Annotated in this window: 112 protein-coding genes, 1 rRNA gene and 1 pseudogene (1 of these 114 only partly in view); 32 read left to right on the top strand and 82 right to left on the bottom strand. The window is 69.1% G+C overall.

What is annotated here, in order from left to right; all coding sequences use genetic code 11:
- The 4 genes in view from C8D87_RS19435 to C8D87_RS19420 are tightly spaced (at most 53 nt apart) and all read left to right on the top strand, a layout consistent with a single transcriptional unit that may run on beyond the window.
- Window positions 1-183, top strand: partial view of an ABC transporter ATP-binding protein gene (locus C8D87_RS19435; protein WP_233442201.1) — the final stretch only. 876 nt of this gene lie to the left of the window's left edge; only the last 183 of its 1059 coding nucleotides appear in the window; its start codon lies off the left edge, out of view; the stop codon is at window positions 181-183.
- Window positions 180-1094, top strand: coding sequence for an ABC transporter permease (locus C8D87_RS19430; protein WP_109637227.1), 915 nt, complete (start codon window positions 180-182; stop codon window positions 1092-1094). The genes C8D87_RS19435 and C8D87_RS19430 overlap by 4 nt, the downstream gene beginning before the upstream one ends.
- A 53-nt stretch (window positions 1095-1147) precedes the next feature.
- Window positions 1148-1915 carry an ABC transporter permease gene (locus C8D87_RS19425; RefSeq protein ID WP_112228239.1) on the top strand — a complete coding sequence of 256 codons (768 nt, stop codon included), beginning with the start codon at window positions 1148-1150 and terminating at the stop codon, window positions 1913-1915.
- 50 nt (window positions 1916-1965) lie between these two features.
- Complete coding sequence (locus C8D87_RS19420; protein ID WP_112227824.1) at window positions 1966-2949, top strand: LacI family DNA-binding transcriptional regulator; 984 nt, start codon at window positions 1966-1968, stop codon at window positions 2947-2949.
- Between the two features lie 228 nt (window positions 2950-3177).
- Here the strand turns inward: C8D87_RS19420 and C8D87_RS19415 are convergent, their stop codons facing one another.
- From C8D87_RS19415 to C8D87_RS19405, 3 genes are read right to left on the bottom strand one after another with little or no spacing between them, the layout of a single operon-like run.
- Window positions 3178-4959, bottom strand: coding sequence for an AMP-dependent synthetase/ligase (locus tag C8D87_RS19415; protein WP_215732395.1), 1782 nt, complete (start codon window positions 4957-4959; stop codon window positions 3178-3180).
- A 31-nt stretch (window positions 4960-4990) separates the two neighbouring features.
- Window positions 4991-7129 carry a molybdopterin oxidoreductase family protein gene (locus tag C8D87_RS19410; RefSeq protein WP_112227823.1) on the bottom strand — a complete coding sequence of 713 codons (2139 nt, stop codon included), beginning with the start codon at window positions 7127-7129 and terminating at the stop codon, window positions 4991-4993.
- Between the two features lie 31 nt (window positions 7130-7160).
- Window positions 7161-7808 carry a quinone oxidoreductase family protein gene (locus C8D87_RS19405; protein WP_170154971.1) on the bottom strand — a complete coding sequence of 216 codons (648 nt, stop codon included), beginning with the start codon at window positions 7806-7808 and terminating at the stop codon, window positions 7161-7163.
- 277 nt (window positions 7809-8085) lie between these two features.
- Between C8D87_RS19405 and C8D87_RS19400 the strand changes: the two genes are divergently transcribed.
- Complete coding sequence (locus tag C8D87_RS19400; RefSeq protein ID WP_215732394.1) at window positions 8086-9033, top strand: MASE1 domain-containing protein; 948 nt, start codon at window positions 8086-8088, stop codon at window positions 9031-9033.
- Between the two features lie 76 nt (window positions 9034-9109).
- Here C8D87_RS19400 and C8D87_RS19395 read toward each other — a convergent pair whose 3' ends face one another.
- Complete coding sequence (locus C8D87_RS19395; protein ID WP_112227821.1) at window positions 9110-12007, bottom strand: helix-turn-helix transcriptional regulator; 2898 nt, start codon at window positions 12005-12007, stop codon at window positions 9110-9112.
- Window positions 12008-12131: 124 nt separating this feature from the next.
- On the opposite strand from C8D87_RS19395, the gene C8D87_RS19390 reads away from it, so the two are divergent.
- A complete protein-coding gene (locus C8D87_RS19390; RefSeq protein ID WP_112227820.1) occupies window positions 12132-13352 on the top strand; it encodes a serine hydrolase domain-containing protein in 1221 nt (406 codons plus the stop codon).
- A gap of 85 nt (window positions 13353-13437) precedes the next feature.
- On the opposite strand, the gene C8D87_RS19385 is transcribed toward C8D87_RS19390, so the two are convergent.
- The 3 genes from C8D87_RS19385 to C8D87_RS19375 all read right to left on the bottom strand — a co-directional run bounded on the left by C8D87_RS19385 (window position 13438) and on the right by C8D87_RS19375 (window position 16274).
- Window positions 13438-15009: an alpha/beta fold hydrolase gene (locus tag C8D87_RS19385; protein ID WP_146771776.1), complete on the bottom strand. Its 1572-nt coding sequence runs from the start codon at window positions 15007-15009 to the stop codon at window positions 13438-13440.
- 84 nt (window positions 15010-15093) lie between these two features.
- Entirely contained in the window at window positions 15094-15507 is a 414-nt protein-coding gene (locus tag C8D87_RS19380; RefSeq protein WP_109637220.1) for a DUF3237 domain-containing protein, read from the bottom strand.
- Window positions 15507-16274, bottom strand: coding sequence for an SDR family NAD(P)-dependent oxidoreductase (locus C8D87_RS19375; protein WP_112227818.1), 768 nt, complete (start codon window positions 16272-16274; stop codon window positions 15507-15509). Before C8D87_RS19375 ends, C8D87_RS19380 begins: the two co-directional genes overlap by 1 nt.
- Before the next feature lie 104 nt (window positions 16275-16378).
- Here C8D87_RS19375 and C8D87_RS19370 point away from each other — a divergent pair, with 104 nt between their 5' ends.
- The gene (locus C8D87_RS19370; RefSeq protein ID WP_112227817.1) at window positions 16379-17365 is read left to right on the top strand and encodes a PHP domain-containing protein; all 987 of its coding nucleotides are present in this window, start codon (window positions 16379-16381) and stop codon (window positions 17363-17365) included.
- On the opposite strand, the gene C8D87_RS19365 is transcribed toward C8D87_RS19370, so the two are convergent.
- Window positions 17328-17906 carry a hypothetical protein gene (locus C8D87_RS19365; RefSeq protein ID WP_112227816.1) on the bottom strand — a complete coding sequence of 193 codons (579 nt, stop codon included), beginning with the start codon at window positions 17904-17906 and terminating at the stop codon, window positions 17328-17330. The two genes, C8D87_RS19370 and C8D87_RS19365, sit on opposite strands and share 38 nt — an antisense overlap.
- 238 nt (window positions 17907-18144) lie before the next feature.
- Here C8D87_RS19365 and C8D87_RS19360 point away from each other — a divergent pair, with 238 nt between their 5' ends.
- The 3 genes from C8D87_RS19360 (at window position 18145) to C8D87_RS19350 (ending at window position 20112) form a co-directional block, all read left to right on the top strand.
- Window positions 18145-18783 (top strand): sensor histidine kinase, encoded by a 639-nt coding sequence (locus C8D87_RS19360; RefSeq protein ID WP_112227815.1) that lies wholly within the window; start codon window positions 18145-18147, stop codon window positions 18781-18783.
- Window positions 18780-19406, top strand: a complete 627-nt coding sequence (locus tag C8D87_RS19355; protein WP_112227814.1) for a response regulator — start codon at window positions 18780-18782, stop codon at window positions 19404-19406. Before C8D87_RS19360 ends, C8D87_RS19355 begins: the two co-directional genes overlap by 4 nt.
- Before the next feature lie 79 nt (window positions 19407-19485).
- On the top strand, window positions 19486-20112 hold the full coding sequence (locus C8D87_RS19350; protein WP_109637214.1) for a response regulator transcription factor: 627 nt from the start codon (window positions 19486-19488) through the stop codon (window positions 20110-20112).
- A 20-nt stretch (window positions 20113-20132) separates the two neighbouring features.
- Here the strand turns inward: C8D87_RS19350 and C8D87_RS19345 are convergent, their stop codons facing one another.
- The 15 genes and pseudogenes from C8D87_RS19345 to C8D87_RS19270 form a co-directional block, all read right to left on the bottom strand.
- Window positions 20133-21428: a COG1470 family protein gene (locus C8D87_RS19345; RefSeq protein WP_112227813.1), complete on the bottom strand. Its 1296-nt coding sequence runs from the start codon at window positions 21426-21428 to the stop codon at window positions 20133-20135.
- 90 nt (window positions 21429-21518) lie between these two features.
- Window positions 21519-24512 carry a VWA domain-containing protein gene (locus C8D87_RS19340; protein WP_112227812.1) on the bottom strand — a complete coding sequence of 998 codons (2994 nt, stop codon included), beginning with the start codon at window positions 24510-24512 and terminating at the stop codon, window positions 21519-21521.
- Window positions 24509-25450, bottom strand: a complete 942-nt coding sequence (locus C8D87_RS19335) for a zinc ribbon domain-containing protein (RefSeq protein WP_112227811.1) — start codon at window positions 25448-25450, stop codon at window positions 24509-24511. The genes C8D87_RS19340 and C8D87_RS19335 overlap by 4 nt, the downstream gene beginning before the upstream one ends.
- Window positions 25447-25983, bottom strand: a complete 537-nt coding sequence (locus C8D87_RS19330) for a phage tail protein (RefSeq protein ID WP_112227810.1) — start codon at window positions 25981-25983, stop codon at window positions 25447-25449. Before C8D87_RS19330 ends, C8D87_RS19335 begins: the two co-directional genes overlap by 4 nt.
- A 56-nt stretch (window positions 25984-26039) precedes the next feature.
- Window positions 26040-27965, bottom strand: coding sequence for a putative baseplate assembly protein (locus tag C8D87_RS19325; protein WP_112228236.1), 1926 nt, complete (start codon window positions 27963-27965; stop codon window positions 26040-26042).
- Window positions 27965-28366: a GPW/gp25 family protein gene (locus C8D87_RS19320; RefSeq protein ID WP_112227809.1), complete on the bottom strand. Its 402-nt coding sequence runs from the start codon at window positions 28364-28366 to the stop codon at window positions 27965-27967. Before C8D87_RS19320 ends, C8D87_RS19325 begins: the two co-directional genes overlap by 1 nt.
- A gap of 3 nt (window positions 28367-28369) precedes the next feature.
- A complete protein-coding gene (locus C8D87_RS19315; RefSeq protein ID WP_109637208.1) occupies window positions 28370-28654 on the bottom strand; it encodes a PAAR domain-containing protein in 285 nt (94 codons plus the stop codon).
- Between the two features lie 10 nt (window positions 28655-28664).
- A complete protein-coding gene (locus tag C8D87_RS19310) occupies window positions 28665-30434 on the bottom strand; it encodes a VgrG-related protein (RefSeq protein WP_112227808.1) in 1770 nt (589 codons plus the stop codon).
- The gene (locus tag C8D87_RS19305; RefSeq protein WP_112227807.1) at window positions 30427-31161 is read right to left on the bottom strand and encodes a CIS tube protein; all 735 of its coding nucleotides are present in this window, start codon (window positions 31159-31161) and stop codon (window positions 30427-30429) included. Before C8D87_RS19305 ends, C8D87_RS19310 begins: the two co-directional genes overlap by 8 nt.
- The gene (locus tag C8D87_RS19300; RefSeq protein WP_112227806.1) at window positions 31158-31586 is read right to left on the bottom strand and encodes a phage tail protein; all 429 of its coding nucleotides are present in this window, start codon (window positions 31584-31586) and stop codon (window positions 31158-31160) included. Before C8D87_RS19300 ends, C8D87_RS19305 begins: the two co-directional genes overlap by 4 nt.
- Before the next feature lie 9 nt (window positions 31587-31595).
- Window positions 31596-34211, bottom strand: coding sequence for a hypothetical protein (locus tag C8D87_RS45180; RefSeq protein ID WP_146771775.1), 2616 nt, complete (start codon window positions 34209-34211; stop codon window positions 31596-31598).
- Between the two features lie 96 nt (window positions 34212-34307).
- A pseudogene (locus C8D87_RS19285) lies at window positions 34308-34454 on the bottom strand (DUF6760 family protein); the annotation flags it as partial.
- Window positions 34451-34819 (bottom strand): hypothetical protein, encoded by a 369-nt coding sequence (locus tag C8D87_RS19280; RefSeq protein ID WP_109637930.1) that lies wholly within the window; start codon window positions 34817-34819, stop codon window positions 34451-34453. The pseudogene C8D87_RS19285 and the gene C8D87_RS19280, both read right to left, overlap by 4 nt.
- 20 nt (window positions 34820-34839) lie before the next feature.
- Window positions 34840-35283, bottom strand: coding sequence for a phage tail protein (locus C8D87_RS19275; RefSeq protein WP_109637201.1), 444 nt, complete (start codon window positions 35281-35283; stop codon window positions 34840-34842).
- Between the two features lie 15 nt (window positions 35284-35298).
- Window positions 35299-36813: a phage tail sheath family protein gene (locus C8D87_RS19270; protein ID WP_109637200.1), complete on the bottom strand. Its 1515-nt coding sequence runs from the start codon at window positions 36811-36813 to the stop codon at window positions 35299-35301.
- Window positions 36814-36986: 173 nt separating this feature from the next.
- On the opposite strand from C8D87_RS19270, the gene C8D87_RS19265 reads away from it, so the two are divergent.
- Both C8D87_RS19265 and C8D87_RS19260 read left to right on the top strand, forming a co-directional pair.
- The gene (locus C8D87_RS19265; protein WP_112227802.1) at window positions 36987-37562 is read left to right on the top strand and encodes a hypothetical protein; all 576 of its coding nucleotides are present in this window, start codon (window positions 36987-36989) and stop codon (window positions 37560-37562) included.
- A gap of 102 nt (window positions 37563-37664) precedes the next feature.
- Complete coding sequence (locus tag C8D87_RS19260; protein ID WP_112227801.1) at window positions 37665-38060, top strand: hypothetical protein; 396 nt, start codon at window positions 37665-37667, stop codon at window positions 38058-38060.
- 1 nt (window position 38061) lies between these two features.
- On the opposite strand, the gene C8D87_RS19255 is transcribed toward C8D87_RS19260, so the two are convergent.
- The 12 genes from C8D87_RS19255 to C8D87_RS19205 all read right to left on the bottom strand — a co-directional run bounded on the left by C8D87_RS19255 (window position 38062) and on the right by C8D87_RS19205 (window position 49519).
- On the bottom strand, window positions 38062-38775 hold the full coding sequence (locus C8D87_RS19255) for an eCIS core domain-containing protein (RefSeq protein ID WP_112227800.1): 714 nt from the start codon (window positions 38773-38775) through the stop codon (window positions 38062-38064).
- 20 nt (window positions 38776-38795) lie between these two features.
- The gene (locus C8D87_RS19250; RefSeq protein WP_112227799.1) at window positions 38796-40760 is read right to left on the bottom strand and encodes an ATP-binding protein; all 1965 of its coding nucleotides are present in this window, start codon (window positions 40758-40760) and stop codon (window positions 38796-38798) included.
- The gene (locus tag C8D87_RS19245; RefSeq protein ID WP_109637193.1) at window positions 40757-41383 is read right to left on the bottom strand and encodes a DUF4255 domain-containing protein; all 627 of its coding nucleotides are present in this window, start codon (window positions 41381-41383) and stop codon (window positions 40757-40759) included. Before C8D87_RS19245 ends, C8D87_RS19250 begins: the two co-directional genes overlap by 4 nt.
- 112 nt (window positions 41384-41495) lie before the next feature.
- The gene (locus tag C8D87_RS19240; protein WP_109637192.1) at window positions 41496-41861 is read right to left on the bottom strand and encodes a hypothetical protein; all 366 of its coding nucleotides are present in this window, start codon (window positions 41859-41861) and stop codon (window positions 41496-41498) included.
- 401 nt (window positions 41862-42262) lie between these two features.
- On the bottom strand, window positions 42263-42400 hold the full coding sequence (locus tag C8D87_RS46000) for a hypothetical protein (protein ID WP_170166497.1): 138 nt from the start codon (window positions 42398-42400) through the stop codon (window positions 42263-42265).
- A gap of 69 nt (window positions 42401-42469) precedes the next feature.
- A complete protein-coding gene (locus C8D87_RS19235; RefSeq protein ID WP_112227798.1) occupies window positions 42470-42751 on the bottom strand; it encodes a hypothetical protein in 282 nt (93 codons plus the stop codon).
- Window positions 42752-42877: 126 nt separating this feature from the next.
- Window positions 42878-44164 carry an ABC transporter substrate-binding protein gene (locus C8D87_RS19230; RefSeq protein ID WP_112227797.1) on the bottom strand — a complete coding sequence of 429 codons (1287 nt, stop codon included), beginning with the start codon at window positions 44162-44164 and terminating at the stop codon, window positions 42878-42880.
- An 11-nt stretch (window positions 44165-44175) separates the two neighbouring features.
- Entirely contained in the window at window positions 44176-45276 is a 1101-nt protein-coding gene (locus C8D87_RS19225; RefSeq protein WP_112227796.1) for a branched-chain amino acid ABC transporter permease, read from the bottom strand.
- A complete protein-coding gene (locus C8D87_RS19220) occupies window positions 45273-46160 on the bottom strand; it encodes a branched-chain amino acid ABC transporter permease (RefSeq protein ID WP_112227795.1) in 888 nt (295 codons plus the stop codon). The genes C8D87_RS19225 and C8D87_RS19220 overlap by 4 nt, the downstream gene beginning before the upstream one ends.
- Entirely contained in the window at window positions 46153-47973 is a 1821-nt protein-coding gene (locus C8D87_RS19215; RefSeq protein WP_112227794.1) for an AMP-dependent synthetase/ligase, read from the bottom strand. The genes C8D87_RS19220 and C8D87_RS19215 overlap by 8 nt, the downstream gene beginning before the upstream one ends.
- Entirely contained in the window at window positions 47970-48749 is a 780-nt protein-coding gene (locus tag C8D87_RS19210; RefSeq protein WP_112227793.1) for an ABC transporter ATP-binding protein, read from the bottom strand. Before C8D87_RS19210 ends, C8D87_RS19215 begins: the two co-directional genes overlap by 4 nt.
- Entirely contained in the window at window positions 48746-49519 is a 774-nt protein-coding gene (locus C8D87_RS19205) for an ABC transporter ATP-binding protein (RefSeq protein WP_112227792.1), read from the bottom strand. Before C8D87_RS19205 ends, C8D87_RS19210 begins: the two co-directional genes overlap by 4 nt.
- 204 nt (window positions 49520-49723) lie before the next feature.
- Here C8D87_RS19205 and C8D87_RS19200 point away from each other — a divergent pair, with 204 nt between their 5' ends.
- Genes C8D87_RS19200 through C8D87_RS19190 form a run of 3 tightly spaced genes read left to right on the top strand, consistent with a single transcriptional unit; the run spans window position 49724 to window position 51389 of the window.
- Window positions 49724-50188 carry an SRPBCC family protein gene (locus C8D87_RS19200; RefSeq protein ID WP_109637184.1) on the top strand — a complete coding sequence of 155 codons (465 nt, stop codon included), beginning with the start codon at window positions 49724-49726 and terminating at the stop codon, window positions 50186-50188.
- A 13-nt stretch (window positions 50189-50201) separates the two neighbouring features.
- The gene (locus C8D87_RS19195; RefSeq protein ID WP_233439579.1) at window positions 50202-50921 is read left to right on the top strand and encodes a SigB/SigF/SigG family RNA polymerase sigma factor; all 720 of its coding nucleotides are present in this window, start codon (window positions 50202-50204) and stop codon (window positions 50919-50921) included.
- Window positions 50922-50963: 42 nt separating this feature from the next.
- On the top strand, window positions 50964-51389 hold the full coding sequence (locus C8D87_RS19190; RefSeq protein ID WP_170154969.1) for a DUF4383 domain-containing protein: 426 nt from the start codon (window positions 50964-50966) through the stop codon (window positions 51387-51389).
- On the opposite strand, the gene C8D87_RS19185 is transcribed toward C8D87_RS19190, so the two are convergent.
- Window positions 51376-52299, bottom strand: coding sequence for a DNA topoisomerase IB (locus C8D87_RS19185; protein WP_112227790.1), 924 nt, complete (start codon window positions 52297-52299; stop codon window positions 51376-51378). The two genes, C8D87_RS19190 and C8D87_RS19185, sit on opposite strands and share 14 nt — an antisense overlap.
- Window positions 52300-52348: 49 nt before the next feature.
- Between C8D87_RS19185 and C8D87_RS19180 the strand changes: the two genes are divergently transcribed.
- The 3 genes from C8D87_RS19180 to C8D87_RS19170 are packed head-to-tail and all read left to right on the top strand — an operon-like array spanning window position 52349 to window position 54569.
- On the top strand, window positions 52349-53416 hold the full coding sequence (locus C8D87_RS19180; protein ID WP_109637180.1) for a carboxylate-amine ligase: 1068 nt from the start codon (window positions 52349-52351) through the stop codon (window positions 53414-53416).
- Window positions 53416-54180, top strand: coding sequence for an iron-containing redox enzyme family protein (locus C8D87_RS19175; RefSeq protein WP_112227789.1), 765 nt, complete (start codon window positions 53416-53418; stop codon window positions 54178-54180). The genes C8D87_RS19180 and C8D87_RS19175 overlap by 1 nt, the downstream gene beginning before the upstream one ends.
- 26 nt (window positions 54181-54206) lie before the next feature.
- Window positions 54207-54569, top strand: a complete 363-nt coding sequence (locus tag C8D87_RS19170) for an STAS domain-containing protein (RefSeq protein ID WP_170166496.1) — start codon at window positions 54207-54209, stop codon at window positions 54567-54569.
- Here C8D87_RS19170 and C8D87_RS19165 read toward each other — a convergent pair.
- The 3 genes from C8D87_RS19165 to C8D87_RS19160 form a co-directional block, all read right to left on the bottom strand.
- Window positions 54557-55072 (bottom strand): SDR family NAD(P)-dependent oxidoreductase, encoded by a 516-nt coding sequence (locus C8D87_RS19165; protein ID WP_112227787.1) that lies wholly within the window; start codon window positions 55070-55072, stop codon window positions 54557-54559. The genes C8D87_RS19170 and C8D87_RS19165 overlap by 13 nt on opposite strands.
- A gap of 48 nt (window positions 55073-55120) precedes the next feature.
- The gene (locus C8D87_RS48620; protein WP_267899872.1) at window positions 55121-55249 is read right to left on the bottom strand and encodes a hypothetical protein; all 129 of its coding nucleotides are present in this window, start codon (window positions 55247-55249) and stop codon (window positions 55121-55123) included.
- A 726-nt stretch (window positions 55250-55975) separates the two neighbouring features.
- The gene (locus tag C8D87_RS19160; RefSeq protein ID WP_112227786.1) at window positions 55976-56422 is read right to left on the bottom strand and encodes a nucleoside deaminase; all 447 of its coding nucleotides are present in this window, start codon (window positions 56420-56422) and stop codon (window positions 55976-55978) included.
- A 99-nt stretch (window positions 56423-56521) separates the two neighbouring features.
- On the opposite strand from C8D87_RS19160, the gene C8D87_RS19155 reads away from it, so the two are divergent.
- Together C8D87_RS19155 and C8D87_RS19150 are read left to right on the top strand one after the other, a co-directional pair.
- On the top strand, window positions 56522-58021 hold the full coding sequence (locus tag C8D87_RS19155; RefSeq protein ID WP_170166494.1) for a S8 family peptidase: 1500 nt from the start codon (window positions 56522-56524) through the stop codon (window positions 58019-58021).
- A 119-nt stretch (window positions 58022-58140) separates the two neighbouring features.
- On the top strand, window positions 58141-59586 hold the full coding sequence (locus C8D87_RS19150) for an Nramp family divalent metal transporter (RefSeq protein ID WP_233442200.1): 1446 nt from the start codon (window positions 58141-58143) through the stop codon (window positions 59584-59586).
- A 21-nt stretch (window positions 59587-59607) separates the two neighbouring features.
- Here C8D87_RS19150 and C8D87_RS19145 read toward each other — a convergent pair whose 3' ends face one another.
- Complete coding sequence (locus tag C8D87_RS19145) at window positions 59608-59937, bottom strand: TfoX/Sxy family protein (RefSeq protein ID WP_112227783.1); 330 nt, start codon at window positions 59935-59937, stop codon at window positions 59608-59610.
- A 94-nt stretch (window positions 59938-60031) separates the two neighbouring features.
- Here C8D87_RS19145 and C8D87_RS19140 point away from each other — a divergent pair, with 94 nt between their 5' ends.
- Window positions 60032-60295: a YggT family protein gene (locus tag C8D87_RS19140; RefSeq protein ID WP_233439636.1), complete on the top strand. Its 264-nt coding sequence runs from the start codon at window positions 60032-60034 to the stop codon at window positions 60293-60295.
- Here the strand turns inward: C8D87_RS19140 and C8D87_RS19135 are convergent.
- Window positions 60276-61811, bottom strand: a complete 1536-nt coding sequence (locus tag C8D87_RS19135) for an FAD-binding oxidoreductase (RefSeq protein ID WP_112227782.1) — start codon at window positions 61809-61811, stop codon at window positions 60276-60278. The genes C8D87_RS19140 and C8D87_RS19135 overlap by 20 nt on opposite strands.
- A 94-nt stretch (window positions 61812-61905) precedes the next feature.
- On the opposite strand from C8D87_RS19135, the gene C8D87_RS19130 reads away from it, so the two are divergent.
- Window positions 61906-62697 (top strand): hypothetical protein, encoded by a 792-nt coding sequence (locus C8D87_RS19130; RefSeq protein WP_146771774.1) that lies wholly within the window; start codon window positions 61906-61908, stop codon window positions 62695-62697.
- On the opposite strand, the gene C8D87_RS19125 is transcribed toward C8D87_RS19130, so the two are convergent.
- The 3 genes from C8D87_RS19125 to C8D87_RS19115 form a co-directional block, all read right to left on the bottom strand.
- Complete coding sequence (locus tag C8D87_RS19125; RefSeq protein ID WP_112227780.1) at window positions 62676-62897, bottom strand: DUF397 domain-containing protein; 222 nt, start codon at window positions 62895-62897, stop codon at window positions 62676-62678. The genes C8D87_RS19130 and C8D87_RS19125 overlap by 22 nt on opposite strands.
- Before the next feature lie 10 nt (window positions 62898-62907).
- On the bottom strand, window positions 62908-63717 hold the full coding sequence (locus C8D87_RS19120; RefSeq protein ID WP_215732393.1) for a helix-turn-helix domain-containing protein: 810 nt from the start codon (window positions 63715-63717) through the stop codon (window positions 62908-62910).
- Between the two features lie 153 nt (window positions 63718-63870).
- Window positions 63871-66459 (bottom strand): CHAT domain-containing protein, encoded by a 2589-nt coding sequence (locus C8D87_RS19115; protein ID WP_233442199.1) that lies wholly within the window; start codon window positions 66457-66459, stop codon window positions 63871-63873.
- A gap of 26 nt (window positions 66460-66485) precedes the next feature.
- Here C8D87_RS19115 and C8D87_RS19110 point away from each other — a divergent pair, with 26 nt between their 5' ends.
- The 5 genes from C8D87_RS19110 (at window position 66486) to C8D87_RS19090 (ending at window position 71568) form a co-directional block, all read left to right on the top strand.
- Entirely contained in the window at window positions 66486-67736 is a 1251-nt protein-coding gene (locus C8D87_RS19110; RefSeq protein ID WP_233439576.1) for a S8 family peptidase, read from the top strand.
- Between the two features lie 54 nt (window positions 67737-67790).
- On the top strand, window positions 67791-68408 hold the full coding sequence (locus C8D87_RS19105; protein ID WP_109637166.1) for an RNA polymerase sigma factor: 618 nt from the start codon (window positions 67791-67793) through the stop codon (window positions 68406-68408).
- Entirely contained in the window at window positions 68386-68829 is a 444-nt protein-coding gene (locus C8D87_RS19100) for a hypothetical protein (RefSeq protein WP_109637165.1), read from the top strand. The genes C8D87_RS19105 and C8D87_RS19100 overlap by 23 nt, the downstream gene beginning before the upstream one ends.
- Window positions 68830-68929: 100 nt before the next feature.
- A complete protein-coding gene (locus C8D87_RS19095) occupies window positions 68930-69730 on the top strand; it encodes an SAM-dependent methyltransferase (protein WP_112227778.1) in 801 nt (266 codons plus the stop codon).
- A complete protein-coding gene (locus tag C8D87_RS19090) occupies window positions 69730-71568 on the top strand; it encodes a diguanylate cyclase domain-containing protein (RefSeq protein ID WP_112227777.1) in 1839 nt (612 codons plus the stop codon). Before C8D87_RS19095 ends, C8D87_RS19090 begins: the two co-directional genes overlap by 1 nt.
- Before the next feature lie 25 nt (window positions 71569-71593).
- On the opposite strand, the gene C8D87_RS19085 is transcribed toward C8D87_RS19090, so the two are convergent.
- From C8D87_RS19085 to C8D87_RS19060, 6 genes are all read right to left on the bottom strand, one after another.
- Window positions 71594-72112, bottom strand: coding sequence for a snapalysin family zinc-dependent metalloprotease (locus C8D87_RS19085; RefSeq protein WP_109637162.1), 519 nt, complete (start codon window positions 72110-72112; stop codon window positions 71594-71596).
- 81 nt (window positions 72113-72193) lie between these two features.
- On the bottom strand, window positions 72194-73354 hold the full coding sequence (locus tag C8D87_RS19080) for an alkaline phosphatase PhoX (protein WP_112227776.1): 1161 nt from the start codon (window positions 73352-73354) through the stop codon (window positions 72194-72196).
- 108 nt (window positions 73355-73462) lie between these two features.
- Window positions 73463-74059 (bottom strand): GTP-binding protein, encoded by a 597-nt coding sequence (locus C8D87_RS19075; RefSeq protein ID WP_112227775.1) that lies wholly within the window; start codon window positions 74057-74059, stop codon window positions 73463-73465.
- A 17-nt stretch (window positions 74060-74076) separates the two neighbouring features.
- The gene (locus tag C8D87_RS19070; RefSeq protein ID WP_030468876.1) at window positions 74077-74499 is read right to left on the bottom strand and encodes a roadblock/LC7 domain-containing protein; all 423 of its coding nucleotides are present in this window, start codon (window positions 74497-74499) and stop codon (window positions 74077-74079) included.
- A complete protein-coding gene (locus tag C8D87_RS19065; RefSeq protein ID WP_233442198.1) occupies window positions 74496-77276 on the bottom strand; it encodes a nitrate- and nitrite sensing domain-containing protein in 2781 nt (926 codons plus the stop codon). Before C8D87_RS19065 ends, C8D87_RS19070 begins: the two co-directional genes overlap by 4 nt.
- A gap of 221 nt (window positions 77277-77497) precedes the next feature.
- Window positions 77498-78508 (bottom strand): ABC transporter substrate-binding protein, encoded by a 1011-nt coding sequence (locus C8D87_RS19060; protein WP_109637158.1) that lies wholly within the window; start codon window positions 78506-78508, stop codon window positions 77498-77500.
- Window positions 78509-78603: 95 nt separating this feature from the next.
- Between C8D87_RS19060 and C8D87_RS19055 the strand changes: the two genes are divergently transcribed.
- Together C8D87_RS19055 and C8D87_RS19050 are read left to right on the top strand one after the other, a co-directional pair.
- Window positions 78604-79854 (top strand): 4-hydroxybenzoate 3-monooxygenase, encoded by a 1251-nt coding sequence (locus C8D87_RS19055; protein ID WP_233442197.1) that lies wholly within the window; start codon window positions 78604-78606, stop codon window positions 79852-79854.
- A gap of 173 nt (window positions 79855-80027) precedes the next feature.
- Window positions 80028-80915 (top strand): IniB N-terminal domain-containing protein, encoded by an 888-nt coding sequence (locus C8D87_RS19050; RefSeq protein WP_112227772.1) that lies wholly within the window; start codon window positions 80028-80030, stop codon window positions 80913-80915.
- A 582-nt stretch (window positions 80916-81497) separates the two neighbouring features.
- Here C8D87_RS19050 and C8D87_RS19045 read toward each other — a convergent pair.
- From C8D87_RS19045 to C8D87_RS19015, 7 genes are all read right to left on the bottom strand, one after another.
- Complete coding sequence (locus C8D87_RS19045; RefSeq protein WP_112227771.1) at window positions 81498-81911, bottom strand: DUF5956 family protein; 414 nt, start codon at window positions 81909-81911, stop codon at window positions 81498-81500.
- 13 nt (window positions 81912-81924) lie between these two features.
- Entirely contained in the window at window positions 81925-82725 is an 801-nt protein-coding gene (locus C8D87_RS19040) for an ABC transporter ATP-binding protein (protein ID WP_109637154.1), read from the bottom strand.
- Window positions 82709-83476, bottom strand: a complete 768-nt coding sequence (locus C8D87_RS19035) for an ABC transporter permease (protein ID WP_407656930.1) — start codon at window positions 83474-83476, stop codon at window positions 82709-82711. The genes C8D87_RS19040 and C8D87_RS19035 overlap by 17 nt, the downstream gene beginning before the upstream one ends.
- On the bottom strand, window positions 83473-84216 hold the full coding sequence (locus tag C8D87_RS19030) for an ABC transporter permease (protein WP_109637152.1): 744 nt from the start codon (window positions 84214-84216) through the stop codon (window positions 83473-83475). The genes C8D87_RS19035 and C8D87_RS19030 overlap by 4 nt, the downstream gene beginning before the upstream one ends.
- A gap of 81 nt (window positions 84217-84297) precedes the next feature.
- Entirely contained in the window at window positions 84298-87027 is a 2730-nt protein-coding gene (locus C8D87_RS19025; RefSeq protein WP_112227770.1) for an nSTAND1 domain-containing NTPase, read from the bottom strand.
- Window positions 87028-87141: 114 nt separating this feature from the next.
- Window positions 87142-89859 (bottom strand): nSTAND1 domain-containing NTPase, encoded by a 2718-nt coding sequence (locus C8D87_RS19020; RefSeq protein ID WP_112227769.1) that lies wholly within the window; start codon window positions 89857-89859, stop codon window positions 87142-87144.
- Between the two features lie 157 nt (window positions 89860-90016).
- Entirely contained in the window at window positions 90017-90394 is a 378-nt protein-coding gene (locus C8D87_RS19015; protein ID WP_112227768.1) for a hypothetical protein, read from the bottom strand.
- A gap of 392 nt (window positions 90395-90786) precedes the next feature.
- Between C8D87_RS19015 and C8D87_RS45175 the strand changes: the two genes are divergently transcribed.
- Window positions 90787-91020, top strand: coding sequence for a hypothetical protein (locus tag C8D87_RS45175; RefSeq protein WP_146771773.1), 234 nt, complete (start codon window positions 90787-90789; stop codon window positions 91018-91020).
- Between the two features lie 40 nt (window positions 91021-91060).
- Here C8D87_RS45175 and C8D87_RS19005 read toward each other — a convergent pair whose 3' ends face one another.
- The 8 genes from C8D87_RS19005 to ald form a co-directional block, all read right to left on the bottom strand.
- Window positions 91061-91795: a pseudouridine synthase gene (locus C8D87_RS19005; protein WP_109637147.1), complete on the bottom strand. Its 735-nt coding sequence runs from the start codon at window positions 91793-91795 to the stop codon at window positions 91061-91063.
- The gene (gene scpB / locus C8D87_RS19000; protein WP_233442196.1) at window positions 91788-92744 is read right to left on the bottom strand and encodes an SMC-Scp complex subunit ScpB; all 957 of its coding nucleotides are present in this window, start codon (window positions 92742-92744) and stop codon (window positions 91788-91790) included. The genes C8D87_RS19005 and scpB overlap by 8 nt, the downstream gene beginning before the upstream one ends.
- Entirely contained in the window at window positions 92741-93562 is an 822-nt protein-coding gene (locus C8D87_RS18995; protein WP_112227766.1) for a segregation and condensation protein A, read from the bottom strand. The genes scpB and C8D87_RS18995 overlap by 4 nt, the downstream gene beginning before the upstream one ends.
- Window positions 93559-93882, bottom strand: coding sequence for a hypothetical protein (locus C8D87_RS18990; RefSeq protein ID WP_112227765.1), 324 nt, complete (start codon window positions 93880-93882; stop codon window positions 93559-93561). Before C8D87_RS18990 ends, C8D87_RS18995 begins: the two co-directional genes overlap by 4 nt.
- Window positions 93879-94802 carry a ParA family protein gene (locus C8D87_RS18985; RefSeq protein ID WP_109637143.1) on the bottom strand — a complete coding sequence of 308 codons (924 nt, stop codon included), beginning with the start codon at window positions 94800-94802 and terminating at the stop codon, window positions 93879-93881. Before C8D87_RS18985 ends, C8D87_RS18990 begins: the two co-directional genes overlap by 4 nt.
- Window positions 94803-94903: 101 nt before the next feature.
- On the bottom strand, window positions 94904-95233 hold the full coding sequence (locus C8D87_RS18980; protein WP_109637142.1) for an ArsR/SmtB family transcription factor: 330 nt from the start codon (window positions 95231-95233) through the stop codon (window positions 94904-94906).
- A gap of 24 nt (window positions 95234-95257) precedes the next feature.
- Window positions 95258-96133 (bottom strand): site-specific tyrosine recombinase XerD, encoded by an 876-nt coding sequence (gene xerD / locus C8D87_RS18975; protein WP_170154998.1) that lies wholly within the window; start codon window positions 96131-96133, stop codon window positions 95258-95260.
- A gap of 8 nt (window positions 96134-96141) precedes the next feature.
- On the bottom strand, window positions 96142-97212 hold the full coding sequence (gene ald, locus C8D87_RS18970) for an alanine dehydrogenase (RefSeq protein ID WP_112227764.1): 1071 nt from the start codon (window positions 97210-97212) through the stop codon (window positions 96142-96144).
- 53 nt (window positions 97213-97265) lie between these two features.
- Between ald and C8D87_RS18965 the strand changes: the two genes are divergently transcribed.
- The gene (locus tag C8D87_RS18965) at window positions 97266-97874 is read left to right on the top strand and encodes an NINE protein (RefSeq protein ID WP_109637140.1); all 609 of its coding nucleotides are present in this window, start codon (window positions 97266-97268) and stop codon (window positions 97872-97874) included.
- Here the strand turns inward: C8D87_RS18965 and C8D87_RS18960 are convergent.
- From C8D87_RS18960 to C8D87_RS18945, 4 genes are read right to left on the bottom strand one after another with little or no spacing between them, the layout of a single operon-like run.
- A complete protein-coding gene (locus tag C8D87_RS18960; RefSeq protein WP_112227763.1) occupies window positions 97871-98293 on the bottom strand; it encodes an SRPBCC family protein in 423 nt (140 codons plus the stop codon). The two genes, C8D87_RS18965 and C8D87_RS18960, sit on opposite strands and share 4 nt — an antisense overlap.
- Window positions 98294-98302: 9 nt before the next feature.
- Window positions 98303-98698 carry a DUF2752 domain-containing protein gene (locus C8D87_RS18955; protein WP_112227762.1) on the bottom strand — a complete coding sequence of 132 codons (396 nt, stop codon included), beginning with the start codon at window positions 98696-98698 and terminating at the stop codon, window positions 98303-98305.
- 9 nt (window positions 98699-98707) lie between these two features.
- Window positions 98708-99328, bottom strand: a complete 621-nt coding sequence (locus tag C8D87_RS18950) for an NUDIX domain-containing protein (RefSeq protein ID WP_233439573.1) — start codon at window positions 99326-99328, stop codon at window positions 98708-98710.
- Complete coding sequence (locus C8D87_RS18945; RefSeq protein ID WP_411711419.1) at window positions 99325-101007, bottom strand: CTP synthase; 1683 nt, start codon at window positions 101005-101007, stop codon at window positions 99325-99327. The genes C8D87_RS18950 and C8D87_RS18945 overlap by 4 nt, the downstream gene beginning before the upstream one ends.
- Before the next feature lie 177 nt (window positions 101008-101184).
- On the opposite strand from C8D87_RS18945, the gene C8D87_RS18940 reads away from it, so the two are divergent.
- The gene (locus C8D87_RS18940) at window positions 101185-101868 is read left to right on the top strand and encodes an SMI1/KNR4 family protein (RefSeq protein WP_112227760.1); all 684 of its coding nucleotides are present in this window, start codon (window positions 101185-101187) and stop codon (window positions 101866-101868) included.
- Between the two features lie 4 nt (window positions 101869-101872).
- Here C8D87_RS18940 and C8D87_RS18935 read toward each other — a convergent pair whose 3' ends face one another.
- The 13 genes from C8D87_RS18935 to rrf form a co-directional block, all read right to left on the bottom strand.
- Window positions 101873-102811 (bottom strand): copper transporter, encoded by a 939-nt coding sequence (locus C8D87_RS18935; protein ID WP_112227759.1) that lies wholly within the window; start codon window positions 102809-102811, stop codon window positions 101873-101875.
- A complete protein-coding gene (gene steA, locus C8D87_RS18930) occupies window positions 102808-103992 on the bottom strand; it encodes a putative cytokinetic ring protein SteA (RefSeq protein WP_112227758.1) in 1185 nt (394 codons plus the stop codon). The genes C8D87_RS18935 and steA overlap by 4 nt, the downstream gene beginning before the upstream one ends.
- A 63-nt stretch (window positions 103993-104055) precedes the next feature.
- Window positions 104056-104493, bottom strand: coding sequence for a hypothetical protein (locus C8D87_RS18925; RefSeq protein WP_112227757.1), 438 nt, complete (start codon window positions 104491-104493; stop codon window positions 104056-104058).
- Complete coding sequence (locus C8D87_RS18920) at window positions 104490-104921, bottom strand: hypothetical protein (RefSeq protein ID WP_109637131.1); 432 nt, start codon at window positions 104919-104921, stop codon at window positions 104490-104492. Before C8D87_RS18920 ends, C8D87_RS18925 begins: the two co-directional genes overlap by 4 nt.
- The gene (locus C8D87_RS18915; protein WP_146771772.1) at window positions 104918-105502 is read right to left on the bottom strand and encodes a hypothetical protein; all 585 of its coding nucleotides are present in this window, start codon (window positions 105500-105502) and stop codon (window positions 104918-104920) included. Before C8D87_RS18915 ends, C8D87_RS18920 begins: the two co-directional genes overlap by 4 nt.
- Window positions 105495-106145: a hypothetical protein gene (locus tag C8D87_RS18910; RefSeq protein WP_112227755.1), complete on the bottom strand. Its 651-nt coding sequence runs from the start codon at window positions 106143-106145 to the stop codon at window positions 105495-105497. The genes C8D87_RS18915 and C8D87_RS18910 overlap by 8 nt, the downstream gene beginning before the upstream one ends.
- 227 nt (window positions 106146-106372) lie before the next feature.
- On the bottom strand, window positions 106373-108154 hold the full coding sequence (gene recN / locus C8D87_RS18905) for a DNA repair protein RecN (protein WP_211337374.1): 1782 nt from the start codon (window positions 108152-108154) through the stop codon (window positions 106373-106375).
- Window positions 108155-108249: 95 nt separating this feature from the next.
- Window positions 108250-109140 carry an NAD kinase gene (locus tag C8D87_RS18900; protein ID WP_112227754.1) on the bottom strand — a complete coding sequence of 297 codons (891 nt, stop codon included), beginning with the start codon at window positions 109138-109140 and terminating at the stop codon, window positions 108250-108252.
- Window positions 109137-109934: a TlyA family RNA methyltransferase gene (locus tag C8D87_RS18895; protein WP_112227753.1), complete on the bottom strand. Its 798-nt coding sequence runs from the start codon at window positions 109932-109934 to the stop codon at window positions 109137-109139. Before C8D87_RS18895 ends, C8D87_RS18900 begins: the two co-directional genes overlap by 4 nt.
- Before the next feature lie 6 nt (window positions 109935-109940).
- Complete coding sequence (locus C8D87_RS18890; protein ID WP_170154966.1) at window positions 109941-110108, bottom strand: hypothetical protein; 168 nt, start codon at window positions 110106-110108, stop codon at window positions 109941-109943.
- A gap of 4 nt (window positions 110109-110112) precedes the next feature.
- Window positions 110113-110907: an HAD-IIA family hydrolase gene (locus C8D87_RS18885; protein WP_112227752.1), complete on the bottom strand. Its 795-nt coding sequence runs from the start codon at window positions 110905-110907 to the stop codon at window positions 110113-110115.
- Entirely contained in the window at window positions 110904-113663 is a 2760-nt protein-coding gene (locus tag C8D87_RS47835; protein ID WP_112227751.1) for a hypothetical protein, read from the bottom strand. Before C8D87_RS47835 ends, C8D87_RS18885 begins: the two co-directional genes overlap by 4 nt.
- 86 nt (window positions 113664-113749) lie before the next feature.
- Window positions 113750-113847, bottom strand: a 5S ribosomal RNA gene (gene rrf / locus C8D87_RS18875); the annotation flags it as partial.

Raw genomic sequence — 113847 nt, 5'->3', positions numbered from 1 at the left:
GAGACCGGGGCCAACACGCTCGAAGCCACGGTCGAGATCGTCGAGTACCACGGCCGCGAGCAGGCGGTGCAGGCACGGCTGCGCAACGGCGGCCAACTCCACGTCCGCACCAGCTCGCGGCTGGCCTCCGGCGACACCATCAGGCTGAAGGTGCCCGTCGAACGTGTGCTGGTGTTCTCATGACCGCGGTCCTGTCGCCGCGCGACCGGAGATCACTGCAACGGGCCTCGCTCAAACACCGGCTCGCCGAGAAGGGCGTCGACCGCGTCCTGTGGCTGCTCGTGCCGGGCGCGGTGTTCGTGGCGCTGCTGTTCGTCTACCCGTTCCTGTACGGGCTGCAGCTGTCGTTCCAGCCCAAGGGCGGCGGCAACCCGTTCCAGAACTACGTCACGTTCTTCTCCGACCCCTACCTGGCCGACACCGTCTGGATCACCCTGCGGCTCGGCCTCCCGGCGGCGCTGTTCAACGTGCTCGCGTCCATCCCGATCGCGTTCCGGATGCGCGGCCGGTTCCGCGGCAAGCGAGCGCTCACCACGCTGCTGGTCATCCCGATCACGCTCGGCACCGTGCTGACCGCGGAAGGCCTGCTCGCGTTCTTCGGCCCCACGGGGTGGTTCAACCGCATCTGGATGGCGCTCGGCGCGGACGAACCGGCGAGGCTCACCCACAACTACTGGGGCGTGCTGTTCTCGCTGATCATCACCGGTTTCCCGTTCGCGTTCCTGCTCACGCTGTCGTACCTGTCGGGCATCGACCCGACGCTGGAACAGGCGGCGGCCACGCTGGGGGCCTCGAAACGGCAACGCTTCCGGACCATCACGATGCCTTTGCTCGCACCGGGCCTCGCGGTCACGTTCTGCCTGTCGTTCGTGCTCGCCTTCTCGGTGTTCCCGTCGGCGGTGATGGTCGGCAACCCCGCCGGTGAGACGCACGTGATGTCGATCGCCGCGTACGAGACGGCGTTGCGGGACAACGACTTCGCGATGGGCTCGGCGATCGCGATGCTGATGGCGCTGGTGATGCTGATCGTGATCGGCGTGGTGCTGATCTGGCGCACGACGCTCTACCGCGGCGCGACAGGAGGCAAAGGGTGAGCATCAAAGCGAGGCCGGTCGTCTGGCTGACCTGGGGCGCGCTGATCTTCTTCATGCTGAACCTCGTCGGCATCGTCGGCGCGGTCGTCACCAACTCGTTCGCGGAGTCCTGGTTCGGCACGTGGCTGCCGAACGGCTACACGGGCAAGTGGTACGGCGAGGCGTGGCGCGACTACCGGTTGCTGGACGTGCTGGTTGTAACGTTCCAAGTCGCGATCGCGGTCGTCGCCATCTCCGTCCTCATCGGAGTGCCGACGGCCTACGCGCTGGCCCGCCGCACCTTTCCCGGCAAGAAGCTGCTCAACGTGCTGTTCCTGCTGCCGATCCTGATGCCACCGATGACGTACGGCATCCCGCTCGCGACGGTGCTGTACAAGTTCGGGCTGGCGGGCACCATGTTCGGCGTGATCGCGGCGAACCTCGTGCCGGCCGTGCCGTTCGTCGTGCTGACGATGACGCCGTTCATCGAGCAGATCGACACGAAGATCGAGTCGGCGGCGCGGATGTGTGGCGCGAACACGGTCGCCATCTTCACCCGCGTGCTGGCTCCGTTGCTGGTCCCGGGCATTCTGGCGGCGTCGATCCTGGTGCTCGTGCGGACGGTGGGCATGTTCGAACTGACGTTCCTCACGGCGGGGCCGACCAGTCAGACCCTGGTCGTGTCGCTGTACGAGGCGATGTCGTCGGCGGGCATCCGGCCACAGCAGATGGTCGACTCGATGGCGGTGATCTACACCGGATCTATGCTGCTGCTCCTCGTGATCGCGCTGCGGTTCGTGAACCCGACCCAGCTCGTCACGAGACTCAAAGAACCGGCTTAGCGCCTGACCGGTCATGATTGTTTCAACCGGCAGTTGAGGGTGAGGTACCAGTGGCAGTCACCATCCGCGACGTGGCACGCAGGGCGCACGTATCGGTCGCCACCGTTTCGCGTGCGCTGACATCTCCCGAACTGGTCCGCCCGGAGACCAGATCACGGGTGCTGGCTGCCGCCTCCGACCTCGGCTACCAGCCCAACCGGGCGGCTCGGGGGCTGATCACGGGCAAGACCGGCAACATCGGCATCGTCGTGCCCGACCTCGACAACCCGTTCTTCACGGGCGTGCTCAAGGCCGTGCAGGCGCGGGCGATGCAGGCCGACTACGCGGTGTTCGTGGCGGACAGCGACGAGGACCCGGTGGCCGAGGCGAAGCTCGTGCACGCGATGGCCAAGCAGGTCGACGGCGTCGTGCTGTGTGCGCCCGGCCTCGAGGACTCGCAGGTCTACGAGGTGGCGGGGGCGACGTCGCTGGTGCTGCTCAACCGGCGGCTGCCGGGCGTGCCCGCCGCGCTGATGGACTCCGCGGGTGGCATGCACGCGATCATCGACCACCTCGTCGCATTGGGACACCGGCGGATCGCATACCTGAACGGGCCTCGCACGTCGTGGTCCAACCAGGAGCGTCGCCGGGGTCTCATGTCTGCGGTTGCCCAGCACGGCGTGGACCTGGTGGATCTCGGACCGTTCGCGCCGCGCTACGAAGGCGGTCTGCAGGCGGCCGATCTGGCCGTGGCGGCCGACACGACGGCGATCGTGGCCTACAACGACATCATGGCGCTGGGCGTGCTGGCGCGGCTGCGGGACCGCGGCATCTCGGTTCCCGGCGACGTGTCGGTGACGGGGTTCGACGACCTGACGTACGCGTCGCTGTGCTCGCCCGCGTTGACAACGGTGGCAATGCCGGTGGCGCAGGCAGGACGCACCGCGGTGAACCTGTTGCTGGACTGGCTGGACTCGGACAACACGGAGGTTCCGCAGATCGTGGCGGAGACGCAACTCATCGTGCGCGGCACGACCACGCCTCCCCGCAAGTAGCTGATGGGGGGAGCTTTCCCAAACCTGAGGTTGATGAAAGCTCCCCTCATCAAGAGACAAGGCGGCCCCGGCAGGGCGTCTGGGGGGAGTACGCCGTGAGCCGGGGCCGCGAAAGCGGCGGGCCCGAGGGGGGAGGGGGCCAAGTGCCGCTGGTGTTCCACTCTGCCCTGAGCGGACCGAATCCGCCAGGGTGGATGTACCTGTTTTTGGATTTCTCGTACGTACGGGTTACTCGTAGAGCCCTTCGTACAACCGAGAGTGAAGGCGGTGCACCACGTTGCGCTTGACCTTCAACGTCGGCGTGAGCTCGCCCTCCTCCTGGGACAGATCACGGCTGAGCAGCACGAACTTCTTCACCTGGGAAGCACTGGCGAAGTGCGAGTTCGCTTCGTCGACAACTCCCTGCACGAGCGTTCGCACGTCCGGGTGACCCACCAAAGATTCGATGTCGGACGGCAAGCCACGCGCGGTTGCCCACGGCACGATCTCGTCGGCGTCGAGTGTGAGTAGCGCCACACAGTAGGGTTTGCGGTCCCCGAACAGGACCGCGTGCGAGATCCAGCGGGACTGGCGCAGGACGTTCTCCACGTTGGCCGGCGCGATGTTCTTGCCGCCCGCGGTGATGATGATGTCCTTCTTGCGCCCCGTGATCGTGACGAAACCGTCCGCGTCGATCTCGCCGAGGTCGCCGGTGTGCAGCCAGCCGTCCTGGATCGTGGCAGCGGTCGCCTCGTCGTTGCGCCAATAGCCGGCGAAGACGTGCGGGCCGCGCATGAGCAGTTCGCCGTCCTCCGCAACGGACATCTCCAGGCCCGCCACGCCGGAAGCGCCGACGGAACCGAGTTTGAAGCTGTCCAAGGTGTTGATGGTGCCGACCGCGGTCGACTCCGTCATGCCGTAACCCTCCAGCACCGGAACCCCGGCCGCGTGGAAGAACTGCAGCACCTCGCGCGAAATCGGCGCGGCACCGGACAGCGCCTGCACGAGCTGTCCGCCGAACACCGCCCGCACCTTGGCGAACATCGCGTCGACCTGCTCGAACGCCGCGGCCATCTCCGGCGGAACCGGTTCGCCCACGGCACGCCTGCGCCGGACCTCCAGCCCCAGCGTCACCGCCTGCGCGAGCTGCTCCGGCGGCACGGCGGCGGTGACGAACGTGTAGATCTTCTCGAAGATGCGCGGCACCGAAGGCAGGAACGTCGGCCTGACCTCGGCGAGCTCCGGCACGATCGCCGTCATGTCGCCGCCGAAGTACGCCAGCGCGCCACCGCGGTACATAGTGCCGAACATGACGATCTGCGCGAAGACGTGCGCCAGCGGCAGGAACAGGTAGACGGTGCCGGTCATCGCGTCGATGCGCGCTTCTTCCGCGACACGGCACAACGCGACCCAGTTCGCGTTGGTGAGGACGCATCCCTTGGGCGGACCCGTTGTGCCCGAGGTGTAGATGATCAGTCCCGGGTCCTCCGGCCTGATCGCGGCACGGCGGGAGTCCAGCTCATCCGCGAGCGGCGAGGTGCGGCCGGTGTCCTGCAGCCCGGCGACGGTCGGGCGGTCACCGGCGGGCTCGATCGTGAAAACCGTTCGCAGCTCGGGAAGTTCCGCGCGGACGGCGTCGACCTTCGCGCACTGGGCCTCGTTCTCGGCCACCACCATCGACGCGCCGGAGTCGCCGACCACCCAGGCGATCTCCTCCGGCGCGCTCGACGGGTAGATCGGCACGACGATGCCGCCCGCCGCGAGCACCGCCAGCTCGACCGCCGTCCACTCAGGACGGGTGTTGGCGAGCACGCAGACCCGCTCGCCCGCCTTCAGTCCGGCGTGGACGAACCCGGATGCGAGGTCCAGCACCAGCTCGGAGACTTCGGCGTAGGTCTGCTGCCGCCACTCGCCGTCCTGCTTGAACCGCCACGCCACCGCGTCGCCGTACGCCTGCTCCGCGAGGAACGGCAGGTCGGCTATCCGGCGGACGGTCTGCACCGCGTTCGGCATCGTGACTCCGGCGGTCATGGCGGCTCCTGTGCGCGTCGGGGGCGGGTTTTCAGGCGGGAACGACCTGCACCCGGGTGCCGTTGAGGACGGCGGTGCCCGAGAGCGGGTCGATGCGGAGGTCGTCGGTGAGGAGGTTGACGTTCACGCCGGCGTGCTCGCGCGCGACCGAGAGCTGCGTGCCCGGCTGGTCGTGGCCCCAGCCGTGCGGCATCGACACGACGCCGGGCGCGATGTCGTCGGTGACCTCGACCAGCACCTCGACCTTGCCGACGCGCGAGGTGACCTGGGCGGTCGCGCCGTCGGTGAGGCCGAGGCGGCGGGCGTCGCCGGTGTTCACGAGGAGCGTGCACAACGGCTTGCCCTTCACCAGCGCGGGCACGTTGTGCATCCAGGAGTTGTTGGTGCGCAGGTGCCTGCGGCCGATCAGCACCATGTCGGTCTCGGGGTGCCGCAACGCCGTCAGCACGCGCGGCAGGTCGTCCATGATCGGCTGCGGGGTGAGCTCGACGCGGCCGGACGGCGTGCGCAGGATCTCCGGCAGTCGCGAGGTGAGCGGGCCGAGGTCGATGCCGTGCGGGTGGTCGAGCAACTGCCGCAGCGACACCCCGTACGGGCCGGTGCGGAGTTTCAGGTCCAGCAGGCGTTCCTCGCGCGTCTCACCTTCCGGTTCGAAGTCGGCGCCCAGCTTCTGCTTGAGATCCGCGAGCTGGAACGCCGCCAGTGCGTCGAGATCGGCGGACGGGCCCAGGCCGCTGAAGATCGTGACGAGCCGGAAGAAGATGTCCGTCTCGTCGACCCGGCCTTCCTCCAGTGGAATCGCCGCGCGCGAGTACTTCACGACGTTGCGCACGGAGTTGTTGAGGAACGCGATGTCGTAGTGGTCGCGGCGGGACGGCGGCGGCGTCGGCAGGATGACGTCCGCGTGCCGGGTCGTCTCGTTGAGGTACGGGTCGACGCTGACCATGAAGTCCAGCCCGGCCAGCGCCTCGTTCACGCGAGCGGAGTTCGGCAGCGACAGCGCGGGGTTGCCGCCGATCGTGAACAGCGCCCGGACCTGGCCCTCGCCGGGCGTTTCGATCTCGTCGGCCATCGTGACGGCGGGGAACTCCCCCATCACCTCGGGGTGTCCCTTGACGCGGCTGTGCCAGCGGCCGATGCCGAACCCCTTGCCGCGACCCGGTCCGCGCCTGCTGTGCGCGGGCAGCGGCCACATCACGCCGCCGGGCCGGTCGAGGTTGCCGGTGAGGATGTTGAGCGTGTCGACCGCCCACGACGCGACCGTGCCGAACTCCACGGTCGTCGTGCCGATGCGGCCGTACACCGCGGCACGTTCCGCTCCGGCCAGCTGCCTCGCCAGCGCACGGATCGTGGCAGCGTCGACACCGGTGCGTGCGGCGACGGCGTCCGGGGAGAAGGGTTCCACGTGCGAGCGGATCGCCGTGTGGTCGGTGACGTGCCCGGCGAGGTCCTTGAGGTTCACCAGGTCCTGCGCGAACAGCTCGTGGATCAACGCCAGCAGCAGGAACACGTCCGTGCCCGGCCTGATCACGACGTGCTGGTCGGCGGCCTGAGCGGTGCGGCTGCGGCGCGGGTCGACGACCACGAACCGGCCACCGCGCTTCTGCAGCTCCTTGAACCGGCCCGGCGCGTCCGGGACCGTCCACAGGCTGCCGTTGGACGAGAACGGGTCCGCGCCCAGCACCAGCATGAAGTCGGTGCGGTCGATGTCGGGCACCGGGATCGAGAAGATGCTGCCGTACATGTGGCCGACCTGGACGTGCTTGGGCATCTGGTCGACGGTGCTCGCGGTGAAGACGTTGCGGCTGCCCAGCGCCTTGCGCAGCGGTCCCGCGTAGAGACCGCCGGCGAGCGAGTGGACGACCGGGTTGCCCAGGTACATCGCGATCGAGTTGCGGTCGGGGAAGTCCTTGAGCCGCTCGTCGATGTACCGGAAGGCCTCGTCCCAGCTCACCTCCCGGAACTCGCCGTCGCGCTTGATCAGCGGCGCGCTCAGCCGGTCCGGGTCCGAGTCGAGCGTGCCGAGCGAGGCGCCCTTGGGGCAGATGAAGCCCCTGCTGAAGTCGTCCTCGCGGTCGCCGCGCACCTTGGTGATGCGGTCACCCTCGACCGTCAGCTCCAGCCCGCACGTCGCCTCGCAGAGCGGGCAGGTCGTGAATACGGTCCTCATGAGTCCCCTAATTCCGGCTTCCTAACGGGTACTAGTCGCCTGCCACTGGGCGCAATCGCCCAGCCGAGGTCAACCCGAACAGCTCACTGACAGCCCTCGCGATCATGTCCGGTCTTTCCAGCGTGTGCTCGAAACGGAACCCGATGACCGCCTGCGATCCGCCGAGCAGACCGGTCAGCCTGACGGATTCGTCCTGGTCAGCGCCGTAGCAGACGATCCGGCCGAACGGCGCGAGCGCGTCCAGCGAGGCCTTCAGCGTGCCTCCTGGATCGAGTACGACATCGACCTGTTTGCCCTCGTTCGCCGCGATCAAACGCTCCGCCAGGCCGTCACGGCCCGACTCGACGGCGATGTCGGCACCGAGCTTCACGGCCCGGCGCCGGCGGGACTGGCTGGATTCGGTGGCGATCACCCGTCCCGCCGCGAAACTGCGGGCGAGCTGGACGGCGATCGCGCCCACCTCGCTCGCGGCGTCGTGCACGACGATCGACTCGTCCGGCCTGAGGTGCGCGCACGTGCGCAGGAGATGCCAGGCCGTGGTGCCCGCTCTGGCGAGGGTGAGTGCCTGGTCGTCGGTGACGCCCGCGGAAACCGGGAGGCGGAGGCGGCCGGCGACCACCACCACGCGGCGTCCGCCGTCCTCGACCCGGATCTCGTCGGCCGCCTCGGCTGTGCGCATACAGCCCATCTCACGTTCTGCGGGCGCCGGGTTGTAGTGCGGCTTCCACGACAACTAAGAATCAGTGCTGCTCAGCGACCTGCAATGGACGAAGGCGAGCGAAGCACTCGTCGAGGCTGATGTCCTGGAAGGCCGCACGGCGCGCCGGGCCGCGTCGAGTGCCTGCAGTCCGGTGATCACCGCGTCAGTCTCCGTGAGGACCTGCGGAGTGAGTCCGAGTGGGTACGCCCTGTTGCGAGGTATGGCGGACGCGTGCGCACCGGTGCAGCATGTGCCGGTGAACGCCGCAATGCGCACCACCACGACGATCCTCGCGGTAGCGGTCGCCTACTACGCGACGGCGAAGGTGGGACTGGTCCTGGCACTGGTCAAGGGCCAGGTCACTCCACTGTGGCTACCCACGGGGATCTCCGTGGCGGCGCTGCTGATGTCGGGCCGCAAGATCTGGCCGGGCATCGCCCTCGGCGCGTTGACCGCCAACATCGAGCTCGGTGCGGGCCTCGGCGCGGTCGTGGTGATCACCATCGGCAACACGGCCGCCCCGCTGGTCGCCTGGTACCTCCTGACGCGCTACGGGTTCCGGACGCAGCTCGACCGTTTGAAGGACGCGTTGCTGCTCGTGTTCGCGGGTGCGCTGGGCGCGATGCTGATCAGCTCGGTGATCGGCACGACGGCGTTGACGCTCAACGGCGTGATCCCGTGGCAGGAGATCCCGGCTGTGCTGTCGGTGTGGTGGACCGGGGACGCGATGGGCGTCCTGGTGTTCACGCCGCTGCTGCTCACGCTCACCCGGCACTGGCACGCCCCGCCACGCCGGGTCGCGGAGGCCGCCGCGTTGCTGGTCGTCACCGCCGTCCTCGCGTCGTTCGTGACCATGTCGGAGGCACGACTGCTGTTCCTGGTGTTCCCGATGCTGATCTGGGCGGCTCTGCGGTTCCAGCACGCGATCGCCGCCCCGTGTGCCGCGATCATCTCCGTGGCCGCCGTGATGTCCGCGGCCGGTGGTCTGTTCGTCCAGGGCGACCTGCTGGCCACGATGATCGTGCTGCAGGCGTACAACGGCTCGGTGGCGCTGACCGGGCTGATCCTGAGCGCCGTCACGAGTGAGCGCAACCAGGCCCGCGAGACGATCGAGCGGGCGTGCCTGCAGCTGGCCGAGACCGTCGCGAACTACCAGGAAGAGGGTGTGCGGAAACGGCTCGGGCGGGTCGTGCCGCCTGCCTAGTGGCGTGACCGGCAGCCTTTGCCGCGAGGCGCCCTGCTGAGCGTCGAAGACGCGGTGAAGGTTGCCGGTCACGGCACTAGCGCTGTTGCATGGCGTCCAGTACGCGGGCCAGCTCCAGCCGCGAGGACACGTGCAGTTTGGCGTAGATCCGCGACAGGTACACCTCGATCGTCCGCGGGCTGTAGTGCAGGGCGGCAGCGATGTCCCGGTTGCGCATCCCCTGCTGCACCAGGCGGGCCACGTTCTCCTCGGCCTCGGTCAGCAGGCCGGGCGCCTTCGAGCGAGCCCTCGGCACTTTGGCGCCCAGCGTGCGCAAACGGTTGCCTGCCTGCCGCCGCAGCCCGTGCGCGCCGAGACGCTGGAACGCCGTGTAGGCCTCGAGGAGCGTGGGGACCTCGTCGGAGGAGACCTCGCCCAGAGCCAGCTGGGCACGAGCCTTCTCGAACTCCAGGCCACCCAGCGCGGCCTCGGACACCGCCTCGCGCAGCAGGTCCGCGTCCTGCCGCACCACCCCGGTCACCCGCCGGATCGTGGTGCGCGACCACGGCGACACCCGCGTCGAGGACACCGCGGACAGCCGGTCCAACGCCTCCAGAGCGGCTTCGGTGCGGCCTCGTTCCAGGTCCAGCTCGATCATCCGCGCCACCAGGACGCAGGAGTAGGCGGCTTCCAGGCGTGTGCCGATGGCGTCGGCGAGCAACGCGTACGCGGAGTCGACTTCGCCGCGCGCGATCAGGTACTCGGCGAGGGCGGCGGCGTGCAGCTTCGAGATGTTCACCGACTGCGGCGCGGGCAGCGAGGCCAGCCGGGCGGCGACGTCCAGCTCGCCGCGCCACGTGCGGATGGAGAGCTCGACGGCCTGCAGGACGCCGAGAGCTTGGTCGGCCTGGGCGGCTTCGACGTCGGGGAGCCAGCGGCCGATGCCGTCCAGGGCGGCGTCCCAGCGACCGCCCAGCCAGTCCAGCGCGACCCGTGAGGCGGCGCGTTCGGCGCGGAAGCCGTGGGAGCCGACCTGGTCGACCAGCTCCTCGGCGCGCCGCACCCGCCAGGAGGCGTCGTGGGCCAGGCCCGCCAGCGCGGTGATGGACGCGCAGACGGACAGGGCCTGCAGCTCGAGCATCGGCTGGCCGTCGCTGCACGACAGGGCGCGGTTGGCGTGCTCGACGGTGCGGTCGTGCTGGAAGAGCAGCGAGGACAGCATGGCCAGGTGCTCGAAGACGATCACGCCTTCGGCCGGTGAGCTGATGGGGAGTGCCTCGATGCGGTCGAGTTCGGAGATCGCGTCGTCGTGGCGGTTGTTGTAGACGAGGAGCACGGCGCGTTGGGCTTCCAGGGAAGCGGGGACTGGACCGCGCGCCACTTCGTCATCGGCCAGTGCCATGGCTTCTGCCGTGCGGCCGACGGAGAAGAGCGACGCGATGACGGCGGTGGCGACGCGCGTGCGTTCCTGGCCCGGCGCCAGGGATTCGAGGGCGGCCAGTCCGGGGTCGATCGCCAGCGCGGGACGTGACGCCCTGGCGAGCACGCGGCACTGCAACGCCAGCAGGTCCGAGCGCTCGGGAGCGTTGCGCGGCAACAGTTGCAGGGCTCTGGCGCACAGGGCGGCGGCGGTCTCGGGTGCGGTCGCGCGGGCGACGGAGGCGGCTTCGGCCAGCACGGTGACGGCCACGCGGTCGCCCGGCGCGGCGGACTCGGCCAGGTGCCAGGCGAGTTGCAGGAGGTCGACCGGGAGGCCCTGGGAGCGGTCTTCCAGCAGCCGTGCGGAGATCAGGGAGTGGAGGTGACGACGCTGAGCCGGGCCCACCTCGTGGTACAGGGCTTCGCCCACGAGAGCGTGGGAGAAGCGGTAGCCGCGGTCGTCGTCGTGCACGACGATGTGCGCGCGCAGGAGATCGTCGAACGCGGACACGACCGTCGACTCCGGCAGCGAGGCGACGCGGGCCAGCAGTGAGATCTGGTCCAGCCGCACACGCCGGAAGACGGCCACCGCACGGGCCACCAGCCGCGTGTCGTTCTCCAGAGGTGCCACGCGCCTGAGCACGGCCTCGCGGCGGGTCAGCCTGATCGCGTCGGGAGGCACCGCCAGGCGGGCCCGGTTGTTGTCGACCGTCACCAGGTCGAGCTCTCGCAGCGAGCGGGCGATCTCGGTGACGAAGAACGGGTTGCCGTCGGATCGTTGCTGGACTTCGCGGGCGAGGGCGTCGTCCACCGGCGTCTGCAGGACGGATTCGACGATGCGGGCCACGTCGGCGCCGGACAACGGCGCCAGGTCGATGCGCACGACCTCGGCGTGCTGTTCCACGCGGTCCAGCAGGCTCTCCACGCCGGGTTCGCTGGTGTGCGAACGGCTCGCGGTGACGAGCACCAGCGGAGCCGCCGAGACCCGGCGCAGCACCAGCGTCAGCAGGGCCAGGGAGTCGTCGTCGACGTGGTCGAGGTCGTCGATCAGCAACGCCGCGGGCCGCGTCGCGGTGAGTTCGGTGAGCAGGCGCACCACCCGGTCGCAGGCCCGGCCGAACCAGGCGCCGGAGTCCTCGGTCACCGAGATCTCCAGTGCGGCCAAGGCATCCGCGCGGAGCTTGTCGAGCGGCACGGGAACGGCGAGGGAACGGATCAGCGCCACCACCGCGCCGTACGGGATGCGCTTGCCGAGCACGTCGGACGCCGAGGCGAGCACACCGGCGTGCCGTTCGTGCAGCCGGCGGGCGATCTCCGCGAGCAGGGAGGTCTTGCCGATCCCCGGCTCGCCGCTGACCTGGACCACGACGAGACCGGTCGCGGGTGCGGCGTCCACGCGGTCCAGCACGGCGCGCAGTTCGGGTTCCCTCCCCCGAAGTTCGGTTCTCCGGGTCCCGGCGTGGAGCGGAGTGTCGGCGATGACGGCCTCCCGGCGAGCTTCGGCGGAGCAGCGCCTGAGTCTTCCATGTGGGTGGCTCGGCTCGGCAAGGGCCGCTTTCCGTGCGCGATCAGTCACTCTAAGTAGGATTGATTGGTCCGGTTGAGGCCAGACGCGTTAGCCGCTGAGTGTTCCCTACTGATCCGTGGTGCCTCTCAGTGATGCCCTTGGGGACAACCGCCGCTCCCCCAGAGGAGGATCGATGTCGATCCAGGGAACATGCGCCCCGCAGTTCGCCGAGGTGCGCGCCGAGTTCGAACGCAACTTCGCCGAACGCGGCGAGGTGGGCGCGTCCGTGCACGTGACCCTCGACGGCGCGCCCGTCGTCGACCTCTGGGGCGGTGTCGCCGACCCCATCACCGGCCGGCTCTGGTCGGAGGACACCATCGTCCACGTGTGGTCGTGCACGAAGGCCGCGACCGCGCTGTGCGCCCACGTGCTCGCCTCCCGCGGCGCACTCGACCTCAACGCGCCGGTCACCCGCTACTGGCCCGAGTACGGCGCCGAGGGCAAGGACACGACGCTCGTCCGGCACGTGCTGAGCCACCAGGCGGGCCTGCCCGCGCTCACCGAGTGGCTGCCCGGCGGCGCCTTCTACGACCGGGACCTGGTCACCGTCAAGCTCGCCGCCCAGAAACCCCTGTGGGAGCCGGGCACCAAGCACGGCTACCACGGCCTCACGTTCGGGTTCCTCGTCGGCGAGATCGTCCGCCGCGTCACGGGCCTGTCGCTGGGCCAGTTCTTCGAGAAGGAGGTGTCCGGACCGCTCGGCCTCGACTTCTGGATGGGCCTGCCGGAGGACCTCGAACCCCATGTCGCGCACACGATCCCGGTCGACCCGACGCAGCCGGGCATCCTGCTGCCGTCGCTGTTCATCACCGCTCTGACGCAACCCGAGTCCGTCCCCGGCCTGATGCTGCTCAACAACGGCGGCTACATGGCGCCGGGTGAGTCCGACTCCCGCGCCGCGCACGCGGCGGAGATGGGCGCGATCGGCGGCATCTCCAACGCCCGCGGGCTCGCCGGCCTGTACCGGCCGTTGGCGCTGGGCGGGGAGTACAACGGCGTGCGGCTCGTCGAGCCGGAGCAGATCCCGCAGATGTCGAACGTCGCCGCGGCGGGGCTCGACGCCGTCGTCGGGGTGCCGTCGCGGTTCGGGCTCGGGTTCCAGAAGGCCACGGACAACGCCCACCTGCCGCCGAACGACCGCGAGGGGCTGCTCGTCAGCGAGGAGGCGTTCGGGCACAACGGGATGGGCGGCTCGCTCGGGTTCGCCGACCCTCGGGCGCGGGTCTCGTTCGGGTACGCGATGAACCGGCAGGGGCCCGGGCTCGGAGCGAACGAGCGCGGGCAGTCGCTGGTGGACGCGGTGTACCGGGCGCTGGGGTACCGGCGAACCGGTGGCGGCACCTGGTTCGCCTGAGAACGCGCTGACGCAGGGGTCCCCTCGAGCTGGGAACCCCTGCGTTTCAACGTACTCGCGAGGTCTGACAAGATCGTTCAGACGATCAGAACGGCTTCGTCTCCGCCGCGATCTCGCCCAGGATGTCGCTCAACGGCCGCGCCGACTGCACGCCCATGGTGGCCGCCGTGCCCGGAGGCACGTTCTCCGCGATGTCCGTACCGGCACACGTGACCCGGGACGCCGGCAGAATTCCGGAAACCAGGTACTTGTTGACCAGCGCGTCCACGCAGGCGTTGCGCCGCAACGCGTAGTGCCCGTGCTGCCCGTCGTTCGACACCGAGATCAACGGAACGTTGAGGTGCTCGGCCATGACCCGCCCGTTCGCGAGCGGAGTCTGCGTGTCACCGTCGGAGTTGATCACGATGCCGGCCGGGTACTTCCGCGTGATGGCCGGAATCTTCTCCGGCCGCTTGAACGCGCGGAACGTGCAGTTGGTGGGCGCCATGAAGTCGACGGTCCCGCCGTACGGGTTGGTGTCCCGCCACCGCTTCATGTCGTTGTAGTAGGTGTTGACGTCGGTGAACCAGTCCCACTCGCAGGTGACGGCCTGGTACGTGCCGGGCGAGGTGGGCTCGATGTCGCCCTTCTTCAACGCCGCCACGATCGCGGACGCCTCGGCGGGATCGGCGACCCCGGCCTTGATCGAAGCGATGTGACGCGAGAACGCCGCCCACGAACGACGGTACCGGGTGGCACCCACCGCGTAGTCGAAGGACGAAACGTCCGCGTACCCGCCGAACGGACCGGTCTTCAGCTTCGCGGCGATCGCGTCCAGCTCACCGCGCACGGCCGCGGCCGTGGTCCCGAGCCCGTAGGTGGAGTTGCGGGCCGCGGTCCACTCGGTCCACTTGCGAAGGTTGTCGGTGATGGCGTCCACCACGTCGACGTCCTGCTCGTGCCACGTCTTCAACGGGTCCAGCGCGGAGTCCAGCACGCTGCGATCCAGCGACTTCGGGAACATGGAGCCGAAGACGGCGCCGAGCTGGGTGCCGTACGAGTAGCCGACGTACGAGACCTTCTTCTCCCCCAACGCGCCGCGGATGACGTCCATGTCGCGGGCGGTGTTCATCGTCGACACGAAGCGACGCATCTCGCCGCCGCCGCGCTGGCAGTTGTCCTCGACGGCGCGCGCGTACTCGGACCAGTTCGCGAGCTGTGAATCCGTTGGGCGCGTGGGGAACTCGTCGTCACTCGGGGTGGAGATGCACCGCAGCTGCGTGGACCTGCCCACGCCGCGCGGGTCCATGCCGATCACGTCGTAGATCTTCAGCACCTCGGTCTGCGCGTTGAACCAGTGCACAGCGCCGAGGCCGGATCCGCCCGGCCCGCCGGGGTTCGTCAGCAGCACACCTCTGCGCCGCGCGGGGTCTGTGGCCTTCTTGCGGGAGATCGCGATCTCCAGATTGCCGTTGCCCGGGTTCTTGTAGTCCATCGGCACGATCACCGTGGCGCACTCGACACCCGTCGACGGCGACACCCAGCCGGCCGGGCACTCGGCCCACGCGACGGTCTGGTTGTAGTACTCGTCCAACGGCCCCGGTTCCGCATGGGCCGTTCCCACCAGGGACATGAGCAGCGGGGCGGCCAAAGCCGCCGCGCCCCAACGCTTTTTCACCGCGACACCCCTCCGATTCGGTCGTCGGCGACGACGCTTCCGCAGTCGCCGTCCCGATCGGAACCCCCGAAGGTCGGGTGAAATTCACCGCACCTCGCACACCTCGTAGGTGAGGACCAGGCCGTCGAGCACGCCCTTCGCGACCGCCTGCACGCGGTTCAACCAGCGGTAGCGGTCGTCGCCGGTCTCGAAGAGAGGAGCCGCGTACAACGGCTGGCCGAAGCCATTCGAGACGTCAACCCGTCCTGAGTAGTGCAGATACACGTAAGCGTTGTCCTGGGTGAGCAGTACAGAACGGACGTCCAGGGTCGCAGTGCCGTCTGGGCCGATGGTCAGCCAGTCGGCGGTCGACGTGCCGTGCATCGTGCCGCGCAAACGCTCGCCCTCGAACGTGCCCGACTCGACCTCGTAGATCAGCCGGTCGCCCGAGGGCGTTTTCGGGAGCAGGTAAGGCTTGCGCAAACGGGCGGTCATGGTTCCCAGCGGCACGAGCTCCATCACGCCACCGTCCCACCGTCGACGATGAGGATCGAGCCCGTCGTGTAGGCGGCGGCCGGTGAGGCCAGGTACGCCACGGCGCCCGCGACCTCCGCGGCCTCGCCGACCCGGCCCAACGCGGTCTTGGCGACCACCGCGGCGTGCAGGTCGTCGTTGCCCACAAGGGCAGCGGAGAAGTCCGTGCGGATCACGCCGGGAGCCACCGCGTTCACCCGGATCCCCACCGGACCGAGCTCGCGGGCCAGCGTCCGGGTCGCGCTGATCATCGCCGCCTTCGCCGCGGAGTAGAGCCCCATGAACGGCTCTGCCTTCAGCCCGGCGGCGGACACGATGTTGACGACCGACCCGCCACCCGTGCCGAGACCGGCGGCGACAGCGGCGCGAGTCAGTGCCAGAGGTGCGCGCACGTTCACGGCCATGATCTTGTCGAACGCCTTGGCGGACACGTCGATCAGCGGACCGAACGGCGGTGCGGCACCGGCGTTGTTCACCAGCACGTCGATGCGGCCGAAGCGGTCGGCGACGGACGACACGACGCCGGAGATCTCGTCGTCGCGGCCGATGTCGGCGACGACGGGCAGTGCCTCGACCTCGAACTCGCGCTCGACGGCCGCGGCGACCTCCTTGGTGGTCTCGGCCGTCCGCGCGACCACGGCAACGCTCGCCCCCGCGCGGGCCAGCGCGCGCACCGTTTCCAGACCGATGCCCCTGGTACCGCCGGTGACCAGCGCGACGTGTCCGATCAGCGAAAACGGGTTGCTCGACATGGCGGCGAAGTTATTCGGCACCGCGCCGGGCGACAACGACCACCGCTTATCTGCCGGGAAACCCCGTACACGGCGTGCGGCCTGCGGATTTGGTAGGAAGAGGTATGGATCCGGTCAAGGCGTTGAAGCAGGTGGCCTTCCACCTCGAACGGGCGGGCGAGCCGACCTACCGCGTCCAGGCCTTCCGCAACGCGGCGGCGGTCATCTCCGACCTGGACCCCGCCGAGGTCGAGAAGCGGGCGAAACTCGGCACGCTCACCGACCTGAAAGGCGTCGGGAAGGCGACGGCCGGCGTGGTGGTGGACGCACTCGCGAACCGGGAGCCGTCCTACCTCGCGAAGCTCCGGCACGTCGACCTCAGCGGCGGCGAGGAGCTGCGCGCGAAGCTCAAGGGCGACTGCCACGTCCACTCCGACTGGTCCGACGGCGGCAGCCCGATCAGGGAGATGGCAGAGGCGGCCCGCGACCTCGGCCACGAGTTCATGGTGCTGACCGACCACTCGCCGCGCCTGACCGTCGCGAATGGACTGTCCCGCGCCCGGCTGGAGAAGCAGCTCGAGGTCGTCGCCGAGCTGAACGTGGAACTGGCGCCGTTCCTGATCCTCACCGGCATCGAGGTCGACATCCTCGACGACGGCTCGCTCGACCAGGACGAGGACATGCTGGAACGACTGGACGTCGTGGTCGCGAGCGTCCACTCGAAACTGAAGATGCCGAAGGCCGAGATGACCGAACGGATGGTGACGGCGGTCGCGAACCCGCACGTCGACATCCTCGGCCACTGCACCGGCCGCCTCGTCGTGGGCAAGGGGCGCCCGGAGTCCCAGTTCGACGCGGAACGCGTCTTCGAGGCCTGCGCTGAGCACGGCACCGCTGTGGAGATCAACTCACGGCCAGAGCGCCTCGACCCGCCGCGCAGGCTGCTGAGCCTCGCCGTCGACGCGGGCTGCACGTTCTCGATCGACAGCGACGCGCACGCGCCCGGCCAGCTGGACTGGCTGAACTACGGTTGCGCGCGGGCGGAGGAGTGCGGCGTGACGCCGGACCTCGTGATCAACACCCGGCCCGCAGCTCGGCTGCTGTCCGGGTGAGGTGCTCGTACCAGGAGACCAGCGGGCCGGTGTCGGCCAGCGCGCGGCCCAGGGCGACCCGGCACAGGTCCCTGACCGGCTCGGGATCCCATCCGGACACCAGCTCGTCGAGCGTGCCCAGCGATCCGAGCGCGTACCGTTCCAGCCCCTCGCAGATCGGCACGACCGTCCCGTCCGCCTTGACCACGAGCGGGTCGACCCGGACGAACGCCGCAGGGTCCGCTCGCAGCAGTGCGGCGGACGTGACGTCGAACTGGACCTCGACGGCGTCGTCCTCGGCGACCCGGTTCAGCTCCACGGCCGCGTAGACGAGATCGACCCGGTCGACGCCGTGCGGGCGCACCCGCACCTTGCGCGCGCCCTCCCCCACTGCCTCGGTGGCCATGTCTCGGAGCAATGGCACGTTGTCCGGCACGAGGTCGATCATCACGGTCACCCGGTGACCGTCCGCGGCGCATTCACCCACATCGTCCAGCCCGACCACCAGCTCGGCTCCCGGCACGGCGGTGAGCCAGCGAGGGTCGTGGGCCTCGACTCCCATACCTCGTAGGAGCGTCCGTTCGGCCGACAAATACCTCCGTACCGCTCACCGGGCCATTTGGTTCTTCCATCTGGCTGTATCACGGGCGCCCCCGCTTCCATCACTGTGTGAACAAGCCGTCACCCACTCCCGCCACGGCGGCGAATGGGCCGATCAGGCGACTTGCGGTCACACCATCGGGAACACCCGAAACGGCCGCTGACGCGCGAACGACGTCATCTTCGGGGAGGGAGGGAGCATGCGCCGCCAATTCATCGTGCCAGCGGACTCGTGCGCCCGGAGTGCGGCCGAAGCCCGCCGCACGGTGTTGCGGGACCTCCACGACGGTGTTGGCCCGTCCCTCGCCGCCGTCGCTCTCGGACTGCGGTCGGCGCGGCAGCTGCTCACCTCCGACCCGGCTGGCGCCGCCCGGTTGCTCGCGGCGCTGGAGGACGAGATGCACTCCGCGATCGACGACATCAGGGCGCTGGTCGCGAGGGAGAACCCGGCCTCGGTGACGAAGCTCGGACTGGTCGGCGCGGTCGGGGAGTTCGTGGCGGCGCTGCGGTCAAGGCTGCGCGTCGCGATCGACGTCGTGGTGCTCGGCGAGATCCCGCCCCTGCCCGACGCGGTGAGCGTGGCGGCGTACCAGATCATCCGCGAGGCGCTGACGAACGTGGTCACCCACGCCGACGCGCGCACGTGCCAGGTGCGGCTGTGGTTCGACGCCGAGCTGCACGCCGAGGTTGTCGACGACGGGGTGGGGGCGGCTGAGGTGTCGACCGGGGTGGGTCTGGCTTCGATGCGCCGGCGAGCCAGCGAACTCGGAGGGAACTGCCGCGTCGAGCCACGGCACGGTGGCGGCACCAGGCTCGCGGCCGCTCTCCCCCTGTCATGACCTTGCGCGCCCTGGTCGTGGACGACCATCCCCTGTTCCGCCGCGGCGTGATGGCGGCGCTGACCGACAGCGGCATCGACGTCGTCGGCGAAGCATCCGGTGGCACGGTCGCCGTCGAGCTTGCGCAGCAGCTGCAACCCGACGTGATCGTGATGGACCTCAACATGCCCGATCTCGGCGGTGTCGAGGCGACCCGCCGGATCGTCACCGCACGGCCGTCCGCACACGTGCTCGTGCTGACCATGTTCGAGGACGACGAGTCGGTGTTCGCGGCGATGCGCGCCGGCGCGCGCGGGTATCTGGTGAAGTCCTCGCGCCCTCAGCAGATCGTGGACGCCGTGCGCGCCGTCGGTGAGGGTGAGGCGATCTTCAGCCCTGCGGTCGCCACGCGGTTGCTCGACTTCTTCGCCACCGCACCACGTCCGAGCACGCTCCCGGAGCTCACCGGGCGCGAACGCGAGGTCGCCCGGCTCATGGCGGACGGCAAGGGCAACGCGGTGATCGCGCGGGAGTTGTTCCTGAGCACCAAAACCGTGCGCAACCACGTGTCCAACATCCTCCGGAAGTTGCAGGTCGCAGATCGTGCCCAGGCCATAGACCTGTTCCGGGACAGTTCGGGATGACTGCCCCTGTCGACCGGGACGTTCCCGGCCCGATGATTGCAGTGTTGGTTCTTTCGGGCTGAAGTCAGAAGGGGAGCTGATGAATGCCGAACCCGTCACCGTCGTCCTCCACGCCACCGACTCGATCACCCGCGCCGGCGTGACGGTCGCACTGCGTTCCCGGCCGGAGATCCGGCTGGTCGAACCGGAGACCGCCGAGAGCTGCGTCGCGCTCGTCGTCGCGGAACGTCTCGACGAGAACGTCCTGCAGCTGCTGAGAAAGCTGCAGTGCCAGCCCAACCCCGGCATCGTGCTCGTCGCCGGTGACGTGGCCGACTCCGAGCTGCTCGACATCGTCGGCAGTGGCGTCTCCGCGGTGCTGCGCCGCGCCGACGCCACCCCGGACACGCTGGTCCGGCTGATCCGCGCGGCACACGCCGGGGAGGGGTCGCTGCCCGCGGATCTGCTCGGCCGGCTGCTCGGCCGCGTGTCCCAGCTGCAGCGCAACGTGTTGCGTCCCAACGGGCTCAACCTCGCCGGCATGTCCAGCAGGGAGACCGAGGTGCTGCGGATGATCGCCGACGGACTCGAGACCAGGGAGATCGCGGAGCGGCTGTGCTACTCGCAGCGGACGGTGAAGTCGATCCTGCACGACATCACCAACCGCTTCCAGCTGCGCAACCGCGCCCACGCCGTGGCCTTCGCCCTCCGTGAGGGCCTGATCTAGAGCGAAGGCCCGAGCTGACGTCACTCCGCACGCCCGTTGAGCACCACCGAAGGTGTGCACGCGCCCTTGGGCTGCGGGTTCTGGCAGCTCACCCGGAACACGATCTTCTCTCCCGGCTGGAACCGCAGTGGTTCCTGGAAGTGCTCGTCGCGGTCCCGGAAGTTCCCGAGCCCGATCACCCTGATGACCGTGCGCGTCCCGCCCGCGTCCCGGACGAGCTGGGCCGTACCCAGGTCGCTCTTGGCGTTCTCGAAGAAGATGTCCTTGATGTACAAGGTCTTCTTGACGTCCGGAGGGGTGAAGGTCACCTCGGTGAACGCGCCGGCGTTCGCCACGATCGGCGAAGTGATGTCGATCCGGAAGGTCACCGGTTCGCCCTTCTCGGCGGGCTTGGGCAGCGTGGGTGTCGTGTTGGTGTCGCCCGGCTTGAGGCCCAGCGCGCCCAGTGCCTGACCGGCGTTCGCGGCCGCCTGCTTCGACTCCTCCTTGGCAGCGCCGGCCGCGCTGGCCGCCTCCTCGCTCTTCTGCTTGATCTCCGCGCTCTCCTGCTGCATCGCCTCGCGGGCTGCGGACTTCACGGCCGGCTTGAGCACGGTGAACCACAACGCCACCAGCGCGGCCGCGAGCAGCAGGAGCGCGATCAGGGCCGGCAGCAACCACTTCGGCAGCAGCTGGCGCTGGACCATGGTGCCCTGGGCGATCAACGGGTCGCCCTGCTCCGGCACGACCTCGACCTGGAACGGGTGCCGCTGGGGTTCACCGCGCAGGAACGTCTTGCGCGGCTTGGCCCGCAGCCGCACGAACGCGGTGGTGCCCGGCGGCAGCGCGATCTCGGAGCGGTCCAGCCGGAACTCCAGCTCGTCCTCCGGGTCGATCGGCCGCAGCCGCAGGACCGCGGGCGCGTTGCCCACGTTGTCGACGGCGACCTCGTACTTGGCCCTCCTGGCGCCCTCCGCCTTGGCGGGCACCAGTTCCGCGGCGATGTCGGTGAACGCGCCGACCACGACGACGCCCTCTTCGACGACCGAGCCGTGCGGGTCCTCGCGCGAGATGACCCGCACGCCGAACGGGACGGAACCCGCGTAGACGCCAGGGTCGCGTGGCGGCGCGAACCGGATGAGCACGGGCGCGGACTCACCGGGGTTGAGGTTGACCACGCCCGGTTCGGCCTGGCTCCACGGCGCGGCATCGCCGACGACGTCGATCGTGAACTGGTCCACCAGCTCGCCCGCGTTGCGCACCATCACCTGGCAGGTGACGTCTCCGCCCGGTGCGACCGACAGGTCCGAAGTGGACAGTGTCGCTGTTGCTCCCATGACTAGCAGTCTCCTTCTTTCCCTGTCCCCCGCACAGCGGCGGTGGAGGCGTGGCCGGGTGCGCTCATCGCTGCCCGTTGGGGAAGCCGGTCAGCCGCGCTCGACGAAGTACGACGGCTGCACGGTGTTCGGCAGCGCGAGGAAGTCCCCGGACTTCACCTCGCCGAACCTCGTTCCCTCGACCGGGGTGGCTGTCGCCTGCCGGATTCCTTCGGTGTCGTTGTGGAAGACCAGCATCTGCGCGACGAACGTGCCGTCGGCGGTGGTGACCTCTCCCGGTGTCTCGGCGATGCCGGCGGTCCAGCCGAGCCGCACCTTCGCACCGGGCGGGAAGTCCTTGCCCTGCAGCGACACCACTCCGCCGAGCGGACCGGCCTGCTGGTCCAGGGTCAGCGTCGGCTGCTTGATCACGATCCGGGTCGCGGCGACGTTGTCCTGCGCGTTCTCGTCCGGGCCGGTGGCGATCACGACGCCGGCCAGCTCGCGGTCGACGGCCTGGGTGGCCGGGATCGTGAACCCGACCTCGGCCTGGCCGTCGGGCCCGAGGGTGCCGACCGCGCACTCGGGGTCGCAACCGAACGCGGAGGCGACGACGCGCACGCCGGTCAGCGTCGAGCCGGAACTGTTGAGCAGCTTGAAGGTCACCGTCACGTCGTCACCGCCGACGAACGCCGGCTGAGGGCTCGCCGACAGCGCGAGCGAGAGCGATCCGGTCCGTTCCAGGACCTGCACGGTGACCCGCGACGTGATGGCGCCGACCGCGGCCGTCACCACGTGCTCTCCCGCCGTGACACCGGTGGCCTCGCCGCTCACGACCTTCCGCTCGCCCGGCGCGATCGGGCCGATGTTCCCACCGGCCGGTCCGCCCGTCAGACCTTCCGGCACGGTCACCGTGAGCGTGGCGGGAGCGGGCGCGAAGCCGATGTTCACGACGGCGACCTCGATCGTCGTCTTACCGTTGAAGGGGATCTCGGCGGGCGTCGCGGTCGTGGTCACCGTGAGCTTCGCAAGTCGTTGCACGGCGGGCTGACTGCCGTTCTCCGTCAGGAGTCGCGGCGGCGTGCCGTCCTGCACCGCCACGGTCCACAGGTCCGGTGGCAGCTCCTGGTTGGTGGCCTGGAAGACGATCCTGGTGCCGTCCGGGAGCCAGGCGGGGTTCCTCGGGCGTTCGGCGTCCTCGGTGCCGCGGACGACCACGCGGGCGCCGGAACCGTCCGCACCGACCACGCAGATCTGCCCGTCCTGTGCGACGGCGAGGCTCTTGCCGTCCGGGGACCATGCCGGATCCTCGCTCGGGCGGTCCCGGCACGGCTCGCCGAAGCGTTCGGACAGGTTGATCTGCGAGCTGCCGTCCGGGGTGACGAGCCAGACGGCGGGGTCTTCCCGGTCGGCCGACGTGACGGTGACGACCGCCGTGTCGGTGCCGGTGTTGCCCCGCGCGTCGGTTGCGGTGCAGGTGACTCGGGTGACGCCGATCGGGAACACGGTGCCGGACGGCGGTGTGCACACCGGCGTGAGCGGCCGGTTCTGGCTGTCGGTGGCGGTGGCCAGGTAGGTGACCGTCGCGCCGGTGCCGTTCTGGGCCTGCACGATCACGTCGTTGACGCGCACCAGCGGTTCGACCAGGTCCGCGACCCGGACGGTGACGGTCTGAAGGCGGCCGGGACGGACGTCCGGCTCGTTGTTGAGCCGGAACTCGATGGTGCAGCGCAGCGTGCTGCCGGGCGTGGCGTCCGGGGAGACCGTGAACTTCTCGGCGAACGTCACGTCCTCGCCGCTCGGCCCGGTGACCGGTCCGGGCGGGGTGAGCTCGACGGTGAGACCGGTGTCGCACTTCGGCACCGGGGTGACCGTGACGTCGAGGTCCCTGATGCCGTCGAGGATTGCCGTCTTGATCTGCTCCTCGCCGCCCTTCACGTACTTCTGCAGCGAGCCCTTGGGATCCTCGATGATCCTGTCGATCTGCTTCTCCGAGTTGAGGCCGCGCTGGGCGTTGCCGCTGTCGACACCGACCACGCGGATGTTGGCGCGCTTGAGCTCTGCGATGGCGTTGTCGACGGAGTCCTTGCCCGTGACCAGGTTCTCCGCGGTCGGCTCGTCACCGATGATGACGACGACCTTGCTCGCGTCCTGGCGGAACTCGAACGCGCGGGTGGCGGTCTCGATCAGCGCGTTCGCCCAGACCTCCGTGGAGTTGGCGTCCTCGACCAGCCCGACCCTCCCGACCGCGGCCACGGCGTCGTCGACGTTGCTGGTGAGCACCTGGTGGCGCTTGAACACGTTGCCCTTGTTCTCCGCGCCCGCGTAGATGGCGACGCCGAACCTGGTCTCCGGCTGCTCCTTCTTGACCTCCTCCATGATGTCCCTGAGCTGTCCCTGCACGCCTGACAGCTCGTCGAACATCGAGCGGCTGATGTCGATGAGCAGCACGACGTCCGGCTTCGGTGGGATGCGCGGGGTGTGCACGACCTGCTGGAGGTCGAACGTGCTGCCCCGGCGGGACGGGCGGTCGGTGTCGGGCACCTCGATCTCCGGTGGCGGAGGAATGAGGTTGCTGGAGCGCCTGGTGATCGCGATGGTCCTGCCGTCGGGTGACCAGTCCGGCTGGGTGTCGTCGGCGGTGAGGTGGCCGGGGATCGGGATCTCGCCGGTCTTGGCGCCGTCGGACACGCGGTGGATCTGGATGATCGGGCGGGAGCCCTCGCCGTCCGGGATCCGGGTGACGGCGGCGATCATCGTCCCGTCCGGGGACCACGCCGGTTGCGACTGCGACCGCGTCTCGTTGTTGAGGCGCCTGGGACTCGTGCCGTCGGCGTTGGCGATCATGACGCGGTTCTCGTCGGTGTAGGCGAGCCTGGTGCCGTCGAGCGAGAACGCCGGGTCCTGCTGGCCGCGCGGGCTCCTCGTCAGGTTCGTGCGCGCGTTTCCGTTGCTGTCCACGGTGAAGACGTCGCGGTTGTCGTTCTCCAGGCTGGAGAAACCGATCCTGAACGGCTCGGGCTCCGGCGCCGGTTGGGCGCGGGTGACGGGAACCGGCGTCGCCAGCAACGCCACGAGCAACAACGGAAGTGCGCGCACGGTCATTTCACCTGCTTCTCGAACAGCTCGATCTCACTGATCGCCGTGTCGGTGCTCTCGCTCGACGGGTAGACGCCCGCGATCAGCACCTGGACCTGCTTGACGCCGTCGCCGTTCTTGATGTCGTGCTGCTGCTCGTCCGGCTTGTCGGTGAGCTTGATGTCGTGGGTCTTGCCGGTGTCGAACACCAGCGTGAGGCGCTGCGGCCGCGCGGTCCCCAGGTACTTCTTGCCGTCGCCGTTGTGGACGATCATCCGGCGCAGGTCCGTGACGTGGTCGAACTGGATTGTCAGCGCCGCGGTCTTCGGGTCGGGGGCGGCCCAGAAGGTGGCCTTGTTGTTGTCCATGGCGAGTTTCGCGGGGTGGTCTGGGCGTTCCTGCGCGGCCGAGACCACGCTCTGCCGCACCGGAACCAGGTCCTCGGTGAAGATGCCGGCGACCGCGTCCTTGGCCGTGACGACCTGGGTGTTGACGGTGCCGCGGAACGGCTGGGAGAACGCGTAGAGGCCACCGAACAGCAGCACCGCGAGCGCGAGCAGCCAGCGGAAGGCCGTGCCGATGCCCTGGCGGACCTTCGTCGCCCTCCTGGTCTGGGGCGGGCGGCTGCCGCGTTCCCTGACCTTCGGGCCTTTCGCAGGCAGCCAGCGCTTCCACCACGGCTGCTTCTGGGTGACCGCGTCGTGCAGCGAATGGCCGCAGACGCCGCAGAACTTCCTGGTCGGCACGTTGCCGGACCCGCACTGGCCGCAGATCAGGTCACCGGGCTGGGCCTGGCGCCTCATCGTCTGTTGTGGACGGTGGTGCGGCTGCGGCTGCGGCGCGGCGTCCGGGCGGACCGGGCTGGCCTGCACCTGCGCTCCGGTCCACTTGAGGAAGTCACCGCAGTTGCCGCAGAACTCGGCGTTGGGCGCGTTGTGCTCCCCGCACGTCTGGCAGACGATCATGTGGTCACCTCGATGGTCGTGGCGACGTGGGCGGGCACCATCCGGCGCACCGCCGCGGTGATCCGCGCCCGGTCGACCGCTTCCGGGTTCGGCACCCGGATGCGGATCAGCACGTGCGCGGGAGAACTGCCCGGGATCGGGCCTTCCGGGCGGGTCGAGACGGAGGTTCCGCCGCTGTCCGCGATGTCCACCCGGCCGCCGGTGAGGAGCCAGACGTGTTCGGCCAGGCCCCTTCTCGTGCCGCAGAACCGGTGCAGGTGCACGGCTCTGGCGACCAGCTCGCGGCGCTGGGCGGCGGACCAGCTCTCGTCGAGGTCCAGGGCCACCCAGCCGGCCAGCCAGTCGACGAAGTCCGCCGGGGCGAGGCGCGGGTCGAGGTAGGCCGCGAAGCAGTCGAGGACGGTGAAAACAGGGGCGATGACCTCGTCCAGGGCCCGGGTGAAGCGCTGGGTGAAGTCGTCGTCGGTGTAGACGGAGGGCATGCGCTCGCCCAGCGGGTGCGGCGAGATCAGTTCGTCGACGGCACTACGCATTGCCACACCTCGACTCCTCGTCTCGTTGCCCGAGAACCTCGATCTCGGCGCGCATGTCAGCTCCTCGCCACTCGGACCTGGTGCCCGTAGGAGAAGGCCAGTCCGTTCGGCGGCAGGTCGATCCGCTGCACCGCCTGGCCCCTCTCCCCGGTCAGCAGGTTGGCCGCGAACAACCGGACGTCCTCGACCAGCTCCACGCCCGCGATCCGTTGCAGCACCGCGTAGACCTCCCCCGAGTGCACCGGCCGTCCGAACGGCCACCCGTCGCCGTCCGCTCCGCCGCGGATCGGGTCGAGGTAGTCGCCCAGCGCGTCGATCGCCCTGGCCCTGACCGCCTCGGTCGGCGTTCCCGTGCGGGCCCTGAGGTCCGCGACGACCGTGACGCCCTGGTAGAACGGCGGCTCGACGCTCACCCGCGCGCCGACGCACCTCCGCGCGTCGAGGTGCCGGGCGATCCGTTCGAGCGTCTCCTGGTCGACCTGGAACGCCGCGAAGTTCGGTTCCTCGTGCTCGGGCACCGCGGGCACGACCAGCACGCGCACCCCGTCGTCACCAGGCGCGCACCGCACCCGCGCGACCTCAGGAGCGGCCTCTCGCGCGAGAATCTCGTAGTCCTCCGCCGTCACCGCCCGATCCCTGGTCCGCAGCGACAGCGGGCCTCTCAGCGCCGCGTCCTCGACCGACTCCCCCGCGACACCACCGCGGCCGGGCTTGCGGTTGGTCACGTTGCTGACGAACGGCACCGGATCCCGTTGCACGGTCACGAGGTTGCGGGCGACGTTGCCCCGCAGCCCGCCGCCCGTGCGGTATTCGGGCACCCGGATCGCCGCCGACTTCGCGGGCACGGCGCCGTAGTGCCGCAGCGTGCCGTCCTGCTGCCGCACCGCCGGGCCGAAGATGATCTGGCCTTCGATGTTGTCCAGCAGGAAGTGACGGTCCTGCGGGCCCGACTCGACGAACGTGGGCACCTCGGTCCAGGTGTCCCAGCCCTCGGTGGTCGCGACCTCGACGGTGATCGGCGCGCCTGCCACGACCGGGGTGCGGGCGAGCGGGAACCGCTGGCCCGCCACACCTTCCGAGACACCGATGGTCTCGCCCTTCACCACGTCGGCGTGCACGGCCTCGGTGGTGCCACCGATCGTGGCGGCGGTGACGTCGCGGATCTTCGGTGAGCGCTGGTAGAACGGCTGGCCCTGCCACAGTTCGGCGGCCCGGCACCGCAACCAGCCGGCCCGCTGCCTGACCATGATCGACGTGGTGTGGCCCGGCGGGACGTGCACGACGACGTCGCCCGCGGAGTTGAAGCCGCCGTTGGTGAAGTGGTCGACCTCGCAGGCGGTCCAGCCCTCGCTCGTCCACGCCTCCCACACCCACGGCGGGTCGGCCGGGTTGATGCCGGAGCCCATCGGGTCGCAGTCGAACCTGAGCAGCACCGCGCAGCCGGGGACGGCGTTGGAGAGGCCGAACAGCACGGCGTCGCCCGGCTCCGGCTGCTCGCTGAACGCCGATGGCTCCTTGGCCGCCTTGAGGTCGTCGGTGCGGTCGACGGGCTGGCCGTTCGCCGTCGCCGTGGCGAGGTGCGAGAGCTCGCAGGGCGTGATTGCGAGCGGGCGGTCGACCGTGAACACGACCGGCTCCTCGACGCCCTTGCGCTGGGTCGCGACCTGGTTGCCCTGCGGGACCTCCACCGGCGCGGGCTGGGGCGCGGACAGCCAGTAGGTGACGTCCACGCGTGCGGCGGTCGGGGCGAACAGCTCGACGCCGATGAGGTCGAGAAACCTGAGGTAGTTCAGCCTGGGCACGCGGTTGAGCCGGTACATCAGCTCGTCGACCATGTGCGCGAAGGCCTCGATCAGCGTGACGCCGGGGTCGGACACGTTGTGGTCGGTCCACTCGGGACAGTGTTGCTGAACGCGGCGCTTGGCCTCGTCGACGAGCTGCTGGAAGCGCCGGTCGTCCAGGTTCGGCAAGGGAAGCGGCATCACGCACCGTCCTCGTGCGGCGGTATGACGTAGAACGGGAAGACGAGGTTGCGCGGGTCGTTGGTGTTGCGCAGGGTGTAGCGGATGTCGATCAGCAGGGTGCCGTTGTCGGCCTCGGCGAAGTCGACGATCACGTCGGTGAGGTCGATGCGCGGTTCCCACCGCTCCAGCGACAGCCGCACCTCGTAGGCGATCTGCCCGGCCGTCGTGGAGTCGGCGGGCGCGAACACGAGGTCGTGGATCGCGCAGCCGAACTCGGGCCGCATGGGGCGTTCGCCCGGTGCGGTCGCGAGGATCAGCCGGATGCTCTCGACGATCTCGCGGTCGCCGTCGACGAGCGCCACCGATCCCGTCGCGTCGGTGCGGACGGGAAAGCTGAGGCCCCTGCCGATGAAGTCCACCGCTCATCCTCCGATCAGGACGGTCGGGCAGCCGGGCGGCAGGATCGGCGCGCCACAGCCGCTCATGTCACCCACGCGGGCCGCGGGTTTGCCGCCGATCAGCACGGTCGGGCAGCCCGGCGGGATGACCGGCGTCGGCGGGTGCACGGCGGGCGGCGGGAACGAGCAGGTGTGCATCGACCCGACCGTCGCGGCGGGCAGTCCGCCGATGAGCACGGTCGGGACACCGGGCGGCATGATGACGCCGGGGTGCCCGGTCATGTCTCCGACTCTTGCTGCGGGTGGCATGGTCCGTTCCTCAGTTGATCTTGACGATGGAGCCCTTGACGGTGAGCGCACCGCTGGAGGTCACCTCGGTCTGGGCCTGGCCGGCGATCTTGACCTGGGCGCCTTCCGCCTTGAGCTCGGTCTGCGCCTTCACGGACACCTTCTGCCCCTTGAGCTCCAGCGGCCCGGTGCCGGCGTCGACGGTGATGCCGTTCTGCGCCTTGACGGCGATGGTCTTGCCGCTGGTGATCTCGATGTTCTGGGACCTCTGGTCGAGCTTGACGACGAACTTCCCGTCACCGCTGGAGATCACGATGCCGTCGTCCTCGACGAACTCGACCTTGTGCCCCTTGCGGCTCACGAACCCCCTCACCGCGATCCCGCCGTTGGCGCCGTCGACCGGCGGCTTGCTGAGCTTGGGCGGCTTGTCCTTGCCGTTGTAGAGACCGCCGAGCACGTAGGGCGCGTCGAAGTCACCGTGCTCGAAGCCGACCAGCACCTCGTCGCCGACCTCCGGCAGGATCACCGTGCCGCGGTTCGCTCCTGCGCCCTGCTGCACGGTCCTGGCCCAGACGCTGGTGAGCTCCGCGGAGAGCCAGGGAAACCTCACCTGGACGCGGCCGATCTGCAGCGGGTCCTTGGCGTTCGTGACGACGGCGGGCACGAGTCCGTTGAGCGGCTTGTCCTTCGTGCTGTGGACGAGTCCGTAGAGCGAGCGTTCCTGCCTGCCGGACACGGTGAACTCCGTGGTGTAGCCGGTGTGCTCGGCGAACAGGTGCCGGGTGCTGGTGAGGGTGTACTTGCCCTGGAACGGTTCGCCGACGTTGGCCAGCGCCACCGCCACCCCCGCCTTCAGTTCCGGGTTGCCCCGTGCCACGCCGGAGAGTTCGGCGCACGAGCCGCCGAGCTGTGCCGCCAGGGCTTCCGCCGCGGTCTTGGCCTCAGCGTGCGTCCGGTAGGCCAGGCCCGCTTCGAGGTGGGGCGGGGCCTTGAACTTGTTGGCGAGCTCGATCGGCTTGGCCTGCGGCACCTCGACGCCGGCGGTGTTCGGGGTGGCGGTCGCCACCACCTCCTGCTTGTTCTCGAAGTCCCAGCCCCTGACCTGGATCTCGGGCACCTGGCCCGCGGTCGTGATGCCCGCCCTGAGCGCCACGAGCGTGCTGTGCAGCTCGAGGACGAGCGGGTTGGACTTGGCCTTGGCGTTGGGTTTCGGCGCCGAGGCAGGTGGTTCGGGGAGCTTGAAGTCGAGCTTGCCGTCCTTGACCGCGATCTGCGCGCCGACCGTGCGCGCCAGGCGGCTCAGGAACTCCCAGTCGCTGACGTTGTCCTGGCTGAGCTGGGTGTCCGGCCTGCCGCCGAAGCCCGGCACGTTGTCGATGTCGCCGACCTTGATGTGCGCGCGTTCGGCGACCTTCCTGACGACGTCGCCGACCGTCATGTTCGGGTAGACCGCGACGCGCTTGCCCCGGAACAGCCGGTGCGCCTCGTCGTACCCCCTGACCTCGGTGAACGTGCCCTGGGCGTCGAGCTCGACCCCCACCGCGGTGATCTCGCCGCTCATCAGCGGTTTCGGCGCGCCGGGGTCGGCGGTCTGGACTTTGAGCGCCGTCTTCGCGCCGATGGTGAAGCGCCCCTTGGTGAGCACGACGTGGCCGGGGTCGCGGAACCGCAGCACGAACATGTCCGGCAGGTTCCGGCTGTCGTCGACGTAGGCGTAGGTCAGCAACAGCTTGACGTCCGCGGGCAACGGCTGGCCCTCGACCTCGACGACCAGGTTGTTGGCGAAGCTCTCGTTAGCCATGCTGGATCTCCTCCAACGCCGGAACGAGCACTGTTGAGCCGAGCTTGAGCCGCATCGGGTCGTCGATGTCGTTGGCCTCGGCGATGTGCCGCCACAGCTCCGCGTTGCCGTACGCCTTGTACGCCAGCGACTGCAGCGAACCACCGGCCGTGAGCGTGTGCGTGTCCCTGGCCGCGAGCGCACCGCTGGTCGGGTTCTGGCCGCCCGGTTCGCCGCTGACCTCCTCCAGGTTGATCGTGCACACGGCCCTGACCGGCATCCCGCCGGGCGTGAAGAGCGTGTACTTGGCCGAGACGCTGGAGACGAAGCTGGGGACGCCCTTCGTGGTGCCCCACTGGAAGATGACCCAGGGCGGGCTGCCCTTGCCGCCCTTGCGGCTTTCCTTCGTGGGCACGGTGAGGTTGAAGAGCTGCTCGACCGTCTTGATGACCGCGTCGCCCATGGTGTCGGTCGAGTCGAGGAACATCTCCAGACTCAGCTTCGCCGGCTCGGCCCCCTTGAACTCCGGGACGCCGGCCTTGGCCGCGTTGGGCTGCGTCTGCCGCTGCCACTTGGCGTTCTTGGCGAGCGTCAGCTCCTTGGGGTTGAACGTGAACTTGATGACGCCCAGCTCCGCCCCGGGCTTCTGCAGCCCACCCGGCTTCGGCGGCTCGTGCACCGTGATGCTGGCGTGCTCCATCTTCTTGGACGTGGTCGCCGACCCCGCGCTCGTGAACGTGACGGTCATCGCGCGTCCAGAAACCCGTGGTGCGCCAGCTCAAGCGTCTCCGTGGCGACCTTGGCCTGCTCGGCACTGAGCTGCGGCCCCGTCCACCGCACCGGCACCACCCCGGCCAGCGACCAGCTGGCGATGATCTTCCCTTCGAGCGTCTTCGCCTCGATGACCGCGGTTCTCCGCCTGACCCCCGCCGCCATCCCCGAGATCCAGTTCGTGATCTTCTGGCTGTCCCTGGTGACCGGCCGCGACAGCTTCACGTTGGGGTACTTGATGCGCGTGGGCAGCTGCCACACCATCCCGTTGTTGCCGCCCTCTTCCCGCTGCTCGATGACGAACTCGCACCCGAGCCCCTCACAGCTGTTGAACGACCCCAGGTCGTTCTTGTCCACCGACACGCTGAAGCAGACGGCGACGGCTTCCTCTGGTGCGGTCATGGCATGTCCTCACAGGTCGGTGAGCGCCCCACGACGCTCACGGTCGAGCCACAGGTCGGCCTTGAGCCGGCGCAGCAGGGGGTCGTACAACTTCCGCAACAACTCGTCGGCGTTCTGCCCCGCTGGCGCTCCGGGCCCTGGTTGCGGCGCCTCGGGTTGAGCCGCCTCGGCGCGCTGCACGGTGGTTTCGACGACGCGCTGGACGGGCTCCGGGGCCGGGGCCGGCTCGGGGTCCGGGGCGCGGGCCACGACGACGGGCAAGGCGGGTTGCGCCTGCCCGAGCGGGCCTGCCGATGGTGCCGCGGCCGGCGGGATCGGCGTTTGTGGTGCCCGCTGGACGAGCGGGGGCGCGGAACCGACCAGTCGCTGCACTGCGGGTGCGGGTGCGGGTGCGGGCTCGGTGAAGGTTGCGGTTGGCGCGGTGGGCGCGGCATCGGTTCGTGACACGATCGGCAGGCTGGGTGCGGTGCCGACGAGCCGCTGGGCGACCGGTTCGCCTGGGCCGGTTGACGCGTAAGGCGCGCCGAGGTTCGCCGCGCTCAGCACGGAAGGCACCGCGGAATCGGCCGCGATCGGCGCGGAAGACGCACCGAAGTCCGCCACCGTCTGTACGGAAGGCACGGCGGAATCGGCCGCGGTCGGCGCGGAAGGCCCGCCGAAGTTCGCCGTGGCAGGCATCGCGGAGCCGGCCGCGATCGCCGCGGAAGGCGTGCCGAAGTTCGCCGCGCTCAGCACGGAAGGCACCGCAGAGTCCGCCGCGATCGGCGCGGAAGACGCACCGAAGTCGGCCGCAGTCTGTACGGAAGGCGTGCCGAAGTCTCCCGCAGCCTGTACGGAAGGCACCGCGGAATCGGCTGCGGCTGGCGCGGAAGACGCACCGAAGCCCGCCACAGTCTGTGCAGAAGGCACCGCAGAGTCCGTCGCGATCGGCGCGCGGAAGTGAGCCGTGGTCAGCACGGAAGGCACCGCGGAATCGGCCGCGATCGGCGCGGAAGGCCCGCCGGAGTTCGCCGTGGCAGGTACCGCGGAGTCGGCCGTGGTCGACGAGGATGGGGCATCAGGGCGAGACGTCGTCGATGCAGAAGGTCCGCCGAGATCGCCCATGGTCTGGACGGACGGGATGGCTGTGCCGGAGCCCGTGCCGAGGTCGGTCCCGCCCGAGGCGGATGCCTCTGGTGTGGCAGAACTGTCCGCAGCCGTGGGCCGACCCAGCACCGGGAGGCTGGGCGCGTCGCCGACGAGACGTTGCACCGCAGGCGGGCCACCACCGCTGGCCGTTCGGGACACGTGATCGGTCCCGGCAACTGCAGGCGAGCCACTATCACTCGTCGTTGGGGACACGTGGCCGGTTTCGGCGACACGCTGCACCGCAGACGGTCCGCCATCGCTGGTCGTTGGGGACACGTGGTCGGCCCCGGCAACACGCTGCACCGCAGACGGACCAACATCACTGGTCGTTGGGGACACGTGGCTGGTAGCGACGACACGCTGCACCGCAGGTAATCCCGCAGTTCCGGAACCGGCATCGCTCTGGCGAGCGCCCGGCGTGCCCGCTGCCGAGATCCCGGAGCCGGAGACCCGTTGCACCATGGGCAGAGCTGCCCGCTCGGCCACATCCCGGCTGGAATCCACAGCACGCTGAAGGACATCGGTGGGCGGTCCCGCCGACCCCGCTCCCGGCTCGACACCGCTCGCGGACGAGTCGCCGGCACCAGTGCCGCTCACACCAGGATCGAGGACCGGCAGCTGGTCCGTGAAGCCCGCGGTCGGCGCCGACTCGCCGGCTTCGCTCACCGAGGCGGCGGTGGCGTCCCCCGTCGTGGGCACCAGATCCAAGTCCCCTGCCGAAGTCAGCTCGCCACCGTGCCCGGCGTGTTCGGACGAGCTCGACCCGCCGGCGGAATCGGCCGCGCCGGACTCGGAGGGCTGCCGCACGACGGGCATGCCGAGTCCTGGGGTTCGTGGTGCGTCGGCAAGCCTCTGCACGGACGGCCTACCCGCCTGCGGGGTCACCGGCTCAACCGCCCCGCCGGAGTCGGCAGCCCGCTGCGGAGCAGAAGGTGTTGCCTTGGTGGGGTCAGCCGCGCGCCCCGCCTCCGAGCCGTCCGGCCCAGCGGATCGCTGCAGCACGGACGAAATCGGCTCACCGAGTCCCAGCCTCCTCGGCCGGGACGGCGGGACCGGGCGTGGCGGCTCTTCCGCCGCCGAACGTTGCACAGCTGCTCCGACCGTGGGCGGCGGAGAGTCTTCAGCAACCGCCCCGAGGGCCTGCAGCGCGGACCCGCCCGGCTCGGCAGAGTCCGCGGCACTGCGCGAAACCACAGGCGCGGGCGGCTCGGCAGCAAGCATCCGGGACACCACCGGCCCTCCCGAACCCGAAGGCCCGGAAACGTCTCCCCACACCGGCTTCCACTCGGAAGGCTCCTGCGCGGGAGCCGCCACGTCCGAGATCGAACCGGAAGGCTCCGCAGGCCCCACCGCGTGCGCCAGCGGCGCCAGGAACGACGGGTTCTGCCAGGCGGTCAACCGCGACGAGAACGCGGACACCGGGTTGATCAGCGGGTGCGCGGACACGACCCGCTGCAGCGGTGGCAACGTCCGCCAGTCGGCCCGGACGACGGGCAACGAAGGTTCAGCGGATCGCCGCCGAAAGGGCCACACAGCAAGTCACCTCCCCAAACCGAACCCGGAGCCAAAACCGGAACCTGAACCAGAACTCGCAGAAATCCGCGTGTTGATGCGGCCGATCTCCTCCACGTACCGCAGCCGATCCGTGTGCTCCAGGTCCAAGATGGAGTCGAGCGACCAGTGGAAGTGGTAGGCGACGTACGCGACCTCCGAGTACAGCCGGTCCGGCGCGTACGTCACGATTCCCCCAGGCGCCCACCCGCGATGTCGACCTCGAAGCCGTGCCCGCAGGAGGGGCACGCCACGCCGGTGCGGGTGTGGCCCTCGCTGTTGATGCGGCGGTACATGTCCTGCAGGAAGGCCAGGTCCGACGCGAACAGGTTCTCGATGATCCCCGCGTGCACGTCGGTCACCGAGCCGAGACGGACCACCACACGGCCCAGCAGCACGACCGTGAGGAAGGCCGCGTTCTCGCGGACCCGGTCGTCCCGCAGCGGGATCAGCTCGTCGCGGGCCGTGGCCAGGCGCATCACGCCCGACTTGTGCACGGTGCCCGAGTCGTCGACGTAGCCGCGCGGAAGCTCGAACGCGAACTCGGTCTGCATGACGGGGGCGGCGGAGCGTTTCACTCGACTTCCATCTCCTCGTAGGTGACCGTGAGCTTCTCGGTCAGCACGGAGGTGTCGCCGGCCTTCAGCGTGCCGATCTCCAGCGCCTTCGGCCAGGCGCGCATGATCTTGTAGCGCTTGATGGCCTGGCCCTCGTAGTCGTAGACGACGACCACGCCGTTCTTGCGGGCGCTGCCCATCTTGCCGAAGCGGGAGTCCTTCACCCACTTCTCGAACGAGTTGTCGGCGGTGAGGCCTCGGGTGAAGACGACCTCGCCCGCCTTCATGCGGCCGGGGAGCTTCTTGATGACGTACTTGCCGTCGGCCATGTTCTGCTTGAGCTCGATGACGTCCTGTTCCATCTTCAGGCCGGTCACCTCGGAGATCTGCTTGATCGTGATGCCGTCGACCTCAAGGCCGAACGAGTGGCCTACCGACGTGTCGAGATCGGGGAGTGCCATGTCGATGAACCGCCTTTACTCGTTGACCAGACTGGTGCCGCCCTGCAGCTGGGCGAGCCGGAAGATGACGAACTCCGCGGGCTTCACCGGCGCCACGCCGATCTCGCACACGACCTGGCCGAGGTCGATGCCCTCCGCCGGGTTGGTCTCGCGGTCGCACTTGACGTAGAACGCCTCGTCGGGCGTCAGGCCGAACAACGCGCCCTTGCGCCACTCCATGACCAGGAAGGCGGAGATGGTGCGCCTGATACGCGCCCACAGGGCGTCGTCGTTCGGCTCGAACACCACCCACTGGGTTCCGTCCAGAATGGACTCTTCGAGGTAGTTGAAGAGCCGCCGGACGTTCAGGTACCGCCAGGCCGGGTCGGACGACAGCGTCCGCGCACCCCAGACGCGGATGCCGCGGCCGGTGAAGGAACGGATGCAGTTCACGCCGATCGGGTTCAGCAGCTCCTGCTCGGCCTTGGTGAGCTGGGTCTGCAACGCCACGGCGCCGCGCACGTTCTCGTTCGCCGGAGCCTTGTGCACGCCGCGAGCGGCGTCGCTGCGCGCCCAGACACCGGCCATGTGACCTGACGGCGGCACGAAGATGTTGTCCGAAGTGGACGGATCGTAGACCTTGATCCACGGGTAGTAGAGCGTCGCGTACTTCGAGTCGTAGCCCGCCTCGGTCTGCTTCCAGTTCTTCACCTGGTCCGGCGAGAGGTCCGGCGGCGGGTCGAGGATCGCCATGCGGTCGCCCATGAGCTCGCAGTGCGCGATGATCGCGGCCTGCACGGTCTTGACGGCCTCGAGCGTGATCAGCCCACGCTGGTAGGAGCTCATCAGATCGGGCACCGAGACCATCGTGATCTCGTCGATCGCTTCCAGGCCACCGAAACCGGTGCGGTCGGCCACGTCGCCCACGTAGTCGTCGGCCACCACCTTGCGCGGCACGGGCGGCGGTGTCGGGGCCTCGCGCAGTGCCACGGAAGCCTTGTCCGGCTTGGCCAGCGACGCGCCGGCGACCTCTTCGATCGTGATCAGCTTCGAGGCCGTGTTCACGACGGTGAGCACGTTCTCCTTGCCGCGCTTGGACGACACCTGGTGCGTCTCGACGACCTTGCCGTTGTCCTTGACGATCAACGAGAAGCGGTCGTCCGGCTGGTTCTCCCCTGCCGGGTCGCTCACCTCGACGGACAGGCTGCCCGCACCGAGCTCACGAGCCGACACGCGGTAGCCGCCCAGCTGCGCCTGCGGGCCCGCGGGCAGTTCCTTCGCCGAGCGCGATCCTCCGACGCGGACGACGTAGCAGTTGGTTCCACCGTTGAGGAAGTAGCCGTAGACGGCCAGCGGCAGGTAGCAGCCCTCGGCGAAGTCACCGAACTTCTCGGTGTACTGCGCCCAGTTCGACACCAGCGTCGGGGTGTTGTACTCACCCTTGGCCGCGAACCCGACGAACGCGGCGACGGCGGTGCCCACGCCCTCGATCGGGCGGGCACCTGCCTCCACCTCCTCGACGTACACGCCCGGCGAGAGATAGGTGGGCATCGACGGCCTCCCATGTCGTACGGAACCCTGTACGACACATGCTGCGGCGATCGCCAGGAACTAGACACGACCCCGCGGCGGTGCTGGAGGGAGCCGGTGACTGCCCGAAAGGGCAGCCACCCCTGAGGGGGATTTCCGGCCGTTCACCCAACCGCCGCCGAACGATCGGCTGGGTGTCCGGTGTCGCGCGCAGGTTCACCGGCGGAAGTGGCAGAGCGGCGGACGGAACGACACCGGCGGCGAACCAGGCTCGCCCGAACACCGCGGAGCAGGTCACCCCGTTCACGGTCGAAACAGCGGACGGATCCCGAGAAACCCATCGGCTCATCCGCCGCACAGCAGCTGACGGGAGCATCTCCACCATCGTCGCCAGTGATCCAACCGACGTCAACGTGTTCATGGACCACTATGAGGGCCGGATCCCAACGCTGCCGGAAGTCGTCCAGACCAACGGCGTCCGATCGACTCCACGGGGTGATGCGAGACGAGCCCTGGAGAAAGTGCGCAGGGCGACCGCATGGCTCGCACATCCGCGCGCCGGCACCGATCCCGCAGGTGCCGACGCAGCCCGAGACAGGCAGCAGTTCGGCATCCAGGACCTTCTGACGGTCTTCGCCGAACACGGCCGACCTGCAACGCCGACGACGCCCGAAGCATCGGGCGCCCAGCAGATCTATGCCCGCATAACCGTACGTGTCGCGCCCGGCGCGACACCGCTGGAGATGGACAAGACGACAGGTCGCCCGTGAGGGACGGGCGAAACACCACCGGCACGCCCCGGCTATGAGCTCTTCAACTGGGACCCGGATCTGCCGACGCCTCAACGGGGTAAAAAGGTCGGTCGTGGAGCGGTGTACACCGGGAGCAACACACCCAACACATTCGGCACGACGCAAACCGTCGAGGTCATAGCTCGTACGTGGGCGACGCAGGGAACCGAGAAGAACAGCGTCAACCACACCGAGCGGCAGCTGGACACGTGGCTGACCAGCCAAGGTGACGACTTTCTGCGCCGCATCACCGCCATGGAGCTGCACAGCAGATACAGCGCGTGCACCAACTGCACAGACGTCCTCATAGGACTGCGCAGGAAGCTGCCGTCAGCGGTGCTCGTGTTCCACTGGCGAGACCTCTACGTGCCGAAGGACGACTCTCCCTCGCGCCGACGACAGGTGTCGCAGACGGCCGCTGCCTACCTCAGTGAGCTGGAGAAGGTCGGGTGGAGGCTGACCGGCCGCCGGTCCTGAGCTACTGAGGAGCTTCCTCTTCCTCCGGAGCTTCGCTCTCCCGCTGCACGAACGTCTGCGCGGTCTCCTCCTCAGGAGCCTCCTCGCGCTGCACGTGCGCCTCCCCGACACCGTGATCCTCACACCGCTGCACCGGAGCGGCGGGCGCCGCCATGACCCGGTCCGCGTTCGCGACGGCGTCCCGCTCGAACCGGTCGGACGGGTCGCTCACCTTCACGCCGCCCCCGGCGTCGGTGCCGTCGACCGGACCGGACCGCTGCTGCACCACGTGCGTGAGCTCGTGGGCCAGCATGTGCTTGCCCGTGTCCGACGACGGGTCGTACTTGTCGCGCTGGAACACGATGTTCGACCCGACGGTGTAGGCCTGCGCGTTCACCGATCGGGCCGAGTGGTCCGCTGCGGAGTCGGTGTGCACGCGGACGTCGGAGAAGTCCTGTCCGAAACGGCCCTCCATGTCCTGGCGGACGTCCGCCGACAGCGGTGATCCGCTCGACGAGATGACGTCGTGCACGGGCGAGCGCTCCTCCTCCACGACGGCCCCGACGCCCGCGTTGCCCACGGCTCGTTGCAGGCCCAGCATGCCGGCGGGCCCGAGCACGTCGGGACGGCCGGCCGCGGCCGCGCGGCCCAGCAGGCCGGTCTCCTCCTGCGGGATCCGGTCACCCTTGGGACGAAGGGAGTTCTCCGAGTCGAAATCGTGTTCGTGTCCGTGCATCTCCGCTCCCTGTGAATGGCCTAACCCACCAGACGTTCGGTTGCCAGCTCGAAGTAGCGGCCGAACTCACGCTCCCCCACCAGCCGCCCCAGCTTGCGGTACTCCCGCGCCACGGCACCGATCAGCTCGACCATGCCGACGACGTGCCCCGCGGCAGCCGCCAGATAGGCCGCCGTCACCGCCGCGGACCGGATGTGCCCGCCGGCCAGTTCGAACGACGCCGCCAGAAAATCGAGGTCCACATCGGACGATCGCGGCACCGAGTCGCCCAGGCACCGGTCCCACAGCCCGCGGCGCAGGTCCGCGTCGGGCAACGGGAAGTCCACGACGACGTCCAGCCTCCGGGTGAAGGCGTCGTCGAGGTTCGCCCGCAGGTTCGTGGCCAGTACCGCGATGCCGTCGAAGGACTCCATGCGCTGCAACAGGTACGCGCTCTCGATGTTCGCGTACCGGTCGTGTGCGTCCCTGACCTCCGATCGTTTGCCGAAGATCGCGTCGGCCTCGTCGAACAGCAGCACGCCGTTGACGCCGGCCGCCTCGACGAAGATCCGCTCCAGGTTCTTCTCGGTCTCCCCGACGTACTTGTCCACGACCGTGGCGAGGTTGACCGTGTAGAGGTCGAGGCCGAGCGACGCCGCGATCACCTCGGCCGACATCGTCTTGCCCGTGCCGGAGTCGCCGGCGAACAACGCCGTGACGCCCCTGCCCCTGCCACCTCCCGGCCGCATGCGCCATTCGTCGATCACGCGGTCCCGGTGCTTCGCCCTCGCCGCGAGCTCGCGCAGCAACGACGTGATGGGCGCGGGCAGCACCAGATCCGGCCACGACACGGCAGGCTCGATGCGCCGCGCCAACCGTTGCAGCCCTCCCGCGTTCTGGCTGCGCGCACCGGCCCGCAGATGTGTCACGTCGACCAGCCCGTCATCGGCCAGCGCCGAGACCGTGGCCGCGTTCGCCGCCCGGCTGATCTGGGTCGGCCCCAGCACGAAGTGCGCGGTGACCTCCGCCGGGTCGATGCCGTGCGCCAGCTTGCCGTCGAGCTCCGTGCGCCACAACGCCACCCGCACGTCGAACGGCACCGGCACCGCGTCGTGCTGCAACGGCGGCATCCGGGTCCAGCGCGGCTCCCACGCCCCCGGACCGTACGCGACGACCGGGATCTCCTCGTGCAGCAGCGGATCCAGCGTGAAGTCCGAGTCGACGGGGCCGATCGTGATGCCCGCGCCCCTGAGCAACGCCTCCCTGGTCACCGCCAGCGGGTCGGTGATCCGCGCCGCGTCCACCAGCAACGCGGGAAAACCCGCCAGCGCCAGCGCCGCCACGGCCAGCTCCGCCGCGCCACCGCCGGGATGCTCTCGCAGGTAGACGAGCCGCACACCGCGTTCGATGCCGCGAGCCAGCCGCTCCGCACCCGGCATCGCGACCGGATCTCCCGGCAGCGTCACGAAATCCGACAGCAACGGGTCCGGCCTGTCGTCGCCGAGCAGGTGCGCCCCGACCCGGTCCGGCACCCGCAGGGATCTGCTGAGCAGCGGCCTTTCCTGGTCCTCCGCGGTGATGAGCCCGCACCGGACGAGGGGGCTGCCGTGGTCGAGCCTCGCCCGCCCCTTCGACGACGCCTCCGGTAGCCCGCACAACCGCAACGCCAACCCGACCGTCGCCCTGCGCCGCGTCACGTCGTCGTTGAGGTACCCGTAGAACTGCTCGAACCGGCTGTCCACGTCCGGCGCCAGCGCGACCAGCAGCAGCTCGACGTCCACTTCGGACAGTTGCGCCTTGCGCGCCAGCCGGCCGAGCCTGCCGTCCGCCGTCGTCTCGGTGAACGGCGCGAACGGCTCCCTGCCGCTGTCCAGCAACGCCTCGATGACCTCGTCCGACAGGTAGAGCCCGCGGAACGGGTCGTCGGGGTTCGGGTCCGTGGCCCGCCGCGCCGCCACCGCCGCCCGGATCCGCCGCTCCAGGCCCGCCATCCGCTCGAAGATCATCGCGCCACCCGGCGCATCGCCACGCCGTCCTCGGAGACGTCGTGCCGCACCCGTTCCTCCCCGGAACGCAGCTGCACGCCCTCCTTGGCGGGCGGCCCGGCCTCGAACCTGCGCCCGGACGAGATCGGCGCCGACACGACGACGTCCAGCGACGGCTTCAGCTCGCCGCCCAGCGCACTCCACACGTCCGCGAACGCTCTGTCCTCCGGCGGCGGCAACGCGACCGTCATCGGCACGGGCAGCTGCAGCTCGTCGAGCGTGCCGCTGAGCAGCCCCGGCGGCACGGCCTCGTACTTCAGGAACCCGATCAACAGGTCCGAGAGGAGCCGGTGCTCGTCCTCCGGGCGTTGCGTCCACGCCGTGACCAGGTACGAGAGCTTCATGTGCCGCGGCGGGACGTGCCGCGCCGCCACCTTGCCCTGCGCGTCGTACTCGTTGAGCATCCCGCGCTGGCGGCGGCGCATGTCCTCCCGGATGTCGTAGAGGTAGATGTTGACCGTGGGCGCGTTGCGGCGCGCCGCCCAGTCCTTGGTGGGCGCGTCGAACGCGACCTCCAGATCGGAACCGCGCAGCGCCTCGTCGCGTACCAGGCGGCGCAAAGCCTCGTCTACCTCGTGAATCACCCGTCCACGATCGCGCGCGCACCCACGGGGCCGGGACCAGCGCGCTGACGTCCCGACGGACACGGTTGGCTGCCCCAACGGGCAGCCGCACCCGAACCTCGCGCGGAAGCGATCAGCTGGTTGCGGTGGCGGCGGGGACGGCGACGCCGACGGCGGTGAACGGGGCGGTGAGCAGGGCGTACTGCTCGGCTGAGAGCCCGGCGGGTTTCCGCACGGCCCTGGCCGCGATCACGCAGACGGACTTGGCGTCCGAGTGGAGTCCCGCGCGGTACGCGTCGAGTTCCTCACTGCGCGGAAGCAGCGCCGACCTCACCGCGTGATCGAGCTCGGAGTTCTCCGACGCCGAGAGCCTGAGGGCACGGCTCGCCTCACGGCCGCCCTGCCGGCGCAGGCCGACGGCGTGGTCGAACGCGGCGGCGAGCGTCTCGGGCGGCAACGCCGCGATGGTCCCTATGAACCGAGCCGTGGCGGCATCCACAACAAGCTCCTTCGTCAGGATGCGGAAGGTTGGAAAGCAGCGGCCGAGGTGGCGCCGTCAACCAGTCTGCCTCGCCCACGTGAAAAGGTACGTTCCGGGGGAACGAGGGAGCGCCACATGGATGTCCAACGCCTGACCCGCACAGCAGCGAGGCTCTTCGGGGATCTCGGCCCTGCTGGGGCGCTCACGGTGCGGGAGTTGCCCGACGGACTCGGGATCTGCGTGTGGCAGACCGGCGTCCGAGGTGGAGGAACCATCTTCGTGGGATGCGACGAGACGGTTCTGTTCGTGGGGTCCGCGACGGGTTTCGATGCCGGTCTCGCGGCTTTCCGCCAAGGCAGGCGCACTCCAGCCGAACGGTTCCGGAGTGAACCCTGACGAGGCGACCGCACGGAGGCCGGCTACTCCGCGTCGGCCTCGACGATCCGGACGTCCTGAGCGATCGGGTCCTCCAGGACCTTGGCCATGTAGCGTTCGGCGCCGGCAAGATCATAGGTGGAGTACGTCCCGATCTCGCTGCCCTCGTAAATCCACCTCACGCGGTACTGCTCTGCCATCCAGCTTCCTTCCACCACAGGGACGCACATCATCCCCTGTCACTGAAACGATCAGTGGGTGGGCAGGGGACGCATCCGGTCCGGCATGTGCGCCCGTAACGTGTCGTGCAGCGCGGACACCTCGTCACGATCCAGAAGGACGGACCCGGTGGCGCACGCCAGCACGGCCTCACCGGTGCGCTGATCCGGCACGTACCGCAGTGTCACATCCTGCTGGGCGACGTCCCGGACCGTGCACGACTCGGCCTGACGAATCGCGGTCAGCAGCTCCGACACCCGCTCGTACCCCAGCCGCGCACTCCAGCGCAGCGCGGCCGGGGGGCGAACGAACAACCGGAGGCCTCCTGCGGCACGGCGAACTTCAACGCACGTCAACACCGCTGCAACCTCCTAGCAACATCTCACCAGCGAGACTAGCCAGAAACGCGGGCCGTCAGCGGTAGGTGTCACCCGTTCGGTTCATTGGTAGCAGGGCTTCTCGAATTTGAAATCCTTAGCGGTCGAACCGGTGAAGAAGTCCTCCACCAGCGTCACTCCGGTCGGCGCGGCGTCGTCCGGGCGGTAGATCAGTGACTGACGGAACAGTGCGTCCTGCGGAGAAGCGGAGAAATTGCCTGCACCCGAAGGAAGCATTCCCTCGTAGTCCACCGAGCTGAGTGAACGCACCGCGTTCAACACTCCGGCACGCGTCAGGTCCTTGTTCTCCGCCGCCTTTTCCAGCGCCGCCTTCAACGGGTACGCCCACACCCAGCCGGCGGTGTAGCCGTCGTTCGGCGTCACGCCGGGCAGCGCGGCGCGCATCGCGGTGTGGCCGACGGACTCGGTCGCCCACGCCTTCCACGGCGCCGACTGCAGGTACAGGGCCTTGATCGCGGGCGCGGCCGGCGACTTCAGCAGACCGGGGTTCCACGTCGGCGAGGTGCCGATGAACTTGCCCGTGTACCCGCGCGCCGCCGCCTGGCCGATGATCACGGCCGCGTCGGTCGGGCCGGTCGTCAGCACGACCAGGTCGGGCTTCTTCGACACGACGGCGTCGACGGCGCCGCCCTGGTTGTCCTGGCCCGTCTGGGTGGTCACGTTCTCGAACGACAGACCGCGCTTCTCCGCGGCGATGCGAGCACCTGCCGCCGCGTCGTCGCCGTAGTCGCCGGCGAGGTGCACGGCCATCACGGACTTCACGCCGAGCTTCTCCACGGCGTAGTCGACGGTGTTCATCGACTCGACGCAGTAGTTCGTGCCGGACTCCAGCACGACCTCCTCGAAGCCCCACAACGACGTCCACGACGCCGGGACCGACACCATCTGGGTGCTCTCCAGATCGGGCAGGATCGCGGCCGTCGTGGGCGAGCCCAGCGTCTGCGTCAGCGCCAGGATCTTGCCCTTGATCTCCTGGTAGACCTGGTTGTGGATCTGCGGGTTGTACTTGTTGTCCTTGACGTACGTGGTCACGTCGATCTCATACCCGCCGATGCCGCCGCGGTCGTTCACGCGCTTCCAGAACGCCTTCTGCGCGTCCGTGATCGGCACGGCCAGCGTCTTGAACGGGCCCTCGGTGAGGTCCGAGATCGTGCCCAGGTAGATGCAGCCCTTGGACTTGTCGGCGGCCTGCGGGCACGCCTCCTCGGTGACGCCGAAGTCGACCTTGATGCCGCCCGCGCCCTCCTGTGGCGCGGCGCCGTCCCCGCCCCGGCAGGAGGCCACCGCGAGCAGGCCTGCGAACAGAACGGCCAATCGCTTACCAGACATGGGGATTCTCCTCAGTACGAGAACGGCCAGGTGCGCCAGTAGTTGCGGACGCGCACCCAGATGCCGAACAACCCGCGTGGCTCGACGATCAGGAACACGATGATGAGCACGCCGTAGAGCACGGCTTCCAGCTGGAAGACCGTGATCGCGCCGGTGGCGTCACCACTGATGAACGGCAGCACCGCGGGCAGTTCCCTGGTGATGCGTGGCAGCAGCGTGATGAAGAGTGCGCCCATGATCGCGCCCGAGATGGTGCCCGCGCCGCCGATGAGCACCATCGCGATGTACTGCACTGACAACAGCAGGTTGAACGAGCCGGGGTCGAAGAACCCGTTCACCACGAACAGCAACGCGCCCGCGACGCCCGCGTAGAACGAGGACACCGCGAACGCCAGCACCTTGTACTTCGTCAGGTCCACGCCGATCACCGACGCGGCCAGGTCCCGGTCCCGCACCGCCGCGAACGCCCGGCCCACCCGCGAGCGCACCAGGTTCCGCGCCAGCACACCGAAGATCACCAGCAGCACGAACATCACCAGATACAGCTGTTGTGCCGCCGTGAACACCGCGTTGTCCCTGTCGAGCCGCACCCCGAACAGCTCGGGGATCGCCGCGGGCCGCCCGACTCCCGGCCCACCGGTGAGCGACGTCCACTCCCGGAAGACGTGCTCTCCCAGGAAGACCAGCCCGAGCGTCACGATCGCCAGGTACAGGCCGCGCAGCCGCACCGCCACCGGCGCCACCAGCACACCGAAGAACGCGGCCACCAGACCGGAGGCCAGCAACCAGATCGGCAGCGACGTGATGCCGAACCCGATCACCCGCCCGGTCTCGGAACCGGACAGCGCCGCACCCGTGTACGCGCCGATCGCGAGGAAGAAGGCGTGGCCCAGCGAGACCTGGCCCGCGTAGCCGGTGACGATGTTCAGCCCGATGGCACCGATCGCCGCCACGAACCCCGTCGCCAGCAGCTGCAGCAGGTCGTCGGTGATGAGAAACGGGATCAGGAGAGCGAGAACGACCAGCGCCGACACGGAGACCCGCTTGGGGCGCGTGTTGAGGAACGCCATGTCTTGCGCATAAGAGGTGTACAGCTCAGGACGACCCTTCACAGCCGTTCGACCTCCCTCTTGCCGAACAACCCGTATGGTCTGACGAGCAACACCAGCAGCATCAACGCGTACGGCGCGACGAGGGCGAAGTTCGGCCCGAGCCACGGCGCGAAGTCGTTCTGGTAGGTACCGAAGAGCGACTCGACGATCCCGACCGCGAGCCCTCCGACGACGGCACCGCCCAGCGACTCGAGTCCACCGAGGATGATCGCGGGCAACGCCTTCAGCGCCACGATCCACAGCTGCTGGTCGACACCGGCGCCGGTCGCCACGAACACACCCGCCAACGCGGCCAGGCCACCGGCCAACGCCCACGACAACGCGAACACCGACCCGACCGAAATGCCTTGCGCCAGGGCGACTTCCTGGTCGTACGCGACGGCCCGCATCGCGAGCCCGATCCGCGAGTACCGGAAGAACAGGAACAACGCGACGGTCACGACAGCGGTCGTCCCGATCATCACCAGGTACCGCTGCTGCACCTCGGCACCGAGGAAGGTCACCGTCGTGAGTCCCCACGGATCTCCGACCTGCCGCACGTCCAGGCCGATGAACGCGTTCGTCACGACTCTGACCACGACGTCCACGCCGATCGTGATGATCGCGACGACGAACACCGGCTTGCCGACCATCGGCCGCAGCACCGTGCGCTCGACACCCAACGCCAGCACCGCGATCACCACCGCGGCCACCAGCACAGCGCCGAAGAACGAGACCGCGGGCGCCAGGTACGAGACCAGCACCGCACCGGCCAGCATGAACGCCGGCTGGGCGAAGCTGATCACCTGCGTCGACTTGTAGATGATCACGAAGCCGAGCGCGAGCAACGAGTAGATCGACCCGGTGCCGAGACCCCGGATCAACGACTGGAGAAACTCATCCATACATGCTCTCCACGAGGTCGTCGAACATCTTGCCCAGCGCGGCCCGTTTCACCTTCTGCGTCGCGGTCAGCTCGCCGTCCTCGTGGTCGAGCTCCTTGGGGAACATCCGGAACTTCTTGATCTGCTCGACGTTGGCGAACTTCGCGTTCACGTCGTTCACGATCTTCTGCACCAGCTCCAGCACCTCTGGCTTCTCCGAGAGGTCCCGGTAGGTGGTGTAGGGGATCTTGCGCTGCTGCGCCCAGTGCCCGACCGTCTCGTACTCGATGCCGATCAACGCCACCAGGTACGCCCGCTGGTCGCCGATCACCACGGCTTCCTTGATGTACGGGGAGGTCTTCAGCGCGTTCTCCAGCTCGGACGGCGCGATGTTCTTGCCGCCCGCGGTGATGATGATGTCCTTCATCCGGTCGGTGATCTTCACGTGCGTCCCGTCGACCCACTCACCGACGTCGCCGGTGTGCAGCCAGCCGTCGATGATCACGCGGGCGGTCGCGTCGGGATCGCGCCAGTAGCCGGCGAACGTGCCGCCGTGCCGGGTGAGGATCTCGCCGGTCTCCTCGTCGATCCGCAGCTCGATGCCCGGCTGCGGCTCGCCGACGGTGCCGACCTTGACCCTGCCCGGCCGGTTTCCCGTTGCCACGGCGGTGTTCTCGGTCATGCCGTAGACCTCGTGCATCGGAACTCCGATACCCATGAAGAACTTCAGCACGTCCGGTGCGATCGGCGCGGCACCGGACGACGCGTAGCGCACGTACCTCATACCGATCCGGGCCTTCAGCGCGCGGAAGCAGAACAGCCAGCCGATCGCGTAGATCAACCTGCTCGACGCGGTGTGGTTGCCGCCGGTCCGGACGAGCGTCTCACCGATGCCTTCCGCTCTTCGCAACCAGAACCGGGTGACCGTCCGCTTGAGCCACGACGCGCTGGACACGCCGATCGTGACGCCCGCCAGCACCTTCTCCCAGATGCGCGGCACACCGAACAGGATCGTCGGCTGCACCTCGCGCAGGTTCGCCTGCACGGTCTCGATGGACTCGGCGAAGTGCACCTGCACACCGGAAGCCGCGCTGAACCACGTCGTGAAGATGCGTTCGGCGACGTGGCACAACGGCAGGTACGACAGCGTGACGTCGGCGGAGGACGGCGGTGGCGAAGTGAAACCGCCGCCCTCCACCAGCACATGGACGGCGAACTCGACGTTCGCCACGGTGAGCATCGCGCCCTTGGGTGGCCCGGTGGTGCCGGAGGTGTAGATCAAGGTCATCACGTCGTCGGGCTCGGTCGCCGCCATCCGCTTCGCGAGCTCGTCACCGTGTTCGTCCCGGTACCGCGCGCCCATCGCGAGGAAGTCGTCCCACCACAACAGCTTCGGGTTGTCGTAGCGCCCTTTGATGCCGCGTGGTTCGAGGTAGACGATCCGTTCCAGGTCCGGGGTGTCCTCCAGCACCGCGAGCGCCTTGTCGACCTGTTCCTGGTCCTCGGCGATGAGGATCCGCGCGCCGGAGTGCGACAGCAGGTAGGCGACCTCGGACGGCGGGTTCGTCGGGTACAGGCCGACCGTGATGCCGCGCGCCGCGACGATGCCGAGGTCGGCGTAGAGCCACTCGCGGCGGTTCTCCGAGTGGATCGCCACCCGGTCGCCCGGCTGCAGCCCGAGTGCGAGCAGCGCGTCGCCGACGAGCTCGACGTTCGCCCAGTACTGGGCCCAGGAGACCTCCTGCCAGATGCCGAAGTCCTTGGCGCGCAACGCGATCTGGTCAGGGGTGTTGGCCGCCCTGTTCTTGACGCGGGTCACGACGGTGGTGGTCACGTCGTCACGCTCCGGTGCTGCTCACCCAGGTACGCGCGGACGACGTCCGGATCCGCCTGCACCTCGGCGGGCGTGCCGGTGCGGATCGGGCGGCCGAAGTCCATCACCATCACGCGGTCGGCGAGGTCCATCACGAGGCCCATGTCGTGCTCCACCATGATCATCGGGATGTTCAGCTCCTCGCGGACGTCGAGGATGAACCGGGCCATGTCCTCGGTCTCCTCGACGTTCATGCCCGCGACCGGCTCGTCGAGCAGCAGCAACCGCGGCTCCATCGCGAGCGCCCTGCCCAGCTCGACGCGCTTCTGCACGCCGTAGGGCAGCAGGCCGACCGGGTACCGGCGCCACTGCTCCAGCTCCAGGAAGTCGATGACGTCCTCGACCGCGGTCCGGTTCTTCAGCTCCTCGCCGCGGGCCTTCCCGAGCCACAGGAACGCGCTGAGGGCGCCGTAGCGCATGTGGTTGTGGCGGCCGAGCATGAGGTTCTCGACCACGGTGAGGTGCGAGAACAGCTCGATGTTCTGGAACGTGCGGGACATGCCCCTGGCGGCGATCCGGTGCGGCCGCATGCCGATCAGATCCTCGCCGTTGAACCGCACGGTGCCCTGTTGCGGCCGGTAGACGCCGCTCAGCACGTTGAAGATGGACGTCTTACCCGCGCCGTTCGGGCCGATGATGGCGAAGAGCTCGCTCTCGCCGACCTCGAACGAAACCCCGTCGACGGCGATGACGCCCTCGAAGGCGAGCCTGATGTCGGTGACCTCGAGAACGCTCATGACAGCCACCGCTTCCTGCGCTTGTAGTGCTTGACCGCACGGAACGAGGAGGTGCCGAGGCCGAGGTAGAACTCGCGGATGTCGTCGTCGGCCAGCAGGGCCTCCGCCGGCTTGTCCATGACGACCTTGCCGGTCTCCAGCACGTACCCGTGGTCGGCGATGGAGAGCGCCATGCTGGCGTTCTGCTCGACCAGCAGGACGGTGGTGCCCTGTTCGTTGATCTTCACGACCAGGTCGCGGATCTGCTGCACGAGCAGCGGCGCGAGACCGAGGCTGGGCTCGTCGAGCAGCAGGTACTCGGGTTCGGACATGAGCGCGCGGCCGATCGACAGCATCTGCTGCTCGCCACCGGACAGGTAGCCGGCGCTCTGCCTGCGTCTCTCCAGGAGCCGGGGGAAGAGCTCGTAGCAGCGCTCGAGATTGTGCTTGAGACGCTTCGGCCTGGCGTGGCCACCGACCTTGAGGTTCTCCTCGACGGTCAGTTCGGCGAGGATTCTGCGGCCCTCCAGGGCCTGCTTGATACCCCTGTCGGCTATTTTCGCTGGTGAGAGTCGGTGGATCGGTTCACCGTCGAGCGTGATCGAGCCCTTGGTGACCTTGCCGTCGTGCACGTCGAGGAGGCCGCTGAAAGCCCTCATCAACGTTGTTTTGCCTGCTCCGTTCGCTCCGAGCAGGGCGACGACGCGACCTTTGGGCACCTTGAGGCTCACGCCGCGGAGCACCAGCATCACGTCGTCGTAGACAACCTCAAGGTTGTTCGCCTCGAGCACCGGCGCCTCCTAGGGCCTGCGATGCCGATCAGTATGACGTGGATCACGTCCGATATGACTACTGTGCGCGATTTCGTGATGCGCAAATCGCGATTGGTCCACCACTCTCCGTGTCCGTCCAGTGTGGACCGGACACGATGTGTAACAACGCGTGGCTCGGGTACTCACTCTTCGACGGCAAAATGATGAAGAGGAGGAGGTTTCGTGACCACCATTGAGAAGTCGGTGGATGTCCACGTGCCTGTGAGCACGGCGTACAACCAGTGGACCCAGTTCGAGTCCTTCCCAGCGTTCATGGACGGCGTCGAGAAGATCGACCAGGTCACGCCGACCAGGACCCACTGGACCACGAAGATCGGCGGCGTCGTCCGCGAGTTCGACGCGGAGATCACCGAGCAGCACCCGGACGAGCGCGTCGCGTGGACCACGGTCGACGGCCCTCCGCAGGGTGGCGTGGTCACCTTCCACCGGCTCGACAACGACACGACCAGGGTTCATCTCCAGATGGAGTACGACCCGGAGACCTTGACCGAGAAGGCGGGCGCCGCGCTCGGCGTCGTCGGCCACCGGATCGAAGGTGACCTGAAGCGGTTCAAGGAGTTCATCGAGAACCGGGGCACCGAGACCGGCGCATGGCGGGGCGACGTCACGCCGCCGCCCCAGGTCTGATCTGTGGTGTGCGTTGACCCCAGATCAACAGGCGGCGTTCGAGGAACTCGCCCGCACCGGCCGTGACTCGCCGCGTTACTACGCGCTGCGAGATCGGCTGGTGCGCGAGTACCTCCCGCTCGCCCGGCACATCGCCCGCCGCTTCAGCGAACGCGGCGAGCCGATGGAAGACCTCGCCCAGGTGGCGGCGGTCGGACTGATCAACGCCATCGACCGGTACGACGTGGGCCGGCAGACGGACTTCCTGTCCTATGCCGTGCCCACGATCACCGGCGAGGTGCGGCGGCACTTCCGCGACCAGTGCTGGGCGGTGCGGGTGCCGCGCAGGTTGAAAGAGCTGTGCGACTCGATCGACGGCGCGACTGCCGAGCTGTCGCACAAGACCGGGCGATCTCCGACTCCCTCCGAGATCGCCCGGCACCTGGGGATTCCCCTTTCCGACGTCTACGAGGGCCTGCGAGTGGAGAAGAACGTCGCGTTCGCGCCACTCGACTCCCTCGAAGGTTCGACGGTCGACGACCCGGCGCTCGAAGGCGTGGAGATCCACGAGGCCCTGCAGCCCATGCTGCGGGGCCTTCCCCGCCGTGAGCGGACCATCGTGGTGCTGCGGTTCTTCGGCCGGCTGACCCAGACGGAGATCGCGCGCCGCGTCGGGATCTCCCAGATGCACGTCTCGCGGCTGTTGACCAAGTCGCTGGAACAGCTGCGCAACGACCTTCTGGCAGACGAATGAAATGGACGAGCGCGGATGTCCGGTCTTCGCGATACTGACGGCATGAACCGGTTGCGGTGGCCCCAGAAGCTGGCGATCAGCACTGGTACCCTGCTCGTCCTCTGGGGGGTCGCCGGGTTCTTCGTGACGGGTTTCTCGCCGTTCGCCGGCGAGTCCGACACCTGGGTTCTCCTGCTCCGGGTGAACCCGCTGCAGAACACCGTCCACGTCGTGCTGGGCGCGGCACTGCTGCTCACCTTTCGCAGCTTGAAAGCACTCAGCTCCTCCGCGTTGCTCGTCGCCGCGGTGTCGCTGATCGTCTTCGGCATCGGGACGGCCAGGTACGACGAGGGCGTTGTGAACGTGCTCAACGTGAACTCCGGCAGCAACGCGCTGCACCTGCTGACCGGGTTCGCGGCGCTGGCGGCGGCGCAGGGTGCCGTCTGGTGCCGCCAGTGCGACCGGGTGGCGGCGCTCAAGGCTTCCTGAGCAGCTTCCGCACGGCACGCTCCGGATCGCCGTTGCTGATGACCTCGCCGCGTTCGAACGCTTTGGTCAAACGTGGGTCCACGTAGGACTTCCGCGCGACGGCCGCCGTGTTGCCCAGGTGTTCGGCCACCTCCTTCATGACCGCGCTGACCGCTCGTTTCGACGGTTTGCCGCGTTCGTTCAGGGCGTGCGCGAACGCCTGGGCCGCGTGGACCGTGGCGTGCCAGGTGCGGAGGTCCTTCACGCTGAACTCCTCGCCGACGAGCTCGCGGAAGCGCTCGTTGACGTCGTCGGCGGTGAGGTCGAAGACGCGGCAGTCCGGGGTCCGGTCCTTGAGGAGACTCCGCACGGCGCGTGCGAGCCGCGCGTCGGTGATCTCCTCGTCCACCTCGACGCCGTGCTTGGCCGGGAAGCGGAACCTGACCCGGTCACCGCGCACGCTGAGGTGTTCGCAGAGGAGGGTCGCGACGCCATGAGTGCCGTTCTCCTCGGCGTACTCCTCGTGGCCGACGCGGAAGACTCCGAGGTCGAGCATGCGCAGCGCGATGGCGAGCAACCGCTTGCGGCCGCGCGTCTTCATGTCCTTCTCGATCTGCTCGCGGAACTTCCCCAGCCGCGGGGCGAGCCGCAGGACGCGGTCGAACTTCTCCGCGTCCCGGTCGGTGCGCCACTTCTCGTGGTAGAGGTACTGGCGGCGGCCCGCGTCGTCGTAGCCGACGGCCTGGATGTGGCCGTTGGGGTGCGGGGAGATCCAGACGTCGCGCCACGCGGGTGGGATGACCAGGGCTTTCACCCTCGCCAGCTGGTCCGCCGTGAGGGCGTTGCCCTGCGTGTCGAGATGGCGGAAGCCGCCGCCGTGCCGGCGGCGGGTCCAGCCCGGCCCCGCCGGGTCGCTGCGGCGCAGTCTCATTCGGGCACCTCGTGGTTGATCAGCACAGAACGCGGGTACCCGCTCGCCGATGAGTCACTACACGGTCGGTGTGGAACAAGAGTTCCTTCTTGTTGATCCCGAGTCTCGGCGGCCGGTAGCACTGGCTCCCCGGGTCAGGGAGATTTCTCGCGCTCCCGGTGACCTCGACGTGCAGGGCGAGCTGACGCCGTTCCAGATCGAGGTCGCCACCGGCATCACCCACTCCTTCGAAGAGCTGGACGAGCAGGTGCGCTCGGCGCGGCGAACGCTGGTCAGGGCCGCTGACGAGGCCGGCTGCCGGCTGGTGGCCGTCGGCATGCCGCCGATCGGCGAGGCCGGTCCCCCTCCCGGAACGGATGACCCCAGGTATCACCGGATCGAGTACTCCCACCGAAGACTCGTGCTCGGGCAAGGCGCGTGCGGGCTGCACGTGCACGTGGGTGTTTCCTCGAAGTCCGAAGCGCTGGCGGCGTCGAACAAGCTGCGCCCGTGGCTGCCGACGTTGCTGGCGCTGAGCGCGAACTCCCCGTACTACGCCGGGGAGGACACCGGGTACGCGAGCTGGCGCTCGATGGTGTGGTCGCGCTGGCCGGTGAGCGGGCCGCCTCCGCACTGGAACGGGCCGGACGACTACGACCGGACCGTCTCGGCGCTCATCAACTCGGAAGCCTTGATAGACCGGGCGATGGTGTACTGGGACGTGCGCCCGTCGGCTGATCATCCGACCGTTGAGGTGCGCGTCGCGGACATTCCGCAACTGGCAACGGAAGTCACCGTTCTCGCGGAACTGATCCGGGCCCTCGTCGTGTCCGAACCCTCCGAACAGAGGGTGGACGATTCCGTGCTGCTGGCGGCATATTGGCGGGCGTCGCGCGACGGGGTCGACGGACTGGCCGCCGATCCACACACCGGAAAACTTTCCCCCGCGTTCGACCGGGCAGCGCAGCTCGTGGAGCACGTGTCGGCCGCGCTGCGCGATCGCGGCACTGTGTCTACTGTGGAACGCCAGATGGACTGGTTGCGTCACAACGGCTGCGGTGCCTCGAGGCAACGTCGCTGCCCGGACCCCGAGTCCCTTGTGGACATGCTGATCGCCCGAACGCGTGAGGAAACCTGATGCGACTGCCCGCTCCACGCGGCCACATGAGCTCGGCTCTGGTCGCCGCCCTCCGTCGCCCGCCGGTCCCCAGGCCGGCGTTGCTCGTCAGCGCGGGTACCAGGGAGATCTTCCTCGACGACGACTTCCAGCTGTCGTTGTGGATCTGCTACGAACTGCGCACACGTGGCTTCGACGACGTGCACGCCTCCTGGGAGGACCACCCGGCGCTGGCCCAGTTCCACGCGGCGCTGGAGACCCGCTGGGAGGAGTCCCTGCGTTCGCTGACCGAGGCGACCCAGCCCGCGGAGCTGTCCGGTGAGGGCCTGGCAGAGCTGCGCAAGCACCACGCGTTCTGGCAACCGCGCCGCGAGATGCGCTCGGTGCTGCGCGACATCCAGGGCGACGCGTACGGCGCGCGGTCCTCGCGGGCGCATTCGGTGCTGTTCACCGTGACGGTGCGCGACCTGGACCCCGCCGGCGTCGACGAGATGCCCGCGCTGACGCTCTCCCTGGTGAACGCCCTGTCGTTGTTCGGCCTTCACCAGCGCCTGGTGGGTGCCCTGGTCGGCTTCCTCACCGCCGTCGACACCATCGGCGGCGACCCGTTCGCCCAGCTGCTGCCCGTGCAGTGCCCGCCGGACGACGTCCGTCTGGGCTTCACCGCGTGCCACGAACTGCACGCCCGCCTCACTCAACACGTCCACGCGTCCCTGCAGGCGGGACGCACTTCACTGCGGGGCCGGTGGCTGGTCTCGCAGGGCAGGGTTAACGTGGGGTGCTGACCGAAGTTTGCTCTGGAGGGAGAAACGTGCCCGACCCCACCGCGCTGGCGTCCGTGGTCGTCGACCGGATCGCACCCGACATCGTCGTGCTGCACGTGTCCGGCGAGCTCGACACCACGAGCAGCAGCGAGCTGACGACCCCTCTGGAAAGCCACGTGGTGTCGGAGAACCGGGCTGTCGTGGTGGATCTCGGCGGCGTGAGGTTCCTCGGATCGGCAGGGCTCGAGGCTCTGGTGCTGGGGCAGCAGCGGGCTGCTCGCGCCGGCGTCGAGTTCGTCGTCGTGGCTTCCGCCCGTGCCGCTCTGCGGCCGATCGAGGCGACCGGGCTGGACTCGGTGTTCACGATTCTGGGCTCGATGGACGAGGCGGCGGAGCGCTACCCGTCCTGAGCGTCGATCGTCCGCAGGATGCCTTCGGCACCCTCCTCCAGCTCCACCGCGTTGATCCGCATCCGCGGGTACGCCTTCGCGTACTGCACCGTGACCATGGTGACCGCGGCCTCGGCCAGCGGGTCCGACCGGCTGCCCACGTTCACGACGACCGGGGCAGCTGACCGCTCCAGCAGCGGCAGGAAGGCGTGCAGCACCCTGGCCAGGCCGGCCAGGCCGGCCTCGAACGCGTCCCGCACGACCTCGGCGGTGACCTCGCCCGGCTCTGTCAGTTCAGCCACGTTGTTGACCAGCACGTCGAGGGAGCCGACAGCGGAGGCCGCTGCCGCCACCGACTCGTCCGACGTGACGTCGAGCTGGACGAACAGGGCACCCACACCGGCCGCACGTGCGCGATCGGTGTGCCCGCTGCCCAGCCAGACCGAGTGACCAGCGCGGACCAGTTGGCGGGCGGTCTCCAGGCCGAGGTCGGAGTTCGCGCCGGCGATCAGCACAGAAGCCATGCGCCCAACCTACGGCTCCGGTCGGTGTGGCCGGTGAGAAGACGCCCTTCAACGCGTCAGGTCGAGCCGCACGCCGATCTCCGCGCCGGCGGCGATGTCGCGGGCGACGAGTTCGGCCACCGGTTCCCGCCGATCGGCCGGAGGCGTGAACTCGAAGGTGTCCGGATCGCCCCGCATCAACGGTGTCACCGGCCCGGCCACTGCGCCTGGACAGCAGACGCAGCTCCTCTCCTTTGCGCGGTGGAGCACCGCGGAAGTGCACGACCACCGCGAGACGACCGTCGGACAACCACCGAGTGGTCTCCTCCCAGCGGGGACCGGTGCCGTCGACTTCCACACTGCAGGCCGTGATGTCGACGCGCCGCTGTTCCCATTCCGGTGACCAGGGCCTGCCAGAGCCGAGGCGGATCCGGAAGAACGGCAGGGCCTGTGCCTCGACGAGTGCCCGGACGGCAACGGACACCCGGGCGTCACCGTTCGGCTGTACGTCGACGAACTCCTCCCAGTGGCCGATTCGCCACCGGTGCTCGGTCTGCTCGTACCAGAGGTCGCAGTGGAAGGCGAGCAGGGCGCGGTACCGCTCGACCTCGCGGCGACTGTGCTGCCTGCTGCGCAACAACATCACGAACGCACCCAATGCTGACAACGCTCGGGCTGGCAGTTCGGAGTGTGGGCGGAGCGTTATCGCAGGTCAATGCGACCAATGCACGTACGGATATGCATTTCTGAATCAGGTGGATTTTGACGCGCACCTGGCCGGTGCGCGCCGCCGAATGGTTACTCGTCGCCGCTCTCGCCGCCGACGAGAACACCCGATTGTGCACGCACCAAAACTCCCAACAGGCCGTTTGGCGGGACGCCGGAAGCTACCAGATGATCTTCGTCGCGGCTTCGAGCCAGGCCTCAGTCCTGGCCGATGTCCTCGTACCAGAGCTCCGGATGCTCCGAGATGAACGACGTCATCAGCTCGATCAGCGCCGGGTCGTCGACGATCGTGATTCCGACGCCGTGCTCGGCCAGCCAGTCGTGGCCGCCGTAGAACGTCGTGGCCTCGCCGATCAGCACGTTCGAGATGCCGAACTGGCGGACCAGGCCGCTGCAGTACCAGCACGGCGACAGGGTCGTGACCATCGTGGTGCCGCGGTAGCTGCGCTGGCGCCCCGCGTTGCGGAAGGCCGAGGTCTCCGCGTGCATGGAGGCGTCGCCGTCCTGCACGCGGCGGTTGTGGCCACGTCCCAGCAGGCGGCCGTCGGCGTCGAAGAGCGCGGCGCCGATGGGGATTCCGCCTTCGGCCAGTCCCGTCCGCGCCTCTTCGACGGCAACGGCCAGCATGTCTGATGCAGCGGTCATGACGACCAAGCTACTTCCCCCGGTGCCCGGTAGGCCTTTCGGCGGGCGACCGTTCGGCGTATAAACCGTGTCGGGTCGGGGATGATCCTGGGAGTCCACATGAGACGTCTCATCGCGGCTGCCGCCGCCCTGGTGCTGATCGCCGCGGGGGCACCGGCGTTGTCCGCCGCCCCCGCTCCGTCCGGCTACCTCGTCGGCAGCGCGTCGCCGCTGACCTCAGCCCAGCTCGACCAGCTGCGCGCCGCCGGTGCCCAGGTGCACGTGGCCTATCGCAACTTCGGCGGCGCGTCCGCCGCCATTCCCGGCTCGAAGGTCGCGGCGGTGCGCGCGCTGCCGTTCGTGACTTCGGTGAGCGCGGACCCGATCCGCACGCCCCTGGCCGTCTCCGATCCGGCGGCGGCACCGTTGCCGAACGACCCCTACTGGCACGACCAGATGGATCTGGAGGGCGTGACCGAGACCGGTGCGGGCGTGTGGGTGGCGGTGCTCGACACCGGTTTCTACCCGAACTGGCGTGACTACTTCGTCGAGAGCGACATCCTGACGGACAAGGCGCGCGCGTTCGCCGGCGTGCTCGGCAACCCCAACGCCGGTCAGTGGGACGCGGGCAGCGACCCGCACGGCATGGCGGTCTCCGCGACCATCACCGGCCACCGCCTGGCCGACGACCTGAACGAGGGCGGCTGGGGCACCGGCTACGCGACGGGATCGCCCGGCACGAAGTGGGTTCCCGGTGTGGCGCCCAACGCCAAGATCATCCCGATCAAGGTGTGCGAGCCGATCGGTTGTTTCGGCAGCGCCATCAACGCCGGTGTCGACTACGTGACCTCGCTGAAGAAGGCCAACCCCCAGCAGCCGATCGTGATCAACGAGTCGATCGGCGGTCCCGGCCTCGACGCGGTCGAGAAGGCGGCGCTGGACGCCGCGATCAAGGCGGGCGTGGTGTTCGTGGCGTCGGCGGGCAACTCCGGCGACGCGGGCATGGGCTTCCCGGCCGCTTACGAGCCCGTCGTGTCCGTGGGCGCCGGCGGCTGGACGAAGCAGTGGAACGAGTACCCGGACAAGACGTGGTGGCTCGACGACGTGCCCGAGAGCGGAGTGTCCGAGGTGTACGTGACCGGGTTCTCCTCGCGGCAGAAGGCGGGCCAGTACCTCGACGTCGTGTCCGAGGGCCGGTACCTGCTGCTGCCGTACCCGTGCGCGCAGCTCTACAAGGACGGGCAAGCGACACCGTCCACCAGCAACCGCACGTGCGCGGCGAAGGCGGCGCCCGACAACGCTTCCGCGGCACCGTTCCAGTACCTCTTCCAAAGCGGCACCAGCTTCTCCGGTCCCGCCGTGGCCGGTGTGGTGGCGCTGATGCTGGAACGCAATCCCGGACTGTCCAACGCGGATGCTCAGTTCGGCACGCTGACCGACCCCGCCTCGTGGGGACCTGGTGAGCTGGAACGCCGGCTGGAGGCCTCGGCGACGCCGCTGGCACCCGGCTCGGTGACCGTGACGCACCGGACCGGTGTGCCGTTGGTGGAAACGTGGGGCGCGGACGCCATCGGTCACGGCTGGGTGTTCGCGGACGACGCGGTGAACGCCGCCGGTTGACCTGATGCCCGGCACGTCGGGAAAGTGGGAGCTTCCCTCTTCCCCGACGTGTCGGGAGGTCGACAGTGTCGTCGTCAGGGTCGTCAGTTCAAATCGGAGTGAGCAGGCCTCCACTCGATGTGGCTGACCTGCCAGAACCCGAGAAGGTCTTCAAGGTCCGCAAGCTGGGGCCGCTGCAGGTGGTCCAGTTCGTCATCGGCCCGAGCCTGATCGCGCTCGGCATCTCGATCGGCAGCGGCGAGTGGCTGCTCGGCCCGCAGGCGGTCGGCAGGTTCGGCTTCGTCGGCATCGGCTGGGTGATCACCGTGTCGGCGCTGCTGCAGACGTTCTACAACGTGGAGGTCGCCCGTTACGTCGTGGCGACCGGCGAGGTGCCGATCGTCGGCTGGGGCCGGGTGCCGCCCGGCTGGAAGTTCTGGGTGCCGGTCTCGCTGGTGGTCTTCTACTTCGCGTTCATCTTCGGCGGCTGGGCGGCGGGCGCCGGTCAGGGGCTCTTCGCGCTGATCGCCGGCCGCGGCTACCGGCCGGACGAGATCGAGTACGTGCGGCTGCTCGCGATCGGCCTGCTCGTCGTGGTCTTCCTGATCACCGCGGCCGCCCGCAAGGTGTCCCGCGCCCTGGAGCTCACGAACTGGGTGCTGGTCGGCACGTTGCTGCTGGTCCTGATCGTGGTGACGCTCGCGATCGTGCCCTTCTCCGTGTGGTCGGAAGGGGTGCGCGGCCTGGTCACGCCCGCCGCGCCGCCGTCGGGGATCACGGCGACCCAGCTGGGCGGCCTGGCCGGGTTCACCGCGCTGGCGTCCGGCCTGAACTGGTACGCGATGAGTCACTACCGCGACAAGGGTTACGGCATGGGCCACCACGTCGGGTTCATCTCGGGCATGCGCGGCGGCAAGCAGGAGGTGCGACCGGTCGGCGTGACCTTTGTGGACACCCCGGCGAACGCGTCGCTGTGGCGTCGTTGGTACCGGTTGCTGCTGATCGACCAGTGGGCGGTGTTCTTCGTCGGCGCGATGCTCGGCATGCTGCTGCCGACCGTGCTGATGGCGCACATCGTCGCGGTGTCCGGCCAGCAGCCGACCGCCGCGAACGTGCCGACGTTCTCCGCCGAGCAGCTGGGAATCCTGTACGGGCAGGGCATGTTCTACCTCATGCTGGTGGTGGGCGTGCTGGTGTTGTTCTCCACGCAGCTCGGCATCTTCGAGGCGCTGGTGCGGAACTTCACCGACGCGGCGCACGCGGTCTCACCCCGGCTGCGCCGGCGGATGGAGGACGACCCGCGGCGGTTCTACTACCCGTTCATGCTGCTGGTGCTCGTGATCATCGCGGGCGCGCTGCACCTCGCGCTGCCCGTCGAGCTGGTGCAGATCTCAGCGAACATGTCGAACCTGGGCGCGCTGATGTTCCCGTTCGCGTTGATGTACCTGAACTCCCGGCTGCCGCGACCGGCGCGGCCGCGGTGGTGGCACTACGTGATCCTGGGGTTGAACGTGGTGTTCTTCGGGTTCTTCTTCGTGAACTTCGTCTACGAGTTCTTCACGGGAGGCCCGCTGGTGCGGTTCTGACCACACGTCGGGGGACGAGGCTCACTTCGGCGGCAGCGCTTCCACGAAGTCACGGCAGCGCGCGATCCAGTCGTCCAGCGCCTCGTCCTCCGACACCGCCGCCCCGTCGACCACGACCCAGCCCTTCATCGGCCGGCCGGTGAAGTCGAAGACGCGCGCACCCGGCTGAGCGAGGGCGTCTTCCTGCGCCTCGGGGCCCACTCGGGCGATCAGGCCGTCTCCCATCACTCCTACCAGCATGTTTCCGTTCCAGAGGAACGCGATGCCACCGAACATCTTCTTCTCGCTGATGCCCGGCAGGCCGCCCAGTGACTCGCCCAGGCGGTGGGCCAGGCCTTCGTCGTACGCCACGTCATGAAGTTTGTCTCAGCGAGTTGCCAGGCGCCTCTCAGTTTCGTGTGGCTTGATGGACGTACAGGACATTTAGGAGGCCATCTTGTTCGGCGTGGTCGGCTTCGTGCTCGGTTGGCTGTTGACGCTGTTCATCATCGTGATGATCGGCCGGATGATCGTGGACTGGGCGGTGACGCTCGAGGCTCGCGGTGACTGGGTCTGGAAGGTGCGGCGCGTGACGCACTCGGTGACCGAACCGGTGCTGGCGCCGGTTCGGAAGGTGCTGCCGCCGCTGCGGTTCGGCGGGTTCGGGCTGGACCTCGCGTTCACCGTCGTGTTCATCGCGGCGTTGATCCTCAGGTCGATCGTGTGGTGAGGACTCCCGGGTTCAGCAGGCCCTGAGGGTCCAGGGCTGCCTTGGCGCCGGACAACGCCGCACCGAAGACCGACGGGCGTTGGCGCGTGTACCAAGGCATGTGGTCGCGGCCAACGGCGTGGTGGTGGGTGATGGTGCCGCCGGCCGAGATCAACGCCTCCGACACCGCGGCCTTGATCTCGTCCCACTGCGACGTGAGGCTCCCCCACCGGCCGGGTGCGTAGATGCCGTAGTAGGGCGCCGGGCCGTCCGGGTAGACGTGGGTGAAGCGGCACGTGACGACACCGATGCCGCACACTTCCTGAAGAACCTGAGTCGCGGCCGAGACGACGGCCGCGTGCAGTTCGGCGAACCGGTCCCACGTGCAGGCCGTCTCGAACGTCTCGGTGATCATCGCGTGCTGTGCCATGGCGTCACGCTGGTAAGGCATGCGCAGGAACGACTTCCGCCACTGCTGCGCCGCCCCCTCGACGACCTCGCCGTCGCCGCAGAGCTCCAGCGCCCGCCTGAGGCTCTCGTCGACGGGATGGTCCGCGGACTCGAACGCCAGCACCAGCACCGAGGTGGCGGACCCGGCGTTGAGGAACGCCTCCGCCGGATCGAGCAGACGGCAGTTCGCCGGGTGGAGGCCGGACTGCGCGATCAGCCGGGTGGCTTCCACCGCGCGTTCCCACGACGTGAACCGCACCGACGCACCCGCGCGGAAGGTTGGCGGTGACTGCAGCCGCATCCACGCCTCGGTGATCACGCCCAGAGTGCCTTCGGAACCGAGGAACAGCCGGTCCGGCGACGGCCCCGCACCCGAACCGGGCAGCCGGCGCGACTCGGAGATCCCGGCGGGCGTGACGACGCGCAGCGACTCCGTCAGGTCGTCGATGTGCGTGTAGAGCGTCGCGTAGTGACCGCCGGCGCGGGTCGCGAGCCAGCCGCCGAGCGTCGAGAACTCGAACGACTGCGGGAAGTGCCGCAACGTCAGCCCGAACTTCTTGAGCTGCGCCTCCAGCGACGGCCCCAGCACCCCGGCCTGGATGCGGGCGGCCCGGCTCGTCGGGTCGACCTCCAGGACCTGGTCCAGTGCCGACAGGTCCAGCGTCACCACGCGATCGAGGTCCCGCGGCTCGACACCGCCCACGACGGAAGTGCCGCCACCGAACGGAATCACCGCGACGTCGCGCGAACCGCACCAGTCCAGCACGTCGACCACGTCCTGCTCGGTGCGCGGCCGGGCAACGGCGTCCGGCAGCGGGCCGACGTCACCGGCGAGGTTGCGGGTGACGTCGCGGTAGGCCTGGCCGCGCGCGTGGCTGAGCCGGTCGACCGGGTCCGTCGAGTAGAGGTCGCCGGGCGGCTGGACGCGCGGGGCGGGCAGGTCGAGCGAGGAGGGATCGGGTGGCGTGTGGAACGTCAGGTCCGCGTCCGGGAGCACGGCCCTGACCCGGTCGACCAGCGCACGGCGTTCCTCCGGGGTGACGGCGTCCTCGACGTTGCCCCAGCCCCACCACGACCTCGTTGTCATGCCGAGCAACGTAAGCGAAACGCTGGAGTTCTGGAACGGGTTGAGTAGAAGTACTCGCGCGCCGCCGTCGATCGCGGCACTAGCGTCCACAGGCATGAAGCCTTGGGGGATGGTGGCTTTATCAGCGGTGCTCGCGGTCGTGCTCGCCGCGGCCTGGTTCCTGACCAGACCTGACGGCAACAGCGACACCGACAGGAAGGCTCAGCAAGTCGCGGACCGCATCGGCTACCCGGTCGGCGCCGACGCCAACGCCTACGCCCGCTCCGCACTGGCGGGCGACCCGGACCCGAAGTACTTCGCGGTCGTCGAGATCACCGACAGCCCGACGAACGACGCGCAGAAGGTCCGCGCCAGCCTGGTGTTCCGCATCTACGACCCCGGCACCACCGAGTCGGATCAGCCCTGGCGGCTCTGGGAAGAGGACCCGGTGACCGCGTGCTACCGCGCCGACTTCAACTACTACGGCGTCACGGACGGCGGCCCTGAACGCGTCCGCTGTCCCGAGCACGCCAAGCCGATCACTCCGCCACCCGCGCAACGCACCGGCGTCCCGGACACCTACCCCGACGCCTTCAAGAAGATCCTCGCCGCACTACCGCCTACGGCCACGAAAGACGACGTGCTCGCGGCGTTGCGAGAGAAGCTCCCGCCGGTACCGGTGGACGAGCAGACCAAGCTGCCCTGGGTCCCGCCCCACCTCGACGCCGTCGTCAAGGACGGAGACATCGGCGTCGTCGCGAAGGGCGGCGGCGACTGCCTGGCCGGTGTGCGGCTGGCGGACGGCACCGTCGAGGCCTGGTATCCCCGGCGAGTGCACGTTCAGCCGGGCGAGCTGGGGTGTTCGGGCGAGAGTGCGCTGTCGCTCTACAAGTCGCCGCCGAAGTGATCGGACTTGGTGGCGCCGAGGAACGCCAGCCAGGCTGACGGGGACAGCGGGATGTGGGCGGAGGGAGCCTTGCTGTCCCGTACGCCCACGCCCGCGCCGACTTCCACGCAGTCACCGCTGTTGGGGCTGTAGCTGCTCTTGCGCCAAGCCACCTCAACGCAATCGTTGCTGTTCGGGCTGAAGCTGCTCTTGCGCCACACAGGTGCCCCCTCAGGAGACGAGCTCGGTGATCAACCTCCTCGATTGTTCCTCATCCAACGCCACCCGGTCGATCGCCTCAAGGATGGTCGTGTAGGTCGTGATCGACTCTTTGTCTTCCATGAAAATGCTGGAGTTCTCGCACTCGACATGCACCACGGGCTGGATCTTGGCGAACTTCATCATCTCGAAAGACCCGACGAGGCCGGGATGCGCTCCAGCCGACACGGGCACGACCCTCAGCGTGATGTTCGGACGAACCGACATGCGCAACAGGTGATGCAACTGGTCCACCCAAACGTCGACTCCACCGACAGGCAGGGACAACGCGCTTTCCTGCACATAGAAAACCGACTCACGCGGCTCCTGCAGTATCTGCTTCCGGACTTCCCGAGCATCCACGCGCTGCTGCACTTCTTTCGCCTTGATGGTCGGCCACGCGACGATCACTGCGCGTGAGTAGTCGGCGGTCTGCAGCGGGCCGGGCACCAAACTCAGGCTCCAGAAGACCAGCTTGATCGCGGCGTCCTCGTGTTCGAACAGAGTGCGCAGCTGAGGTGGCAACCGCTTGCCGTAGTGCTGCCACCAGCCCTTCTCCCGCGACACCTTCAACAGGGCCATAAGGTGGTTGAACTCCTCCTCAGACACCCTGCACAACCCCAGCAACCGGGCGAAGTCGATCTCGTCGACCCCGCCCTTGCCGTTCAACAGATCCGAGAGTTTCTGCGGATCCCAACCCAACAGTTCCGAAATGGCGCGATGCGACATACCCGTCGCGTCGACAACAGCGCGGACACCCGCCCCGAACTCGCGGCCGCGCACTGTGGAGGCTCTCGCTGGCATGCCCAGAAACTAGGACGAATTCAAGACCCGCGAACACGGTCAGGCGCGAAATCCAACCGAAAAGGCGGTCGTTGGACAGCCTCCATCAACGGATATGCGCACCGTGTGCCGCCATAGGCCAAACGCGGGGAATCAGCCCGCACCGAAGCATACAAACCCAACGGCGGCGGCATAAGAAGCATCGTCGGCAGCCGCCCGTTGCACTGCGGCCAACGCCTCGGCAGGCGCCATCCCGGCAGCCAGCTTCTGGTGCAGCTCCACCATCACCGGCGCGGTCCCGTCCGTCGGCACCGGCACGACCGGCGCGATCAACGTCCGGGTCCCCAAACTCAGCAACGCGGCCGTGAAGCCCATCAACTCGTCGCCCGGCCGCACCGCAGACTGCCCCGTGTCGCACGCCGACAGCACCACCCGCGTCGGAGGTGTCCGCAGCCGCTCGATGTCGTAGACCGTCAACGGCCCGTCGGCCAGCTCCAGCGCCGAGAACAGCGGGTTGTCGACGCGGAACGAGCCGTGCGCCGCGATGTGCGCCAGAGCCGCACCGTCCATTGCGGACGCGACCGCGCTCACGGTCGCCTCCGAGTCGACGAGAACGCGGCCCGGCACGTGCGAGCTGATCGCCTTGATCTCGGCGGGTGCGGCGGCCATCCGCGGACCGGCGGCCAGCACGGCCTCACCGGACGCATCGGGTACCGAGCACGCCCGCAGCCACACCGAAGCCGACGGCGCGACGGTCACCTGACGCTCCAGCACCGCCCACGGCAGGCCGTTCAGCGCACCGGTCGGCACGACGACCAACGGCCGTCCGTCGACGCGCGAGGCCAGTGGCGCCAGCAACCGTTGAGCCAGCAGGGAAGCCGCGTGGGCGGCCGAAGACCGGGCCACTGCCAGGTTCGGCAGTTGTGGCGGCAGCGTCACGAGCCGGTGCAGGGCGAAGCGCAGCAACCGGATCTCGCGGACGACGCCCTCCAGCGCACCGAGCGGGTGCAGCGTTGCCCGGCCGCCGGCCAGCACCACCGCCAGCAACTGCCCGTCGTACTCCACGAACTCGATCAACGCGGCAGTACCGAGAGCCGCGGCCAGCGACGCCACCGGCGGAGGCTTGAACACCGACACCTCACCGGACATCTGCCGGGTGAGGTCGCGGACGCGTTGCTCGGCGCGCACCAGCTTCACCCGCAGCGCACCGGCGGGCTTCCCCGCGAGCAGAGCAGACTCGACGTCCGCGGCGACTGCCCGCAACGTCGCCAGGGCGTCCTCGAGCCGGGGATCGTCCGGCGGCGACACGGCCTTCATCCGCAACGCGCCGGCCCGCCAGCTCTCGGTCCACGACAGCACCCGCGCTGCGTTCCCGGAAGCCACGGCGAGCCGCAGCCCCTCCAGCGCGAGCGCCTGTCCCTGCACGCCGGTCGACGCCCGCAGCTCGGCCGCGCCCAGCGAAACCCGGTACTCGTCCAGCAGCGAGATCCCGCGCCGCAAAGCGGACAACGTGCCGCGGACATCGCCGGAGAGCTTGCGCCGCAACGCCTCCGCATACCACCCGCGCACCCGCAGACCGGCCGGCCCGCGCAGCCGCGCAGCCGCGGCGGCGGACAACTCCGCTTCAGCACGCGCACGGTGGCCGAGATCAGCGGCGACCAGACCGGCGTCGATCCGGGCCTCCAACGCCGGCAACCGCCAGTCCATCGAGTCCAGCTCGGCGGCGACCCTGGACAGCGCGAGCCGCAACGGCCGGTTCCGGTCACCGCGCAGGACAGCGGCGTGCAGCTCCAGGTAGCGCGCACCGGCCGCCCACAGCAGGCGCTGCTCGCGGCGGAACCGGCGGCGCGCCTCGGCGGCGAAGCAACGCGCCGCGTCCGGGTCGTCGTCCAGCAGGGCGATGCGGGCGCGGAAGTACAGGGCCTCGGACACGCCCAGCGGGTTCTCCAACGCCTTCAGCTCGGTGATCGCGCGGTCGGCGGCCACGCGGGCCTCGTCCAGCAGCGGCACCGAGACCAGCAGTTCCAGCCGGTTCACCAGCAGCACGGGACGCATCACGTCGAGCCGCCGGTGCACCTCCTCCGCCTTGTCGAACAGGGTCAGCGCGGCCGGGACGTCGCCGGAACGGGTCGCCATGATGCCCGCGTTCCAGTGCACGTCGGCGACGCCCAGCTCCTGACCGAGCTCTCCCAGCAACGCGGCCGCCAGGGCGAAGTCCGCGGACGCCTCGCGCATGTCTCCCACGTACGCACGCACGAGGCCCCGGTTGTTCAAGGCCCGCGCCTCGACGAGCTTGTCGCCGACGCGGCGGGCGCCGGCGATGGCGGCGGTGTAGTCGCGCTGGGCGTCGACGTACCTCGTCAAGTAGTGGAAAACGACACCACGTTGCATCAGTGCCGCCACCGCGTCGGCGCCGGTCAGCTCCGGCATCGCGAGGTCCAGCAGTTTCAGCGCCTGCTTCTGCTTGCCGGTGTAGGCGAGCACCCACGCCAGGCTCATCTGCGCCAGCGCGGCCAGCCGTGGCAGCGAGGCCTCGGAAGCGATCCTGATCGAGCGCCGGAGATGCCGGGCGGCTCCGCTGAAGTCGTGCATCTCCCGCAACGCGAGGCCGATCGCCCGCTCGGCGATCGACCATTCCGCGCGATCTTCCGTCGTGCGGAGCACCGCGCGCGCCATCTCGACGGCCGCGCGCGGGTTGCGCTGCCTGGCCTCCAGCGCGTCCTCCGCACAAAAGTCGGTCACGGCGTTACTTTATCCGCTGTGGTAGCTTGATCAAGCTCGGTCGGGGTGCCCGTCAACGCTGCTTTAGTGAGGCCGTGGTGTCGAAGTCGCCAGAAAGCGCGGAGCTTTACCAAAGAGCTTTTCTGCAGCTCATTGCCGAGGACAAGAACATCAGCTTCCACGCCGAACGCGGGCGTGAATTTCTTTATCGACCCGGCCAGCTGCTCGTCGGCGCCGAGGATCAACAACGCGTGATCGAAAAGCTCCGCCAAAACAACATCGACGCCCGTCCGGCCGACGGGTTCGCAGGTTTGGCGCGGCTGATCCTGCCGAACAACGCGGAGGACATTCCACGGATTGTTCGCCTGTTGCGCGACCAGCGGAACTGGCCGAACGAGCGGGTGCCGCTGGTGCAGCCGCACCACGTGATCGTCGGCCACGGCGGCCTCGTGATGGGCAACCCGGGCGACCGGCCGTACCCCACCGACCCGATCAGCGCGCCCAAGTCGGACGAGCGCCTGAAGGACGTACGGGTCGGCATCATCGACACCGGCATCTCCTCCGGCGCCGACAGCGAGCACTCCGACTGGTTCGCCGACCGCTACCTCAAGGAAGCCGACGACGTCGACCCCGCCTACAGCAGCGGCCACATGTTCGCGCTGCAGGGCGGGCACGGCACGTTCGTCGCGGGCGTCATCCAGAACGCCGCGCCCGGTGTCACGTTCGACCCGGAGGTCGCGCTCGACCAGAACGGCTTCGGCGACGAGGAACGGCTCTGCAACAAGATCGCCGAGCTGGGCAAGAAGAAGATCAACCTGCTCAACCTGTCGCTCGGCTGCTTCACCGAGGACGACGTGGCCTCCGAACCGCTGCGGCGCGCGATCGACGGGCTGCCGCCGGACGTCGTCGTGGTCGCCTCGGCAGGCAACCAGGGCACGCAGCGGCCGAGCTGGCCCGCCGCGCTGTGCCGGGTCACCGCCGTCGCCGCCGCGGAGCAGAAGCGGGACGGCTCCGTCGGGCCCGCCTGGTACTCGAACTGGGGCCACTGGGTCGACGCGTGCGCGATCGGCAACCGGGCCTCGACCTACCTCAAGGGCGAGTGGCAGCTGCCGGGTGAGGCCGCCGCGACACCGTTCGCGCTGTGGGCCTACTGGTACGGCACGTCGTTCGCCGCTCCCCTGGTCACCGGCCGGATCGCCGCCACGATGGTCGCGGACGGCATCACCGCAGCTCAGGCGCGTGACAAACTGTTGAGCGGCCCGGACTTCCACCCCGGCTACGGAGTTTTTGTCAAATAGTTGTATCTGGGGAGCAACCTCGGCCTCCGCCAGTTGTGACCGCAAGGAGTCGACGTGACCGCAGGATCGCCGATCGCCGCGCTCGTGAGCGCGGCGGCCGAGGGCGACCAGTCGGCGTGGAACGAGATCGTGGACCGTTACACGCCGCTGGTGGTGTCGGTGATCTACAAGCACCGGCTGCGCCCCGCGGACGCGGCCGACGTGAACCAGACGCTGTGGCTTCGGCTCGTCGAGCAGATCGGGCGGCTGCGCGAGCCGGAGGCACTGCCCGGCTGGATCATGACGACCACCCGCAACGAGTGTCTGCGCGTGCTGCGCGTGCAGCAGCGGACGCACCTCTACGACCCGTTGTCCGAGACCGACGCGCTGGAGTCGGAGCAGATGGACGCGGAGGTGGAGGCGGACCTGCTGGCCGTGGAGCGGCGGCAGGCGCTGCGGGACGGGTTCGCCGAGCTCACGGACCAGTGCAAGCGGTTGCTGACGAAGCTGATGACCGACCCGCCGCCGAGCTACCAGGTCGTGAGCGAAGAGCTCGCGATGCCGGTCGGCAGCATCGGCCCGACGCGGATACGTTGCCTGGAGAAGTTGCGCAAGACCCCTGCGATCTCAGCGTTCCTGGGATCGCCGGCCACGAGAGGAGGTGTGCTGGGTGCGGCACGACTGGGACAGTGACGAAGTACTGCTCGACGCCTTGCGCGACGCGTTGAGCACACCTTCCGAGGAGGTTCCCCCGGAGTTCGTGGAGGCCGCGAAGGCCGCGTTCACCTGGCGGAACATCGACGAGGAGCTGCTCGCGATCACGTCGTACGACTCCGTGCTGGACGACACGCTGTTCGCCCGTGCGAGGTCCACGGCGACGGCGCGGCAGCTGATCTTCGACGCGGACGGCGTGTCGTTGCAGGTGGAGGTGTCGGCGGCGGGGATCACCGGTCAGCTGATGCCGGCGTCCGGATCCGTCACGCTGGTGACGCCGTCCGGAGACCACGAAACCGCGGCGGTCGACGAACTGGGGATGTTCGTGATGGGGACGGCACCGCGCGGACCCGTGAAGTTCCGGTTCGCAAACGGCTGCACCGATTGGTTTATCCTTTAGCACACCATTCGAGTGACAGTGGAATTCATTCGTTCGGCCCACATCTGCGGCCAGTAGGGTTGTCGACGCTCAGAATTCGCATCGCGAGAGGTGTGCTGCTGTGGTCGATCGAGTCAGCTGGGTTCCGGAAGGTGTCAACGTCGACGTGCCGAGTTCGGCCCGGATCTACGACTACCTGCTCGGCGGTGGGCACAACTTCGAAGCGGACCGCGAGACGGCCGAGGCCCTGATCAAGGTTCTGCCCGTGCGGGACATGGCGCGGCGCAACCGCGCCTACCTGCGCCGGGTCGTGCTGGAGCTGGCGGATCTCGGCATCCGGCAGTTCCTGGACCTCGGTTCGGGCATCCCGACGGTCGGCAACGTGCACGAGGTGGCGCACGAGGTCGCACCCGAGGCGAAGGTCGTGTACGTCGACTTCGAGCCGGTCGCGATCACGCACGCCGAGCTCATGCTGGCCGACGAGCCGAACGTGACGGCGTTGCTGGCGGATCTGCGCGAGCCGGAGAAGGTGGTCGCGCAGGCACGGGAGCTGCTGGACTTCTCGCAGCCGATCGGGCTCCTGGTCGTCGGTGTCCTGCAGTTCATCCCGGACGCGGACGACCCGTGGGGTGTGTTGTCCCGTTACGTGGAGGCGTTGTCGTCCGGTTCGTACCTGGCGCTGTCGCACTTCACCGCCGACAGCATGCCCGCGGCCATGGCCGCGGGTAAGGAGATCTTCGCCAAGACCGCCGAGCCGATCACGCCGCGCACGAAGGCTCAGGTGACGGACATGTTGTCAGGGCTGGAGATCGTGGAGCCCGGCATCGTGTTCACGCCGGAGTGGCGGCCGGAGACGCCGGAGGACGTCGGCACCGATCCGTCGAAGGCCAACCTGTACGCAGCGGTGGGCCGCAAACCCTGATGCCCGCCTCCGCCCTGGCGCAGCGCTGGGCGGCTGTTCTGATCGAGAGCGCATACTCGCCGATGTCCCGGCGAAAGCTGACGCAGCACCTCGACGAGCACGCCGCCCGGCTGCGCGCTGGGCAGGATGCGCCCGCCGTCGGTGAATGGCTGGTGCACAAGCGGTTCACCGGCCCGGACTCGTTGCGGTGCACGCTCGAGGTGCTGGCGCCGGAGTTCCCGCCGGAGGTGCTCGGCGCGCTGGCGTCCGGGTACGTGCGGGCGACGCGCGACCAGTTGTTCGCCGAGCAGGAGAAGGTCAAGAACTCGCTGCTGAAGGCCGTCGAGGACGCGCAGCGCGACCTGCACGACAGCGAGGCCCGGTTCGCCCAGGTCTTCGCGTCGACGGCGGTGGGCATCGCGATCTTCGACCTGAGCGGCGCGGTGGTGGAGGCGAACGAGGCGCTGGCCGCGATCCTCGGCTACGAGGAGATGCCCAAGGAGCTGTTCGCCGAGGCCGACGCGGTGGCGCTGGCCGCCGCCTGCGAGCGGATGATCTCGTCCTCCGTGGACACCGACCGGCGCGAGTGGGAGCTGACGCGCCGCAACGGCGACTCGGTGTGGGCGAACGTCGTGCTGTCCGTGCTGCGGGGGTCGGACGGGCTGCCGAAGTTCCACGTCGGCCTGATCGAGGACGTCTCCGAACAGCGGATGCTGCAGGAGTGGCTGCGGCACCAGTCGTTGACGGACCTGCTGACCGGGCTGCCGAACCGCAGCTCGTTCACGGACAAGCTGGAGTCGGCGCTCGCGTCCGGTGAGCCGTACACGCTGGGCTACCTCGACGTCGACAGCCTGGCGATCGTCAACGACGGCCTCGGGTACGTGGCGGGCGACGCGGTGCTGGTGGAGGTCGCCCGGCGATTGCGGGCCGTGCTGCCGGACGCCGTCGTGGCGCGGGTGGGCGGCGACGAGTTCGTGGTGCTGATCCACGGGTCGCCGGACGTGGCCGCGCTGGCCGCCATGATCGACGAGGAGCTGTCCGAGCCCGTCTACCTCGAGGGCGCGGGCGTCGCGGTGTCGACGTCGATCGGGTTCGTGCACGCGGCCGGCCCCGGCACGGACCCGACCGCGGTGCTGCGGCGGGCGCACTCGACGTTGCGGCGGGCGGAGACCGGCGGCAAGAGACAGTGGGCGATCTACGACCACGAGGCCGATGTGGCCGACCGTGCCCGGTACGCGCGAATCGCGGCGATGCCCGGTGCCTTCGAGAACGGCGAGATCTCCGTGGAGTACGCGCCGGTGTCGTGGGTTTCGGGTTCTCACGCTTTCGTCGAGGCGACACTGCGCTGGGGTGACTCCCGGCACGACGACGTCGTCGCCTGCGCCGACGCCCTCGGCCTGGCCTCGCGCCTGATGCAGATGGTGTTGCACGACGCGTGTTCGCGAGGCGAGCCGGCGCTGATCCGGTTGTCCCGCGACCAGTCACGGGACCAGGACCTGGCGGCGCACGTGCGGACCGGCCTGAGGGACTGCGCGTTTCCGGCTTCCTCGCTGTTCCTGGCGCTGGACGTGCGTTCGATGCCGGAGGGCGAGGAGAACCTCGAAGTGCTGCACGACATGGGCGTCCACGTCCTGCTGCACGAGTTCGGCGGCGGCTTCGCCGGTTTGTCCACTGTGGACCGCAGCCCGGTGTGGGGCGTCCGGCTGGCACGGCCGCCGTCGGAACGGCTGGCGCGACAGGGGATGGCGCTGATGGTGCCGTTGCTGCGGTCGGCCGGCGTGCACGTGATCGGCGGACCGGGCGATCCCGACGAGCTCGAGGCGCTCGGCGTGGACCTGATGGTGGGCCTCCCGCGATAGAACGGGAAGCCCACCTCCGATCAGGTCAGGCAGCGTCCACGAACGTCTCGGCCTTGACGGTGGCGGCCGTGCGGAACTTCGCCTCGACCTCCGCCTTCTCCCTGGCGTTCGGGTTGGGGTTCTTGCAGGACGTGCCGGCGCTGGCGCCGGACATCAGGTCGGTGCACAGCCCCGTCCTGCGGTCGGGCAGGCCGAGCAGGTGGCCGAACTCGTGCGCCGCGATGCGGACGACGTGGTGTCCTTCGTTGACCGCCTGGCGGCCCATGTACCAGCGACCGTTGCCGAGGCTGGTCACCTGGGCGCGAGGCCACTGGTTGTCCGCGTACACCTTGATGTTCGCGGAAGCGGAAGTGGTCCTCACCAGCTTCACGTTCACGACGCTGGCGTTCCAGATGTTCGCCCCGTCGACGACGGCTTGCTTGAACTCGGCCGCACCCTCGGCGTTGTAGGTGAGGGTGCGGGGTGCTGCTTCAGCGGTGCCGAGGAAGCCGGCCGTCAGGGCGACGGCAGCGGTAAGCGAAAAAATTGTTTTGCGCAGGGACACAGGAATCTCCTCGCAATGCAGGGTGATTGCACCCCGACTGTATCGCTAAAGCCTTGGCGCACAAGAAGAGTCAAGTGTCAATCAGCGCCGGAACGGTCCAGTCACTTCGTAGGTGATGCCACCGTTGACGTTGCCCGCGGTGCCGCGCTGCGAGGAGAAATAGAGCCTACTACCGTCGGGCGAGAACGCGGGACCCGTGATCTCGCTACTGCTTTGGCCGGGAACTCGGAGGAACGGCGCGACAACCCCCTGCGGCGTGATGATGCAGATCTCCATGTTTCCGCCGTCCTCCGCCACGAACAGATCGCCGCCAGAAGAGCGAGTTACGTTGTCCACGCCCGTGAGAGGGGCCGGTGCCCCGGTCACGAGAGAGTCGTCGTAGGTCAGGCTGATGGTGCTGTTGGTGGCGTTGTACGCCCACACCCTGCCGTCGCCCTTGGTGGTGAACCAGCACGTGTCGTCGGCGTAGTAACAACCTTCGCCACCGTTGAACCGCTTGGCACCGCTCACCTGGTTGCGCGTGGCGGTCGGGCTGCCGTCGGGGTCGGGAACCCTGGCCCAGCCGACCGTTCCGCTGGTCTGGCTGTTCGAGCCGGTCATGACCTCCAGCGTGCCGCTGCGCAGATCGCCCCACGTGGTGGGCTTGAAGCGGTAGAGGCAACCGTCCGAGACGTCCTCGGTCAGGTAGATGACCTTGCGGACGGGATCAGCCGCGCAGGCCTCGTGCTTGAACCTGCCCATCGCGGGATGGCGCACGGCCGCCTTCACACCCCACGGGTCCGTTTCGTAGACGTAGCCGCGGTCGACCTCCTCGCAGGACAGCCAGGTGTTCCACGGCGTGGCCCCACCGGCGCAGTTCACGTTGGTGTTGCTCAACGTCCGGTACGCGCTGGTGATGGTGCCCTGTGCGTTGAACTTGACCGCGCTCGCACCGCCCGTCGACGGCACCTCGCTGTTGGACACGTAGATCCACCCGGTGCCGTCCTTGAAACACGCGCCGCCGTCCGGGGCGGGGTGCCAGGTGTAGCTGGTACCGGCCACCTTCTGGCCGGTGCGGGCGATCACCCGGCTGGTGAACTTCGCGGGCAGCATGAGGCCGCTCGAGTTCACCGCCTGCAGCGGTCCGTACGGGCTGGGTCCGGGCTGAGCCCCGGCGGCGAAGGCTTCACGCCAGTTGGCGCCACCGAACGCCGCCGCGGCCGTTCCGACAACTGCGACACGTAGAAAATTCCGACGCTCCATGCGCTGGAGCGTCCCGCAGTCGGGAGCCTTCCGGGCGACGGCCGGGCGGATGACCGTTGACGGTCACGGTTTTCCCGGCTGTTTCGGCGAAAGGCTTTGCCCGTGCGGTCAGGCGAACGAAGGCTGGCGCAGCGCGTGCTCCACCAGTGCGATGAGGATCTGCTTCGTCGACTGACGGTTCCGCGCGTCGCATGGGATTATCGGCACGGACGACGGGATCGTCAGCGCGTCCCGCACCTCCTCCGCCCGGTGGTGCATCAGGCCGTCGAAGCAGTTCACCGCGATCACGTACGGCAGATCGCGGTCCTCGAAGAAGTCGATGGGCGCGAACGCCTCGTCGATCCGGCGCGTGTCGACCATCACGACGGCGCCGATCGCGCCGCGGACCAGGTCGTCCCACATGAACCAGAACCGGTGCTGTCCAGGCGTGCCGAACAGGTACAGGATCAGGTCCTTGTCCAGGTGCAGCCGGCCGAAGTCCATGGCCACCGTGGTGGTGACCTTGTCCGGGACGGCCGAGAGGTCGTCCACGCCGACCGACGCCTGGGTCATGACGGCCTCGGTGGTCAACGGGGTGATCTCGGAGACCGAACCGACGAACGTCGTCTTGCCGACGCCGAACCCGCCCGCGATGACGATCTTCGCCGACGTCGCGGTCAGGTCGACCCCAGGTGACCCCGGACGACCCGGAGCACCGTTGCTCATGGGGAACTTCTCTCTACTCAGGCTCGCATGGAAACGTGCAGCTGGGCACGGATCTCCGGGGTGAGCTGGAGACCGACCCGCTCCACCAGCCGGGTCATCGCGTAACCGATGAGCCCGATGTCGCAGTTGGGCGCGGCGAGCACGGCGAGGCAGGACCCGTCGCTGATGGACATCAGGAAAAGATAGCCCCGTTCCATCTCGACGACAGTCTGTTTCACCTCACCCGCCTCGAAACAACGCGCCGCGCCGAGGTTCAGCGAAACGAGGCCGGAGGACACTGCGGCCAGCTGTTCGGCGCGGTCGTGCGGAAGGCGGTCCGACGAGGCGAGCAACAGACCGTCCGCCGAGACGACGATCGCGTGCGCGACACCGGCGACCCTGCTGACGAAGTCCTCGACCAGCCAGCTGAAGTTGTCCAGTTCCTCAGTCGCGGTGGTCACTGGTGTTCCCTTTCTGCGATCACGGGGATGCCGCCGACGGCCGAGTCGAAGAGCGACTCACGGCCGAGCTGGACACCCTTCTGGTACGTGGCGAACCGCTGACGGAGCCGTTCCGCGGAACGGCCTCCCGTCCCGGCGGCCGCCAGCTGCGGAACCGGTGACGACGGTTTGGGAGTGGAGCCCGGCACCAGGCGCGCCTTCGGGACGCGCTTGGGCAGGCCGTTCTCCGTCGTCAGCGCGGGCACGCCGGACTCCAGCGCACCGGCGGCACGCCAGCCCTCGTCGGCCGATCCCCAGTCGGACTCGGCGAAGTCGGCGACCGCGCGCGGCACCGCCGTTGGTGCCTCGGGCTTCGCGGGTTCCGCTGAACGCTGCCGCTTGGGCAGACCGTTCACCGTGGAAGGTTCGGACTCGGTGTCCGGCTCCGCTGCCGGAACGTCCTTTGTGGAATCAACGGCCTGCCGCTGCGGCGCGGCAGCCGGAGTCTGGAACCACCGCGACAGACTGTCCGCGGAGATCTCTCCGATGTCGTCGGAGATGGCCGGGAAGATCTCGGTCGCCTGGTCCGCGGATTTCGCGGGTTCCTCCGGGCGCTCGATCGGCGGCTCGTAGGAGTAGGCGTCCTCAGGGGACACCTCGGTCGGCTCGACCCTGGCGGTGAACAGGCCGTCGGCGGACGTCTGTTCGATGCGGTGACGGCCGGAGGGCTCGTCGGCCGCCGTGGCGGAAGGCACCACGACCGGGTGTTCCGGCGTCCACTTCGGCACACCGGCGAGACCCTCGTTGCTCGTCTCGGCGGGCGCGGCCGCGGCCGCGGCCGGCAGCGGCAGCGCGGGAGCGGGTCCCTTGTGCAGCAACGAGATCGGCAGGATCACCTGGGCGGTGACACCGCCCTCGATGTCGTCGTTGTTCGCGAGCGTCACGCGGATCTCGTGGCGCTTGGCGAGCTGGCCGACCACGTACAGGCCCATCTCGCGGGCGACGGAGACGTCGACCTCCGGCGGCTCGGCGAGCTTCGCGTTGGCCTCGATGATGTCGGCGTCCTGCATGCCGACGCCGCGGTCGTGGATGCGGATCGCGACCTCGCCCCTGCGGGTCTCGATCGTGCGCACGGTGACCTTGGTGGTCGGCTTGGAGAACGCGGTCGCGTTGTCGAGCAGCTCGGCGATGAGGTGCGCGAGGTCGTTGACCACGCGGCCCTGCACCATCAGGTCCGGCGTCGGCGCGATCTGGACGCGCGCGTACTTCTCCACCTCGGACACCGCGGCGCCGAGCACCTCGGCGATCGCGACCGGTCGGGTGACGCGGCGGTTGACCGTCGTGCCGGAGAGCACCAGCAGGTTCTCGCTGTTGCGGCGCATCTGCGTGGCGAGGTGGTCGAGCTCGAACAGCGACGCCAGGTGGTCGGGGTCCTGCTCGTCCTGCTCGAGCCGGTCGATCACGCTGATCTGGCGTTCCACCAACGCCTGCGAGCGCCGCGACAGGTTGATGAACATGTCGTTGACGTTCGCGCGCAGTGCCACCTGCTCGACGGCGAGGCGGACGGCTTCGCGCTGCACCAGGTCGAACGCCCGCGCGACCTGGCCGACCTCCTCGGTCGTGTTGAGCGGCACCGGGACGATCGCCTCTTCCGCGGCGCGTTCGGGGTCGCGGTGCGAACGAATGCGGCGAATCGCTTCCGGCAGCTGGTTGCGGGCGACGTCGAGGGCGCTGCGGCGGAGAACGCGCAGCGGCCGCAGCATCGACTGCGCGACCATCGCCATCAGACCGAACGCGACGATCAGCGACGCGGCGACCAGTGCGGCGTCGCGCCAGGCGTCCGTGCGCGCCTGGCCGGCCAGGCGCGTGGTCGTGGCGTCGGCCTGGGACTCCATCTCGCCGGCGACCTCGTGCACGAGGTTCGCGGTGCCCTCGCCGTCCTTGAGCACCTCGGCGTCCGAGATGGTCACCGGCTTGTTGTCGGCGTTCTGCGCCAGCGCGAGCTTCACCAGCCGGTTGCGACCGTCGACCGCGGCACCGGACACGACGTCCTGGAACTTCTGCCGGTTCGCCGGCGAGGCGACGTCGTTGAACTCGTTGAACGCGGCGTCCAGCCGGGACTGCGCGGCCCGCAGCTCGTCCGCGGCACCTGGCGCGAAACTCCTGCGCAGCGCGGTGGCCGTCAGGATCGCGTTCTGCTGGCCGATCTGCTCCTGCGCCTGGTAGAGCGCCTGCGCGGCGGCGACGAGCGGAACGATGGCCGGCTCGCTCAGGCTGGAGATCGCGGCGCGGTGCACCTGGCCGAGCGAGGCGATGATCTGGTTGTACGCACCGATCACGGCCATGTCCGGGTACTTCGTGCTCAGCAATGTGACGCGCAAGCTCGCCAGACCGTCCAGCGACTCCAGCGACTTCGTGAAAGCTTCCTGCAGGGACTCGCTCAGCACGGTCGTCGTCGCGCCCGCGTCCCGATACCTGCCCAGTTCCGTGTCGGTGGCGCCGGTGCGGGCCGCGTGCTCAGGACACGCGTTCTGCCTGCCGGCGGCAACACACTGCACTGCCCAGTCGCGCTCCACCTGGAGCGCGTATTCCACCTTCGCGGCCTGGTGGCTCACGGCGAGCTCGCGCTGCACGGTGCCGAAGAGCTCGACGTCGTCCAGCTGGCCGTTCAGGCGAAGGCCCGCGAGAGTCGCGGTGCTCAGGGCCGGAACTAGCAACACCACCGCGAGCTTGCTCCGCAACCGCCAGTTGCGTAGGCGGAACCGGTCGATGCCTCGCTGGTCCTCACGACCGCGCACCGTCAACACTCCCCGCCCCGTTTAATAGCTGCAAACTTGGTGGATCTTGGTGTAAAACGCACGGTTCTCATACCGCCGTTCGGACGACAAAACAGTTGGTTCCAGAATCAACAACTGACGGTCGCGCGGCTAAACGGCCTCTAAGCGATAATTCATCCGGCGGAAACGATGAGCGCGGGTGGCCATGATCACGGCGCGATCACAACCACCCGCGCTGTTCGTCAACTACCGGAGGGCTGGATGAGCATCGGCTTGACGTCGAGCTCCTTGTCCAGCAGCCCGTAGCGCTGCATCAGCTGTGTGACCCGCTGCAGCCGGGTCGCGTCGAGCGAGGTCGGGAAGGCGCCGAAGTGGACGAGAGCGGCGGTTTCCTTGTCGACCTTGGCGTACTCGACGAGCAGCGGCTCGACCGTGGGACGGTCGGCGGCGTCCGCCTGACCCTTGGCGATCGCGCGCTGGAACGCGGCGACGGTCTTGGGGTTGTTCTTGGCGAACTCGCCACTGGTCGCGTAGCCCGCGATCGGAATGTTGTCGGTCGGGCCCGACGCCGCGTCCAGGATCTTGACCTGACCGGCGGCACGCTGGGCGCGGGTGATGAACGGCTCGACCATGAACGCCGCGTCAACGGTCTTGTTCTGGACCGCGGCCTGCATGTCCGGGAACGGCATCTCCTTGAACGTGACCGACTTCGGGTCGACGTTCGCCGCTTCCAGCGTGGCCTTCGCGGTCAGTTCCGCGATGTTCTTGAACGTGTTGATCGCGATGGTCTTGCCCGCCAGGTCCTTGGGGCTCTTGATGGCCGAGTCACCGGCCGCCAAGATCAGGAACATGTCGGGTTTGGCCTGGTAGCCATCGGCGATGAGCTTGATCCCGTCGACCTGCTTGGCCGCGTCCTTCGACTGGGCGGCGAAGAACGAGACCCAGTTGCCGAACGTCATGTCCAGCTCTTTGTTGATCAGGCCGGGGATCGCCTGAGCACCACCCTGGATCGTCTTGAGCTCGACCTCGAGACCCTCGGCCGCGAAGTAGCCCTTCTTGCTCGCCACGTGCACGGAGGCCACGTCGAGGATCGGCAGGACCCCCAGGGTGATCTTGGCCTTTTCGACCTGGCCGTTCCCGTTGGTCGCGGGAGCCGGATCCTTGCCGCCGAGCAGTCCACAGCTCGCCACTGTGGCGAGCAGCGTGGCGAGGGCGACGCCACGGACGGCCATACGGCGGACTCTTCGAGTCATCGGGAGCACTCTCCTGTCGGAGCGGTGTCGTCGTTGCGGGGAAAGGCGCGACGGTCAACCACTCAGAGTAATGATGCTGCTCCAAAAGACCCCAGTTGACCGACACACGCAGGTTCCAGTCCACTACCTGCGGTGAGCATCTAAGCACAGCAGACCTAGGGCTAGGAGAACCCCAGTTGAAGCGCGCTGTTGCCGTCGTAGGCGCCGGGCCGGCCGGTCTGACCTTGGCAAACCTGATCCAGCAGTCAGGTATCGACTGCGTCGTCCTCGAAAGAGCTAGTCGCACTCATGTGGAAACCCGGCCACGCGCGGGAGTGCTTGAACACCGCTCCGTGACCATGCTGGAGTCGTTCGGACTCGCCGATCGTTTGCTGATGGAAGCAGACCGTCACGGAACGTGTGAATTCCGCGTGAACGGACAGGCGTTCCAGGTGGCGTACAGCGATCTGTACGAGGGACAGAACCACTACGTCTACCCCCAGCAGGAAGTGGTCAAGGACCTCATCGCGGCATTCCTCGACGGCGGCGGTGACATCCGGTTCTCGGTCAGCGACGTGGAGTTGCGGGATCTCACCTGTTCCAGCCCTTCCGTGGCCTGGACCAGCGCAGATGGCAGACGTGAAGAAATTTCATGTGACTTCGTCGCCGGGTGCGACGGGTTCCACGGCGTGTGCCGGCCGTCGATTCCCGACGGAGTTCTGACAGAATTCTCGCATCACCACGGGATTGAGTGGCTCGCAATTCTCGCAGAGGCGCCGCCGTCCACTAAAGCCATCATTTACGCGCTGCACGAGGACGGTTTTGCCGGACACATGTTGCGGTCGCCGACCATTTCTCGCTTCTACCTCCAGGTGCCCGTCGGAACAAAAGCTTCGGATTGGTCCGACGAGCAGGTGTGGGAGGCCTTGCACAAGCGGTTCGCACTCCACGGTTCGACTTGGTCGCTGACCGAGGGAAAGATCGTTGAAAAGCGAATCCTCGACATGCGCAGCCACGTGGTCGAACCGATGTCGTACGGCCGGCTGTACCTGCTGGGTGACGCAGCCCACATCATCACGCCGGTCGGCGCGAAGGGCATGAACCTCGCGATGAACGACGCGGCAACGCTCTCACGTGCACTGACGGAGTACTACGCGACCGGTTCGGAGACCGGTCTCAAGACCTACTCCGACGACTGCCTGCGCCGCGTCTGGCGGGCCCAGGAGTTCTCGCAGTGGATGGTGAACATGATCCACACGGACGTCAGCTCCCCGTTCTTCGGACGCTTGGCGCAGGCACGGCTGGAGCACCTGGCCGAGTCGCCCGCGTACCGCGCGAGCTTCGCGGAGAACTACGTTGGCCCCTGAGGGCACAATCTCCCCCTGTGGGGTGACTCCCGGGCTCCCCTAACGGGTGAGACCAACCCCCTAGGGGCCTGCTTTCGTCACGATCTGGGGCCAACTCCCGATGCCGGGGGATGTCGATCATCCATATGGTGCAACACGACATCCCCCGATTCAGCTACAGGAGCTTGAGTCCCATGCAGCAGACCGAGACGACCCCGGTGCAGACCGCCCCGACCACGGTGGAGTCCACCCCGACCACGGTGGAGACGGGCAACACCACGGTGGAGACCGGTGGCGCCACGGTGGAGACCGGCGGCACCACGGTGCAGGCCGAGCCGACCACCCTGCACGACTTCACTCTCGGCCTCCTGACCGACCTCGACGCCCGTGAGGCGTTCCAGCAGGACCCGCTGGGCTGCCTCGAGGCCGCCGGCCTGAGCGACATCACCGCGGGCGACGTCCACGACATCCTGCCGCTGGTGCTCGACGCCGCATCCGTGCCGAACGTCGAGGGCATCGACGACATCCTCGGCGGCGAGCTGCCGGCCGTCGACAGCCTGCTGCAGATCGCGGGCAACGTGGAGGGTGTCACCGGCGTCGCCGACGTCGCCACGCCGTCCGCCATCACCGCGCTCGTCTCGGACGTCTCCGGCCTCGGCGACTTCTCCGGCCTGGGCGACGTGTCGGGCACCCTCGACTCGGTCGTCTCGACCGTTCCCGCCGTCCCGCAGGCGCCCGAGGCCGTCTCCACCGTCACCGACGTCGCCTCCCACGTCAACGTCGAGTCCGTGGTCGGCCAGGCGGTCGACGTGGCGGGCGCGAACGGTGTCACCGACGTGCTGGTCAAGGACCTCGACGCCCACGTCCTCGTGAAGGACGTCATCGACTCCGACGTGCTGGTCAAGGACGTCGTGGACGTCAAGGACGTCGCGAACGTGACCGACAACGTCGTGCAGAACGTCGCGCAGGTCGGCGACGTGCACCACGACCTCGGCCAGGTCATCGGTGACGTCAAGCTGGGCGACCTCAACCTCCTCGACGGCGGCGTCGGCAACCACAACGACGTGGACATCCACTTCTGATCGTTCTGCCACTGCTCTTCGAGCGGTTCACGGGGAACGGCAGGCGGGCGCTCTGCGACTCTGCCCCCGAGGCGCGGGTGCCCGCCTTCCCCGGTTGTACGCACACACCTCCTCTTCGCACGGTGACGGCTTCTCGTCGGCTGGCGGGCCACCGCAAGCCCTGTCGCCGTGCGACACAGCTGGGCCCCGGACCTCGGCAGGTCCGGGGCCGAGTGGCGTGGCCCGGAATGTTGCCGGGCGAATTCGCGGTCAGACGGGTGCATCGTGGTGCCGCCCCCGCGTCCTCATACTGGACTCATACTGGATGTATGGGGGCGCGGGGGCGATGCCGCGAGGTGCCCCGCTGAGCGTGAATTACCCAGCCGACGTTCCGGGTCACGCCACCAGTGAGGCTTCGCCTCGGACCGCCGAGCACCGAACCCCGGCTGTTGATGAGGGGAGCTTTCTTCAACCTCAGGTTTAGGAAAGCTCCCCTCATAAAGATCCACAGCGACCGGGCCGACGGCGCCCCGAAACCCGACTCAACCGTTCAGAATCCGAACCCCCAGGATCTAGCTGTCTGTGCTTGGCGCAGTTCTGCTGTCAGGCCGCGTCGTAGAGCACAGCCACCCCTCGCTCCATCGCCTCCCGGACACGGTGCAGGTCCACCGGGGATCCGTGCGCACGGCCCGCGTCGACCACGTGCCACACGTGGGACGGCGTGACTCCGACCGGCAGGTCCAGGTACCAGGCGAACCCGCGCGGCCGCGGCACAGCACCGGCCTCGACGAGGTAAGAGTTGACGAACGTGTCAATGATGTCCTGGTCAGGGTGCATCGGTGCGGGCGTGCGCACCACTCGGCGCGGACCGGCGACCCACGCCAGGAGCAACTCATAGCCGTTGTCCGGCAACGCGAGCAGCCGGCGGCCTTCCAGGAGCACGACTCTGCCCCTGCCCCCGCCGGACACCTCGACAGGCTCCGCGTCGACGACGAGGAAGAGGCTCCAGTCCGTCACGCCGGGAAGTGTGTCAGGACGAGACCGTCTCGCTCAGCGACTCGCGCTCGGCCGCTGCCCACTTCTCCACGTCCATCGCCGCCGGCTTGCCGACGTTGAGCAGCCGCGCCACCTTCGACCTCAGCTCCACGAACACCTCGTCGGTCCGCGTCGTCACCTGGTTCCGCTCCGCGGGCAACGGCACCTCCAGATCCGCCACCAGCCGCGCGGGAGACCCGGACAGCACCAGGATCCGGTCCCCCAGGTACACCGACTCGTCGATGTCGTGCGTGACCACGAGAACGGTCGTGTCGTGCTCACGGCGCACGCGAAGCAACAGGTCCTCCAGCTCGAACCGGGTCTGCGCGTCCACAGAGGCGAACGGCTCGTCCATCAACAACAAGGCAGGCCGGTAGGCGAGAGCGCGCGCGATCGCCACACGCTGCTGCATGCCACCGGACAGCTGCCACGGCCGCTTGCGAGCAGCTCCGGCCAACCCCACCCACTCCAGAGCCTCAGCGGCACGCTTGCGACGTTCCGCGCGCGGCAGAGACCGCAGCGGGAACTCCACGTTGCCCTGCACGGTGAGCCACGGGAACAACGAGCGCGAGTAGTCCTGGAACACCACGGCGAGATGCGAGCCGTGCAGGGACACGTCGCCACGCGAAGGCGCGACGAGGCCGGAGATCGTGCGCAGCAAGGTGGACTTGCCGCAGCCCGACGGGCCCACCACGCACACCAGCTCGCCGGCGCGCACGGTGAACGACAGGCCACCGATGGCCTCGTGGTCGCCGTACGTGTGGCCGAGGTCGGCCACCTCAAGCATGTTGCTCATCACGACTCCTCGGTTGCCAGGCCAACGCTCTGCGTTCCACCGCCAGCAGCGCGGTGTTGAGTCCGTAGCCGAGCACGCCCAGCAGGACGATGCCGGCCCACATGCGCGTGTAGTCGAACTCGCGCTGTGCCTGCATGAGCTGCGAGCCGATGCCGTTGTCCGTGCCCACCAGCTCGGAGATCACCATCAGCACGAGAGAAAGCGACAGCGAGACCCGCAGCCCGGCGAAGATCTTGGGCGACGCGGCGGGCAGAACCACGCCGAGCACCCACTGCCAGCGCGGGATCTGGAAGACCGCCGAAGTGTCCACTTTGGTCACGTCAACGGAGCGGGCACCGTCCACGCTGTTCAGCAGCACCGGCCAGACGACGCCGAAGACGATCGTCGCGAGCTGCATCGACGTGCCCGCCTTGAACAGCAGCAGGAACACCGGCACCAGCGCGGGTGGCGGGATCGAGCGCAGGAACACGAGCAACGGGCCCGCGTACTCCATCGCCCGCTCCGAGCGGCCCAGGAGCAGGCCCAGCGACACACCGATCACGCAGGCGATCGCCCAGCCCGACAGCAGCCGCGTCACCGACGGCACGATGTGCTCGGTGAAGTTCGACGGTTCGACGACCCACCACTCGTAGGCCGCGGTGAGGATCTTCGACGGCGGCGGGAAGAACGGGTCGTCGGCGAACCAGCCGAGCAGTTGCCACACGACAACCAGCCCGGCGAAAACGGTCCACCGCTGCAGGAACTTGCTCACCAGGCCACCCATCGCCGGCGGACGCGCTCGAGGCCGTTGTTGAGCAGGACGCCGATCGCGCCCGCGACCACGGTGCCGACCAGCACCTGGTCCATCCGGCCCGGTCCGCTGCGGGCCTCCATGATGAAGTAGCCGATGCCGATCTGGCTGCCGGCCATGAGCTCCACGCTCACCATCACGACCAGCGCCGTCGTCGCCGCGAGCCGGATTCCGGTGAGGACGAACGGCAACGCGCTGGGCAGGGCGACCAGGAACAGCACTCCGATTCGGCCGGTCCCGAAAACCCTTGCCGTGTCGACGAGGAGCGAGTCCAGTTCGTCCAGCGCGTAAATGGTGTTGAAGAGGATGGGCCACAGTGCCGCGTAGACGGCCAGCGTGATCTTGGTTTCCGGGCCGAAGCCCAGCATCACGAGCGCGAGCGGAATCAGCGCCACAGAAGGGATCGGGCGCAGGAACTCGATGACCGCGCGCGTCGCGTGCCGGACAGCGGGGATGCTGCCGAGCACGAGTCCACTCGGCACCGCGATGACGACGGCGATCACGATGGCGATCAGCAGTGCCAGGACCGTTGCCACGACATGACTGATGAAGTCCGGCGAAGTCAGTTGCGTGACGAGCTCACCGAACACGACGGACGGTGGCGGGAGCGCCTCTGCAGGGATGAGAGGAGAGCGTCCTAAGAGCTCCCACAGCACGAGGAACCCGGCGATGCCGAGAAGCCCCCTTGTGAACGCACGCACTCGGTCACCCTAGAGAGTGGATCTCCTGTTCACAATGCGTGCCGGCCCAACTCCGGGTTGTTTCCCACACATCAGCGCGATTCAGCAGACCTCGACGCGCTCCACTTCGCCGAAGCTCTTCACCCATTCGGAGTCCGTGAGCCGCGCGCCGTCTTTTTCACACATCCTCTTGATGATCCGGGCGCTGTCGAGGTCGTACGGCAGCAGCTCGGGATCCCGGCCCCCGCTGCGCACGAGGAAGTCCTGGTACTGCGACCGGTACACGGCGCGCATCGACTGGCCGTGCCCGGAGACGTACACGAGCCGGTCCGCCTGGCGACCCGACGTGTAGAGCTGCTGCACCTCGAAGATGTTGTCGCGGACCACGGCCACGCGGCCGTCGTCGGAGAACGTGACACGGGCCCCCGTGCGCATCACGCTGTTGAGCGTCGCGCGGAGCACGGGCGCGCCGCTGGGCACACGCTGCCACACCTCGACGATGGACTCCGGCGAGTGCTCGACGGCGAGCCAGCGACCGTCGCTCGAGTAGGTGAGACTGCGGACGTAGACGGGCTGGACCAACGCCGGCGCGGCTGGTTCGTAGGTGCCGCCGATCCGCCAGAACTCGATCGTCGAGTTGCCCGACGCCGGGTCCCACACGGAGGTCGCGAGCTCGCGGCCGTCCTGGCTCAGCGCGACGGTCTCGGGGTTGCGCACCGGCATCGGCAGCTCGCGGGGTCTGCGGGGGTCGCCGAGGTCGAGCAGCATCGAACGCTCGGACGCGTCCGGCGTCGGCAGTCCTGGGACGACCGCGCCGCCGATCTTGCCGACGATCCGCGAGCCGTCCGGGCTGATGTCGAGCGTCCGGAACCGGTCGGGCAGCGGCGCGAGGTAGGTGAGGTCATTCGCGTCGTTGACGGCCCACAGGTGCTCCTGGTCGGCGGGGTCCTTCGTGACGACCCGGCGTTCGGCGAGCTTGACGACCCGGTGCCGGTCGAAGAACCTCTTGCCCGGCACCGCGCTGTCCTCGTCGAGGCTCCACATGCGGTCCGTGCCGTCCTCGTCGGTCACCGCGGCGAGCTCACCGCGCGGCGCGACCAGCACGTCGGCGTTGTCCGCCGGGGTGCCGGTGAACGGGATCCCACGCGTTACCGCGTTGGCGAGCCGCAGCACCTTCTCCGCCTCGGCCGACGGGTTGACCTTGTAGCCGACCAGCGCGTACTTGTCCGCGTACGGCCGGCGCTGCTCCATCAGCGCCGAGGACTCGGAGATCGCCTTGCCGCCGAGCTCCCTGTCGTACAGCTGGCTGATCTTGCGCTCGTTGGCCAGGGCGTAGATGACGGTGCCGGGCACGAGCGCGACCAGCACCGCCATCACCGCGATCAACGCGGTCGAGCGCCGGGTCTCGCGCCTGATGCTGATGTCGACGAACCGGCGCTCGTGCACCGTCAGGAAGTCGCCGAGCTCCTTGGCCTTGCGCAGCCGCGCTCCCCGGTAGAGGGCCAGCGGGTCGCGGTCGCTCGCCTCCCACAGCTCGATCGCGGTGACGAGCTGCTCGTGCGTGCGGAGGTTGTCGCGTTCCTCGTCGATCCACACGGTGAGCCTGGGCCAGCGCAGCACCGCGTCGTGGGTGAGCTCGGCGCCGTCCTCGGTCAGCGTCACGAGCCTGGCCTTGGCGAGCAGGTCCAGCAGGTGCGGCTCGATGTCGAGCCTGCGGGTCCTGCGTTGCACGATTCCGTTGCGCTGCACCGAGATCAGCCGCAGGAAGACGCCTCTCGCCGCTCTTCTGCCGTCCTCGCTGAGGCTGTCGAAGAACGCGTCGGCCGCCCGCGCGACGACATGTTCGATGCCGCCGGCCTCCTCGAACCCGGACTGGGACAGCGTCATGCCGCGCTTGCGCCGCCAGGTCTCGGTCAGCGCCTGCTGCACCAGCGGGAGCGCGTGCTGGTTGGCGGCGTCCGCGACCAGTCGCGCGATCACCGCGGTCTCGACGGTGGCGCCGATCTTGGCGGCGGGCTCGGTGATCGCGCGGCGCAGCTGGTCCGCGCTCATCGGCTCGATGACGATCTCGTTGCCGTCCAGGCCCTTCTCGTGGCACCGGTCGCGGTGGTCCGCGCGGACCGCGACGACGACGTGCGGGCAGCGGGTGAGAGCGGCGACGAAGTCCTGCTGGTCGAGCACCTGCTCGAAGTCGTCGACGAGGAGGGTGAGGCCGGGGCGGTGCTGGCGAATCCTCAGCCGGAGGTGGTCGGGGTCCTGCCGGAACTCGGCGCTGAGCTGCTCGGGCGTGGTGTTCTCGAAGATCTCGGCGAGGGTGTGGGCGAGGCCCTCGAGCGCGTTGCCCTTCGGCGTGATCACCACGGCGTCTTCGAGGGCGGGCTTGATGCCGGCGGCCAGCAGCGAGGTCCGGCCCGACCCCGAGGCACCGACGAGCACGGTGAGCGGCCGCGCCCTGACCGACTCCACGACCTGCTCGACGAGGTACTCGCGGCCGAAGTACCTCTTCGCATCATGCTCGCCGAACGGTTCAGTGCCCGGATACGGTGCGTTAGGGTGCAATGGCAGTGCGTGCTCGGCTGCGAGCTCACGCCACCGCTTGGTCCACGGCGCGGGATCAGCTTCACACGCCCGGACGAACGCCAGCGTCAGCGCGAGGGACGGCAGCTTCCGCCCACCCGCCGCGTCGGACAACGCGGTGGGCGAGTAGTTGGCCCGCCGCGCCAGCTCGCGGTAGCTCGGTTTGCCTGCTTGGTCACGCAGTCTGCGCAGGTCACCGGCGAACCGCAGCAACGCGGTGTCCTCCGGACCCAGCGGTCGTTCCCCTCGTGGCATGCCGCCTCCCGGCCGGATTGTCCACCAGAGCTTCGCCTGCCGTCTAACGGCCCGCTAAGCGCTGACCATCCGCAGGCCTGCTTCGTGATCGTTCCACGTCATCGGACGTGCCGCTCAGTCCTGGCACGGCGGCGCGAAGTCCAGGTCGCCGAAGTACCGCCGCCACTCCTCGCGGCTCATCCGCAGATGGGCCTGTTCGCAGATCCGGACGGCCGGGTCCCGCGGGTCGGCGTTCCACAGCCGCACCGCCCGGTCCGCACCACCCGTCACCACCTCGTCGCCCTTCGGTGTCAGCCCCACCGCGGCGACCGGACCGGTGTGGCCGCGCAGCAGCGCCTGCTCGACGGGTTCCTCCTGGTCCTCCAGCTGCCACAACCGCACCAGACCGTCGTCGGTGGCCACCGCGACGCTGCCCGTGCCGAGCCACGCCGAGGTGACCTCGCCGCCGCCGGACGGGATCTCGGCACGCAGCACGGGATCACGCGGGTCGGTGGTGTCCCAGAGGTGGACGGCGGTGGCGGCTGTGGTCATGAGCAGGTTCCGGCCGGCGAACTGGGCGCTGCCCGCGAACTTCTCGGTCAGGGAGAGAAGCGCGGCCTCACGCGGAGCGGTGACGTCGACGAGGTGGACGGCGCGGCCGGTCGTGACGGCGGCGAGGACGTGGCCGTCGTCGCGGAAAGCCATGCCCGCCAACGGTCCCAGGCCGAGCTGGACGGTGTGGAGCAGTCTCGGGCGTTCGCGGCGGAGGTCGGTCCAGAAGCTCAGGACGCCGTCGTGGCCGGTGGTGACGAGAGTGCTGCCCTGCCAGGCGATGGCGGCGGCGCGGGCGGGGAGGACGGTCAGCCGGCGGGGCTTGCCGAGGAAGACGTCGACCACGTGCACGGCGCCGTCCTCGCCGACAGAGGCGACCAGGCCACCGGCCGAGTCCATCGCGAGGGCCGTGACGGCGCCGGCGTGCCTCGTGGCTTCGTGGGAAGTGCGCGGGGACGGCAGGTCGTCGAGGTCCGTCAGCACCACCGCGCCGTCGCGGTGGCCGGTCGCCACCTGTTGCCGGGTCGGGCCGACGACCAGTGCGGACACTTCGGACTCGGCGTCGCGCAGCACCTGCGAGGGGACGTCCTCCTGCCGCAAACCGTTGCGCGCCTGGGGCAACGGCACCATCTGGTAGGCCGCGAGGGCGACCTGCTGGGCCAGCGCGGGGTTGGTGGAACGCAGTACTGCAGCGTCGCCGACGGCCCTCAACACTGCGGCGGCGGTGCGTTGCTCGTCGGCGGTTCTGGCGGCCTGCAAGGCGAAGATCGTCGAGCTGGCGGCGACGACGACCAGAGCGGCCAGCGCGACGAGCAGCTGACGTTGGCGGCGGGTGCGTCTTCGCGCGCTCACCGAGATCTCGTGCTCGGCGGCCAGGCTCGCGGCGAGGAACGCGCGTTCCCTGGAGTTCAAGGAAAGTCCGGACGGGACGGTGGCCAGCCGGCGGCCGCGGTACAACGCGCCGGGGTCGCGGTCGAGGGACTCCCAGGTCTGCGCGGCGTGCGTGAGTTCGCGCTGTGCCTTGATGTTCTCGCGGTCCTCTTCGATCCACCGGGCGAACGCGGGCCAGCCGCGGATCAGCGCCTCGTGCGCCAGTTCGACACCGTCGCGGTCGATCACGACGAGCCGGGCCGCCGCCAACGCGCACAGCACGTCCTCGTCGGCTTCGAGCTCGTCCTTGTGCGCACGGCGTTTCGTGTCCTCCGCGGTCACGAGCCGCAGGAGGATCCGTTTGGCCTGCTGCTGTTGCCCGGTGGTGAAGCCGTCGAAAACCTCCTGCGCGGTACGGGCGACGGCGTGTTCGAGGCCGCCGACCTCCTCGTAACCGGCGAGCGTCAACGTCATGCCGCGACGGTGCTGCCAGGTCTCCGCCAGCGCGTGGGACAGCAGCGGCAACACGGCGGCCTGCCCCACCGCGTCCGCCATCAGCCGCGCCAGCAACGCCGTCTCGACCTTGGCCCCCGCCACCGCGGCGGGTTCGGTGATGGCGAGGCGCAGCTCGTCGGGCGTCATCGCGCCGACCATGACCTGACTGCCGCGCAGCACCTCGACGAGTTCCGGATATTGCGTGCAATGGCCGTAGTAGTCGGCGCGCACGCCGATGACGACCTTCGTACATCTCGTCAGTGCCGCGATGAGCCACACGCGAAGCTCTTCGTCGCGGCACAACGTGAACAGCTCCTCGAACTGGTCCACGACCACGAGGTGCCCGTGCTTGCGGCGAAGCACCTCCGGGTCTTTCAGCTCCTCCGCGAGCTCGACCGCATCCGCACCCGTGAGCCGGGCGAGCGCGACCGCGCACTCCTCCACGGGGTTCGCGCCGGGCGTGAACAACAGGACGGGCTCGCCCGTGCGGGCGATGAGACCTGCCCGCAGCAACGAGGACTTCCCCACCCCGGACGGCCCGAACACCCCGGTGAAGCGGTGCCTCGTGATCAGCAGCTCAGCCGTCAACCGCTCACGCCCGAAGAACTTCGGCGCGTCGTCCGGCTGGAACATCGCCAGCCCGACGTACGGGCTGTCCTCTGCCGCCCGCGCCTCCGTCTCGGCCACGGCACGCCACCGCCGCGCCCACTCCTCCGGGTCGGCGTCACAGGCCTTGGCGTAGGCCTTCGTCACGGCGAGCGACGGCAGCTTCCGCCCGCCCGCCGCCTCCGACAACGCGGCGGCCGAGTAGTGCGCACGCCGGCTCAGCTCCCGGTAGGTCGGGCTGCCCGCACGCTCCCGCAGCCGGCGCAGATCGGCGGCGAACCGCAGGAGACCGCTCTCGCCCTCCTCGAGAGGGCGTTCCCGTCTCGGCATCCCGTCATTGTTCAGAGAACTTTGTTCAGCGGCCAACGGCTGACCGTGAACAACCCGTTCGCCCTAACGTGGAACGCCGGGGAAGAAGCCCGGTGCTCGCGCCCCGAACCGGCGCCGGTGTGGCCGTGGGTGGCCGCCCCCCGGTGCCACCCACGGTTCAGCAGACGGGCACGCGCTCGACGTCCGGCAGGTATCTCGCCCACTCCTGGTCGGACAGTGCCGCACCGCCGAGGCACAGATCTTCGATCACCTGGTCGACGTCCGTGCGCAGCAGCCAGATGCATCCCTTCGTCAGCGCGATGAACCCGTACGGCGGCGACCAGTGATCAACCGCGGTCACGTTGTCGGGGAAGTTCTCGAACGCGGCGACCCGCACGGGCTTGCCGCGCTGCGCCAGGTCCCAGACGTGCACGGCACGCTCCGTGCCGACGAGCACCCGGCGACCGCCCGGGGCGAACTCGACCATGGGTTCGGCGCGGGGCAGGGTGGCGATGCCGGCCCACACCACCGGATTCGAGGGGTCGGCGAGTCCCACACCCGCACCTTGCCTCCACCGAGTTGACCATCAGGAGAAACCTCCCGTCCGCGCTGAACTGGAAGGGTTCCCAGGACCCCTGCGTCACGTTCACGTACACCCGGTTGACCGTGTCACCGTCGAGCCGCCGGATCTCGACGGGCCCGGCATTCAACCGGGACACGGCCAGAATGCGGCCGTCCGGCGACATCCTGAGGGCCCAGGGGAACTCGCCGGAGAGGGTGGCGATCTCGCGCAGTTGGCCGGAGCCCGCGTACCGCCAGACCTTGATCACCACGTCACGGTCACCACGTCTGGTTCTTCAGCGTGAGCCGACGGCCGTGGACAACGCGATCTCCCTAGCCTCGCCTCAGCCGGTCAGCGGCCGGAACGAGCACGAGGGGGAACCGTTGATGATCAATGAGGCAGGTGGGGCGGCGACCGAGATACCCGCGCGGATGGTGTGCGAGGTCGATCGCGGCATCTACGTGAGACGAACGGACGAGCCGCCGCGGTACGTACCGGCGGGGACGAAGATCTTCATCGACGCGTGGGCCGGTGCGGGCTGGTATCGCGGCCGGCTCTGGGACTCTCGTGCGGAGGTGTTCGTGCACGCGGGCGATCTCGGGCTGTCCTACGAGCAGTGACGAGTGCGTGTCCCTCCGGCGGGCCGGAGGGACACGTCTCTCAGAGACCGACGAGCTTGTAGAGACCGCCGACTTCCTGGCGGTTGAGGACGCGCATCGAGCCTGGGCGCTGGTTGCCGAGCGACACGTCACCGATCGCGACGCGCACCAGCGACTGCACCGGGTAGCCGACGTGCTCGAGCAGCCGGCGCACGATGTGCTTGCGGCCCTCGTGCAGGACGACCTCGACCAGGGCCTTGCCCGGCACGGCGCTGATGAGCTTGAAGGAGTCGACCTTGATCGGCCCGTCCTCCAGCTCGATGCCGGCCTTGAGCTTCTTGCCGAGGCCCTTCTCCACCGGGCCGGGGACCTCGGCGAGGTAGGTCTTCATGACGTTGTAGCTCGGGTGCATGAGCCGGTGCGCGAGCTCGCCGTCGTTGGTGAGCAGCAGCAGGCCCTCGGTCTCGGCGTCGAGGCGGCCGACGTGGAACAGGCGCTCCTTGCGGTTGCGCACCAGGTCGCCCACACACGGCCGGCCCAGGTCGTCCTCCATCGTGGAGAGCATGCCGAACGGCTTGTTCAGCGCGATGGTGACGACGTCCTCGCGGATCTGCACCCGCACGCCGTCGACGTGCACCACGGCCGTCTCGGGGTCGATCCGGCGCCCCTGCTCGCGCACAACCTTGCCGTCGACCTGGACGCGGCCCTGGTCGATCAGCTCCTCCGAAGCACGGCGGGAGGCGATCCCCGCCTGTGCGAGCACCTTCTGCAGGCGCACGCCCTCGTTCTCAGACATCGTCGATCGCATCCACTTCGGGCAGCAGCGGCGCGATTGGCGGCAGGTCGTGCAACGACGACAGCCCCAACCGCTCCAGGAACAGTTCGGTCGTGCGGTACAGGATCCCACCCGTGTCGCTGTCGGTGCCCGTCTCCTCGATGAGCCCCCGCGCGACCAGGGTGCGGATCACACCGTCCACGTTGACGCCACGCACCGCCGCGACCCGAGCCCTCGTGACGGGCTGCCGGTAGGCGATCACCGCGAGCGTCTCCAGGGCCGCGCGGGTGAGTTTCGCGCGCTGGCCGTCGAGCAGCAGCTTCTCCACGAACGGGGCGTACCGGTCTCGCGTGTAGAACCGCCAGCCGTCTCCCGCCCTGCGCAGGTCGATGCCACTGCCGGACTCGGTGTACCGGCTGGAGAGTCTACGGAGTGCCTCCTTGATTCGCTTAACCGGCTGCTCAAGGGCACTGCTGAGCTGGTCTTCCGCGATCGGGCTGTCGACCACGAGGAGGACGGACTCCAGTGCGGCGTCCAGTTCCCGCTCGTCGGTGAGGTCGGGGAGGCCGCTGTCCTCGATGGCCTCCTCGGGGGCGGCGGCGAGGAGCTGGGCTTCGAGGGTGGCGGCGTCGGGGTCGGCTTCGGGCTCAGGCTCGGAGTCGGATTCCGGTCCAGGTTCGGGCTCGGGGGCGGGCGCGGGCTCGGGGTCCGCGGCAGGCTCAGCCTCGGGGTCCGCGGCAGGCTCAGGCCCGGTACCGGAGTTGTCCACAGCCTCGGCCTCTGACGTGCCGATTTCGTCGGTGCCGCCCGATGAACCGGAAACCGGGGGGACCCCCGCGACCTCGGGCTCAGGCTCAGGCTCGGCAGCCTCCGGCACCACAGCGGCATCGTCCACCCGGCCGTCCGCGTCGAACGCCGCCCCGGGGTTCTCGATCTCCGCCGCGTCCGGCCCCACCACTGGCTCGCTCATCCGCCGTAGTCCTCGTCCTCATCGCCGGCGTGCACCTGCGCCTGCGCTTCCTCCAACGTCCCACCGACCCACGTCACCTGCAGCGGCCCGAGCGGATCCTCCTGCTCGAAGGCCAGCGACTTCTCCCGGTACAGCTCCAGCAGCGCCAGGAACCGCGCCACGATCTCCATCGTCTCGGTGCAGTCGGCGACGATCTCCGCGAACGACGCCGTGCCCTTCTCGATCAGCAACGCGCGCAGCGTGTCCGCGGTCTCGCGGATCGACACCCGGTGCTGGTGGATGTGGGCCACCGACAGGGTGCGCTTCTGCTTCGGGCGGAAGGCGGCAGCCGCGATCAGGGCGAACTTCTCGGGCGTCACGCCGAGCATCACCTCGGGCAGCAGACCCTCGAACCGCGGCTCCAGCGACACCGACCGCGGATAACGGCGATAGGCGCCCTGCTCCAGCTCGGCGAACAGGGCTGCGACCTGCTTGTAGGCCCGGTACTGCAGCAACCGCGCGAACAGGAGGTCCCGCGCCTCCAGCAGCGCCAGGTCGTCCTCGTCCTCGACGTCGCCGGCGGGCAGGAGCCGGGCGGCCTTCAGGTCCAGCAGTGTCGCCGCGATGACCAGGAACTCGGTGGTCTCGTCGAGGTCCCACGAGTCCCCCATGGCGCGGATGTGCGCGATGAAGTCGTCGGTGACCTGGTGCAACGCCACCTCGGTCACGTCGAGCGTGTGCTGGGAGATGAGCTGGAGCAGCAGGTCGAACGGGCCCTCGAAGTTCGTCAGCCGGACCTTGAACTTGCCGTCATCAGCAACAGGAGCTTCCTCTGTCACTGCTCGCGCAACCTGCGTACCAGCAACGACGCGTCTCCGTGCGTTTCGAGGTCGTCCAGCACGATGGCGATCGCCTCACGCACCACCCGGCCGCGGTCGACGCCCAGGCCGTGCGAGGCGCGCAACGAGAGCCGCGCCTGCTCCAGGGCCAGCAGCTCCTCGTCGGACACGTACACCGTGATCTTCGTGGTGTGCTTCGTCCGGCCGGAGCCGCGGCGTTGCTGCGGGGCGACCTCTTCCGGAGCGGGAGGAGGGGACGCGGGCGCAGCGGTCAGCCGGAAGAGCTCGGCCGCCCCCGGCAGTGAAGGGCGACGGTTCACCGGGCGATCACCTCGCGGGCCAGGGCGCGGTAGGCGTTGGCGCCGGAGGACCGCGGTGCCCAGCGCGTGATCGGCTCACCGGCCACGGTGGTCTCCGGGAAGCGCACGGTGCGGTTGATGACCGCGTCGAACACGATGTCGCCGAACGCCTCCACGACGCGGGCCATGACCTCGCGCGAGTGCAGCGTGCGCGGGTCGTACATCGTGGCGAGGATGCCGGTGATGTTGAGCTTGGGGTTCAACCGTTCCTTGACCTTCTCGATGGTGTCGATGAGCAGCGCCACCCCGCGCAGCGAGAAGAACTCGCACTCCAGCGGGATCAGCACACCGTCCGCGGCCGCGAGGGCGTTCACCGTGAGCAGGCCGAGCGAGGGCTGGCAGTCGACCAGCACGTAGTCGTAGTGGTCGATGACGGGACGAAGGGTGCGCACGAGCGTGTGTTCGCGGCCCACCTCGGACACGAGCTGGATCTCGGCCGCGGACAGGTCGATGTTGCTCGGCAGCAGGTCCATGTCGTCGACCATGGTCTTGCGGATGACGTCGCCTACGGCGGTGTCGCCTTCCATGATCACGTTGTAGATCGTGGTTTCCAGCTGGTGGGGGTGCACGCCCAGGCCCACCGACAGCGCGCCCTGCGGGTCGAAGTCGACCAGCAGCACCCGTCTGCCGTACTCGGCCAGCGCCGCGCCCAGGTTGATGGTCGACGTCGTCTTTCCGACGCCGCCCTTCTGGTTGCACACCGCCAGGATCTTCGCCGGGCCGTGGTGCAGCAGCGGCGGCGGATCGGGGGTGTGGCGGCGTGGGCGGCCCGCCGGGCCGATGCCGTCGACCTGCTCCGTGGCAACGTCGTCCACCGGCGCGGCGTGCGGAGCCAGGCTCAGATCGGCACGGGGCGCGAAAGCGTGCTCCGGTGTCGACATGGCTGGCGTTCCCTCACTGGTCGTAGTCGTCTCTCCGGGCGCAGCCTAGGCCGCACCCGTGCGAGCGGCAACGCGCCTCGCCGGTGTTTGTCAAGACTGAGTTAGGCGGGCACATCCGTTCGTGTGCGGCGGTCAGCGGCGGAAAGCACCACGTCCAGGAGCCCGGGGAACAGAAGATCCAGGTCATCACGGCGCAGCGACACCCAGCGCTGGTTGCCGCGGCAGCGTGTTCGGGTGATGCCTGCTTCTCGCAGCACGCGCAGGTGCTGGGAGAGGGTCGACTTCGCCACGTCAACCTCGAAGGCCCCGCACAGCCTCTCCCCGCTCGACTGGATCTGGCGAACGACCGCGAGCCTGGTCGGGTCGCTCAACGCGTGCAGCACGGCGGCTAGATCAATGGCCTGTGGGGACGGCTCGTCCAAGTTCGGCACCTGACCACCGTACCCGTGGAAGCCTCATGTTCCAGTGGCCCGAGGGTGTGCAGTTGCGTAGACCTCCCTCAAAGTCGTAACGGTTACCAGTGTGTACACCTGAGTGGTCGTAACCGATGCGTGCCCGAGAAGTTCTTGAACCACCCGAACGTCAGCACCCCCTTCGAGCAGATGGGTGGCGAACGAATGTCGCAACGTGTGGGGTGACACCGCGGCGGTGATCCCGGCTTCCTCCGCGGCGGTCTTCAGAACCGTCCACGCGCTCTGCCGGGAAAGCCTGCCCCCACGTGCATTCAGGAACAATGCAGGTGTCCCACGACCCTTGGCCGCCAGCGCGGGCCGCGCGCGAACCAGGTACGCGTCCACCGCCGCCAACGCCGGCCGTCCAACCGGGACGAGCCGCTGTTTTCCGCCCTTTCCGTCGAGCAGCACGGTTCGTTCTCCGGCATCGATGTCATCAATGTCGAGTCCGACGACCTCGGAGATGCGCGCGCCGGTCGAGTACAGCAACTCCAGCAACGCCTTGTCCCGCAGGTTCCCGACGGTGTCGAGCAGCGTCAGGACATCGTTGACAGGCAAGGCTTTCGGCAGCCTCTTGGGCGGCGATGGCGGATGCACGGCCCTTGCGACGTCATGGGGCACCACACCTTCCCTGTGCGCGAAGCGGTGCAACCCGCGCACGGCCACCAACGTCCGGGCGGCCGACGACGCCGCGAGCCCGCTCTCCCGCAACGCCGCCAGGAACTCGCTCACGTGCGACTCGGTCACCGCGCCCAGTTCCGTCACCCCGATCGACTCGAGGTGCTCGGTGTAGCGGCGCAGGTCGCGGGTGTAGGAGTCGAGCGTGTTGCGGGCGGTGCCGCGTTCTACGGCGAGGTGGTCGAGGTAGCTCGCCACCAGGTCTGCAATCACACGAGTCCTTCCAGCACGATCTCTCCATCGCGCGCGTTGACGCCCTTCGCGAGCGCCGGATCTTCCGTGATCGCTCGTTCAAAACCCTTGTCCGCCAACGCGATGACGTACGGCAACGTCACGTTCGTCAACGCGTACGTCGACGTGTTCGGCACTGCGCCCGGCATGTTCGCCACGCAGTAGAACACGGAGTCGTGCACGCGGTAGGTCGGGTTGTCGTGCGTGGTCGGCCTGGTGTCCTCGAAACAGCCGCCCTGGTCGACCGCGATGTCCACCAACACGCTGCCCGGGCGCATCCGGGACACGAGCTCGTTGCTCACGAGCTTCGGGGCCTTCGCGCCCGGCACCAGCACCGCGCCGATCACGAGATCCGCCCAGCAGCAGGCCTTCTCGACCTCGTAGACGTTGGACGCGATCGTCTGCAGGTGCCCGCGGTAGGTGAAGTCGATCTGCCGCAACCGGTTGACGTTGGTGTCGAGCACGACCACCTCGGCCTGCATGCCGATCGCCATCGTCGCCGCGTTCATCCCCGCGACGCCCGCGCCGATCACCGCGACCTTGCCGGCGGCCACACCAGGCGCACCACCGAGAAGAACCCCGCGGCCGCCCTGCGCACGCTCCAGGCAGTGCGCGCCGACCTGCGCCGCCATCCGCCCCGCGATCTCGCTCATCGGTGCCAGCAGCGGCAGGGAACCGTCCGGCAGCTGCACGGTCTCGTAGGCGATGGCCGTGATGCCCGCGGCGGCGATGGCCTTCGTGCACTCCGCGCTCGCCGCGAGGTGCAGGTACGTGAACAGCACCTGATCGCGGCGCATGCGGTGGTACTCGGGCTCGATCGGTTCCTTGACCTTCAGCACCAGGTCCGCGGACGCCCACACCTCGTCCGCGGTGGCGGCGATCCGCGCGCCTGCGGCGATGTACTCGTGATCGGGGAACGACGAACCAGCTCCGGCGTCGTGTTCGACGACGACCTCGTGCCCGCGGCGGACCAGCTCGACCACACCGGCGGGCGTGATCGCGACGCGGTACTCGTGGTTCTTGATCTCCTTTGGGACACCGACCAGCATCGTCGCAGCGTATTCCCGATATCGATCTGCTGCATCGGATACCGTGCGCAGTTGTGTCAGAAGCATTCGGGCCGGAGCAGCAGCGCATCGGCAACCAGCAGCGCGAAGAGGCGATCACCGCGCTCAACGACCACTTCGCGCTCGCGCGGCTCGACATCGGCGAGTACCAGGAGCGGGTGAACCGCGCGTCCGGCGCGCAGACCTACTCCGAGCTGGCGGAACTGTTCCGCGACCTGCCGCAGCCGCATCCGCCGTTCCTCGCGCCGCCCTCGGTGCCGTTCGCCGCCGTTCCGCCGCCGCCACCGGGTTTCGCGCCCCAGCCCACGCAGCCGTACTACCCGCCGCCCACCGGCCAGCAGTACGCCGTTCCGCCGCCTCCTCCCGGCATGGCCGCGGGCATGGGCTATGCGAACCCGGCCGCCCCGTACGGCTACGACCCGATCACCGGCGTGCCGCTGTCGGACAAGTCGAAGATCGCCGCGGGCGTGCTGCAGCTGTTCCTGGGCAACCTGGGCATCGGCCGCTTCTACACCGGGCACGTCGGCATCGCCGTCGCCCAGCTGCTGACCTGCGGTGGCTGCGGCATCTGGTCGTTGATCGACGGGATCATCATCCTGGTCAACGGCGGCACCGACGCGCAGGGCCGCAAGCTCCGCGACTAGTCCTTCTCGGCGGCCGCCTTGACCGAGGCGGCCTCCGTCTCCACGTACCGCTTGATCAGCGATCGGGTCATCAGCCAGCCGATCCCCGCCAGTGGACCGGAAGCGGTCAGGGCAAGGGTGAGCCGGCTCCCGTCGGCGTGCGGCTCAACGTCGTGCGCGGCGATGACGGTGACACCGGGCGACTTCGACTCCCAGGTGAACGACTTCCCAGCGGTCAGCTCGGTGACGGTCCACACCGCCGGGGAGAACCGGGGCTGCCGCAACCGGGTGCGCGAGCCGACCGCCAGGGGTCCGTCGTCGAGACGCTCCACGGAGTCGACCGTCGGGATCCGCTCCGGCCAGCGTTCGACGTCGGCCACGACGTCGAAGACGCGCTCCGGCGGGGCCGCGATGACCACGGAATGCTGCAGGCCAGCCATGCGCCGAGTCTAGATCCCGGCGAGGTTGCGGCCCACGCCCCAAACAGCCGCCACGACGAGAACGACGACACCGACCCGTTTCGGCACGGATCGGCGTTCCCCGGTCCACCGGTCACGAGTCCACCGCGCGAACAGCCACACGGCCAGCGGCACGCCCAACGCGAGCAACACGGCGTTGAAGTGGAACGCACCGACGACATCACCGTGCAGCAGCGCGTGCACCATGCGCGTGGCTCCGCACGCCGGGCAGTTGAGGCCCGTCAGCCAGTTGAACGGGCATTTCGGCAGCAGGTTGCCGGGCTGGTTCGGGTCGACGAACAGCAGCAGCACCGCACCGGCGCCGCCAAGAGCCAAAACGCCGAGAGGCGCGCGCAACCGGGTGAGCGCACCTCTCAGCGTCTTCATCGCTCCAACCTACTTCTTGCGCGCGGCGAACCGGGTCGGCTTGTCGCGGAAAGGCGCGTCGGCCGGACGCGGCTCGGCACGCCCTTCCAGCACCTCGCGGGCCGCGAGGAGGCCGGCGACCGCGGAGGCGTTCACGATCTCGCCGGAGAACACCATCCGCACCGCCTCGTCGAGCGGGAAGCGGTGGATCTCCAGGTCCGCCTCCTCCTCGCCCTGCACCTCGCGGTCCACCTCGGACAGGTCCCTCGCCAGGAACACGCGCACGACCTCGTCGGTGAAGCCGGGTGACGCGGCCGCGTCGACCAGCACGTCCCAGCGCTGGGCGTCGAGCCCGACCTCCTCGGCCAGCTCCCGCCGCGCGCCGACGACCGGCTCCTCGCCGTCGTGGTCGAGCAGCCCGGCGGGCAGCTCCCAGAGGTGCCTGCCGAGGGCGTGCCGGTACTGGTGGATCAGCACGACCTCGCCGGCGTCGTTGACCGCCACGACCGCGACCGCGCCCATGTGCTCGACGATCTCGCGCTTCGCCGTGTCGCCACCGGGCATCTCGACCTCGTCGATCCGCAGCGCCACGACCCGCCCGACGTGCAGGTCCTCGCTGGAGACCGTCCGGAAGTCGTGCCGGGAGGTCACTTCGAGGCCCCCGCGGTCAACGGGAGGCGATCGGCCACCCGGTAGTTGATCGCGGCCTTCACGAACGCCGCGAACAGCGGGTGCGGCTTCGTGGGACGGGACTTCAGCTCCGGGTGCGCCTGCGTGGCCACGTAGAACGGGTGCACGTCGGCCGGCAGCTCGACGAACTCGACCAGGCGGTCGTCCGGCGACGTGCCGGAGAAGACCAGACCGGCCTCGCTGAGCTTGCCGCGGTAGGCGTTGTTGACCTCGTAGCGGTGCCGGTGCCGCTCGGAGACCTCGGTCGACCCGTAGGCCGTCGCGACCTGCGAGCCCGGCGTGAGCTTCGCGATGTACGCGCCCAGGCGCATCGTGCCGCCCATGTCGCGCTGACCGGAGACGACGTCCTGCTGGTCGGCCATCGTGGAGATGACCGGCGAACCGCCCTCTTCGAACTCGCTGGAGTTCGCGTCCCCGATGCCCGCGAGGTTCCGCGCGGCCTCGATCACCATGCACTGCAGGCCGAGGCACAGGCCGAGCGTCGGCACACCGCGCGTGCGGGTGTACTTCAGCGCGCCGATCTTGCCCTCGATGCCGCGCACGCCGAACCCGCCGGGGATCAGCACCGCGTCCATGCCGGACAGCGCACGCGCCGCACCCTCGGGGGTCTGGCACTCGTCCGACGGCACCCACTTGATCTCGACCTTGGCGTGGTGCGCGAACCCGCCCGCACGCAGCGCCTCGGTGACCGACAGGTAGGCGTCCGGCAGGTCGACGTACTTGCCGACGAGCGCGATCTTCACCGTCTCCGACGGGTTGTGCACGCGCTCGAGCAGGTCGCCCCACACCGTCCAGTCGACGTCGCGGAACGGCAGACCCAGGCGGCGCACCACGTACGCGTCGAGGCCCTCGGCGTGCAGGACCTTCGGGATGTCGTAGATCGACGGCGCGTCCACGGCGGCGACGACGGCGTCGGTGTCGACGTCGCACATCAGGCCGATCTTGCGCTTCAACGCGTCCGGGATCTCCCGGTCCGCGCGGCACACGATCGCGTCGGGCTGGATACCGATGTTGCGCAGCGCCGCGACGGAGTGCTGCGTCGGCTTGGTCTTCAGCTCGCCGGACGGCGCGAGGTACGGCACCAGGCTGACGTGCAGGAAGAAGACGTTGTCGCGGCCGACATCGTGACGGACCTGGCGGCACGCCTCGAGGAAGGGCAGCGACTCGATGTCACCGACCGTGCCGCCGACCTCGGTGATGACCACGTCCGGTGTGACGCCGTCGGCGTCCGGCTCGGCCATCGCGCGGATGCGGCGCTTGATCTCGTCGGTGATGTGCGGGATGACCTGGACCGTGTCGCCCAGGTACTCGCCGCGGCGCTCCTTGGCGATGACCTCGGAGTACACCTGGCCGGTGGTGACGTTCGCGTCGCCGCTCAGATCCCGCGCGAGGAACCGCTCGTAGTGCCCGATGTCGAGGTCCGTCTCGGCACCGTCGTCGGTCACGAAGACCTCGCCGTGCTGGAACGGGTTCATCGTGCCGGGGTCCACGTTCAGGTACGGGTCGAGCTTCTGCATCGTTACCCGCAGGCCGCGCGAGGTGAGCAACTGGCCGAGGCTGGAGGCGGTGAGCCCCTTGCCCAGGGAAGACGCGACGCCTCCCGTGACGAAGACGTGCTTGGTCGTACGTGCCTGCTGCACCAACGGGGCTCCCGTGAAAATCGTGGGGGAAAATCCCCCTGTCCACGGGCCCTAACGCTAACACGCCGACGGTCACTCAGCGCACCACGACCCGGCAGATCACATCACCCGATCGGCGCAGCGAGGGGTTTCCCCGAACTCCGCCCGGTACGGGCCGAGATCAGGAATCGTTGTCACGTGACCTTCGACGTGGCAGGGGAAGCCGCCAGAGCGGTGCGCGAACGCGATGCGGCGTGGCGTTTCATCGAAGGGTTCGCGGCCGCGTGGGCGGAGCCGATCGAGCCGCAGGACGGCTGGAGCCGCCAGGAGCTCGCGGACACCGAGGACCAGCTCCGCGTGCGGATCCCGGAGGCGGTGAAGGAGGCCCTGTCGCTGTTCGGCAAGCGGCCCGACCTGACGAGCAACCAGGACCGGCTGCTCACGCCCGCCGAACTGCGCGTCGACCACGGAGTGCTGGTCTTCCGGGACGAGAACCAGTGGGTCGCGGCCTGGGGCACGCGTGTCACCGGTGACGACCCGGAGGTCCTGATCAAGCTCGACCTCGTCAACAAGGCCGAGGAGCGCTGGGACCCGTGGCTGCCGCGGTTCTCGCTGGCGTGCGTGGAGATGGTGCTGTCGGAGGCGCTGTTCCGCGACGGCGCCGAGACGGCCGACAGGGAGACGTCCGAGGGGGACATCTCCCTGCTGGAGGACCACTTCGCGCTCTTGCCGCTGAACAGTCCCGGCACCCGGTGGTTCGCCCGCGACGACGTGATCGTGCGGGAGGACGACAGTCAGTGGCTCTGGGCCCGTGCCCGTACACCGCACGCGCTTGAAGTGCTGCTGAAGACGTTGCCCGGCGAGTGGTCGACCGAATGCTGAGGACTCAGCCGGCGGGTCCCGGCGAGGACGCCTCGGCGTTGCCGGCCACTCCATAACGTCCACTGCGGCCTTCCAGCTGTTCGCGCAGTGCCATCACGACGACGACCTGGCCTGCCGGAGTGTCGGAGTTGTCGACCGTGGACAGGATGGAAGTCGCGTTGGTGTCCGCGCGGACCACGCCGATGGCGCCGGTGCCGTTCGCGGAGCCGTTCGCGCCCGCCAGCACGGCGCCCGCACCGGACCGGTCGAGCTGGGTGGCGAAGCGCGCGATCGTCGCGGCGCGGTCGGCGGCCGAGTCACCGATCGCGGCGCCGCCGGTGAGCACGATCGCGAGCTGCGCGGGCTTCACACCGGAGGTCGCCTTCACGAACCCGGCGTTGGAGAGTCCGGCGAGCGCGGCGGCCGCCTCGTCGGCGGTGGCCTGAGCCTGGTTGTTCGACGGGTTGAGCAGCAGCAGCGTGCCGAAGAGGCCACCCGCGCGCGTTCCCGGGTCACCGGCGGTGGGCAGCTGCGAGCCGGCGGGCTGCAGCCGGGCCACGAGGTCGCGGAGCTGGTCGCCGCGCGAGGGGTCGGCGAACGCGTCGGTCAGCTGGATCTCGCCGGTGACGCTCGCGCCCGCGGACTTCAGCATGCCGGTCAGAGCGTCCCGATCGGACGGACGCGCGTCGGAGGTGGTCACCAGCACCACGGTCCGGTCGGTGAGCCCGTCCTTGACGGCGAGCGGGCCGACCGACGCGGCGAACTTGTCCGCCTCCGTCAGCTTGGCGTTCAACGCGTTGCGGTCGTTCTGCAGGTCGTTCACCTGCTGCGCCAAGGAGTTCTTCTCATCGCTCAGCCCGGACAACAGCCGCCCGCTGATCGCGGTCGACCCCAGCACGACACCGACCGCGAGCGCCAGAAACACCGCGGTGATCGAAACTATGTGGTAGCGCAGCGAGATCACGAGAAGAACCCCTTGAACCAGTTGACGACGGATTGCCACGCGTCGACCACGATGTCGACGTAGACGTGACCGACGCCGGACACCGCCAGTGCCGCCACCATGGCGGCGATCGCGGCGGTCACCAGCAGGGCGATCACGCCCATTGACACCCGGCTGCGATGCAAGGTCGCGACGGCCTCCCCGTCGACGAGCTTGCTGCCGAGCTTCAACCTGGTGAGGAACGTGGAGGGGTTGGAACCGGAGTGCCCGCGGTCGAGGAACTCGCGCAGCGTCGCGCGCAGCCCCACCGTGACGACCAGGGACGCCCCGTGGGCCTCGGCGAGCAGCAACGCGAGGTCTTCCGCGTTGCCAGACGCGGGGAACGTCACCGCGCCGATGCCGAGGTCCTGGATCCGCTGCAGGCCGGGAGCGTGGCCGTCGGTCTGCGCGGGCACGACCACCTCGGTGGCCGCGCGCAGTGACGCGGTGCCGATGCCGTCGGGGTCGCCGACGATGACGTCCGGCTTGTACCCGGCGTCGTGCAGCGTGTCCGCGCCGGTGTCGACGCCGATCAGCACCGGCCGGTACTCGCGGATGTACTTGCGGAGCTTGCGCAGCTGTTCCGCGTGCGACGGTCCACCCGCGACGACCAGCACCTGCCGGTCGCGCATGGGCACGTACACCTCGGGCACGCCGACACCGTCGAGCACCAGCGCTCGTTCCCTGCGCAGGAACTCGATGGTGTTGGCGGAGAACGCTTCCAGCTGCGCCGACATGCCGGCCTTCGCCTCGATCATCGCGTCGGCGATGCTCTCGGCGTTCTGCTCGACACCCTTGGCGAGCTCGCGTTCCCCGGCGTAGACGACACCCTCGTGCAGCCGGATCTTGGTGCCTTCCTTGATCTCGCGCAGTGCGACGGCACCGACGTTGTCGATCAGCGGAATGCCCGCCTCGATCAGCAGTTCCGGCCCGAGATTCGGAAAACGGCCGGAAATGGACGGCGAGGCGTTCACGACACCGACCACCTCGGCGGCAACGAGCGCCTCCGCGGTGCGCCGATCGAGGTCGACGAGGTCGAAAACGGCGACATCACCGGGACTGACGCGCCGCACCAGGTCACTCACGCGCCGATCAACCCGTGCGACGCCGGTGACACCGGGAAGTTCGTGGTTAGTGCGGCTCAGCAACCCGGAAAGCTTCATGCGCCCGATAGTGACTCACGGTGCGCACGCGACAGGTGAGGCACGCCGGGCAATTCGTTCTGATCAGTCGTCGGGGTGAACTACTACGGCTCCAAACGCGACGATTGTCGCCGCTATCAGGACCCACATCCCGTTGCCGAACCCCGCTTCCAGACCGGGGTCGATGGTGATGTTGCCCTGCCTGTGAAAGCTGATCGCGTTCAACAAATACACGAACAGCATTCCGGTGACTCCGGCGAGTGCCGCGGCTCCGGCGAATGCGACTTTCCACCATCGGACGCCGACGAGGACGGCGACCGCGGCGGCCACCGCCGGGATGCCGAAGAGCGGACCGTGCTCGTCTTCCGTGGCACCGAAGCGGGTGCTCCAGCCCGTGGTGACGTAGGCGGTCTGCGGCTGGTCGGGAGTCAGGCGGATGAGCAGTTCCGACAGCGGCAGGAAGGTCGCGGTGACCGCTGCCGCGGCGGCCAGGAAGAGCAGGCCCGCGCTGAGGAGTCTCATGCCCGCTCCCGTTGGACGGCGATGGCACCGGTGAGGGCGACCAGCGTTCCGATCGCGAGGAAGACCAGCCCGAAGCCGATCGCGAAGTCGCCCTGCTGCTCGAGGGCGTGGCCACGTTCCGACACGACGAGCACCGCGGTGATGCCGACCGCGCCCAGCTGCGCCGCCGCTCCGGCCAGCGCGGCCCGGCTGACCCAGATCCCGGCGATCAGGAGCGCGACGGCGACCGCGACGGGCAGGCCGTACCAGGGCGAGAGTTCACCCGCGGGCCAGTCGCCGGGCTTGTTCACGACTTCCGTGCCCCACGCCCTGACGACAACCTCGATGTTGCCCGCGTAGGCGGTCGAGTACCACGGCAGCACCATCGCCGTCGCGGTCAGCACCACCCCCGCAGCGATCAGCGCGACCGCCGTCGGTCTTCCGATCACCGCGTCTCCTGCTGCTCTTCAAGGGGAATCTCGATGCCGAACGGCGGGGTGTCGTCGTCGCTGTCGAGCTGGTGCACGACCACGTCCTCTTCGTCCTCCGGCGACGGTTCTTCCTGCTTGCGCTGGGCGAGTGCCGCTCCGGCCAGGCCGATGACCGCGGCGAGGCCCAACATGTACGTGCCGCCGAGGACGGTCAGCGACGGCGGATGTCCGGTGTCGACCGGCCACTTGCTCATGTCCTCGGCCTGGCTTCGCAGCAGCATCAGATACACGAACACGGCCCCGGCCAGCGCACCAGCGGCCCCCATCGCCACGGACCTGCCGACGAACTCCGTCTGCTCCCGCAGCACGAGCAGCCCCGCGACCGCCATCAGCACGGCGGCCACGATTACCGGCCACCCGACGGCGAAGTAGGCGTCGTCCTCCCGCCCGTCCGGCAAGCTCGACTTGGAGATCCACAACGTCGAGGTCCACGTCACCTCGCGGTGGGCGGTGCGGTAGGTGTCCTGGAGGCTGCCGGCAACCGCCAGCGCAGCCCCGAGCACCAGCAGCAGCACGGCGATCCTGCGACGATCAATCACTCTTCTGCTCTTTCGGCTCTCTCGGCTCTTGCGGCTCCTGGGGCTCCTGGGGCTCCTGGGGCTCCTGGGGCTCGACGATCACCGGAAACCCGTACGGCGGCGTCTCGCTCTCGTCGCCCTCGATCTGGTGGATGACCGCGCCGCCCTCGGTGACGATCGGCTCACTGACGACCCTGCGCGGCAGCTCCTGGTGCAGCACCGCCGACACGACCCCCACCCCAGCCGCGACGACCAGCACGGTGACGCCGTCGCCCTGCTCCACGTCGAACGGCACGGGCGCCTCGAGCTCACGAAGCTTGTCGATCGTCCCCTGCACCCCGGCGATCGCCGTCCAGGCCACCCCGGCCAGCACCCCGGCCCCGAGCAAAGACCCGACGCGCGCGGCCGGCATCCGGAACGCCAGCACCACCGACAAGGCCATCACGAGCGCCGCCCCGACCGCCGGTTCCCCGTAGTCGAGCGGCGCGAGCATGAGCGCACCGCGGAAGTCGTCCCGCTCGGTGACCCACGACGAAGCCTCGTACCGCAACGTCCGCCCCTGCAGCTCGACCTGCACGGAGTAGGCCGACAGGAACGTCGCCGCCACCGCCAGCCCGGCCGCGACGAACACCAGCACCGCCCCGAACACCCGGCGCGTGGTCACAGATCCGGTCCACCTTCCACCGCACAAGCGTGTGCGTCCGCTGACCGGAACTCGGTCACGCTCCCATCATGCCGAACGCCGGCGGGAACTGCGGAGAGGACTGAGGCAGAGTTCCGCCGCGCCCGTCTTGTCGGTGGGCCGACTGCCTCAGCTCGCCGACGTACGCAGACGGTGGGCGACCACGCCATGACCGCGCAGCCGCCCACCCGAAAACACAACCGAAGCCGTCAGGCCTTCTTCTTGCGGCGCCGCACCACCGGAGCCGCGGACTTGTCCGCCTTCGCCGCCGCCAGCAACTCCTCGGCGTGCGCCCGGCCCGTGTCGGTCGAGTCCATGCCCGCCAGCATCCGGGCGAGCTCGACCACCCGCTGCGTCTCGTCCAGCTTGCGCACCGCGGACCGCGTGAACGTGCCGTCCGCCGACTTGTCGACGACCAGGTGCCGGTCGGCGAAGGCCGCCACCTGCGGCAGGTGCGTCACCACGATGACCTGGTGCGACCGGGCGAGCCTGGCCAGCCGGCGGCCCACCTCGACCGCGGCACGGCCACCGACGCCGGCGTCCACCTCGTCGAACACGAGCGTCGGCACCGGGTCGGAGTGCGACAGCACGACTTCCAGCGCGAGCATCACGCGCGAGAGCTCACCGCCGGACGCACCCTTGTGCACCGGCAGCGCGGGCGCGCCGGGGTGCGAGATCAGCCGGAGCTCCACCTCGTCCACGCCGGACGATCCCGCGTGCAGGATCGAGCGGCCCACGTTGAGCGCCTGCGGGTCGCCTGCCTCGGCGTGCCGGGGCTTGACGGCCAGCTCGACCGAGGCGTGCGGCATCGCGAGGCCGTCGAGCTCCTCGGTAACGGCCTTGCCCAGCTCCGCGGCGGCCTCGACGCGCGCGGCGGTGACCTGCTCCGCCAGCGCGGCCAGCTCGACCGCCAGCTCGTCGCGGCGCGCGGCCAGGGCGGTGAGCGCTTCTTCTGAGGTGTCCAGCCCGTCCAGACGGGCACGGGCCTCGTTGGCCCACTCGATCACGCCGTCGACGTCCGCCGCGTACTTGCGGGTGAGCGCCTTCAGCTCGGCCTGGCGCTGCAGCACCTGCTCCAGCCGGCCGGGATCGGCTTCGAGGTGGTCGAGGTAGCCGGAGATCTCCGCGCCGACGTCGGCCAGCAGCGTCGCCGCTTCGACCAGGCGCGGTTCCATCTCTCGCAGCTTCGGGTCCTCGGACGCGGCCAGGCGGCGCGCGGCCTCGGAGATCAGGCCGAGCGCGCCGGGGTTGTCCGGGTCGCCCTCCAGCGAGCCGCTCACCGCGAACTGCGCACCCTGGGCTGCCTCGCGGAGCTGGTCGGCGTCGGCGAGGCGGCGAGCCTCGTCGTGCAGCTCGGCGTCCTCACCCGGCTTCGGGTCTACCGCGTCGATCTCGGACAAGCCGTGCCGCAGCAGATCGGCCTCGCGGGCGAGCTCGCGGGACCGCTCGGTGCGTTCCCTCAGCTCGGTGGCCACCTTGAGCCACTCCGTGCGGATGCGCTGGTACTCGCGCAGCGGCTCGGCCACGTCGTCGCCCGCGAACCGGTCGAGGACGGCGCGCTGCTCGGTCGGGCGCATGAGGCGCAGCTGGTCGTTCTGGCCGTGCACGGCGATCAGCTGCTCCGCCAGTTCGGACAGCACGCCGACCGGCACGGAGCGGCCTCCGACGTGGGCCCGGGAGCGGCCGTCGGAGCCGACGGTGCGGATCGCGATCAGCGAACCGTCGTCGTCCGCCTCGCCGCCGACCTCCTCCGCCACCTTCGCGGCTGGGCTGCCCGCCGGAGCCTGGAAGCGGCCTTCGACCACCGCCTTGTCGGCTCCGGTGCGCACGCGCGAAGCCTCCGCGCGGCCACCGCCGAGCAGGTGCAACCCGGTCACGACCATGGTCTTGCCCGCGCCCGTCTCACCGGTGACAACGGTGAATCCGGGATCGAGTTCGAGAGTGGCCTCGTCAATCACGCCAAGGCCATTGATGCGCATCTCGGCCAGCACAGGGCGAACCTTACTTGTCGGGTCCGACATTTCCGGATGGGACCTTGCTCTGGGGGCACCATAACGAGCGAGTGCCGATGCACCGAGCGGCGCGATCAGCCTGCCGATGGTCCCCGCCACCCCTTGACCGGCAGATCGAACTTCTCGACCAGCCGGTCCGTGAACGGAGCCTGGCGCAGCCGCACGACCTTGAGCGGCACCTCACCCTCCACGATCTCGATCCGTGCTCCCGCCGGCAGCTCGAACGTGCGCCGCCCGTCCGCGGACAGCGCGGCCGGGTGACCCGTGGCCTCGATCTCGAACGCCACGTGCGACTTCGGCGACACGACCAGCGGGCGGGCGAACAGCGCATGCGCGTTGCTCGGCACCACCAGGATCGCCTGCACGTCCGGCCAGACAACAGGGCCACCGGCCGAGAACGCGTACGCCGTCGAGCCCGTCGGCGTCGCACACAGCACGCCGTCGCAGCCGAAAGCCGACACGGGCCTGCCGTCGACCTCGATGACGACCTCGAGGATGCGTTCGCGGATCAGCTTCTCGACGCTGATCTCGTTGAGCGCCCACGTCTTCACGACGACATCGCCGTTGACCTTCGCCACGAGGTCGAGCGTCATGCGCTCTTCCACGAAGTAGTCGCGTTCCAGCACGTGCCCGACGGCCTCGTGCAACGCGTCCGAGTCCGCCTCCGCGAGGAAGCCGACCCGGCCCAGGTTCACACCCAGCACCGGGACGCGCGCCGGGCGGGCGAGCTCGGCACCGCGCAGCAGCGTGCCGTCACCGCCCAGCACCAGCACGAGCTCGGTGCCCTCGGCGGCGTGGTCGTCGGCGGGCACGACCTTGGTGCAGCACGACGGGCCGAGGTCACGCGCCTCGTCGTCGAGCACCCTCGTCGTGACGCCACCGACCGCCAGACGGCCGGCGACCTGACGGGCAAGATCGATGTTGCTCTGGTGGCCTGTGTGGACGACCAGCAGGACTTCCCTCATTGGGGCCCTTCTTCGACAGCGGAGCGCACCATCTCTGCGGCATCGACAGGATCGCCTTTGCGCAGCCAGAGGAAGTACTCGACGTTGCCGGACGGTCCTGGCAGCGGGCTCGCGACGACACCTCTCGTGGTGAGCCCGAGCTCCTCGGCGGCCTTGGTGACCTCGAGAACCGCCTCGACGCGCAGTTCCGGGTCACGCACGACGCCACCCGAGCCGAGGCGTTCCTTGCCGACCTCGAACTGCGGCTTGACCATCGGCAGCAGGTCGCCCTCCTCGTCGAGGCACGCGGCGAGTGCGGGAAGCACAAGCCTCAACGAGATAAACGAAAGATCCGCTACGACGAGTTCAACTTTGCCGCCGATGTCCTCGGGCGTGAGGGTGCGGACGTTGGTCTTGTCCTTGACCACGACCCGGTCGTCGGTCTGCAGCTTCCAGTCGAGCAGACCCCTGCCGACGTCGGCCGCGACGACCTGCCTCGCGCCGTTGCGGAGGAGGACGTCGGTGAAACCGCCAGTGGATGCGCCCGCGTCGAGACAACGCTTGTCCGTGGGGTCGATCTTGAAGCCTTCGAGCGCGCCGATCAGCTTGTGCGCGCCCCTGGACGCCCAGTTCGGGTCGTTGCCGAGATCCTTGACGACGACCGCGTCGGAGGTCTCCACGGCGGTCGCGGGCTTCGTCGCGACGGTGCCGCGCACCGTGACGCGGCCGTCCGCGACGAGTTGGCTGGCGTGCTCACGGGACCTGGCGAGCCCCCTGCGCACGAGCTCGGCGTCGAGCCGCACTCTGCGAGGCACTGTGCATCACACCTTGTCGATGCTCGACAGTGCGTCGGTGAGCGTCGCGTGCACGGCGTCGAACCGCGCCACGTGCTCGGCGAGGGGAACGTTCTCGAGCCCGTCGAGCCTCTCCAGCGCGCCGTTGATGGCGTCAGCCGGGTTGGGCGGCGGTCCGGGCAAGGGGTAGCTCACGGTCTTACGGTAGCCGATGGAGTACCGACAGGTCCGCGCCGACATACGTGGGCCGCTGGTCTTCCGGAAGCGCTTGCGCCTCTTCATCCGTCGACACACCCGTGAGCACAAGCAGGGAGTCCATCCCCGCGTTGACCGCGCCCAGGATGTCCGTGTCGAGCCGGTCGCCGATCACCAGGGGCCGGTTCGCCTGGAGCTCCTTCGCGGCCTGCTGCAGCAGCGGGGTGGCGGGCTTGCCGGCGACGAGCGGCTCCTGGCCGGTCGCGGTCTTCAGCGCCGCGACGAGCGACCCGTTGCCGGGCAGAAGACCGCGCTCGGTGGGCAGGGTGGCGTCGACGTTGCACGCCACCCACAGCGCACCGCCGCGAATGGCCACGGCGGCCTCGGCCAGCTCACGCCAGCCGAGGTCCATGGACAGCCCTTGCAGGACCGCCACCGCGCCCTCGGCGGTGTCGGTCGGGATGAGACCGCGCTTGAACACCTCGGCCTCCAGGGCCTTGGTGCCGAGCACGAGCACGGTGGAGCGCTTGGGCAGGCGCTCGGCGAGCATGGCCGCGCCCGCCTGCGCGGAGGTGCTCACCTCGTCGACGCTCGTGTCGAACCCGAGTTCGACGAGGTGATCCGCGACCGCCTGCGGTGAGCGAGAGGCGTTGTTGGTGACGTACCGGATCCCGACACCTTTGCTTCTGGCCGCCGCGACGGCTTCCGCAGCACCCGGCACGGCCTCGGACCCGCGGTAGACGGTGCCGTCGAGATCGATCAGCAACGCGTCGTACCGGTCGACCAACGTCTCGCTCACTGCTGCGCGGTCTCCTCCTGGGTCAGCTCGAACGCGCGCTCGGCGGCGTCCGTCTCCCCTTCGTCGTCAGCCTCGGCGGCGTTGAGGAACCACTTGACGGCTTCCTCGATCCGGCCGGCCGCGGCCAGGTTGTCGGCGTAAGCGTAGAAGAGCCGCGCGGAGTAGGGATTGCGCTGCCCCGGGTCGAGGTCCGGCCCCTGCAACGCCACGACCGCCGCGTCGAGCTGCCCCATGTCGCGGCGAGCCCCGGCCGCGACGATCCGCAGCTCGATCTCGTCCTCCTGGGACAGATCCTTGGCAGCCGGATCCTTGGCGAGGTCGACGGCCCGCTCCGGCCGCCCGAGCGCCCGCTCGCAGTCGGCCATGATCGCGAGGTGGCCCGGTCCCGGCATCATCCGGCGCGCGGCCCGCAGCTCGCTGAGAGCCTCGGCCCACTCGTCGGCGAAGTAGGCGGTGAGCCCAGCCGCTTCCCGGACAACACCCACACGCGCCGCCTTGCTGCGCGCGTACCGCGCGTGCTCCAGGGCGAGCTCGGGGTCCTCGTCGATCAGCAGCCCGGCCGCGGCCAGGTGCCGGCCGATGATCTCCGCGAGGCCCTTGGGCAGGCTGCGCAGCTCGGTCCGGATCTCCGGGTCGAGGAGCGACAGGTCTGCCTCCTCGGGCAGCTCGGGCCGTCCGCCGCGGGGGGCGGGGGCGTCGTCGCGGTCATCCCGCTCGCCCCGGTCGCTGTCGTCCGTGCCGGCACCGGTCGCCGGGACCTCGCGGTCTTCGGTGTCGCTGTCGGCGTCACTGTCGGCGGCGACGTTGCGATCTTCGGCGTCACGGTCTTGGCTGCTGTCGCTGTCGCCGCTGATGTTGCGGTCCTCGGCGTCGCGCTCCTGGCCGTTGTCGGCGGCGACGTTGCGGTCCTCGGCGTCGCGATCTTCCCGGCTGTCTTCGCCGTTGCGGTCTTCGGCGTCGTCGCCCGCACGAACCCCGCTGGCGTCGTCGCCTTCACCGGCCTGCTCGCGGCCGGCGGCGGCACGGGTGGCCGCGGCGCCGTCGCCCAGGCGGTAGCCGGCGCGCTCACCCGAGGCCGACGCCTCCGGCGTCACGTCGGAAGCAGCGGCCGCCTCGTCCTGAGGCGCCGACTCCTGCTCGACCAGACGCTCCTGGAACCGCGCCGCACGCTCACGGCTGCGCTCGTCACGACGGTCGTCGCGCTGGGGGGCGGGACGCTCGTCGTTGCGGTAACCCGCGCGGTCGTCACGCTGGGAGCCGCCCGAACGGTAGCCACCCCGGTCACCGGAGCCACCACGGTCGTCCTTGCGGTACCCGCCGCGGTCGCCACTGCGCTCGCCCGAGCGCTCGCCGCGGTAGCCACCGCGGTCGCCACCCGAGCGGTAACCGCCACGGTCACCGGAGCCTTCACCCCGGTAGCCGCCACGATCGCCAGAATCGCTCTTGCGGTACCCGCCGCGATCGCCGGAGTCGTCCCGACGGAAGCCGCCGCGATCACCAGAGCTCTCGCCCCGGTAGCCGCCACGATCACCTGAGTCACTCTTGCGGTAACCGCCGCGGTCGCCCGAGTCGCTCTTCCGGTAGCCACCACGGTCGCTGGAGTCGCTCTTGCGGAAGCCACCGCGGTCGCCCGAGTCGCTCTTGCGGTAACCGCCACGGTCGCCAGAGCTCTCGCCCCGGTAACCACCACGATCACCCGAACGCTCGCTGCGGTCGCCACCTGAACGGTAGCCACCACGGTCGCCAGACTCGCTCTTGCGATAGCCGCCGCGATCGCCGGAGTCGTCCCGACGGAAGCCGCCGCGGTCGCCGGAATCAGTCTTGCGGTAGCCACCGCGGTCGCCGGAGTCATCCCGACGGAAGCCGCCACGATCACCCGAGCGCTCGCTGCGGAATCCACCGCGGTCGCCGCCGCCCGAGCGGTAACCGCCACGGTCGCCAGAGCTCTCGCCCCGGTAGCCACCACGATCACCTGAGTCACTCTTGCGGTAACCGCCGCGGTCGCCCGAGTCGGTCTTGCGGAAGCCACCACGGTCGCCGGACTCGCTCTTCCGGTAGCCACCACGGTCGCTGGAGTCACTCTTGCGGAAGCCACCGCGATCGCCCGAGTCGCTCTTCCGGTAGCCACCGCGATCGCCGGACTCGCTCTTCCGGAAGCCACCGCGGTCACCCGAGTCGGTCTTGCGGAAGCCACCGCGATCGCCAGACTCGCTCTTCCGGTAACCGCCGCGGTCGCCGGAGTCGTCACGGCGGAAGCCACCACGGTCGCCCGAGTCAGTCTTCCGGTAGCCACCGCGGTCACCGGAATCGCTCTTCCGGTAGCCACCACGGTCACCCGAGTCGCTCTTGCGATAACCGCCACGGTCGCCGGAGTCGTCCTTGCGGAAGCCCGGGCGGTCACCACCGCGGTCGGAGCGGTAGCCGCCGGAACCCTCGCTGCGCTGGTAGCCGCCGCGCTCGCCCGAGCGCTCGCTGCGGAAACCGCCGCGGTCGCCGCCGCCCGAGCGGTAGCCGCCACGGTCGCCGGACTCGCTCTTGCGGTAGCCGGTGCTGTCGCTTCGGTCGTTGCGCTGGTAGCCGGCGCGGTCGTCTCGACGGTCTCCGCGGTTGGTGCGGTCGCCGGAGCCTTCCCCACGCTGGGAGCTGCTGTTGTTGCTGAACTTCCGATCGCCTGCTGAGCGGCCACCCTCGGAACGGCGCGGTCGGTCTCCCTGGCCACGCTGACGGTCGCCGGGACGATCCCCGAACCTAGACACCAAATCCTCCTATGGACACGCTGAAAGGGGCTTGTGAGCGAGCACTGTAGTTGTGCCCCGCAATCACAAGCCCCTTCAGGGAAGAAGTTCGGCGGCGACCTACTCTCCCACACCGTAACCAGTGCAGTACCATCGGCGCAGAAGGGCTTAACTACCGGGTTCGGAATGGGACCGGGTGTTTCCC

It is taken from the genome of Lentzea atacamensis, assembly GCF_003269295.1.
In the GTDB taxonomy this organism is placed as follows: Bacteria; Actinomycetota; Actinomycetes; order Mycobacteriales; family Pseudonocardiaceae; genus Lentzea; species Lentzea atacamensis.
This window is presented reverse-complemented; position numbering and strand designations above follow the sequence as displayed.

What these genes read in the sequence shown, in the direction of transcription:
- C8D87_RS19350 (WP_109637214.1), top strand. Translation starts at nt 19,486, where the DNA reads ATGAATGCCGAACCCGTCACCGTCGTCCTCCACGCCACCGACTCGATC.
- C8D87_RS19430 (WP_109637227.1), top strand. Translation starts at nt 180, where the DNA reads ATGACCGCGGTCCTGTCGCCGCGCGACCGGAGATCACTGCAACGGGCC.
- C8D87_RS19075 (WP_112227775.1), bottom strand. Translation starts at nt 74,059, where the DNA reads ATGAGCAACGGTGCTCCGGGTCGTCCGGGGTCACCTGGGGTCGACCTG.
- C8D87_RS18925 (WP_112227757.1), bottom strand. Translation starts at nt 104,493, where the DNA reads ATGAGACTCCTCAGCGCGGGCCTGCTCTTCCTGGCCGCCGCGGCAGCG.
- C8D87_RS18960 (WP_112227763.1), bottom strand. Translation starts at nt 98,293, where the DNA reads ATGGCTGGCCTGCAGCATTCCGTGGTCATCGCGGCCCCGCCGGAGCGC.
- C8D87_RS19130 (WP_146771774.1), top strand. Translation starts at nt 61,906, where the DNA reads ATGAAGCCTTGGGGGATGGTGGCTTTATCAGCGGTGCTCGCGGTCGTG.
- C8D87_RS19310 (WP_112227808.1), bottom strand. Translation starts at nt 30,434, where the DNA reads ATGGCTAACGAGAGCTTCGCCAACAACCTGGTCGTCGAGGTCGAGGGC.
- C8D87_RS19175 (WP_112227789.1), top strand. Translation starts at nt 53,416, where the DNA reads ATGCGACTGCCCGCTCCACGCGGCCACATGAGCTCGGCTCTGGTCGCC.
- C8D87_RS19090 (WP_112227777.1), top strand. Translation starts at nt 69,730, where the DNA reads ATGCCCGCCTCCGCCCTGGCGCAGCGCTGGGCGGCTGTTCTGATCGAG.
- steA (WP_112227758.1), bottom strand. Translation starts at nt 103,992, where the DNA reads ATGAAGCTTTCCGGGTTGCTGAGCCGCACTAACCACGAACTTCCCGGT.
- C8D87_RS19315 (WP_109637208.1), bottom strand. Translation starts at nt 28,654, where the DNA reads ATGCCACCCGCAGCAAGAGTCGGAGACATGACCGGGCACCCCGGCGTC.
- C8D87_RS19230 (WP_112227797.1), bottom strand. Translation starts at nt 44,164, where the DNA reads ATGTCTGGTAAGCGATTGGCCGTTCTGTTCGCAGGCCTGCTCGCGGTG.
- C8D87_RS19020 (WP_112227769.1), bottom strand. Translation starts at nt 89,859, where the DNA reads ATGCCGAGACGGGAACGCCCTCTCGAGGAGGGCGAGAGCGGTCTCCTG.
- C8D87_RS19335 (WP_112227811.1), bottom strand. Translation starts at nt 25,450, where the DNA reads ATGATCGTCTGCCAGACGTGCGGGGAGCACAACGCGCCCAACGCCGAG.
- C8D87_RS48620 (WP_267899872.1), bottom strand. Translation starts at nt 55,249, where the DNA reads ATGCGGGGCGATCCGGACACCTTCGAGTTCACGCCTCCGGCCGATCGG.
- C8D87_RS19405 (WP_170154971.1), bottom strand. Translation starts at nt 7,808, where the DNA reads ATGCGCACAGCCGAGGCGGCCGACGAGATCCGGGTCGAGGACGGCGGA.
- C8D87_RS19410 (WP_112227823.1), bottom strand. Translation starts at nt 7,129, where the DNA reads ATGAGGACCGTATTCACGACCTGCCCGCTCTGCGAGGCGACGTGCGGG.
- C8D87_RS19040 (WP_109637154.1), bottom strand. Translation starts at nt 82,725, where the DNA reads ATGAGCAACATGCTTGAGGTGGCCGACCTCGGCCACACGTACGGCGAC.
- C8D87_RS19250 (WP_112227799.1), bottom strand. Translation starts at nt 40,760, where the DNA reads ATGATCTTCGAGCGGATGGCGGGCCTGGAGCGGCGGATCCGGGCGGCG.
- C8D87_RS18900 (WP_112227754.1), bottom strand. Translation starts at nt 109,140, where the DNA reads ATGAGGGAAGTCCTGCTGGTCGTCCACACAGGCCACCAGAGCAACATC.
- C8D87_RS19390 (WP_112227820.1), top strand. Translation starts at nt 12,132, where the DNA reads ATGTCGATCCAGGGAACATGCGCCCCGCAGTTCGCCGAGGTGCGCGCC.
- C8D87_RS19425 (WP_112228239.1), top strand. Translation starts at nt 1,148, where the DNA reads ATGCTGAACCTCGTCGGCATCGTCGGCGCGGTCGTCACCAACTCGTTC.
- C8D87_RS19325 (WP_112228236.1), bottom strand. Translation starts at nt 27,965, where the DNA reads ATGCCGCTTCCCTTGCCGAACCTGGACGACCGGCGCTTCCAGCAGCTC.
- C8D87_RS19025 (WP_112227770.1), bottom strand. Translation starts at nt 87,027, where the DNA reads ATGCCACGAGGGGAACGACCGCTGGGTCCGGAGGACACCGCGTTGCTG.
- C8D87_RS19060 (WP_109637158.1), bottom strand. Translation starts at nt 78,508, where the DNA reads ATGACTCGAAGAGTCCGCCGTATGGCCGTCCGTGGCGTCGCCCTCGCC.
- C8D87_RS19160 (WP_112227786.1), bottom strand. Translation starts at nt 56,422, where the DNA reads ATGACCGCTGCATCAGACATGCTGGCCGTTGCCGTCGAAGAGGCGCGG.
- C8D87_RS18955 (WP_112227762.1), bottom strand. Translation starts at nt 98,698, where the DNA reads ATGAAGACGCTGAGAGGTGCGCTCACCCGGTTGCGCGCGCCTCTCGGC.
- C8D87_RS19180 (WP_109637180.1), top strand. Translation starts at nt 52,349, where the DNA reads ATGAGTCACTACACGGTCGGTGTGGAACAAGAGTTCCTTCTTGTTGAT.
- C8D87_RS19375 (WP_112227818.1), bottom strand. Translation starts at nt 16,274, where the DNA reads ATGTCGAGCAACCCGTTTTCGCTGATCGGACACGTCGCGCTGGTCACC.
- C8D87_RS19345 (WP_112227813.1), bottom strand. Translation starts at nt 21,428, where the DNA reads ATGGGAGCAACAGCGACACTGTCCACTTCGGACCTGTCGGTCGCACCG.
- C8D87_RS19380 (WP_109637220.1), bottom strand. Translation starts at nt 15,507, where the DNA reads ATGGAGCTCGTGCCGCTGGGAACCATGACCGCCCGTTTGCGCAAGCCT.
- scpB (WP_233442196.1), bottom strand. Translation starts at nt 92,744, where the DNA reads ATGAGCGAGCCAGTGGTGGGGCCGGACGCGGCGGAGATCGAGAACCCC.
- C8D87_RS19165 (WP_112227787.1), bottom strand. Translation starts at nt 55,072, where the DNA reads ATGGCTTCTGTGCTGATCGCCGGCGCGAACTCCGACCTCGGCCTGGAG.
- C8D87_RS18985 (WP_109637143.1), bottom strand. Translation starts at nt 94,802, where the DNA reads ATGTCGACACCGGAGCACGCTTTCGCGCCCCGTGCCGATCTGAGCCTG.
- C8D87_RS19255 (WP_112227800.1), bottom strand. Translation starts at nt 38,775, where the DNA reads ATGCACGGACACGAACACGATTTCGACTCGGAGAACTCCCTTCGTCCC.
- C8D87_RS19080 (WP_112227776.1), bottom strand. Translation starts at nt 73,354, where the DNA reads ATGGAGCGTCGGAATTTTCTACGTGTCGCAGTTGTCGGAACGGCCGCG.
- C8D87_RS19370 (WP_112227817.1), top strand. Translation starts at nt 16,379, where the DNA reads ATGGATCCGGTCAAGGCGTTGAAGCAGGTGGCCTTCCACCTCGAACGG.
- C8D87_RS19220 (WP_112227795.1), bottom strand. Translation starts at nt 46,160, where the DNA reads ATGGATGAGTTTCTCCAGTCGTTGATCCGGGGTCTCGGCACCGGGTCG.
- C8D87_RS19210 (WP_112227793.1), bottom strand. Translation starts at nt 48,749, where the DNA reads ATGAGCGTTCTCGAGGTCACCGACATCAGGCTCGCCTTCGAGGGCGTC.
- C8D87_RS19275 (WP_109637201.1), bottom strand. Translation starts at nt 35,283, where the DNA reads ATGGCACTCCCCGATCTCGACACGTCGGTAGGCCACTCGTTCGGCCTT.
- C8D87_RS19155 (WP_170166494.1), top strand. Translation starts at nt 56,522, where the DNA reads ATGAGACGTCTCATCGCGGCTGCCGCCGCCCTGGTGCTGATCGCCGCG.
- C8D87_RS19415 (WP_215732395.1), bottom strand. Translation starts at nt 4,959, where the DNA reads ATGACCGCCGGAGTCACGATGCCGAACGCGGTGCAGACCGTCCGCCGG.
- C8D87_RS19190 (WP_170154969.1), top strand. Translation starts at nt 50,964, where the DNA reads ATGAACCGGTTGCGGTGGCCCCAGAAGCTGGCGATCAGCACTGGTACC.
- C8D87_RS19305 (WP_112227807.1), bottom strand. Translation starts at nt 31,161, where the DNA reads ATGACCGTCACGTTCACGAGCGCGGGGTCGGCGACCACGTCCAAGAAG.
- C8D87_RS19340 (WP_112227812.1), bottom strand. Translation starts at nt 24,512, where the DNA reads ATGACCGTGCGCGCACTTCCGTTGTTGCTCGTGGCGTTGCTGGCGACG.
- C8D87_RS19355 (WP_112227814.1), top strand. Translation starts at nt 18,780, where the DNA reads ATGACCTTGCGCGCCCTGGTCGTGGACGACCATCCCCTGTTCCGCCGC.
- C8D87_RS19185 (WP_112227790.1), bottom strand. Translation starts at nt 52,299, where the DNA reads ATGAGACTGCGCCGCAGCGACCCGGCGGGGCCGGGCTGGACCCGCCGC.
- C8D87_RS19365 (WP_112227816.1), bottom strand. Translation starts at nt 17,906, where the DNA reads ATGGGAGTCGAGGCCCACGACCCTCGCTGGCTCACCGCCGTGCCGGGA.
- C8D87_RS19270 (WP_109637200.1), bottom strand. Translation starts at nt 36,813, where the DNA reads ATGCCCACCTATCTCTCGCCGGGCGTGTACGTCGAGGAGGTGGAGGCA.
- C8D87_RS19050 (WP_112227772.1), top strand. Translation starts at nt 80,028, where the DNA reads ATGCAGCAGACCGAGACGACCCCGGTGCAGACCGCCCCGACCACGGTG.
- C8D87_RS19330 (WP_112227810.1), bottom strand. Translation starts at nt 25,983, where the DNA reads ATGCGTAGTGCCGTCGACGAACTGATCTCGCCGCACCCGCTGGGCGAG.
- C8D87_RS19360 (WP_112227815.1), top strand. Translation starts at nt 18,145, where the DNA reads ATGCGCCGCCAATTCATCGTGCCAGCGGACTCGTGCGCCCGGAGTGCG.
- C8D87_RS19135 (WP_112227782.1), bottom strand. Translation starts at nt 61,811, where the DNA reads ATGACAACGAGGTCGTGGTGGGGCTGGGGCAACGTCGAGGACGCCGTC.
- ald (WP_112227764.1), bottom strand. Translation starts at nt 97,212, where the DNA reads ATGCTGGTCGGTGTCCCAAAGGAGATCAAGAACCACGAGTACCGCGTC.
- C8D87_RS45175 (WP_146771773.1), top strand. Translation starts at nt 90,787, where the DNA reads ATGATCAATGAGGCAGGTGGGGCGGCGACCGAGATACCCGCGCGGATG.
- C8D87_RS19005 (WP_109637147.1), bottom strand. Translation starts at nt 91,795, where the DNA reads ATGTCTGAGAACGAGGGCGTGCGCCTGCAGAAGGTGCTCGCACAGGCG.
- C8D87_RS19280 (WP_109637930.1), bottom strand. Translation starts at nt 34,819, where the DNA reads ATGCAGACCGAGTTCGCGTTCGAGCTTCCGCGCGGCTACGTCGACGAC.
- C8D87_RS19300 (WP_112227806.1), bottom strand. Translation starts at nt 31,586, where the DNA reads ATGACCGCACCAGAGGAAGCCGTCGCCGTCTGCTTCAGCGTGTCGGTG.